The sequence below is a fragment of the Nocardia sp. NBC_01327 genome (assembly GCF_035958815.1).
GTDB lineage: Bacteria > Actinomycetota > Actinomycetes > Mycobacteriales > Mycobacteriaceae > Nocardia.
Genome location: NZ_CP108383.1, coordinates 7,406,118 through 7,521,460 on the forward strand (window position 1 = coordinate 7,406,118; position 115,343 = coordinate 7,521,460).

Sequence of the window (115,343 nt, forward strand, 5' to 3'; positions counted from 1 at the left end):
CGCGACTGCGGCTCGACGGCCACGGAGGAGTCCGTCGAGAAATCCGGCAGATCGAGAACGGTCTTCGGGAACGTCGGCGTCACGGTCGACAGCGCGCTGATGCGCACCGGGTCCGCGATGCCGTGGCGGCGGGCGTAGTCCATCGACGTCAGCACCAGCGCGGCGCCGCCGTCACTGGTGGCGCAGATATCGAGCAGCCGCAGCGGGTCCGAGACGATCGCCGAGGCGGCGATCTCCTCGACCGAAACCTCTTTGCGATAGCGGGCATTCGGGTTGTTCAGGCCGTGCCTGGCGTTCTTCACCTTGACCGCGGCGAAATCGTCGAGCGTGGCGCCGTGCAGCGCCATCCGGCGGCGCGCGTAGAGCGCGAAGTAGATGGGGTTGGTCGCACCGAGCAGGTGGAAGCGCAACCAGTCCGGATCATCGCGGCGTTCACCGCCGACCGGCTGGAAGAAGCCCTTCGGCGTGGTGTCCGCGCCGACCACCAGCGCGACCTCGCACAGCCCGGCCAGAATCTGCGCGCGGGCATTGGCGATGGCCTGCGCGCCGGAGGCACAGGCGGCGTAACTGCTGGAGATCCGCGCGCCCGACCAGCCCAGCGCCTGGGCGAACGTCGCGCCGGAGACGAAGCCGGGGTAGCCGTTCCGGATGGTGTCCGCACCGGCGATATAGCCGACATCGCGGTGGTCCACACCGGCGTCGGCGAGCGCCGCCCGTGCGGCGACCAGCCCGTATTCGACGAAATTGCGGCCCCACTTGCCCCACGGGTGCATGCCCGCGCCGAGGACGGCGATATCGCGATTCGAATCAGTCATTGACCGGCCTCCACATCCACACCGTGTGCTCTGCCTCGTCGTCCTCGTACAGCACGCCGGCGGTCAATTCGACCGCCATGCCGACGGCCAGATCATCGACGGTGAGACCGCGGACGACCTGCCCGAGAACGACCATCTGCTCGACCTCGAGCTCCACTGCCGCAACGACATACGGCACGAACGGATCGGGCGAGACATAGGGCGGCGGCGGCTTGTAGCGGGCATCGGCATACGACCAGATGCGGCCGCGCGTGGAAAACAGGTATTCGGCGAGCTCGGAGCCGTCCTTCTTGCCCGAGCACTGCGGGTTGCGGCAGGCCAGCGTGTTCTTCGGAAAATACGGTGTGCCGCAATCATTGCAGCGTGTTCCCTGCAGACGCACCACACCGTCGTCCGCAGTGAACCAGTCTGCCACGGCGGGCCGTTGTTCTTTCTGCACAAAGCCGACGGTATAGGAACACGTTCTACTTTGGGAAGGAAACCGGCCACAGAGCCGCGCGAGCGGAGGTACGGTGAAGTCGAATTGAGGAGTACCTCGACACGATGGGCACCAAAGCTATTGACCCGCAGGCGATCCGCAATGTCACGATCGTCGGCGACCCCGACGATACGACGCGGCTGATCCACCGCCTGCTCGGCAGGACCGGTTCCGGCCCGCAGACCGTGATCCACTGGTCGACGAACCGAATCGACCACACGATTCGCCTCACCGAGCTCTCGAGCCGCACACCCGCCGCGGATCTGGAGCGATCCATCCGCGTGGCCGACGGGGTGATCGCGCTCGTCGACGCGGCCTCGCACCGCTCACCCCGGCTCGAAACGACACTGCGGGTCGCCGACGACCACCAGGTCGCCCGGCTGTGCGTGCTGACCGGACTCGATCACCCCCGCGCCGACTTCGAGCGCTGCATCCGAACGATCGCCGACACCCGCGGGGCGGTGCCACTGACCCTGCAGATCCCCCTCGGCACCGGCGCCGCCTTCGACGGCACCCTCGACCTGGCTCCGATGTGGACACTCGCACCGATGGCCGCCGAATTCTACGGCGCCCATTGGCAATTCGCGGCGCAGTGGTATCGCACGCTCGCGAAAACCCTCATGGACAGCACAGCCCAGGACCCCTCCCCCGCCCTGCGCAATCTCTCGCTCGAACAGCTGCACCGCCGCATCCGCCGCCTCACCCGCATCGGCGACGTCGTGCCCGTTCTGTGCAGCGCGGCCCCCAGAAGCGACGACATCAGCGCCCTTATGGACGCCATCGTCCGCTATCTGCCGTCCCCCCTGGATGTCTGCCAACCGGAACACGCCCTCGACTACTGACCACGGCGCTCAGGACACATTTTCGAGAAGGCACTCGATGTGGCGGAGATAGTCGAGCAGATCTCCGATTTCGGCCAGCGGTATGCCCGCACCCGCCAATGCCCGGACCTGCGCCAGCCGTAGTAGCTCCGCGGATCGGTAGCGCCGGCAGCCGGAGCTGTCGGATTCCGGTTCGGCGATCAGACCATGCTGGTGGTACTGCCGCACCGTGGCGACCGTGACGCCGGCGAAGGCCGCCGCTCGGTCGATCGTGAACCAGCCCAAGGCTTCTCGATCCGTTCCGAGAGACCTCTGCGCGCTCTGCTCGAACATGGCTACCTGCCCCTTTTCCACGCTATTCGGTACTACTAGCTACCGCTACTGTGTGATACAGTCTAGCGGTATATAGCGCTACAGAGTAGTGCTACTCGAACAGAGGAGCCCGCCACGGACAACTTGACAGAGATGCTGAAGGGAACGCTCGAGGGCTGCGTCCTCGAGATCATCGGCATCGAGGAGACATACGGATACGCCATCACGCGCCGACTGAACGAACTCGGTTTCGCAGATGTCATCGAAGGAACGGTCTACGCCATTCTGCTGCGATTGGAGAAGAATGGTCTGGTCGATGTATCGAAACGACCATCCGAGGTCGGCCCGCCGCGCAAGTTCTACGCACTCAACGAGGCTGGGCGCACCGAACTCGCGACGTTCTGGACGAAATGGGAATACGTCTCATCGCATATCAATGAGCTCAGGGGAAGCAGGAAATGAACTTTTGGGAGACGATCACGGGCAGTGATCTCACCAGGGAATACAAGGCCTTCGACGCGCGAGCCAAGGCTCTCCCTGACGAGTATCGAGCCGCGTGGGAAGAGATCAAGATCCATCTCTCGCCCTACTCGGGGCTCACGGGTCGCAATCTGATGCCGATCATGGACGGCGCCCTGGGACTGCTCGAGGAAGCGGCGGCGGACGGCCAGAGTGTCGACGAGACACTGGGCACCGATATCAAAGGCTTCTGCGCCGCGATCGCCGGCGAGGAAAAAGCCAGGAGTTATCGCGACAAGTGGCGCGAACAGCTGAACAAGAACGTGGCAAAGAAACTGGGAGGATAAAGTGGGCATCCGCGATGTCATCGAAGGCAAGAGGGAGTGGCGGGCCCACATGGCGCGCGTCAAGGCGCTGCCGCCCGATTACCAGATCGTCTACAAGGAGATTCAGAAGTACTTCTTCAAGATAGGGCCGGTCGACCTGGTCGAGGGCAACCTGCTCCAGGGAATTGTCGAATTCTTCGAAGAAGGCGCCGCAGCCGGCACCGGAGTCCTGGAACTCATCGGCGACGATGTCGCGGCCTTCTGCGATGACCTGGTGAAGGACTCACCGACCTATGCCGACATCTACCAGGAGTCCGTCAGCAAGGAAATCGGTAAGGGATGACCGTGGTACCGGCAACCGGACCGGTGGGCGATTCCGGTCCGGTTGCCGCGGCTACGGCCGATTGCTAACCGGCAGTTGCCTTTTCGGCCTCCTCGACCTTCGGTGCATCGGTGAATCCGACCAGCTTCACGTCCTTGACGAAGAACGACACGATCAGGCCGACAACGCCGGCGGCGGCGCCCGCCCAGAACACTCCGACAATGCCGTGGGTGACCGCGGCGTGCAAGGCGTCCTGCAGCGGCTTGGGCAGCGTGTGCACCATGGCGGGCGGCAATTGCGCACCGCCGGATACCAGCTTCGCTCCGGCATCACCGGCCTTGGCGGACAATTCGTGGGTGAGCCGGGTGGTGTAGATGGTGCCGAGGACCGCTGTTCCGAGCGACATGCCCATGGTCCGCAGGAACGTGCTCGCGCCCATGCCCGCACCCATATCGCGCAGGCTGACGCTGTTCTGCGCGATCAGCATCGAGGGCTGCATCAGGCAGCCGACACCCAGACCGAGAACGGCCATGAACAGTCCGAGGGTGAGTTTCGTTGTGTCCGTGTGCACCTGGGCCAGCAGGACCATTCCCGCGATGAGCACGACCGACCCGATGATCGGGAAGATGCGGACCTTGCCGGTCCGGGAGGTGATCTGCCCGATCGCCACACTCGCGAACATCATCGGAAACATCATGGGCAGCAACAACAATCCGCTGTTGGTGGCGGACGCGCCCTGCACGAGCTGCTGGAACTGCGGCAGGTAGGCCGCCGAACCCATCATCGCGAGACCGATGATGAAGGCGAGCGCCCCCGCCAGCGAGAAGTTGCGATTGGTGAAGACGTGCAAGGGCATGATCGGCTCGTCGACCCGTCGTTCGATGGCGACGAAGGCCACGAACCCGCCGATCGCGACCACGATGGTCGCGATGATCTGCCATGAGCCCCAGGCGTATTGGGATCCCGCCCAGCTGCCGAGCAGTACCAGTGCGCTCGCCCACAGCGCGAGTGTTCCCGCACCCCACCAGTCGATGCGGACCTTGCCGGTGGTGCGCCGCGGTGCGTGCAGCGTGAACCAGACGGTGACCAGCGCGATGGCGCCCAAGGGCAGATTCACATAGAACGCCCAGCGCCACGACGCGTTATCGGTGATCCATCCGCCGATGAGCGGGCCGCCGAGCATGGCCAGCGGCATGATCGCCATGAACAGGCCCTGATACTTTCCGCGTTCCGCGGGCGGAATCAGCTCGCCGAGAATCGACATGACACCGACGATCAGACCGCCGGCGCCCAGACCCTGCACACCGCGAAAACCGATGAGCTCCATCATGTTCTGCGACATTCCGGTGAGCGCCGAGCCCGCCAGGAACAGCACGATCGAGGCGAGGAAGGTCGGCTTGCGACCGTACAGATCGCCGAGTTTGCCCCACAGCGGCGTGGAGACCGCCGTGGCCAGGGTGTACGCGGTCAGCACCCATGCCAGGTGCTTCAATCCGCCGAGATCGCCCACAATGGTCGGCAGTGCCGGACCGACGATGGTGTTGTCGAGCATCGCGAGAAGCATCGCGATCATCAGGCCGCTCATCACGGTGATGATTTCGCGGTGACTTCGCCGCTGGAATCCTTCGGTTTCGACCGTCGTCGATTGATCTGTCATGTCCCACTCATTACTTGCCGACCGGTCAGCTGCTTACCTGCCGTATAGTAATCTCCTGATTCGGCTTGTCAAACAATCGCCAGCGGGCAGGAGTGTGGGTGGATGTCATCCGGTGACGGCGGCATGCGGGAGAAGATCCGTCAGGTCGCCCTGGAATCGTTCACCGAGCGCGGCTACGACGGCACCTCGCTGCGCGAGATCGCCGAACAACTCGACGTCACGAAAGCCGCGCTCTACTACCACTTCAAGTCCAAGGACGCGATCCTGCTCAGCCTCATCGTCGAACTCCTCGACGCCATGGGCGAGCTGGTCACCTGGGGCCGCGCACAGCCCTTCTCCCCCGCCTTCCAGGACGACATGCTCGACCGCGTCGCCGACCTGTTCTTCGGCGACGCCAACCGCGTGGTCCGCCTCATCCAGCAGAACCAGCCCGTCCTGCGCGCATTGGCAGCCGACGCCGCCAGCAAGCAGGTCCGCGACGCCGGCGAACTCAAGGCCCTGATCGGCGAGGTCATCACCCTGATGACACCGGCCGACTGCGACCTGCACACCCGCATGCGAATCCGAACCGCCGTGGCGGCCATCATCTTCGGCCCCATCACCGGCGAACAACTCGGCGACACTCTCGACGCCAGCCCTGACGAACAGAAGAAAATCTCCCTCGCCATCGCGCGAGAACTCCTGGCGATCTAGCCCGCGGCTTTTCCCCTCGCCGCCGGCGCCCCAGCGGAAATCGGCGCGCCCGCCGCGCGTCGGCCGGATTCTCCCGGCCTGGCGCCATTACGATCGTCGCGAGATCTGCGATCGACTCCGCGAAAAACGGCGTAGGAGAATCCATGTCTTACTCGCGTTTACCCGCTGCGCTCGCCTTCGTCCTGGGAATCGGAATCGTCTCGGCAGGTTTCGCCGATGCGGATCCCATTGCTCCGCAGCCCGCTCCCGGGCGTGCCTTCGGTCTCGATATGCAGGCGGCGAAGGCCAGTCAGAACAAGGACACCAGCGTCGGAGACGCCCTCCCCATTCTTCATCTGAGCACTATCAGCGAATCGCCGGCGGAATTCTCGCTCAGGCAATACGCAGTGCCGGCAGGTGATCAGGGGCAGGTCGGCGCCTGTGTCGCCTGGGCGACCGGCTACACCGGCTACGGCATTCTGATGAACGAAATGAATATCGGTGGTGGGCCGATGGCTCCGATGTTCATCTACTCCCAGATCGCCAAGGGCCATGACTACGGCACCTCCGCCTCGGTCGCGCTGCCGATGGAATGGCAGGAGGGCAACGACACCAGGTCCGATTACTGGCAGGGCGATTTCGACTACACCACGCAGCCGGATGCCAAAGAATTCGCGAATGCCGCGCACTACAAACTCTCCGGGGCCAAGGACCTGTTCCCCGGAGACAAGGTTGCCAATATCAAGAAGGCCATCGCGGCCGGGCTTCCTGTCCCGATCGGGTTCGATGCCAGGGAAAGCTTCATGAACTTGAACTCGGGCAACTCCCGGTACTCCCCCGCGCCCGGCGAGGCAACGCTGGGTGGCCACGAGGTCACGATCGTCGGCTACGACACCAACGGTGTGACCCTCGAGAACTCCTGGGGGCCGGGTTGGGGTGACAACGGATTCTTCACCGCGCCATGGTCTTTCATCACCAGCAGCGATATCGCCGAAATACACTCGATGGGCAGACTGGTCACCGAATAGGGCGTTTCATCCTTGCGCAGCCGTTCATCCCGGTGCGGCCCTTCAGCTTTGGGCGGCCGTTCAGGCGCTCGGCACCGTGGTCGGCCTGGCCAGCACCTGGTCCAGGACCTCGGTGAGGTACCGCACCGGGTCCGGAACCGACGCCGTAGCGCGCATCGCGACAATCCCGTCCGGACGGACGAGCATGGCGCCGTCGGACGGGAGCCACGGGACCGCGACGCGGTGCGCGGGGAGTCCGACATCCACTGCCGCGGTGAGCCAGCGTTCGCCCTCGGCGCCCACCAGCAGGGTCCATCTGGACGCGACCAGATCAAGGGTCGATACCCCGTCGATCCACGCGTGCGGCACCCGCGAACCCGGTGAACCATCCAGTGCCACAGCAAGATCCACCGTGGACGGGAGTTCCGGCCGCGGGTCGACGACGGCGGCCGAGTCGTACCGCTGGCCGAGGTGCACGACCGGTGCCGCCCACACCCCCGCTGTCACCCGGGCGGCATCGGCCTCGGGTCCGCGTCCCCAGTGCAGCTGCGGATCGGCGAGCCGGCGCAGCGCCTGATCCAGCGTCGCCGCGGCGACCGGTTCACGTTCGTGCGCATAGGTTTCGAGCAGCCCCGCACCCGCCTCACCGTGGTGGAGAGCGGCCAGTTTCCACGCGAGGTTGTGCGCGTCGGCAACGCCGGTATTGAGGCCGAACGCTCCCAGGGGTGACACGGTGTGCGCGGCGTCGCCGACGAGGAACACCCGGCCGACCGCGAATCTCTCGGCCGCGGCACTTCGGGGGCGCCAAGGCAGCACGCTGCGCACCTCGACGTCGAGGTCGGGATCGCCGACCGCGGACCGGACGATGGCGGCGCAGCGCTCGGGCGTGAAGTCCTCGGGGCGTTCGCCTGCGTCACTATCGCAGGCCGCGTGGAAGACCCAGTTCGTCTCGCCGTCCACGGTGACCAGCAGGCCGGGCGACTCCGGCACGGTGATGGTGCAGGTCGCGAAGGACATCCCGCGCAGGTGAGGCCGGAGGTCGGCACGGAACAGGATATTGATCATCGACTTGCCGAGGTCGCCCGGACCGGAGGTGCTCACGCCGAGGGCGTTCCGCACAGTGCTGTGCGCGCCGTCCGCGGCGACCACGTGCGTGCACCGCAGCGAATAGCGGCCGTCGGGTCCTTCCAATTCGACATCGACCCCTTCGGCGTCCTGCGTGATGCCGATCAGGCGGGTCGACCAGCGCAGATCGGCTCCGCGGCGCGTCAGATCCGCGGCCACTACAGCATCGAGCCGGTCCTGAGCGCAGACGCCACGCAGCCTGAACGGGGTCACATCCAGTTCGTCGGCAGACGGGGTCGGCATGGGCACGGCGACGACATCGCCCGCGCCCATCTCGACGACGGTCCGCGCCACCGCCTTGCCCACAGCGCCCCGGAGGTCGACCGCGATGGCATCCACCGCCGTGTCGAGCCCGAGTTCACGCAGGATTTCGACGGTGCGCGCCCCAATTCCGGTGGCGCGCGGGTGAATCGACGGACCGGACCGCCGTTCGACCAGCACCGCCCCCACACCGTGATGGGTGAGCAGCGCGGCGGTGAGCAGCCCGACGCTGCCACCGCCGACTACGAGCACCGGCACTTCTGGATACGTTGTCTCCGTCATGGCTACACTGTAGCCAGAAGGTAGGATGCGGAGCAACGAGGAAAGGAACCGCTCCGATGACCGAACCCGCCGCCTCATCGGTGTGGACACGACCGCGCCCCGAACCGCGCCGACGCGCCCCCGGCGTGGACCAGTACGTAGCCGCAGCACTTGCCGTCGCGGACGCGGAGGGATTGGCGGCAGTGTCGATGCGAAGGGTCGCAGGCGATCTCGGCTCCGGAACCGCCTCGCTCTACCGCTACATCACCAACCGCGACGAACTCGTCGACCTGATGATCGACGCGGCACAGGGCGAAGATCCGCTCCCCGAATCCACCGAAGACTGGCGTACCGATCTAGGAGCCGTCGCACACGCACTGCGCACGACACTTCTGCGCCACCCCTGGCTGGCAGGCGAACTGACAGGACGACCCGCCCTCGGCCCAAACTCCTTGCGCCGCTCCGAGTCCGCCCTCCGCGCCGCAGTCGCACTCACCCCCGACATCACCCTCGCCTCCCGAGCCCTCACCGCCGTCCACGCCTACGTCCTAGGCTCAGTCGCCGCCCAACTCGCCTCCCGCCGCGCAGAACAACGCACCGGCCTGACCGAAGAACAATGGCAACACAGCGTCGGCCCCTACATCCGCGACGTAATCGCAGCAGGCAACCACCCCCTACTCGCCCGCCGCATCCACGAAGCCGAAGACCTCGACCCCAACATCGAATTCACCTTCGGCCTGGACTGCGTCTTCGACGGGCTAGCAGCCCGGCTAGGCCACTGAGAGATCAGCACACGTCAACGGTTCACGGTGGCGGTACCGGTCGCCCCCACATTCGCCCCACGAAATGGCGTGTGGGGCACGAAAAAATCGGCAGATACATTGCTGCACCTGCCGGTTCATGGTGGACCTAGCCGGACATTATTCGAACCGCGCTGACCTGCGGAAACTCGAAGCTGATGTACCCCGGCATTGGCGGAGTCGGGATGGTTGACTTCTGGTCACGGCATCGTCGAAGGAGATGTGCTCGTGCTCAAGCGATATCCCGAAGAATTCCGCCGCAAGGTCCTGGATCTGGTAGCTGCGGGTCGTCCCGTCGCGCAGGTCGCCGCGGACGTGGGCATCAGCGGCCAATGTATCTATACCTGGCGTAATCAGCAGGAAATCGACACCAGCCAAGCTCCCCGGCTGGTCCGCGCCGAGCAGGCCGAGCTATCGGCCGCCAAGCGGCGGATCCGGGAGCTCGAACAGGAGGTCGCGATCCTGAAGCGCGCCCGTGAGCTGCTGCGGGAGGTCCCCGACCCAAAAGGCGATACGCGGCCATAGCCACTATGGCCGCCGAAGGGCTGCGCGTTCAGCCGGCCTGCCGACTACTCGTAGTGGCCGAGTCCGGCTACTACGAATGCAAGGGGCGCCCGCCCTATCACCGAGAGCTGCGACATGTGTGGCTACACGCCGCCGCCCGTGGAACATACGGAGCGCTGCGGGTGCATGCGGAGCTGACTCTGGCGCACAGGATCGCGGTCGGCCACGGCCAGATCGAGCTGCTGATGGCGGGCGCGGAGATCAAAGGGCTGCCCGGAAGTCGTCGGCCCCGACCTCGGCACCAGACCCCGACCGCCGGTGATCTCGTCAGTCGCAGGTTCGCACAATCAGAGCTAAATCGCTTGTGGGTCACCGATATAACGCCGCATCACACCCGTGAGGGAAAGGTGTTCTGCGCCGTAGTTCTCGACGTGTATTCGCGCCGGGTGATGGGCTGGTTCATCGATTCGGCCCAGACCTCGACGCTGGTCACCAATGCGCTCGGCATGGCGATTTCGAACCGGTCACCGCGGCCGGGAACGATCATTCATTCCGACCACGGGGTGCAATTCACCTCTTGGGCCTTCACCGACCAGGCCCGAGAGTCCGGGCTGGTGCCGTCGATGGGGTCGATCGGCGACTGCTACGACAACGCTGTCATCGAATCATTTTGGGGCAGAATGCAAACCGAGCTATTGAACCGGCAACGATGGAGAACCCGGATCGAGCTGGCGAACGCGATCTTCGAGTACCTCGAGATCTTCCACAATCGGCAGCGCCGACATTCAGCCCTTGGTATGCGGACGCCGATCGAGTACGAGATGATGCAGTCACCCATCCACCCCGTGGCCTGAAGTCCAGCAACCCGACTCCACGAAACCCGGGGTACATCAAAGTCTCCGGACATGCCGGGGGGGATTCAATCTTGTTCGTGCTGATCACCGGGATCGGATGGGAAGACCTGCCGCAGGAGCTGGGGTTCGAGTCCGGAATGACCTGTTGGCGCAGGTTACGGGACTGGCAAGCCGCCGGAGGATTCGAGCAGATTCATCAGACCGTGCTCGCCCGTGCTCATGCCGCGAGGGTGATCGACTTCGACCGGGTCATGGTCGACGGCTCGCACGTGCGGGCGAAAAAAAAGGGGGCGCCGCAACAGGTCCCAGCCCGGTCGACCGCGCTAAAACCGGCTCCAAACACCACATCCTGACCTGCGGGAACGGATTCCCGCTCGCGGTGGCGCTGTCAGCGGCCAATGTCAACGACCACCTCATGTTGCCCACACTGCTCGACCGGGTCCGCCCCCTGCGCGGGCGTGCGGGCCGACCTCGTCGCCGGATCACGACCCTCATCGCGGACAAGGGATACGACTATCCCAGCGTGTATTCCGAACTGCGGCAGCGACATATCACTGGATACATCGCCCAACGCGGCACCCGCAACAAGGTCACCGCCAGTCTCTGGATCGTCGAGTAAACCTTCGCCCTACTGCACCAGTACCGGCGGCTGGCCATCCGATGGGAACGTCGCACCGACATTCACCACGGATTCCTCGACCTCGCCGCGGCACTCATCTGCTGGCGATGACTCAGCAATCGAACCCGATAGAAGTCTAAATGCAATCGTCCAGCTACCGCCAGAAGGAAGAAACGCCCGTACGGTCTTTTTCGATAACAAAATAACGATCTTGAAAATTTCCAGTGCATCAGGAGATTGTCGGTCACAGATGGTAAGAATTCTGCACGCGACCGAATTGCGGTGGCGCAAGGGCGAACCTTCCGGGACACCAAGACGATTCGCGCCGATGGCAGGCAGATCCCAGCGCCAACATGGCGTGAGCACAACAGTTCCGGGGGACGGAGAAGTATGGAAGTGGGGAGCGATCTGATGCGGGGGGACCTAACGGAGCCTGTCCAGCATCGTTCTCGGCGATGGGACGACTACCTCGGCTGGAATGCGGCGGTGGCCGAAGTCGTCTATCCGGTCACCAGCGACATGACGCCCGCGTATCTGGACCTCGAAGCCGACGTCCTGCGAAAGATCGCAGCAATCGCCTGGTACGAGGGTTCTGATCCCCGACTCCGCCTGTCCGAAGCCATTCGCGCAGTGGCTATCTCGGAACGGGGCACCTTCTCGTTGAAGGAGCTGGCGTCTGAAACGCACAGTTGGCCCCGCGCGGCAGTCGAACCGCCGCCGTGTCTCGCTTTCCTCGCGCTGACTGTGCTCGCGGCGGAGGACATGGGGAACGCTGCGGAAAGTCTCGCGCCGCGCGCCTACTATGCCCGCTTGGCGCGACTGCTGTCGCTCTCCGACGATGATGCGGCGCTGCGCAACCAGTATCGGATGCACGCTGAGTTCTTTTGGGACTGCGTCAATGTCTGGCTTGTGAACCTGGGCGGCGAACGCGGTCTGCCCACCGCGTATTCGTTGAGTTATCGCCATGTCGGACTCCCGATGTCCCAAGCTCTGGTCAGAGAGGGCGACAGACAGAAGTTCCCCGGCATGTTCGCTCAGTTTGGGCTTAACCCGGGTGCGCGACTCGCACCCGAAGACCTGATTCCTTATCTGAACACGTGGCTAGCATCCGAGTCAGGTGCGTCCAATCTGCGGAGGCTGTGGCAACGCCCCGGCTCGCACGACAAGATCGCCGCTATCGCGGCCATCGAGCTGTCCAACTGGAATGGGCTGTCTCAGGATTCGACTAGCACCTCGGTCCCACGACGCGCACTGCTAGTCGCCACCGTACGAACGGGTTTCCTGGGCTCGTCTCTGGACCTGTTCCTGGGGTTGCGGCCGCTGGGCAACGTGATGGACGGCCAGATGGAGGTCCGCGGGGCTTCCGGTGATTGGGTGCCTCTCAGGTTCTCTCGCGGAACAGCCGGCATCTGGCGCACTGCATACACGGAAACGATCGATTTCGGCTCCGTGCTCGATGGACTCGTACGCATCCGCCACCACGGCGATGGCGATAGCGATGGATCGGGGTACAAACGACTTCCAAAAGCGGTAGTCCCATTCATTTATGACGAGCTGGAGTTGGCTTACGTCCAGTCGGAACGCCTCCAGTTGGGGGCCGACGCGATAGTGCTCGTCCGGCAAGGGACAGGCCGCGCTTCGACCAGTGCGGTCGTGGAAGTCGAGAAGACTCTCAATGAATGCGCCCGCCCCGGGTTTTCCAAGCACCAGATCATGGCCGGACTTCCGCCGGGATGGACGCTGTTCGCCGGTGTTCAGCTCTTCCGCGCACCCGTGACTCAGACACGTATCGATGAGCTCGTTCCACTCGCTCGCAATCAGCTCACCATTGCGGGAGGTTTGCGGATACCGTCACGCGTCCGGAAATGGTCCACCTTCGAACCCCCGGAGGTAAGGGCGACCGTCCAGAGTGAGACTCAACTTCGCGTCACGCTGAGCAAGTCGCTCCAAACCGAGTGCATCCAGGATTGGAGCTCTGACACTGGCACTCTCGCTGCAGACTTGAACGATCTCGCCCTTCCGGACGGCGATTACGAAGTCGCCCTCTACACGGGGTCCAAGAAGACACCGACACAGCAGGCTTCGTTGCGGCTTCGTTCCAGCTACACGGTCGATCCAGCGAGGTCGAGCGCACCGAGACTGAGATTTTCTCTCGCCACACCGATGGGCGTGCTAACCGCATCCGAGAAAGCACCCGAGGACGCTTTCGTTGACGGGTTAGTCACTCATCAGGGCGAATCCGGCGTAACTGCGACCGTGCGCGCGACTGCCGAAATCTTCTGGTCCAACCCGCCAAAGGTCGCCGAGCGTCCGACAGTACGGATCGGCACACCGGACCCGAAATCTTGTGTAGTCACCGGAGCGCACTTCATTCAGCTTCCGCCCGCGCTGGGCGGTAGAGCTCCAAGGTGGATCCAGGGCGTGTGTACCTCGTGCGGGATGGTCACGCGCTATCCAGGCTGGCTTCCTCGCTGGGGAGGCACGAAATCACACGACGAGATGGCACCGCCACAAATGACGATTTCGAATCTGGTGCCAGTAGCAGACGAACCCGTGAATTGGGATGCCGCACAAGATGTGTTGATGCACATGGGTGGTGGCCCGTTCGCATCGCTGGAGTCTTTGGCCATCCAGTTAGAAGGCTCAGCGCTATTCGTCATCAACTTCGCACGTTCGCTCGAAGCCTTGGGACACATAGCGATTGAACGCGACGACCTCGGGCGCCCTTTACGATGGCAGATGTCGCCAGCGTGTCTTGCGCAAACCGCTAACGGCAGCTATAGACTGACAGGACTCTGGCCGGCTGATGCCCGCGAGTCGCTGGTCGGATCCTTCGCAAATCACATCGTGACGGTGCGCAGCGAGCACGGTCCGACCGAGACCTTCCTGGTAGGGATCGACGAAGCGAGTGCCGAGCGCGTAGCTCGACACAACGCCGCACAGGTCGCACACGATGCGGGAGCATCGCTTCTCGCGGCGCTACCTCGCCTGTCCGCTGTATCCGAGTGCTTGCCTCGGAGCGCGATGCCGGGTTTCGACGCTGCGGCGCGATTCGATCTGGACTCTGCCAACTGGATGCCAACCGATGATCCATCGCGGAGCGGCGCATACCGCCTGCGGCGCGGCTTCGAAACGCTCTACATCTATCGGTCGACGACGGACATCGAAAAGGGCAGTACAGCGATTACCCGCCCCAATCTGGCAAAACACCTTGCTGCCGCCGAAATCGGCCGGACATTCGTGCTCTACAACGAGCCCTCGCAGTCATTGCTGTCTCCAAACGGCTGTGAGCTCCCCGGCCTCTACGCACGTGCAACCGTCGCGCTGGCCGGCTGCCTACCGGAAACGAAACGAATCACGATCGGCAACAACAAGCGCAACTGCCTGTCGTACGCATCCGTCGACAGGCATTGCGCGGACTTGATCGTCACGCTGCTGACGACGTGAACTCAAAGAAGGGGGCCACAGTGAATCAGACGACGCCACAAACGCTGGCTAGCGGACTTCGTGACGCGTACCTGCGGTATTTCGATACCGCGTTCTGGCTCAACGATGAATCGGTTATGGCGGAGCGCAGGGAGTTGCTTGAGAAACCCGGCGTGTTGCTGGGCAAGGTGATGATCGAGCCGGTCATCCCCTACGCCAACACGGAGCTGCTTTCCGACGTGGCAGCGCGCGCCGACATACCGGTGAAGGCGGCAGAGCGTGTCGCCTCTGCACTTTTCCCCGGCATCGCCTCTGACTCGCTGCGGCTACGTCAGCATCAGGCGCAGTCGGTGCTGCACCATTTCAAGCCTGGTTCGGCCCCGGGCCGCAACGTCGTCGTGACATCGGGTACCGGTTCCGGCAAGACGGAGTCGTTTCTACTGCCCCTGCTGCTGCGGCTAACGCAGGAATCTTCGTCGTGGCCGGTCCAGAGTCTGCCCACACCCTGGTGGCGTTCAGCCATTCCGCAATGGAAACCATTACGCGGCAACGAAACTCGGCTGCCTGGAATCCGCGGTCTGATTCTGTACCCCACGAACGCGCTCGTCGAAGACCAGATGACGCGGCTACGCCGCGCCGTCCGCACGCTCCGTGACGACGACACCGACCATCCCATCTGGTTCGGCCGCTACACCGGCAACACCATCGGATCAGGGAAGGCGACGAAGCAGGCGGCAGGCGAAGTCGGGGAAGAGCTGCGCGCCCACGAACGCGAGTACGACGCCCTGGCCGCTGCACAGCGTGCGGGCCGCTCGGACGTCGACCTGAGCCAGTTCCCAGACCCACGATCCGGCGAGATGATGACCCGCTGGGACATGGTCAGGCACGCCCCCGACATCCTGGTCACGAATTACTCGATGCTGAACACGATGATGATGCGGCACTATGAGCGCGAGATGTTCGAGCAGACCGCGACCTGGCTGAACGATGACGACGAGAACGTCTTCACTCTTGTCGTCGACGAGTTGCACCTGTACCGGGGAACCCAGGGCAGCGAAGTCGCCATGATCCTGCGAGCATTGCTGCGTCGGTTGGGACTGCCGCCCGACAGCCCGCAGTTGCGGATCATCGCGACCTCCGCCTCGCTCACCGACTCCGACGACGGCCGCCTGTACCTGACGGAGTTCTTCGGACTTGACACCGACAGCTTCACAATCGAGCCCGGGCAGCAGATTCCGCTGATTTCATCTCAGCGGCTCACTCCAGACCAGGTGCGCGACCGAGTAGTAGACCCCACGCTCCTGACGCACGCAATCGCGACTGCTTGCATCGATGACACCGAGAACCGGGTCCGCGCAACCGCGCTGAACGAGATCGCCCAACGTCTGTTCCCTGATACCGACGATGCAGACTCATTGATGGCCGACATCTTCCAGCAGCTCGGCGATTCCGACTCCGGGGTCGGCACGCCCCCGTCGATCCCGCTACGTGCTCATGTATTCGTTCGCGTCCCCCGCGGCATGTGGGCGTGCAGCAATCCAGAATGCGCAGGCGTATGCGATCCGGCGCGGCGCACGAGGATCGGTCGCCTGTACACCACGCCGATCGGTGCGTGCGTCGATTGCGGTGCCCGCGTTCTCGAATTGCTCTACTGCTATGAATGCGGTGATGCCAGCCTCGGCGGCTACATCATCGAGGGAAGTCGCGACGAAAAGTGGCTCTCGCCCAGCCCCGTCACCGAGGAACAGAGCGCCAAACCCGTCTTCCTGCGTCCAGCCAAAGAATACTTCTGGTACCGCCCAGGGCTGCTCGACGTCGAGGTTCCCACATGGACGAAGGACGGCGTCAAGCTCGCCTTCTCGCCCGTCACATGGAACCCGGATCTCGGAATGATGACGACCGGGCCCCTTCCGACTGGGATGCGGTTGGTGGTCTCATCGCCTGACGATCATGTGCCCGCACTCCCGGACCGCTGTCCTGCCTGCAGCTACGTTCCTGCGGGACGTTCCAAGAAGGGCGCGTACCGAGCCGGTCAGGTAAGCTCGGCGATCAGAGCACACAATTCCGGTCCGGCCGCAGCGTCGCAGTTGTACCTCTCGCAGCTGATTCGCGAACTCGCGCAAGACGATCCGGTCCCTCCGGCCGTCGCGAACGCCAAGACGATCGTTTTCACCGACAGCCGCGACGACGCAGCACGCACTGCCGCAGGAGTGGCGCGCAACCACCATCGCGATCTCGTGCGCCAGGTCCTCCGCCGCGAACTCGCGTCAGGCCCAGACGCGGAGACCGCGCTCGACGCCCTCCTTGCGAACCCCGGCGAACTGAAAACCAGACCCAACCTCCTCGCCGGCGTGACAGCACGCTTGAAGCAGTACAGCGGAAACCCCCTCGCACCGGAGGATCAAGCCGCGCTCGATGACGCACTAGGAACACTGAGAGCGACCACCGCCGTCGGATTCGCCGAGATGTGCAAGCGCATAGCGGGGGTCCTCGTCCGTCTCGGTGCCAACCCAGGTGGCTCCGATCCGAGGAACCAGCAATTGGAAGACTCGTCGGACGGCAATACACCCTGGTACAGGGCCTTTCCTCCGCCGCTGCCGGGACTATGGGATGAGCCGCCACTGACCCAGGGGCAGGACAAGCTGCAGTCCGCGCTGAGATCCTCGATCGTCGACGCTACTTTCGACCGCGCGCGACGAGATCTGGAGTCGGTCGGCATCGCCCGCATCCATGTCCACGGCTGGAAGGCCACATCAGGTCCGCTCGACGAAGCCGAACAAGACCAGCTCCTCGGCTCGGTCCTGCGCGTTCTGGGCCTCACCGGCCGCACGGAAGGAAGCAGACGCGCAGGCGTGCAACCTTCTGCGGTCACCCCGTCACCGATACGGAAATACCTCGACGCGGTGGCGAAATCACGGGACATCAGCCCAGACGACTTGCACGACCAGCTTGTCGCCCTCATGGGCGATGACGCCATCGCCCGCGCGGTCAGCGGATGGCTCCTGAGAACCAGCGCAGCAGACACGACACTCGTATTCCATCCTGTAGGCCAGCACGTCTGGCGCTGCTCCCGGTGCAACTTCGCCCACCTCCACCCGAGCCTCGGCGTATGCGCGAACCGACAGTGCTTCGGCACCGAGCTGCGCGTATCGCCGCTGTCCGAGGAAACCGACTACTACGCCTGGTTGGCGCGTCAAGAACCGCGCCGTCTGGCGATCGCCGAGCTGACCGGACAGACGAAACCGCTGTCCGTTCAGCGCGACCGCCAACGATGGTTCAAGGGTGCCTTCACACAACGGGAGAACAGCCTCACCTGCGAGCTCGACGTCCTGTCGGTCACGACCACCATGGAGGTCGGCGTCGACATCGGGTCGCTACGGTCGACGTTGATGGCGAACATGCCTCCCCAGCGCTTCAACTACCAGCAGCGGGTCGGACGCGCAGGCCGCACGGGACAAGCGCTTAGTTTCGCCGTCACGATATGCCGTGATCGCACACATGACGAGTACTACTTCAACCACCCCGAACGCATCACGGGCGACGTCCCGCCCCAGCCCTTCCTTGACCTCGGTCGAACCCGGATAGTCCAGCGGGTCACGGCCAGTGAATGCCTGTTCGAGGCGTTCGCATCGCAATCGCCGGCACCGACATGGACTCCAGCCAGCAACCACGGCGCATTCGGCCAGATCCACGAATGGGCTGACTTCCGCGACGGCGTCGCGGACTGGCTGTCAAGCTCGAATCGCGTCGGCGGGATCGTGGACCGGCTCTCCTCGCACACTCCGCTCACCGACGACGAGCGCGCCGCCATCAAAGCAGCCATCCAAGCCGACCTCGTCAACGAGATCGACCGCGTCGTAGCCGCCGAGACCGCCTCATCAACCGACACAGAACTCAGCGCTGCCCTCGCCCGATACGGCCTTGTGCCCATGTTCGGATTCCCGACTCGCGTCCGGAACCTGTGGCGACAGCGAGTCCGCAACAGAGTCGATCTTGAGCGCCTCGCCGTTAGCGATCGCACCCTGGAGGTCGCGGTGCGTAACTTCGCTCCAGGCGCGGAGATCGTCAAGGACGGCTGGGTGCACACTGCGGCAGGCTTCGCCGCGTACGCAATCAACGGAAATGCCGCGACGCTCGTAGACCCACTCGGGTCGCCGAAGATTGTCGGCGTCTGCCACAACTGCGGCCAGACCGTTTTGACCGAAGCAGCGACCTGCTCGGCATGCAACCAGCCGCTCGAACAAATGGAACTTTTTGAGCCGCTTGGGTTCCGCACCGACTACAATGCCCGCGCATACGATGACGACCAGGAAGTTCTCAGCACGACCTCCAGCCCCGCTCTCATCCCCGTGAGTGCGCCGACCGCCAGCACTGTATTGGACCACATCAAGTTGGACCTCTACGCGCGAAGCCAGCTGGTGACGATAAACGACAACTTCGGTCGCGGCTACGTTTTCACGCCCCAGGACATGACCGTGCTCGCCGCTACGCCTGAGGGCCCCATCGGCGGTCGGAAGCAGACGATCGGCGAAGTGCGAGTGACCGACGCGCTCTTGATAACACCCACGCCGCTCAAAATCGGTTCAGGCAGTGTCGCAATCCATGCCCTTCCTTCAGGACGGTCGGTCTACACGTCTTTCGCCGAGGTCTTGCGACGGGCCGCGCAGATTCTCCTCGATCTCGACCCTGCAGAGTTGACCGCAGGCATCGTTCCCACCCGACTTCCAATCGCAGGACTCTCGGGCTACGAGGACGATCAAGTCGCCGCGGCGGTCTTCTTGGCGGACACTGCTGAGAACGGTGCCGGGTACGCGGTCGAACTCGGGCAGAAAGAACGTTTCCACGCCCTCCTGACCGATGCCCTCGACGAACTGAGAGAGACGTGGGAGGCCGAAAACCACAGCCAGACCTGTGACACAGCATGTCCCGACTGCCTGAGGTCGTACAACAACGCGCGGCGGCATGCACTGCTCGACTGGCGACTTGCGCTCGACATGCTCGAGCTGACAACCGGAAAACCGCTCACCCTATCCAGATCACTTCCGACCGGGGGCAAGTGGATGGAAACCGCCCCCCGGGCACTCCACAATTCGGAGTCCACGACCATCCATGGCGTCCCAGCAATCGTCAGGGAGGGTAACTGCGTCTTGCTTACGCATCCTCTCTGGCGAGTCGAACCCGCATACTTCGATCCGACACAACTCGCTGCGTATACAGCTGCTGTAGATCGCTATCAGCGGGTTTCGATGCATGACATCAGGGTGTTCCGAAAGAATCCGCATTCAATATGGGACTCCCTGAGTCCTCGTTAGATTGTCATTTCTTGGGTCACCGGGACACCGACCGTGTTTGTGCAGAAACGGAGGCATCCGCCGGGTGACAGCCTAGGTAGGCGTGAACACGAGCAATTTCGCGTTCACGCCACCAGTCTTAGTCGTGGCGACCGTGTTGACCGCTGAGCTGCGAGGCCACCAGCCGAAAGATCTTGCTGCCCTTGCCCCCCAAGTCTCCGAACAGCGCCGTGATAAGTGGCTGGCAGATCGCCTTCCGGATGTTCTCAGTCATGCTAGAAGGGCCGCTACTGTAAATTGTTCGCCCTGGATGTATGGTTATGAGCGTCAACTCCAGCGAATTCGACTGCCACACAAACGAGTCCCAGGCAACTACGGGCCGGTCTGTTCGGCATAACTTTTGCCATCAGCGACAATAAACCGTGCTCGCGCTAGGAGCTCGTCGAACGTGATGATCTCAACGTCGTCGATCGAACGACGGTAGAGCTCGAACGACGAGACCTTCTCCTCGTTAAGGTGATCATCGGTTTCGAACTGGCTGGTCATGCCCACCACCACGGCCTGACGAGGCCGAACGGCCGCCACCTCGAATCCGGCAGGCGTTCCATCCGCTGCATGGGCACGGTGTATGGGGGCGCCCATGGCGCGAATCGCTTTGTCGGCGGTCTTCTGAACCTGAGATACGGCACCGACAAGCTCATTGGCGGGTAGGTAGACGTCGGGTGCCTCCGCCAGCGGTTTGTTCTCAAGCAGCTTCGTGTCATGGCGCTTGATTTCACAGAACAGCAGGCTGCTCAGATGGCCGCGGGTACGAAGTAGCGCGTCAACGCGTTTGCCGGCACCAGTGAAAGCATTGGCCCCAGTAGTTGGGACCTCAAGCTTGGCAGAATCGTACGAGTCGCAGGATATGAGGGTGAGTCCATATCCGAATATCCACGGGTTGTCCTGAAAGAACGCCTGCCAAAGCGCTTCGGGCTTCAGCGGTCGGTCATTCTTCGACCTTCGAGCCCTCTCTGTGGCAAAGAATTCTTTCTCGGTCAGAAGTTCTTCAAAGTATTGCAACTGCCCTCTACGATCGGCGATGAGATCCAGATCGGCCTGCGTAACGCTTCCACGGATCAAGTGAGCCATGGCTTCAACGAGAACATCTTTTTTGCTGCCCTTGAGCTGCTCGATCAGCTGCGCAGTGTCACCGGTGACGATACGGAACTGATCGTGCGGAAGGGCGATCTCCGTACAAGCCTGCAGGTAATTGATCAGCTTCCACAAATTCCGGTGCCCGTCATCTGTATCTACGGCAGCCTTGACCATACGAAACTCCGGTGCCATTGGTAGCTGCTCCATCAATGGCTCGCGGCCCGGCTTAGTCTTATCCTTCTTCCAGAACCTCAATCGTGGGGTGTAATGGTCATCATCCGCACGAATCAGGGAAACCGTGCAGATCGTCGCCACTCGCTGCCCGTCATACAGCACGAAATCAGAGACCAGACGATGCGTGTATGTGTCGTAGAAGTAGTGGAATTTCCGGTTGGTGGGGTGCTGACGAATCTCCAACCGAGAAAAATCATCACTGGCGACGCTGAACTCCTTGTCGCCGCTTGTGAGGAGTTCACCATAAACGGGCTGAGTCATTTCCTCGTCTCTCCTTGAGAGAAGTCACCGCAGCTGCCGAGTGTCGCGATTCTGAGTAGCTTTGCCTCGCGAGTTGAACGGCGTCCGTGGGGCATTCGAAATTTGGGATTTAACGATCGGCCACGATGAACGCTGCTCGCGCAAGCAACTCATCAAAGGTAATGATCTCTACATCAGTTACTGATCGGCGATAGAGCTCGAATGACGAGACCTTCTCGGGGTTCAGTTCGCCGTCCGATTCAAACTGACTGGCCATGCCGGCAATGACAATCTGACGCGGACGTAGTGTAACAACTTCGAATCCCGCGCGTTCTCCATCACGCCGACGTACGCGATGTAGGTGGCTCCGAATTGCGCGTACTGCTTTGTCAGCGGTCTTCTGAACCTGACTTACTGCGGCAACTAGGTCCTTGCCCGGACGGTAGACATCTGGCGGCCGGTAAGCTTCAGGCTCAATTAGATTGGCGCTGTGCGGCTTGATTCCGCAAAATACAAGGCCACTCAGGCGGCTGCGTGTGCGGAGCAGCGCGTCGACCTGCATGTCTGCGCCAGCAAGAACGGTGGCGCTGGTGAAATCATGCTCCAACGTATCAGAGTCATACGATTCACATGAGATTAGCGTGAGTCCGTATCCGAAGATCCACTGGTTGCCGCCAAAGAACTTCCGCCAAACAGCTTCTGGATCGTTGGAGTTCTTTTCCAGCTGACTCTGAAAAAAGGATTCATCGAAAAGCAACCTTTGGAAGTGCTTTAACTGATCTTTTCGGTTGGCGATGAGATCGAGGTCCGATTCAGTGATGCTGTCGCCGATGAGACCGGCTATTGCTTTGAGAACGACGACTTTGCCCTTGCCGTCAATGAGTGTCTCGATCATGTGCGCGACATCCTCGTCGCCGGATTGCTCCCATTCATCGGCATCCGTAGGATCGACCGATTTCTGATCGAACGGAAAGTCATCACGCACGCGAGCGACGAACCAGTCCTGCAGTAGCCACGCCAGAGCGCTTCGCTGTGCGAGGGTGAACGTGTCGACTCCCGCAGCGACTCCTGCGCTATTGATCGTATCTGCCAGTTCTCGGGCATGTTCAATAGTGAGCCGAGAAGTTCGTCCGCCCTCACGTCTGAATTCTCTCGACTCCCCGTGGTCGGCGAGGAGCGCCTGGGCCTTCTTGCCACCAGAACCCTTCACTTGCGACTTCGTCTGGTAGACGTCGGGTGTTAGAGGAAACGCTTCGGCAAGGAAGTCTGTGATGTACAAACCGGCGCACATGACGTTGGATTTCACCTTGCCGGCGGCCCGCTTGCTCTCGTACCAGGACTGGATTTCCGCTAGCAGCACCTCAGCCGCTCCGGAGACTTGCGCGGATTGCTCGAGCCCGTTCGTTTTGACCATCCTCTGCTGCGACCTTCCGTCCGAGGTTGTTGATCACCGGAACCGATTCTGAGCGCTAGTACGATAGAAAACCAGCATGCCACTTGGCGATCACTTACCACCCGACTCACGAAGTTCACTGTGCCGCACAGTAACCCATACCAGTCCACGATCGCCGCGACGGTGAGCCGTCGATCTTGTGCCGAACGCGCCGGGCACACGAATCACAGATTCTCAGGGATCTCGATCTTGAGCGAGAGATCCGATTCCGCCTGCTCGATGCGGGAGTTGTAGAGCTCGAGGAGGCGCCTCAGCTCGATGCGAACATTCTCCTGCTCGAAGCCCGCCACTTCTTCGATGTTGGTGCCCACGAAGTCCTCGATGGACTGGATTGCCACCTTATTCAGGATCTTTGCATCTTCGGCGTGGACATGCGCTCTGTCGATCTGGTCCTTAGGTACAAGAACACGGGGGCGGAAGCCTTGGCGTAGGTTCTCGACGCAGCGCTCCTCGAAGACCTTGATACCTGGCGCCATCGTCACGTGGATCGCGGTGGTGCCGATCTGGTAGTCGCCCGCACGGTTGGTCTGGAGGTCCGCGGTGGTGTAGCTCTCGACGTTGATACCCTGTTCGGGAAATCGGATCTTCAGTTTGGCACCCACGAGGTGCTGAACAATCGCGCCCGCAGCGTTGCCACCGCGCTCGCGACCCGCTGCGATGAGCTCCTCGACCACGGCGCACACTGACCACTGTGGATCGATAATGGCGCTGATCTTCTTCTTCTTCGCGAAGAAGTCGTCGCGGACGCGCGCTACGAACCACTCCTGTAGCAACCACGCCAGATTGTGTAGGTCCTCAGAGTTCAGGGTGCCAACGCCAGCTGCGGCACCCACGCTGTTGACGGTGTCCGCCATCTTCTCCGCGTGGCGAATCGTGAATCGGGAAGTGCGTCCGCCCTCGCTAGTGAACTTCCGCGTCTCCCCATGATCGGCGAGTATCGCCTTCGCTTTTGCCCCGCTCGCGCCCCTCACTTGGGACTCTGCTGCGTAGATCTGGGGCTTCAGCGGAAAGGCTCCAGCCAAGAACTCGGTGATGTACAGGCCGGCGCACATCACATTGGAGTCCACCGTGCCTTTGGCGCTTCGGTTTGCCTCGTACCACGGCTGAATGGCGTCGATCAGGATCTTGGAAGCCTCCACAACCTGCACCGACTGCTCGCGCCCGTTCAGCTTCACCATGTCCTGTCACGTCCTTCCGTCTGATGACGTTGATCACCGGAACCGATTCTGCGTGTTTATGCCCGGACTCGCCACTACGACTCTTGGCGTTCAGTTGTCGACACTTGGCCAAGTGGACCCCGTTATCGACTGTGCCCCAATGTGATCGCACCCGAGATACTCGCAGGCGCCGAGCACCTCCGGCCGCCCATCGCTGTGTCCACGTGATGCATCTGTGCCTGATTGCGCCGACGCCGACAAGAGGCGTCCTGGATGCTGCGGCAGTCCTCTCATGACGATCAGAAACAGTCGCACAGCTCCTCGGAAGGCGGCACTCCGTCACGCAGATGCGGGATGGCGCGTTTGTAGGCTACGTTGAAGGATTCGACATCGTGACCCGCAGCAAGCGCCTCGCCGCTGTCGACCGCATCGTACAGGGTTCCATACCAGTGCTCGATGTAGTCGCAGTCTTCAGCGAGATCGTGGTCTGCGGTCGTGACCAGTAGTTGCAGAGGGTGATTTCTACCGGGCACCTGCCCGACAACAGCTCCTATTGCCATGCAACCGCCCCAGTGTTGACGATCTGCGCCGTTGGTCCGAACTGCTTGATCAAGGCGTCCAACTCGGCGTGGTAGGTGCCGCTGAGGCGAGCCTCGTACTCGTCCATCGTGGGCTCTCCTTCATAGTTTGCTGCAGAGCGGTTGCGTCCCGCCGGTAGCCCCCGGGATAGCCCGTAACCCGACGTTACGCCTCTCGGTCTACGCCCCAAAGTCGCCACGACGCGCCGCCCTCCACTGCCGGACGACTCCGTGGTAGCGGTTCTCGGCGGTCCCAGATATCGTCAATTCCCACGCAAGCTAGACATCAAAGTCGACTCATCACAGGCGCGCTCAACCCATGATCTTCGGCACAGCGAGACGGCTCCGACTCGTCTGACCTGCCAACTTTCGGTTACGAAAACCCCCGTGAGCAGAAGCAGATCTAAAGATGAAGAATGAGCCGACAGACCCATCCATGCAGGCCAGCACATGTGCAGTGGAAGCCTCCATTGCCAACCCGCAGATACCCAGCGGTTCGAATCAGAGACGCAGGTCGGCCAAGGTACCGTGTCCGCTGGAATCGAATGCGACAATGACATCGTTGTAATTCGCATGAGCAGACCGATGTCGAGCTCCTCTCGGACCGCGGCAACGAACTTGCGAGATAGTGGGCCGGCGCGGCGAGACACGAGGGGATAGATGCACAACTTCTACGAGTTCTTCGCTGGCGGCGGCATGGCGCGGGCAGGCCTCTACAAGAGCGGCAAGTGGAACTGCTTGTTCGCCAACGACATTGACGAGAAGAAGGCGGCCAGCTACAGAGCCAACTGGAGCCGTGTGCCTTGGCGTGATCATATGGTTGTCGATGATGTGGCCATGCTCAAACCAGAGCAACTGATCGAGCGTGGCCACGCCGATCTCGCCTGGGCATCGTTTCCGTGCCAGGACCTATCCTTGGCGGGCGCTGGGGCGGGATTGAGCGGTGAACGTTCGGGAGCATTCCTGCCGTTTTGGGACCTGATCAGCGCGCTACACGACCAGAGCTACGCACCGAAGCTGGTAGTACTCGAAAACGTCGTGGGCGCCCTCACCGCAGGCAAGGGCGAAGACTTCGTGACCCTCGGCACTATGCTGGCCACGGGCGGCTACCGCTTCGGGGCAGTCGTCATCAACGCTGAGCATTGGGTTCCCCAGTCTCGACCTCGGCTATTCATCATCGCGGTACACAAGTCGATGCGAATCAACGAGGAACTGGTCTCCGACGGCTCGCCCTCTCCATGGCACACATCGGCGCTGGTAGCAGCGCACGGCAGGCTACTGAAGAGGTTGGAGACCACAGGGGATCAGGATTCGTGGATCTGGTGGAACCTGTCGGAACCGCCAGCGACCAGGCTGACCTACCAGTCGCTCGCAGACGTGATCGAGCCCGGCGATCCGACCGGAGTGACTTGGCACACTAAGGCTGAGACTGAGCGACTGACCAAAGAATTGATGAACGAGCACAACAAGAAGAAAGTTAAGACCCACCAAGAGAAGGCCGATGAAACCGGAAAGCGGGTCGTCGGAACCGTTTACAAGCGCATGCGTCCAGAAGGTCCCGTCATCGGTATTGACGAAAACGGGAAAGACATTCACCAGAAGGTGCAGCGCGCTGAGGTCCGCTTCGACAACGTCGCCGGGTGCCTGCGCACGCCCTCCGGAGGCTCCAGCCGCCAGACCATCCTGATCTTGGAACCTAACGTTCCTCCCCGCTCCCGATTGCTGTCAACACGTGAGGCCGCGCGACTGATGGGCCTGGACGACCGCTACGAACTCCCCGAAAAGTACAACGACGCATACCATCTCGCTGGTGACGGTGTAGCGGTAGACGTGGTGCACTTCTTGTCCGAGCACATTCTCGAACCGCTGCTTGAGATTTAAGATCTGAGAAGCTGTCCGCGTGAGGGCCGCCGATTTGCAAGCTGCTCTGGCTGGCTTCGTAAGGCAACATCATCGTTTCCGCATGTCCCCGATCGCAGTCAGCGACGACCCGACGAGCTGAACCCATCCGATGAAAGAGACGCCGGAGCAACGCAGTCGAACGATGCGTGCGGTCCGCTCACGGGATACAGGCCCGGAGCTGGCGGTGCGCAGGTTCCTCCATGCTGCCGGATTGCGCTACCGACTCCACGATCGACGTCTGCCGGGGAAGCCGGATGTGGTCTTCCCTAGCCGCCGAATCGCAGTGTTTGTCCATGGCTGCTTCTGGCATCAGCATCCCGGTTGCCCCGCATCAGATAGGCCGGCGTCGAACACTGAGTACTGGACCCGAAAGCTGGACGGGAACGTCGCCCGAGATTTGCGGCGGCAACACGAACTCGAAACGGAGGGCTGGAGTGTCCTCACAATCTGGGAATGCCAGACACGGGATCCCACCGCTCTCGGACAACTGCTCGCGCAGATCAGGGACTGTCCGCAACGCGGATTAAGGTAGTGGCTCAGTCAGAAGCATTGCAGGCGTTACACATTCAGATAACTTCCGTGATCAGATTGCAGCATCCCGGCGATGGTCGGGGTGCCCGGAGCGTTGCGACGAATCACTACGTGTGTCGGGTGGTGCCTGTATACGTTGTAGAAGATCGGCGACGAAAGAAAGTTGGGGCGGGTGGCAACAGGTTGGAGGGCGAGCTCGTGAAGCGGATTTTCGGGCGTCCGGCGGCGAGTGGGAGGCGGCCGCGTGGGTGCTGAGGAGGCTGCGCCTTGCAGACATGCTGGTGCGCCACCGAGGGCGATTGTCGACAGCGTCTCTCAGCTCATCCAAGACTTGGGCGCTGATAGGGACTTGCTCGGGCGATACGGTCTGACCTCCGGTGAGTACCGCAGCGCGCTGCCTGCCGCGATCGAGGGCTTGCGCGGGAGCATTAGCGCTAGCGTTGCGGACAAGAAGGAGTTCCTGTCCGGCATCTTTCAAGCCATGCGCGAGAGCGGCTTCATTGACCATCTAGAGAGTCCGAAGTACGGCGACGACACCGTCTACCGACTCACCATCCGTGGATACGGCGATATTGCGGTGATTCAGAAAGGTTGTCCAGACGGCAAGCACAGCAGCGTGGCATGGTCTGCGCCGGACTGGGCGCAGGAGACGTATCTGTGGTGGCTGTGCGGCAGTATGACGTCCGAGCCTGGGGAGCACATCTCAAAGGGTGTCGGTCGCCTTCGCCAACGGTTCTTCGGGGATTTTCCAGACACCATCTCCGGGGTGATCTTCCACAATCCGCTGTGTGGAAGCGGCCAGCGCATCTGTCCGAAGAACGCAGCAACGCTGCGTGCGAGCGCAGTAGCGGCTCCTCCTCCGTGCCTCTATGTCATGCCGGAACGGCAAGATGGGGTCAGCGAATGGAACTGGGACGGCGGACAAGAGCGTTTCTTTCCGCGCATCTTGCTCGGCGCGTTCGGCGTAGCCACCGAGTATGTTCCCTACTTCACCGGCCACGTTGGATTCCAGCGCCGCGGCGGTGCACTGCATACGACCATCACATCGCGGTTCGGACCCGGCCGGGTGACCACATTCAGGAAGTGACTTTGACCATGCATGGCCCGGATCGCGTTGAATTCCTCACGGCCAGGATGAAGGGGGCCCGCGTAGTGACGGTGCCCGCGTGGCCGCGGGCCGATAAGGATCTTGCCCAAGTCCAGCTTGGCGTCGGCTGGCCCGCGTTCTCGACGCTGAACCACCGCACCAAGGCCGAACAGCTGCGCGAGATCCGCGCCACCGGTCGCGAGAATCTCTTCACTGCCGATCCCCTCGGTCGCGAGGCTCAGGACACTCAGTACCGAATTCTTCGGAGCCAACCCGGTTTCGACGGATTGAAAGAAGACCTGCGCGAAAGAGGGCAGCAGGAGCCCGCAATCATCACTGCCGACGGAATCTTGATCAACGGAAACCGCCGCACCGCAGCGCTCCGCTCCCTATATGAGGACGACAGTCATCTTTCCGCAGGGTACGTCACGTGCCTGGTGCTGCCTGACAATGCGACATTGGAAGAGATGGTCGACCTTGAAGCCGAGCTTCAGGTGGCTAACTCGTTCAAACAGGACTACTCGTGGATCAACGAGGCGATGCTGATTGAAGAGCTCTACGACCGGGCTGGCAAGAACTGGGACCATGTCTCCGTGCGCATGCATCGCACCGTCGGTGACGTCCGCGACCTGTACGAGAAGCTCCAGCAGGTCCATCAACTCGTCGAGTTGTCGAACGGCGCCCGCCTGCACATGGACTTTGTCGAGAACGAATCAGCGTTTGAAGAACTCGCGAAGCACATAAAGAACAAGTCTCCGCGCGAGGCCGACGCAGTCAGGGCCGTGTATTTCCTCGGGACGTTGACCGGAACCCCATATCGCAAGCTCCGCCATCTCCGACGCCCTGACGCGGCAAAGCTGGTTCGCAATGAGCTGCAGGGAGATCCCGCGCTCAAGCCGATCCTTGAGGCCGCCGAAGCCTCAGCCGCTACCGGACCGCAGGACGAGCTCACCGAACTTCTAGGAGGAGCGCAGCCGTCTTCGCCGATCCACGACCTACTCGGCTTTGTCGCCGTGCAGCGCCCCGAGGCGAGCATCGTGCTGGATAGCGGAGACAAGTTGCTCGTCCAAGACGTCCTGAAGAGCATCGGCAACTCGATAACTGCCGTCGCCGACGAGGCCAAGGAAGAGGGGCGGGATCAGAGCGCTCTGCGGGCGCCTCTCGATCGGGCGGACAAGGCGATTGCCGAACTACAGCGCGTTCTCGATACCCTGCCGAAGGCGCGAGCGTTCGACGAATGGGACGAAGTAGATCTCGCTGAGAAGGTCATGCGGATGGAACACCTGATCGCGAAAATCTCGGTAATTCGGTGATCTTCGCCGAGCTCCACAACGGCGGGCGGCCGACTGTCATTGTCGAACGCCGGCACGACACGAAGTCGGGATCGTGGGCGCGGTTGCAGGAGGCGCTGTCACGTGGAGTGATCGGCGGTTCGGCGACGCGCACCGAAGTCCGCGCGGACGTGTTCTTCGCGGAACTGAAAGCCGTCCAGGAGATTCGCGCATTGTTCGGCGAATCCTTCGAATTCGGCCCAGAACTCACCGATCAGCTCCGGATCCTTGCTCGCGACCGCCGGGAACGTGAGATCGCCGTTTTACAGCAGGCTCCGATTGCCGTCGAGGACCTCGAAGGTGAGCTCAAGGATGCTGGCTTCATCCGAACGCTGAAGCCCTTTCAGCTCGAGAACTTGGCCGCGATCCTGCGACTGCCGCACGGTGCAGACTTCTCGGTGCCCGGCGCCGGGAAGACGACCGTTGCCCTGGCCAACTTCACTCTGAACCGAGCGCGTGGCGCGGTGCAACGATTGTTGGTGGTGGGCCCCATCGCCGCCTTCCAAGCATGGAAGGAGGATTCTGCGGCCTGTTTGGATCCTGCGCCATCGGTCGTCGTCCACCTAGGGACCGGATCGCTGATCCCCGATGACACCGACATCCTTTTGACGAACTACAACCGGGTGGCCTCCGACTACGACCGAATCCGAGAGTTCGTGGCGCTCAAGCCGACTCAGGTCATCCTGGACGAGGCTCACCGGATCAAACGTGGTGAGCAGGGCGTGCATGGCAGAGCCGTGCTGGACCTTGCGTATGCCGCCCGCCGCCGCGACGTTCTGACAGGGACTCCGGCACCGCAAGGCGCATTCGACCTGATAGCGCCGATCAGATTCTTGTATCCAGGACAGGATCAGAACATCCTGCCTGAAGCCGCCTACTCTGAGCGCGACGGCAGAGAAGAAGAGGTGCTCCGAGCTACTGGTGCGGCTATCTCGCGGTACTTCGTTCGGACCCCAAAGTCTCGGCTCGATCTTCCTGGTACGGATTTCGACGTCGTCTGCGAGCCAATGCGGCCGATACAGCAGACGATCTACGACTCCCTACTTGGCCGGTACCGCGGCGAATTCGCGCTCAATCGCGAGGATCGACGCCGGTTCGACCGTCTCGGCCGAATCATGATGTATCTGCTGGAGGCAGCGGCTAACCCGATGCTGTTGATCGCTGGTTCCGACGAATGCGACGAACGCGGCTTCGAGCACCCTCCGCTGGAATTGCAGGGCGATGAACCGGTCGCACAGCTTCTCCAACGGTACCGAGAGCATGAGGTGCCATGGAAGTACGACAAGGTCTCCGAGATCGTGAACGCCGCAGCGGCTCAGGGCCAGAAGGTAATCGTGTGGTCCACCTTCGTGCGCAATCTGAAGCTCCTCGCCAACCACTTACGTGAGTATCAGCCTGCTTTGGTACACGGCGGAGTCCCTCCCGCAGATACCGCGCCTCCTGGAACTCTCACCCGTGACGCTGAGTTCGACAGGTTCCGCAATGATCCCAGCTGCCATGTTTTACTGGCGAACCCTGCCGCGTGCGGCGAGGGAGTGAGCCTGCACCACTGGTGTCATCACGCCGTCTATCTTGATCGGACCTTCAATGCTGGCCACTTCCTGCAAAGCCAGGACCGAATCCACCGCCTCGGCCTGGCGGACGGAGTCCTCACCCACTTCACGCTCCTTCTCAGCCGAGGCACGATCGACGAGCTTGTTGATGGACGCCTGCGGGAGAAGGTAGTCGCGCTGTCGAAACTGATGGACGATCCAGGCTTGGTGAAGGTCGCGCTTCCAGAGCCGGATATCCACGTCGAGGAGCGCGCGGTGGCCGAGGACGATGCTGCTGCTGTTCTGTCGCTCCTCAGGGCGGGCGGGTGACATGCTTCCCCGGCATGGGACTGTCTACAGCGTCTTCCTGCTGACCCGCACAGCAAATATCGCTCCGCGACGTGATGTCGAAAACTGGGTCGGTTCCGCGCGAATGCACGGATCACTATTAGCTTCGGCCGTCGACGTCTCGGCTTACGCGGAGCGCATGCTCACCGGCGGACTCGCTTGGCTGGACGACAGGATATTTGTCCTTCCAAAATTGACCGCTGCGGCGGAAACCGGCGGCGGGGCCGCTATGTCTGAAATCGCGCGCCTGCTTCTGACTGCTCATCCACCGATCTGGCTGTATCTGGCGGTGAGTGAGAAAGAGGTATCGAGGGAGTACATCCCGTCAGCAGACCTGAACGCTTTGCTTTGGTTGGAACCGAACCTGGACCGAATTCTGATCGCGGCCCACAGGGAAGTGGCCTTCGATCGCACAACGGCGATGGCGAAGGAGATTGGTGACGCAGCCGAGCTTCTCGTACTGGCCGCGATGCGGTACTGCGGCCAAGAGCCCATCCATGTTGCACAGCTATCGGATTCCTACGGATACGACATAGAGATCCCTGGGTCCGCAGTCGACTGCGTCGAGGTGAAGGCAGCTGGCCCGAGAACTGCTGGGCAGTTTCATCTTTCACGCAATGAATTCGACACATGCGAGCGCTATGGCAGTCGATGGCGTTTGATTCAGCTCGTATTCAACAGTTCCGCCTTCACGGCCAGGGTGATCGGTCCAGCGCATGTGGATTCGATCCGTGAGGTTCTGAGCAGCGCCTGGTGCGATCTCGTTCCGCCTGACACCTCGGCGTTCGTGTGGGAGGAGTCCGCCGTGATCACGCCGCCGGAGGGCGCGTGGCGCGATTCAGATCTGGTGCTTGATCCCGATTTCGGCGTGCCAGGTTTCGGTGCAGGGCACACGGCGGCAGGGTAAAAGGCGGACGGAGCCAGCGGTTTCGATGTGCTGATGATTTGCTGACTCGTATTCTGCGGGCGTGACTTCTCCTATGCCGCGGATGATGACAAGTGCAGGGTGTGACGGTGGGAGGCGTGGAGTGCGGTGATCAGGCTGGGTATCCAGTCCTGGCTTTCCACGGTGCGCCCGGTTCGCATGTGGAGGCCGTTGCTTTCGCTGATGCTCCCTCCGCGGTTGCGGGGCTGCGGCTGATTGCGATCGATCGCCCGGGAATGGGCATGTCCTCGATGTCGCCGCGCCGGCAGACCATCGACGAAGAACGAGCGCAGCTGGTCGTCCAGGCCTGGGAGCTCTACGCGACCGGCGATTACACCATCGAGGAAGTCGAGATGACGGTGGCCGACCTCGGGCTCATGTGCCGCCCGACAGGACGTCATCCCGTCGAGCAGCCGGTGTCCGCCACCAAGCTCCACACGATGCTGAACGACCCGTACTACGCAGGATATGTCGTCTGGAAGGGGCAGATCTACCCCGGTCGCCACGAACCGCTCGTCAGTCAGGGGCTGTTCGATCAAGTCAAGGACGTCCTCCGACTGCGCAGCGCGAACGGCAACCGGGACCGGGTCCACAGTCACTACTTGAAGGGTCACTTGTTCAGCCCGCGCTGCCGGAACGTCGACGAAACCCCCGGCTCGTGTTCAGCAAGTCGACGGGCCGCAACGGCACGCGCTACGCGTACTTCGTCTGCCGCAGACGCACAGAGGGCCTGTGCGATCTTCCCGCCATGCCCGTCGAGACGGTGGAAGAAGCGATCGTCGAGCACTATCGCACCCTCGAACTTCCCGCGAACTTCGTCGCCGAGACCCGAGCCATGCTGAAAGCAGTGATGGACGACGAGAGCGTCTCCACCCGCAGAATGCACGCGAGCCTCGAACGACAGCTCAAAGAGCTCGACAAGAAGGAGAGCCGCCTGATCGACCTGATCGCCGACAGCGCGATGCCGCAGGCGAAGGTCCGATGAAGCTGGTCGAGCTCAAGAACGAGCGCAAACGCATTGAAGCCCAATTGGCCGACGTGTCGGAGCGACTCGGCATCGGCGTGAGCGTCCTCCAGCACGCCTTGGATCTCATCGCCGCGCCCTACGCCCTGTATCGAGACGCGAACAGCACGGTGCGCCGCCACCACCTCAATGAGACGTTCTACCGCCGCTTCTACATCGATGATCTGGATAACGCCATGGCACCGCAGGTTACAGATGAGATGATTCCGGTCTTCTCGGACGTCCACCGCGTCGCTCGCAGTTGCCGAAGCGCACAAACGCCCCGGTCAAAGCGGGTTGACAAGCCTCGAAACGAACCGCCGTTCGGCGGTTCGAATAAGGCTCTCTGGGTGGGCACAGAGGGTTTCGAACCCCCGACCGCTGGTGTGTAAAACCGCGCCAACCCGTCCGGCGGGTACTGCGCCGTCCGCCCTGACCAGGTCAGAGGCTTTTTCGTGTCCGTCTGGCATCGCCCTGTCCGGCCCGTATCGGCACGTATAGGAACACTGGAGGAACACTGGAGGAACAGCATGTAGGGCCTCTGAGCTGGTCATAGGCCCCGCTGTCCTAGAACGTCCAACCCTGCACTTCGATGTAGCCCTGAGGACCGGAACGTTGAGCGCCTTGCACACGTCCGGAATCCTTGGCTTCAATATGTCTCCGGAAGTGTCTCCTCAGACACAACAGTGCCATTTCGCGCCAATGCGAGTGCGATCACGAATGGGTCTCCTCCGCTTCGTTTGCCGCCTCCCTTGACTAGATCGGGGTGCGCTCGAAGAACATTGACCGTTGCACGCTGAATATCCTCGATCAGGGGGCAATGTCGCCGGGCGCCGTCGCGCGCGCCTTGCCGGTCACGACGGCAAGGCCGGCGGCACCACCACCACTTACGCCAAATCCAACGTCCAAGAGATTGCCGGCGCGCTCTCCGTCCTCACCGGAGAGCCCCATCCACTCGTCTCCGCAACGGCGAAGGGCCGCGAAATACCCACTTCCACACGATGATCGGGCCCCAAGCCACGAGGCCATGTCCTGCCGTGTTGGGGAGGACGCAGTCGCGTGCCCTCGCCACCGCGTCGCAGCCAGCCTGGACTGGGACCACGACCGAGGCCGAGGCGTAAGCCGGCAGACCCGAAGGAGCCGTTGATGACATCCGAGACTGACCACACAATTCCCGCTCGACAGCCGCGCCGCAACGGTGTTCGATGGAGCACACCATCGCACCACCGGGAACCAGCACAGGCGCTGTTGCGCGGCAACCTTCACCATCACGGCGCAACCGCAGTGGGACAGGATGCCATCGTGGGATACGACTTCAACTGCCCCACATGCCAACACGACGACCAGGTACAGAAAGTGCCTGCCATCCGGGCATCGGGAACAACGACGTACTACGGATCCGACTACTACTCCGGGGTCGGCATCGGCACCGGTGGTCTCGTCCCCGTGTTCGGCTCCGCGACAGTTGAACGGACCCGCTCAACCAGGCTTGCGCAGTCGCTCGCACCGGAGCCAACACAGCGCCGTTCTGGCAAGTTGGTCCTGCTCGGCCTCGTACTGTCGATACCCGCGCTGTTCGCTGTCTTGTTCTCCATTCTCGCGATCCGTGAGCCAGATGGGGATGTCAGCTTACCGATGCTTATCCTCGTTGGCTTCGGATTCTCATTGACAGTCGCAGCACCTGCACTCTTGCTGTTCACAGCGGCTGCGCGTCGAACCCGTCGCAATAATCGAATTCTGCGTGGCCGCTATGCCGCTCGAAGTGTGTGGAGCGCTGGCTGCTACTGCCATCGGTGTGGCTACTGCTTCTGGCCGTACCCCGTCGCTCCCGGAGTTCCAGCGCGGCAACCGCTTTCTCCCGAGAACTTCCGTTGGATCGTCTGGAGCGTAGGCGGCTACGCCAACCTCTAACGGCATTGGGAGATCCAGGCCGCACGACCGTGCCGGGTACGTCTGACAACATCGTGCACTCTCATTGAATCCCACGACTTTGGAATAGGTGCGCCGAAATTTCGGCGGCCCTATCCCTCCGTCACGAACGCCTGGCCAACAATTCGCAGCACCGAGCAGTGGCACAAACTAGGCGACATTAGTTAGATCTGCGTGGCGTTGTAATCCCTCGGGTCGCCTGAGTAGCGATCTCCCCGAGGTCACATGCGTTGCACATGGTGAGAGTTTGACCGCAGGCTCGGCCTCTCTCCGATACCACTCCGCGGCAGACCGTACTTTCATTTCTTCTGCTCAGAATGCTCGATCCTTCTTCGCCGTGACGGAATTCCCTCCGTCGCGGCGTTTGTCGTTTCTCGACCCAGTGGAAGGCGATCCCGCTATGCCCGCACCTACTTCGCCGGCGCCGTCGTGCGCGGTGTGTCATTCCGTCGTTTCCGGTCGGCGACCGGAAACCTTAGATGCCGAGACAGTCTGCTCACCGTGCGTGTCCGTCTTGCCGCGCTGCGACCGGTGTCGCGAACCCAGTCGGCAGCTGGCAGTCACGGTCGAACTCGGGCGATTGTGCCGCACGTGTGCACAGGGGTGGTCGGAATGCGCACGCTGCCGGTACCACGCGCCGACCACATTTCGCACCGACACCAGTGCCCGGGTCTGCCCGCACTGCGTCAATCGGTTCTTCGATCGCTGCACTGTGTGCACTCTCTATACCGCCGATAGCCGCTACGTCTCCGGCGGCTTCCGCGTCTGTAGGCGGTGCGCACAGAACTACCGCTCCTGCGCGGACTGCGGGACACTCATGCCCGAGCACACCGACTGCGACAGCTGCGATTCCGGTGGCCGGGTCTGGAACTACAACTACAAGCCCGACCCGCGATTCTTCGGCCACGGCCCGGTGTTTCTCGGCCTGGAACTGGAAATCGTTGTCCCGTCCCATAATTACCAGATTTGCGCGTCGGCGGTCAGCGACCACGTGCGTGATTTGGCGTATCTCAAGTACGACTCATCGATCGAGCCGCTGGGCTTCGAACTGGTCACCCATCCGATGGACTACCGGTTCGCGATGGAACAGTTTCCCTGGCAACTGCTCGAGCGTCTGAGGAATCTCGGGTGCCGCTCGGATCAGAACGTCGGTATCCACGTGCATGTTTCGCGTGACGGGTTCGACTCAGCCGCACACATCTACCGGTGGGCCAAACTGATCTACCGCAACGAACCGCAAACAGTCGCCCTGGCCCGGCGACGATCGACATACGCCGAGTTCTCCACCACCGCACGCGAGCGAGTCAAGCACACCGCCAAAAACGATATGCACCGATACGGGTTGAACCGGTACCAGGCCATCAATCCGCACCCACGCCAGAGCCTGGAATTGCGGGTCTTCGCCGGCTCCCTTGATCTGCAACAGGTTCAAGCAGCATTAGCGTTCGCCGCGGCCACCGTCGAATACACCCGAACCCTCACCTCCACCGACGTCATCCAGCAGCACGGCTGGGACTGGAATCAGTTCACCGCGTGGGTGAACCAGCGCGAGGAATACGCACCCCTGGCCGCGGAGATGGAGGTGCTCGCGTGTGCCTGCTGACGTTTTTACCGAGCGGCGTCGACCCCGACATCGCGGCGCTGAGAAACGGCGCTCGCGTCAACAGGGACGGCCACGGGTTCGCCGTGGTCACCGACCCCGGCATCCTGGTCGGCCGCGGCATGGACGCCGAGCAGGTCATCGATGACTTCAGTGCGGTCCGAAGCCGGAATCCGCACCACCCGGCGCTGTTTCACAGCCGCTACGCCACCCACGGCGCGGTCAGCATCGACAACTGCCACCCGTTCCGGCTCGGCCGCGACAATCGAACAGTACTGGCACACAACGGTATTCTCCCCCGCCGGGTACAGCCAGCACCGTACGACCCTCGTTCAGATACCCGGATCGCCGCCGAAACCTACCTTCCACGAAAACCTTTCGGCCCCTACGACACCATCCGTGGTCGGCGATGCCTGGAGTCGTGGCTCGGCACTAGCAAACTCGTTCTCCTGACCGTCGATCCGAGTTTCAACGAGCACGCGTATGTCTTCAACGAATCGGCAGGTATCTGGGAAGCCGGCATCTGGTATTCGAACCCCGGCTATCGACCTGACACGGGGTCGGGGCTGCTGCGCTCACGCGCGTGGCTGTATGTGTGTGAAGGCTGTGGTGACGTCGACTTCAGCCGACGCGGCCGGTACTGCGGCCGCTGCGGCTGGTGTTTCCACTGCGCCAACATCTTTCCCCACTGCGATTGCGACCACCGCTCGAGCACGCCCGCTGTTGCGCCGCACCGCAACACCATCCGCTGATCCGCAGTCTTCAAGTTCTGCGGGGCGAGCACTTTATCCGCCCGGTCGCAGGTCCGTCCCGGTCCGGTCATATCCGCCTGATCGGCAGGCGTCGATTCACCCCTTCCTGCGTGCACGACGCGTGACGTGTTCGCGAGATTCGCACACCCCGAGTGCCATGCACGCCGAGCACTCGCCTCCCCTTGCCATCGATTCCGGCTGCCCTTCTTCATCGCCCAGGAAGGCCTCTCTATGCCCACTACGCTGACAGCACACACCCCCTGCGCCCGTTGCGCCGCAACGCTTCCCGACGATCCCCCTGGCCACGAGCGCGGTTCGCTGTGCGCGGCCTGCGAGAGTCTTCCGTTCTGCGACGATTGCGGTGACCGGGTCACTCAGATTCACACCACCGTCGATGACGGGACGTTGTGCACGGACTGTGCTGCGCGATGGCGCGAATGCGAATGCTGCGAGCTGTACACCGCTTCCGAGGACCGCACCGTCACCGACGGCGTCGTCTGCGACGGGTGCCGCGACTACCACTACTGGTGGTGCTCGGAATGCCGCTTGTACGCCCGTTCCGTACGGCTGCTCGACAACGATGAAAACGTCTGCCGAGACTGCGCAGACCGATACCGCGAATGCTTCGACTGCGATCGCCTCACCAGTAGCACCTACTGCGCCTATTGCGATGCCAACCAGCGCGATGACCGGATCTACGACTACACCTACAAACCCGACCCCGTCTTCCACGGCGAAGGCCCGGTCTACCTCGGGCTGGAACTGGAAGTCAAGACACCGAGCCGTGCCCTCGAGGACTGCGTCGATATCGCCACCAACCAGCTCGGGCGGATCGGCTATCTCAAAGAGGACGGATCCATTGGCTACGGCAACGGATTCGAACTGGTCACCCACCCGATGAGCTACACCTGGGCCATCGAAGAGTTCCCCTGGAAGGTGTTGCGGGAGCTACGCGTTCGTGGCGCCTACATCGACAACGAAGTCGGGATCCACGTCCACGTCTCCCGTGACGGGTTCGACTCTCCGGCGCACGTGTACAGGTGGATGAAATTCTTTTATCGCAACGAATCCCATGCCGTGCGGCTGGCTCGCCGTCGCAGCGACGACTGGGCCAGCTTCACTCCCGAGACCCGCGCCGGCATCGCCAAATTCGCCAAGGGCGAACGCTTCGGCTACGGCCGCTACCAGGCCATCAACGTCTATCCGCAAGAGACCTTCGAAGTGCGGATCTTCGCCAGTTCCCTACACCGCCAACAGGTCCAAGCCGCCCTGGCCTTCGTCGCCGCTTCGGTGGAATACACCCGCACTCTCACCTCCGGCGATGTCGCCCGCCGCCGCGGTTGGGAATGGACCGCGTTCGTCACCTGGGTGCGAGCGCACCCGATCTACCTGCCCTTGCTGGCGGAAATGGAGGCCCTGCAATGTGCATCCTGAGCTTCTACAAACCCGGCATCGCCCCCGATCTGGAAACGCTGCGCGACGGGGCCGCCGCAAACCCGCACGGACACGGCTACGCCATCGTGGCCGACGACCGTATCCTCGTCGGCCGCGGACTCAACGCCGACGCCGTAATCAACGAGTTCGCTTCCGTGCGAGCACTGTTCCCCGACACTCCGGCGTTATTTCATTCCCGCTTCGCCACTCACGGATATGTCAGCGAGCAGAACTGCCATCCGTTCGCGTTCGGCGGGGATGAGCGAACGGTGCTGGCGCACAACGGGGTTCTGCCCGAGATCGTGCACCCCGCATTCGATGATCCGCGCTCGGATACTCGGGTGGCGGCCGAGGATTTCCTTCCCCGTGAGCCGTTCGGGCCGATCGATTCCTGGACCGGCCGCACCGGGCTCGAGGACTGGTTGAACGGCGACAAGATGATCATCCTGACCGTCGACCCACGCTACAAGCACACCGCGTACCTGCTCAACGAACACCACGGGCACTGGAGCGCCGACGGGATCTGGTACTCCAACCACTCCTATCGGTGGCGTGCACCCGGCACCACGGCCAAACCCGGTAGCTATCTCTACGACTACTGCGACTACTGCGGCCAGTACGACATCGAACGCGCCGGCCCGCACTGCGCCGCGTGCGGGTTCTGTGAGGAGTGCTGGCGGGAGTTCCCGCACTGCGACTGCGAATTCCTCGCCGGCACCGATCGCTACGCCGACCTCAAATACTTCGACGCCGCCTGACCGTGCCAGTCCGGAACGCTCCCTCACCGACCACACCGTCCGAGAGTCGCGGCCACGCATCGACAGAACGGAGTTCCCCGCGTGATTGTCTCGTCCATTCCATCGAACTCGAACCGGCGCAGCGTTTCTCAGCTGCCCGACCATACTGGCGGTGATATCGGTGGTCACTGACCTGCACAGCCATACCGCTCGGCTGCGCATCATGCCCGGCTGCGAGGATGCGCTCCCCGAGGCGCCCTCGGGCGGGGTGCTCGTCGTCGGCTATCGCGCCAGCTTCGCGACCGCACCCGAGGGCGGAACACCGGTAGCGGCCTTCGCCGCGATCAGCCCAGCCGCGACCGCCACCTCGACCGCACCACGCATGGCGTTGATCTCGGTCGAACGCGCCACCCGAATCCTCGGCAGCAGAACTGACGGCAGCAGCGAAATCCGCTGGGAAGAGAACTATTTCGCAGGCTTCGGTGACTCCGGGATTCAGTGGCACCTGCTGCCCGTCGATGCCTGCCCCGAACGGGGTTTCGTCATCGCGTCCGGGGCATGGAGTGCCAGCGGCTACCAGGCGGTGCTGACACGGTCGGTGAGCGCCGAGGTCCCCTTCGCACCGACCGTGGTCGCGGTGCACAACGCCAACCCGCACACCGGGCACACACGGTGGTGATCCCCGACGCCAAGGCTCTGCTGGCGTGGATCGAGGCGTCCCTGCCCGAGGTCGCCCCTGCGGCGTTCGGCCCCTGGCTCGCTGAACCGGCGGGTCCGGGCGCCGTCTCGGCGGTGGTGCACATCCGAGTCGAGTCCGCGGGCCGGCCGGCGCGCTCGATCGTCGTGGTCTTGTCCGCGCACCCGATCACTGACACCGGCTCCGCGTCCTGATCCCGTTGCTTCCGTGAGCAATCACCCTGTTCCGAGGAGAGAGCTGTGAATTCCGATGCGTCGTCGGGGAATTCGTCCCGACCCCCTGTCCTGGCTGACCTGCACAACGCGCCGACCGCGCAAGGTTTGACTGTCCCGTATCTGACGTTGTGTCACCGTGGACGGCGCTCACCGGTCTGGGGCGCGATCGACCCCGAACGCTACGCAGTAGTGCTCGGACTGCGGTTGTGCCAGGTCTGCGGAGAAGCGCTCGGGAAGGGCGAAGGGCCCGGCAACCGGGTCGTGGTCTTCCTCCGGCCGCAGGACTGGCTCCGTGGCATCGGCCCAGAACCCGGGCTACACCTCTCGTGCGCCGCCTACTCGACACGCGGATGCCCGATGCTGGGCGGGCGCATGCCGACCTACCGATCCAATGCCGTGGCCGCGCGCATCACAGCGTGCGATGACCCCGGCTGCGAGTGCCATCAATGGACCATGCCCGATCCCGAGTCCGCAGAAGCCCAACGTGCGGGCAAACCCGCCGACCCGTGGTATTCGGCGTTGATCGATGCATCCGACTACGAGATCATCCATTTCGACGGCGACCCGTCCAGCCCCTCCGGGTACGGTGTCCGCCTGCGCGAGGTGCCGATTCTGCGACTACGGAAAGTACGCGGCACTCCCGACAACGAGCCGACGGTGCTCGACATGGTGGCAGCGGCGCTGGATCTCCACCGGCTCGCCGACGGTCTATGACTCGGGCACGATCGGCGGACGCCCGCAGTGGGCACCGGGCTTCCCAACAACCCGCGGCAATGCTGTCCGCTGCCTTGGCCAACGCCGAACGCGGCTTCCACATATTTCCTCTGCACACCTACTCCAAGGTCCCCGCGATCACCGACTGGGAGAACCGGGCATCGCGGGACCCCGACCGGATTCGTGCGTGGTGGACTCGCGGCCCGGCCCTGAATGTCGCGGTCGCCTGCGGTCCGAGCCGGTTGCTCGTGCTCGACCTGGATGCTGCGTCCCGGCATGCGGAGACAGAGCTGCGCACCGCTCGGGAGGGGCGAGACTCGCTCGCAGCGTTGGCAGTTCGACACAGGCAGTCAATACCGGTGCCGACTTTTTGTGTGGCGACGCCCTCGGGCGGCTACCACCTGTATTACCGAGCCGATCGATTTCCTCAGTTACGCAACACGATCGGTCTTCTCGGACCGCGGCTCGATACCCGGGCAAGCGGTGGCTACGTTGTCGCAGTCGGCTCGCGGCTGCAGCACGGTCACTACCAGGTGCTCGATCCACGAGAGCCCATCGGCTTGCCCGGATGGCTCGCAGCGCTGATGACACTGTCACCGCCGACCGAGCCGATTCGCGGCGAGAACCGGCCACACCATCGCGATGCCTATGTACGGGCCGCGTTGGCCAATCAAGCCGCCCGGGTGCGCGCAGCCTCGCCGGGGACACGGCATCGGACGCTGCTGCTGGCGGCCAACAGCCTGGGAAGGCTTGTCGGACAGGGCATCCTCGCCCGGCACGACGCCCAGGCGGCCCTCTACGACGCGGCCGCCACTCACATCGGCATCGAACGGTTCACCCACGCCGAGGCCGAGCGCACCATCACTGACGGCTTGGACTACGCCGCGCAGCGAATCGCCTTCCTTGCCTGAAGCACCGCGCGGCCAGTTTCGGGCTCCGCGATGACACGCACGATCACGGAGCCTCGGAAGGCTTTTCGGCTTTCCGGCGCTGCTCCCGGGTGTCGGTGTGAGCGATCCGCGGCGAGGTCACACCCGCAGAGTTCGTTGCTGCACTGGAATCAAGGCCGCGGGTGGGGGCTGGGTTCGCGTTGGCGGGCAGGGCTACGGCGCCCCGGGGCCCGCTGGGGGTTTCCTCTCTGTCTGGGGCCGGGTCGGAGGCATTGCCGACCAGGGCGTTGTTCGTGGACGGGTGTCGAGCTGGTGGGACCGTCGTGGCGGCCAGCGGATCCGCAGTGTTCACGTTTGTGGATGGTGTCCTGCGTCTGGACTGGCGTGAGGTGCTCGCGCGGGCACCGCCGAGAAGTTGGCGAGCGCGTTTGACTGTGATTTCGAGCAGGTCGGCGACTTCCTCGTCGGTGGGCACTTGCGCGCGCACCACCGCTGCGGCTGCGGCTTGTTCGTGTTCGTGGGTCGCGATCTCGGCCGCCGCATCAGCGATCACAGCGGCGATCTGCGTTTGCAACCGCTCGACTTCACTATCGCGGCGCTGCTGTGCGTGGGTGATCGCGTTCCAGGCCGCGAGGTACTCACCCACTGCGCGGGTGATGGTCTTCTCCCGCTCGGTGGCCGCAGCGCGGCGTTGCAGGCTGCGCTGACGTGAGCGTTGCAGGCGTGCAACAAGTTCCGGTGACTCCGGGACACGAGAGCGAGCCCGACGCGGGCGAGGGTCTTCGGTCATGACTGACAACTCCTGACGGGTACACGACAACCCAGCCAGTCCCTCGCGCACCCCACGCTACCAACCACCAGCCACACGCGGCGAGACCTTCGCCAATTCGTTGCACACGCCTGCACAACCGACCGCGCGCCCAAGAGCACTACGGCGGCGGGCTCCCTCACACACCTGGGCCAGATGCGCATCGCCGACCGATGCCACGTCGTCCGAATCCCGTCGCTGCCACACGATTAGGAGTTCCCTGCATGCATTCGCCGCCGCCTATCGCCGATCCAGCCGACCTGATCGTTTCTGTCCCCGCCATGCTCGGCTTCACCCCGAACCGGTCACTGGTCCTGGTCTTCGTGAAACGTGAAACCGGTTGTGATCGAGTGCTGTCGGTACCGCTCGCAGTGCGCACGGCGTCTCCGCTGGAGCAGGAACGACTCTCCGACACCGAGATCGCGGACCTCGCGGCACGGATGTGTCGCCAGTCGGATGCGTCCGCCGTGCTGGCGGTCCTGGTCGATGACCGCCAGTCGCGACCTGCCGTACCGGTCACCACCGATGACCGGTACGGCTCTGTTCTCGAGGCTCTGGATACGCATCTCGATTCGGTGGGCCTGAAATTCGGCGGGGCCTGGAGTGTGCGTGTCATCGCTACGGACGCCGCATGGTGGAACCCCTTCGACCCCCGACAGCACGGGCATCTTCCGGACCCTGCCAGGTCACCGATCGCGGTAGGACACAAGGCTATTGGTCGGCCTATCTACCGCACGCGCGACGAACTCGCCGCTTTCGTGGATATCGATCTGGCACTGCGTGATCAAGTGGCCGCACTGCTACCGAACGCCGCCGCGGACGCGCAACAGCGGCTGGCACGCACGGTGCGCATCGGCGACCCGGACGCCTACACCCGCCAAGCGGTGTGGCAGGTGATGCAGACCATCAAAGCCTTCTCAGCCAACTCCGTCCCCGCACCGCAGACATTGGCGAACATGGCTGTCGCCCTGCGTGATACGGACGTACGCGACGTCATGTTCGGCGTCGCCGCCGGTGTCCACGCCGACCGCGCCGAACAACTCTGGACGATTCTCACACGCGCGCTGCCGGACCCGGACCGCGCCGAAGCGGCCACCCTGCTGGCCTTCCACGCGCTGCTGCGCGGTGAGGGGGTGCGCGCAGACATCGCGGTGGACGCCGCGCTGGCCGCGGACCCCGAGCACCGCATGGCATACCTGCTGGGCGTCGCAGTCGCGACCGCTATACCGCCGCAGCGGATGCGCCGATTGTGCCGTGCCGGGATCGAGGCCGCTGCCGCGCTGCGCATCGATATCGGTGCCGCAGAATCTGATTCACACACCAAGGAGAACCTCGATGACCCCAATCGATGAGCGTCTGCTGGCGTGGGCGCTGCTCTCGCGCGCAGCGTTGGCTTCCCCGGACACGGTGCGCGCTCTGCTCGCGGCGCACGGTCCGGTCGATGCGGCCGAACGCATCGCTGCCGAGGGGGTGCGTTCACGATTCGGCCCGCAGACCCACGTCACGGCAGAGCTCGACCTCGAACGGGCTCAGCGCGTCGGCGGTCGGCTGCTCACCCGGGACGACCCGGGCTGGCCGGTCGCGCTCAGTGATCTCGACACCGTCGAGGCCCACACTCCGATCGCGCTGTGGACCCGCGGGCCCGGGCAGCTGAACCTGCTCACCGACCGCTCCATCGCCATCGTCGGCGCACGCGCCTGCACCACGTACGGCGAGAAGGTCGCCCGATATGTCGGCATGGACCTCGCCGCGCAGGGGTGGACCATCCTCAGTGGTGGCGCGTTCGGTATCGATGCGACTGCTCATGCGGCAGCTCTGAGGCCGGGCAGCCCACCGTGGCGGTTCTGCCGTGCGGGCTGCACCGGCTCTTCCCGCAGGGCAACGCCGGGTTGCTCGCCGAGGTCGAGAAGACCGGGCTGCTGGTGAGTGAATACCCTCCAGGTGTCGAGCCCAACCGCAACCTCTTCCTCGGGCGCAACCGCATAGTGGCCGCCCTGGCGGCGGGAATTGTGGTGTGCGAGTCCGGAATCCGCAGTGGCACCGCTAACACCGTGCGCTGGGGCAACAAACTCAGGCGCCCCGTCATGGCCGTACCCGGGCCGGTCGACTCCGCCGCTTCCCGCGGCTGCCACGAGTTCATCCGCACCGGTCACGCGCGGCTGGTCACCAACGCCCACGACGTCCTGGACCTACTCAAGCACTGATCCCGATATCTCGCGTCGGTGCTGCGACTCGTTCGCAGCCACCGCAGTCCTGCGTCACCACACATCTTTCCCCCGCTACCGATTGTCAACATCCTCGGAGGTCATGTATGTCCGTCAAGTCCTTTGCTGTCAAAAGCATTTCGCGTGGTGAGTACGAGCAGATGGTGCATCGTGGCCATGCCGGAGCCGTGCCGGTGATCGAGTCCGCCCCGGTACTGGATCGGTGGCGCGCCGAGCATCCTGACTGGCGTGGCCGGCACTGGACATTCATCGCCGACGACCGCGACGTGCTGCGGCTGCGCCCGCTGAATGTCACCCGCGCCGAGCGCCGCCCGATCGCTGCCTGACACACACCACCCATCCGCCATCTCTGCCTGTGGGGCCCGATACGCCGCGACATATCGGGCCCCACTCCTATGCCTGGAGGTCTGTCCCGTGGAATCTGATTCCGCCCCCACTGCCGCAGCGGTTCTCGACGCCGAGGTCGTCGAGCCTGCCGAAATCGTTGCCTCTCCCACGGCCTTCGAAATCGGGCCGGACTCCGCCGCGGAGCCACTGCCGAATGTCGAGGCGCTCTGGCGCAGCCCGACCGAGTTGGTGATCGCAGAGAACGTCCGTAAAACCTTCGATCTCGACGCCCATCCCGACGTGCGGGATTCCATCAAGGAGTTCGGCGTCAGCATTCCGATCCTCGCTGAGCGTCAGCCCGACGGCAGTCTGCATGTCACCGAAGGCCAACTGCGCGCACTCATCGCCGCCGACGTCGGCACCACGAAGGTTCCGGTGTGGGTGACCGACGCCGACCCGAGTATTCCGGAGAACGAGCGCCGCATCTCCAGGACGTTGATGCAGATGAATGTCAACGACCGGCGCGTGCCCATGGTCGAGGCCGACCGCGCCGACGGGATCGCTTTGATGCTGGACCTCGGTGCGTCGGTGACCCGGGTCGCGAAGGGCCTGCAGCGCAAGCGCTCCGAGGTCAAGCACAATGCCGCGATCGCCGCGTCGCCCACCGCGCGCGGGCTCGTCGATTCCAGTTCCTACAGTCTCGATCAGCTCGCGGTCATCGCCGAATACGAAACTCTCGGCGACACCGACGCGGTCGAGTATCTGGTGCAGGTGCCGCGGTCGAGCTTCAGTTACCGGGCCAAGCAGATCGCCGCCGACCGCCGCGAAACCCGCGCCCGCCTCGAGGCATCCATGTTGTACGCGGCCCTGGGATTCGGGGTCCTCACCGCTGAACCCGACACCAGCTCGACCGAGTCGCAGATTCTTCCGGCCGAGCTGCTCGAGACCGTCGATTCCAGGCCGGTCACCGAAGTTCTGATCGCCGCGCATGCGCACCGCTGGCTGGTGTATGTCGACGTGCAGGAGAACGGGCAACTCCTCGACACCCTCACCGGTGAACTCGTCGACCCCGATCACGTCGACTGGGGCACCCAGGGCAACAACGAATCCCAGCCCGCCGAGGGGCTGCGTCACGCCGATTCGGTCGAATACCGCGATCGCTGGATTCCTCTGTACTTCCTTGCTGCCGAGCAGCTGTCCGAGTCAGGGTTGCGCATGCGCACCTCCGCCCAGAGCGAGGGGGCGACGGGCAGCGGGCGCGACGAGGCCGAACAGGCCGCGACGCAACGGGACGAGGCGCGCCGGGAGCGGCGGCGGGTACGGGAGTTGAACAAGCGTGGTCTCGCCGCGAAGGAGCGGCGCGTGGAATTCCTGGGCCGGTTGCTGTCGCGGCGTACCCCGCCGCCGCAGGCCGGTCAGTTCGTCGCCGAGTCCCTGGCCTGGGAGTCGGACCTGCTGGGGTCCTTCCACGCGCCCCGGACCGCGCTGAACCTGCTCGGGGTGTCCGGATTCACCACCGAGTTGGTCGCCTCGATCCAATCCGCGACAGCGAGCCGGTCGTGGGTGATCGTGCTCGGCATGGTGCTCGGCGCGTTCGAATCGCGCGCCGGGAAGGACTCCTGGCGCTACAACGACCGCGGCCTGCACCGGTATCTGCGATTCCTCGCCACCGTCGGCGAGCAGCTCGAGTTCGAGCTCGTGGACGTCGAGCAAGCCGCCGCCGGCCTCATCGATTTTCACGACATCGACATCGACGCCGACGTCAATCTCGACACTGCCGCCCCCGCCGCTGCCTGATCCACCGCGATGCTGCGCATCCGACCCGTTTTCGTGCGCGGTCCATCGTCGGTCGCGACCCGACAGCGGTGACGTATCAACTATTTTCGAGGAAGGGAGCCGAATTATGGCTCAGGACACCGTATTGACGGTCATCGGGAATTTGACCGGTGACCCCGAATTGCGATTCACCCCGGCGGGAGAAGCGGTCACCAATTTCACCGTCGCCTCCACACCCCGCTACTTCGACCGGAAGTCCGGCGAGTGGCGCGATAGCGAAGCGTTATTCCTGCGCTGCGGTATTTGGCGGCAGGCCGCGGAAAACTTTGCCGAGAGCCTGACCCGCGGCGCACGGGTCATCGTCTCCGGACGATTGAAGCAACGTTCCTACGAAACCCGCGAAGGCGAGAAGCGTACCGTCGTCGAGCTCGACGTCGACGAGGTCGGTCCCTCGCTGCGATACGCCACCGCGAAAGTGACGAAGAACCCGACCGGCAACGGCGCGGGACCGACACGGCGCACAGCCGCCGGGAACGGGTTCGGTCAGCCCACCGACGGGGTCGATCAGCCCAGCGAGGGCCAGGACCCCTGGCACGCACCGGCACTCGCGGTCGTCGGGTCGAACCGTTTCACCGACGACCCCGCCTTCTGAGTTCCGGCCCCACCGTCGTTCCCTGCACCGGCCGTGGCCGGTGCAGGGAACGGTGGGGGTGGGATGTCCTGCTGGTCCGGACGACCAGCCATCCCGAGGGCTACCGGCCCCGATCGCGCCGCGCCACTGAGCCCGCGCCCGGCGCAACCGAATCCCCGTGCGCCCCTTCTGCTCCGTCAGCGCCCTCTCGTGGGTGAGCGCACGGAAATTCGCTTCCGCACGCTCTGGCGCGTTCTCCGCCGCGCGTCGCGCCCAGGGCCGGTCTCGCGCCCTCGGCTGGTCGTCCGGACCAGCCGGCCATCCCGGCTGTCGAGGTTGCTCACGCGCCGGGGTGCTCGCCGACATCACCGTCCAGACAGGAAACCTTCCGTGCCCGAAACCAGTGCCTTCATCGACGCCATCGCCGCACTCGACATCACCTTCACCACCGACCGCCGCGCCGCGCGCCGTGCGTTCCCCGCCGCGCTCGCCCTCGCCACCGCCGAGGATCATGCTTTTCTGGATCGGCTCGTGGATACCTTTACTCTCTACCCGTTCGAGTCGGCCATGAAAAGGCTTGCCGCCCAGTACGCCGCCGAGCCGGACAACCAGCGCCGTTTGGTCGCGCTGGTGCCCGATACCGATCCGAGGTTGTTCATCCGCGATCGCGCCGATCGGGTCGCGGAGATGCAAGCACGCGCGAGGCGCAACAACACCAGTGTCGAGGAGGAATACTCCGCCCAGCATGTGGCGCTGCCGTCCGCGGAGTTGCCGCGCACACCGATGCGGCAATGGCGCAACCCGCCCGCGCGCACTTACCTCGCTCCCAACCGGGGCACCGAGAAGTCGCGCCAAACACCCGAGCAGATCAAGTACCGCGCCGTGCGGCGCGGCAAGCGCCGCCCTGTCGTCACCGAGCCCGAGCTCGTCACCAAATATGTGGCGGAGAACCTTTACACCGACACCGTCGACAGTGAACTCACCGACGCCCGCGCCGCCGAGAACCGTGCCCGCGAACGCGGACTGCTCGCCCGACCCGAAACCGGTTCGTGGACACCGCGCTTCCCCGGCGACAAGCCGCCCCTCGATGCCGAGGAAGCACACGCGCTCTGGAATCACGCCTACGTCCACTACGTCGCCGAACAACATCAGCACGCACTCGCCCTCGCCGGGAAGTCCACGATCAGCGACGACAACGCCCTCGCCCACGCCGCCACCCGCACCACCTTGCGCGGTTACACCGACCGGCGCACCGCAATTCCGTTCCAGGGCAACGGCCTGGACTACGACCACGAAGCCATGACCCCGGTGCGCGGATGGCGGTGCGTGTCCTGCTTCATCGAACGCAGCGACACCGACCAGCATCTGATCCACGACCGCGCTGGTGCGCTCCGCAGCGACGACGGATTGTGCGATATGTGCCGCGCCGATGACCGCCCCGGGCTCCCGCCGCTGCCTGCCGGTTTCACCGCGCGGGATCTCGCCCGCGCGTACTTCCGGTTCTTCGCCGATACCTACCCCGATGCCACGCGGGGTCTGCTGGCGGAGGTGCGTGGTCGTGCGCCGCAGTGGCTGATCACGCTCATCGACGAATTCCTCGACACCGCAGCTCTTCCCGGTGGCGCGCCGAGCAACCCCGACCCGCAGCCGCCGCTGGCCCGGGCGCAGCGGCAGCCGCGTCGGCGCGGACCGGTCCTGGGTGCGGGTCAGCGCACCGGCCGCTGCGATGCGTGCACCCGCATCACAGCCGTCAACACCGACAGCCTCTGCACCCAGTGCTTGGTCTGGATCGGCCTTGACGTGCCCGTCCGGCGCGAGCACGCCGCCTGACCTTCCGCCCGCTTGTTCTCCGGTCCGCCGCGGTGCCCATGCCTGCGGCGGACCGGCCACCACTCCCGCACCGTCCCACATCAGTAAGGAGCTGCCCCATGCCCTCTGTACCCACGATCGCGAAGTACACCGTCACCTACATCCTCGTATTCGCCGCGTTCTACTGCGTCGCGTATCTCCTCATCCACGTGCTGCCCGTCGACCTGAACCCTTCGATCCGGCTCACCTGTCCCACAAGCAGTCCCGTCGCTCGCAGGACGTAACACGCTGACCGCCTCCAGGTTCGATATCGGCAGGTAAGCAGTCCACTCTGCTTACCTGCCGAACCCCACCAACTCTCACCGGCATTAACTCACCCACCTCCCTCACCGCAGCCACTCCCACACCTTCTCAACTCCACCTCCCACCTATTCTTTCTACTTCTCCCACACCCCAATCCCTCTTCTTTCTCCTATTAGCGCCATTCAAACCTCTTGCATAGAGGGAACAATTCAGTAACAACCAGCGGGAACGCGGAATCTGATAACTTCCTTATCACTCGAGGCTCTAGAAGAGTTCACCGCAACAGGGGTTCGATGGATATGTGACAGCGACGCTCCATAAAGTGTTGGCCGGCAACGGCTACCTGTACTACCTACGCCACGTCGCGGCCGACGACGCCACCGACCGCGGCCCTGGGTCGCTCGCGGACTACTACTCAGCGCGCGGTGAATCACCGGGCCGCTGGCACGGCAAAGGTTTGGCGGCACTGGGACTTACCCCGGGACAACAGGTCACCGAAGCCCAGATGAAAGCCCTGTTCGGCGAAGGGAGACACCCGGATGCCGATCTCATTCAAGATCGAATCATCGATGCCGAGATCAGCAAAGGCGCCAAACCCAAAGATGCCCAGCGTGCCGCGGACCGTGCCACCCGGCTCGGCAACCTCTACCGCGTCTACGACCACCACAACGCCTTCCGATCGCACTGCGCCGAGGCGTTCGTCGAACACAATGTTGCACACGGTGTTCACCGCTCCACAGCGATCCCCGACGGCATCCGCGCCCGGATCCGCACCCGCGTGGCCACCCGTATGTTCACCGACGCCATCGGACGCGCACCACTCGATACACGGGAACTGTCCGGGTGGGTGGCCCGCAACTCACGCCCCAACTCGGCGGCGGTCGCCGGGTTCGACATCACGTTGAGCCCGGTCAAGAGCGTGTCCGCACTACGCGCGATCGCACCCTTGCAGGTCGCCGAGAAAATCGCCAAGGCCGATGATTTGGCGGCCGATGACGCGATCGGATGGCTCGAAACCCACGGAGTATTCACTCGGTTGGGGCGCAACGGGGTCCGGCAGGTGGACGTGGAAGGGATTGTCGCAGCACGCTTCTCGCACCGTGAATCACGGTGTGGTGACCCCGATTTCCACACACACGTGTTGATCGCCAACCGGGTGCGCACCCTGGATGGGCAGTGGCGCACCCTGGACGCGGCAGTCATCTACCGGTTGATGGTCACCGTCAGCGAGATCTACAACTCGCGTCTGGAACACCATCTGGAAGCCGAGCTGGGGTTGTCGTTCACCGAACGGCCCGGCACCGACCCGGCCAAGCGTCCGATCCGCGAAATAGTTGGCATGCCACTGGAGTTGATCGAATTCTGGTCACAGCGCGATGCCGCGATCACCGCCCGCATCGGGCAACTCACGGCCCAGTTTCAGCGCGAGGTCGGGCGCGAACCGATCGCCAAGGAGGTGTTCGCCCTCATGCAGCGCGCAACCCTCGAGACCCGCCCTGCCAAGCACCGATCCCGCTCCTGGGCGCAACAACGAGCGGACTGGCGCGCACAAGCGGAATCGGTTCTGGGAGGGCGAGAAGCATTGGTGCGCACGGTCTCCACGATCCTGTCGCATCGGCCGGCGTCGCGCACTCGATTCACTGTCGACGATGTCGCGCGAACCGCGCGAAGTGTGCTGGCCACGGTGTCGGCCCAGCGACCGACCTGGCAGTGGCACCACGTGCGCGCGGAAGCCGAACGGGCACTGCGCGGGCGGGTCGGCCGCGACGACTGGGCCGACACCGTCGACAAGGTCATGGCCGAGGCGCTCTCACCGACTGAAGCGGTCGCTCGCGGTGACCCCGATCTGGCGGCCGAACCCGTGCTGCGGGAAACCCCGCAGATGTATCAACGCCTCGGCGGTGCCAGCGTCTACACCAGTGCCGCAGCCACGCCCTTCACCTCCGTCCATCGTTTGGATGTGACCGAGCGCCTGATCGAACTGTCCCTGCAACTCGGTGCCCGCACACTGCCCGAACATGTTGTCACCGAAGCGATCCGCGCCTACAACAGCGACCTCACCAACCGCGGGCGCCAACTCAACGCCGGACAGATGTCGGTGATCACAGAGTTCGCACGCTCGCCCTGGCACATCGCCACCACGAACGCGCCCGCCGGCGCGGGCAAAACCACCGCGATGCGAGTGCTCGCCGACGCCTGGCGCAGTGGCGGTGGCACCGTCCTGGGATTGGCACCGACCGCCGCCGCCGCTGCCGTACTCGGTGAAGCGACCGGCGCCCGCGTCGAAACCGTCGACAAACTGCTCACCACGGTCCGCAACCACTCCCCCGCCACCGTCGCTGCCGCTGACCAGGACCGGCCTTTTCCGGCGCCGCTGCCGCAGTGGGTGCTCGACATCGATACGCGCACTGTGGTGATCGTCGATGAGCATGTACGCCTCGGTGATGACAAACGCCTGCAGCTGTTCGAATTCCTCCTCGCGCGCGGGGCGGCGGTGCGGTGTGTCGGCGATGATCACCAGCTCGCTCCGATCGAGGCGGGCGGGGCGGCGGCCGATGCCGCCGATGCCGCACGCGCCTCGACCCTGACTCATGTGGTCCGGTTCGCCTCGACCGCGGAAGCCTCGGCGAGTCTTCTTGTCCGCGAGGGTGATCCGTGCGCGCTCGGCTACTATCTCGATCACCAGCGCGTGCACTCCGGGGCTCCTGCCGCGGTGCGTGAGCAGGGCTACGCCGGGTGGATCGCCGACCACCTGCGCGGCCGCGACACCGTGATGCTCGCCGCCACCCACGAGCTCGTCACCCAGCTGAACGATCAAGCTCGCGCCGACCGACTCGCGCGCGCAGACACTCCCGCCTCCCTCGAAACAGCCGTGGCTGACGGGCTTTTCGCGTCCGTCGGCGACCTCGTCTGTACCCGCCACAACAACCCCCGCCTTCGTCTGGGCGAGCGGGACTGGGTCCGCAACGGCTACCGCTGGACCGTCACCGACATCCACGCTGATGGCAGCATGACCGTCACCCATCTGCGCCCGGGCGGTCAACCGGGTCACAGCACGGTGTTGCCCACTACCTATGTGCGCGAGCATGTACGGCTCGGCTACGCGGTAACCATCGACTCCGCGCAAGGCATCACCGCCGATACCTGCCACGTCGTGCTCGCCGGATTCGAATCCCGCAACCAGCTCTACGTCGCCATGACCCGCGGCGTCCTGGAAAACCATGTGTATGTTCCTACCGCGATCGACGGTAGCGAAGCCTCGTTCTGGACCGAACCGGGCATGTTTCCCCGCACCGCCACCGAAGTGCTGCAACGCATCCTGGCCCGCGACGGCACCGGCAAATCCGCGCACACCGAACTCCGCGACGCCCTGAACCCGCACAACCGCCTCGGCCACGCCATCGACACCTACCTCGACGCACTCGGCGTCGCCGCAGAACACACCCTCGGCGCCGAAGGTCTCGCGAGCCTCGACACGCTCGCCGAACAGCTACACCCCGGGCTCCTCGACGCACCCGCCTACCCGGTTCTGCGCCAGCACCTGGCGATCCTCGCACTGTCCGGCGACGACCCAGGCCAGGCATTGACCGCGGCGATCGCAGCCCGCGAACTCGACACCGCCGATGATCCCGCCGCAGTGCTGGACTGGCGCTTGAACGCCGGGCAATCGCGCTTCTCTGATCCCGGGCCGCTGCCGTGGTTGCGGGGACTGCCGCGCCAGCTTCCCGACACACTCGCCAGCGAACACTTGCGCGCTCGTGCGCGCCTGATCATGGCTCTCGCCGATCAGATCCGTGCCGACGGCGGGTCGTGGACGGCCTCGACGGCGCCGATCTGGGCGCGACCGGTCCTGGGTAGTTCCGGATTGGCCTCCGATTTGGCCGTGTGGCGTGCCGGGCACCACACACCCGATACCGATATACGCCCTACCGGCCCAACAGGTCTCACCGCCGGTGAACGTGACCATCAACTGCTGTTGAACGCCCGCGTCACCGATACCCTCGGCGACCTGCACACCGCCTTGAATGCGTGGTCGCCGCTGATCAAACGGCTCGATGTTCGACTCCTCGACGATCCGTGGTGGCCTGTGCTGGCCGACAAACTCGACACCGCCGCCGGCGCCGGACTCGACGTCGACACCCTCCTCACCGCCGCCGCGACCCAACGTCCTCTGCCCGACGACATGCCCGCCGCGGCCCTCTGGTTCCGGCTCGGACTCGACCCCTCGGCACTCTCGCCCCAAGCCGGCGGCCCGAACCTTCAGCCCGAGTGGACTTCTCACCTACACCACCTACTCGGCGACCAGACCGCCGACCAGGTCCTCACCGACCCGGCATGGCCTCGCATCGTGGCCGCCGTCGACCACGGAACCGCGAACGGCTGGACACCCACGAACCTGCTCGACACCGCACACGAGCTCCTCATCGCAGCCCACACCGACAACACCAGCCAGCCTCGACCCGACCAATTCGCCACCGCGCTCGCCTGGCGTATCGAAGCGCTCTTACATCCCACCATCCCCGAACACCGACCCGACCCCACCCGCACCGAAACCGAAAGCCCGTATTCCGCAGCAACTCTGGACACAACCATGACCGAACCAGCCCACGATCCGACCGCCGCAACAACACCGCACAACACCAACCGGCCATCGCGAACCGACCCCGAATCCTCGGCCGATACCAGCACCGATACCGATGAACCCCTGCCGGAATCGCTGCGCACCATCGCAGAGTTAGTGCGTACCGGACGCCTCCAGGACGCGGGAACCGCCATCAGAGCCGTGACACGCGAGGTATCCGACGAACAGATCCAAACCCTCGATCTCATCGCGACCACCCTCTACCGCAACAGCTTCCCTGTCGCCGCCGCCCGGCTTCGGTGGGCGGCCCAGCAATTCCCGCAGCATCGCGCGCTCATCGACGCCGCCACACCCCTCAGCGACCCGCACGTCTATCAGCCTGAGACGTCCCCTCCAACGCCGAGCCGGGACGAACTCCGAAACCGTGCCGCACGCGACAACGACACTCGCCTCGACTCTCATCCCCAACGTCCCGCTGCGAGCCCTGCGGCGGCACACGCTGCGCGCGCAGCACAGGAGTACCTCGATTACCGCGCTGATGTCGACGACGCACCCCGTCACATGCCGGTGCCCGAGGGAGCACCGCATCCCTATTACCAAGGCCGTCCTCAGAGGACGAGTGCTGACGGCTACCGACTCGACTACGACCTCGCCGCTATCCCTGACAGCCGCGGCTTCTGCTGCGTGCACTGCAGCATCGAACGCGCCGTCACCGACGCCCTCCCGACAAGCGCCCGCCGCAGCGACGACGGACTCTGTGCAGACTGCCGCGACAACAACACCGCCGGTATCCCCGACCACGACCCTGTCGACCACATTCGCGCACGCTGCGCACACATCAGCGACACCTACCCCGCCCCCGCAGCTTTGGCGATGCTGCGCCGGGACTGGTCCAACGCCCGTACCCCACACGCCCGCGACGCGATCGCAGCTTGGGTCACTGAGCACCGTGTCCTCGAAACCGGCGAGCAATCAATCGGTATCGGCGCTGCGGCGGCCCTGTCGGAGGCGAGCGCCTCGGGCGCGCTGATAACTCTCACCGACGGTCAGATCGCTCACCGAGCAGCGGACATCGAGCGGCGTCTCGCGCTCGCTGACAGCGAAGCCATCCTCTACGGGCCAGCCCCGAAACCATTCGAGGCCACCGGCATCTCCGACGCCACCAACGCTTCCGACACCACCTGGCTCCAAGACGAACTAGCCCAATTACACACCGAACAGCTCCGGCGCACGCAACTCACACCCACTCAGGTTGCCACCGAGGACACCTTTCGCAGCGACTACATCGAACAGCGCGCACCAGAATCAGTCGATTTCGACGTGTCCGCCGCCACGGAAGATCCTCTCCCCCACCAGATAGACACATCTCCCGAGTTGTGAATTCGCCGCAACCCCCATCGGGGGGACAGCACCGAAGGCACGAATACTGATCGCTGAACCGCCGAAGTTGAGAGACGAAGAAGGTGACAGACCGCTTCGGTAAGGTTCGCCGCTATGCGGCCTGCCACTGCGGTCGTCGCGGACCTCATCACGGGTATCTCTCCCTTCGATGATCTCGAACGACACCACATCACAACAACCTTGGATTGGCTTGGATCGACCGACGATATCTTCCGGCGGGCCAAGCCAGGCATCCCGTCACCACACCTTGCCGTCTACATGGTCATGGTCGATCCCGAGGCTCGAGGGGTGTACCTCGGCCAGCATCGCCTGGCCGGACTGCACCTACCGATGGGCGGGCACGTCGAGGCTGACGAACACCCGTTAGATGCGGCCCGGCGGGAAGTCGGTGAAGAACTCGGTATCGAAGCCGAATTCGATGTGGTGGGCCAGCAACCGCTACTGCTCACCAGCGGCACCGTCGGCAGCACGCCGCGCCATACCGACATTTCGTTGTGGTACGTGATCCACGGTATTCGCGCGCGCCAGTACACACTCGACCCCGGCGAGTTCGACGGTGGGCGATGGTGGGATCTGGACCCATACGGCCTGCCGGCCACGGATCCACACCTGCCCCGATTTCTCCGCAAGCTCGACAGCATCCTGCTGCCCGAGACACGCCGATGAGCAAATCGGGTGATGCTACTTCGATGGGCCAGCTCTGCAGATGCTCAGCCATCGACATGTGCAGAAGCCGTGCTGTCAGGAGGTCGCTCGATTCGCCAGACTGCAGAGGCTGCTGCGTGTGCATGTGGCGGAAAATCGGACGATGATTGATTCGCATGGGAAACGAACACCACACGCTGGAGTTGGCCACCGCGATGATGCCGACAATGTTGAAGCAGTTGGGCGAGCTGGTGGAGTGCGAATCCCCCTCGAATTCCCCTGAGGCTCTGCGTAACTGCGCCCAGCTGCTGGCACCCTGGCTAGAGAAAGCCCTTGGTCGACCCGTAGATCTCGTGTGGTCCGGAGAAAACGTGCACCTGGTAGCCCAGGCGCAGCATCCCCGCGTGTTGGTCGTTGGGCATTTCGATACGGTCTGGCCCTTGGGAACGATCACTGAATGGCGATTCGAAATCTCGGACGACGGCATCGCTACAGGCCCCGGAGTCTTCGATATGAAGGCGGGCATTGTGCAACTGCTCGCCGCACTGGAGCTGATGGTCGATGCCTCTGCTGTGAGCGTGGTGCTGACCAGCGATGAAGAAACCGGGTCAGCGACCTCATGGCCGCTGATCGAGCAGCAGGCCAAGCTCGCTGGCGTCGCACTTGTCTGTGAACCAAGCGCGGACGGTGGTGCAGTGAAGGTCGCCCGCAAGGGCATCGCGAACTATCAGGTAAAAGTGCACGGCAAAGCAGCTCACTCCGGCCTAGAGCCTGCGCTCGGTGTCAATGCCGGCGTCGAGCTGGCGCACCAGATCCTCGCGATCAATAACCTGGGCAGCGGTGATACGACGGTGACCCCCACCATGTTCTCGGCCGGTACAGCCACCAACGTCGTCCCTGAGTTCGCTATGTGCCACGTCGATGTGCGCGCCTGGACTCGCTCCGACCTCGAAGACGTTGATGACGCGATGGCAGCCTTGAAACCTCATGTCGAGGGCGCGCGGGTGGTTGTCGAGGGCGGTATCGAACGGCCGCCATTCGAACCGGCGTTGGGGGTGAACGTCTTCGCGGATGCGGCGGCGGCCGCGTGGGAGCTTGGCTTGGCGCCGTTGGCCGCCACCCGATCCGCAGGCGGATCGGACGCGAATCTCATTGCCGCGATCGGAGTTCCGACCCTGGATGGGCTCGGCGCTCTCGGCGCGCATCCTCATGGGCGTGGGGAACGTGTCGATGTGACCGTGATGGGAGAACGCGCAGCTCTCCTGTCCACGCTGTTGCATCGCCTGTCGAATCGCTCGCCAGGGCGGTAGCGCTCGACCACAATGGTTGTGGTGACGCGGATTTTGGTGTTGGGCGGAAGTTGGTTTCTCGGTCGAACGGTCGCTGAGCAAGCGGTCTCCGACGGAATGGAGGTCACCACATTCCGGCGTGGTCAATCCGGCAGCGACGCCGACGGCGTCACCCTGATCCGAGGCGATCGCACCGACCCTGCCGATCTCGCGCGATTGGCCAAAGGGGGACCGTACGACGCGGTCATCGACACATCCAGTTATGTTCCGCGCGAAACCCTGGCGGTGGCAAGAGCTTTGGAGCCGGCCGCCGCACGGTACGTGCTGATCTCCTCCGTGTCGGTGTACCAGGGTTGGCCGCTGGAGCCATTGACGGAGAAATCGCCGATCTTGCAGTGCCCGCCCGACGCTGGACCCGATTACGGCTACGACGGCGATCCCGGACCGTCCACTTATGGGTTCGGCAAGGCCGGATGTGAAGGGGCGGTGTTGCAGGTCTTCTGCGCGGATCGGTCGGTGATCCTGCGCCCTGGGGTGATCCTCGGCCCCCACGAATACGTGGGCCGCCTGCAGTGGTGGCTGCAGCGCATGCAACGCGGCGGCCGCGTCCTTGCCCCCGGCAATCCGCAGCGCCCGATCCAGCCGGTCGACGTGCGTGACGTCGCAATATTCGCGCTGCATACCGCCGCCGAGCAGCCGGGGATCTTCAATGTCACCGCAGGTGGCCACGAAACGATGGGCGACATGCTCGATGCCTGCAATCGAGCTGTCAGTGGCACGGGACAGCTGGAATGGGTGACGGACGAGCAATGGCTCGCCGGTCAAGGCGTCGCGCAATGGACCGGACTTCCGCTGTGGCGCACATACCGAGGCGCATGGGCGGTCGATTCTGAGCGCGCACGGGCAGCAGGGTTCAGCAACCGGCGTATCGGCGACACCGTCGCCGATACCTGGCGGTGGCTGAAGGACGGCGGCGCCTCAATCGTCCACGAACGAGCGGGTGAACTAGGGATCTCACCGGACCATGAAGAGGCGATCCTGCGCCTGTGGGACGCCTACCAGCTCGATCACTGCGGTATCTGACGGCGATTACGGATTCAAGGCGCGTGGCGCTGCCATTCGTGCCAGGCTGGTAGAGGTGAAATTCTCGATCGCGTCGCCGAGATCGCGGGCTTCGAGGGCACCTCGGTAGTGGGTGGTGCCCAGCATGCGCGCCAGCGCGTGCAGGCGCTGGGCTATCGCTTCGGTGCGGCGCGCAGGTGCAAGCTCGAACACCGAGATGAGCGCCGCTTGAGCGCCCGCCAAGTCGCCCCGCAGTGCACGGGCGGCACCTAGATCGACCTGTGCGCCGACAGCTCCGGCTGCCCACCGCTCTTCCTCTGGGATGGCCGCGAACAGTGCGACGGCGTCCTGGGCTTCGTGTTCAGCTTGGTCACCGTCGGCGAGAGCGACGTAGGAAGCGCCCGCGCACAGGCCGCGCCGGGCCCTGTCGAAGGCGAGCTCGCCTCCGATGTCGTCGAGGAAGGCGTCGCCGCCGGCGCGGTCGAGTTCGTTGCTGGCGGCCGCGAGCTCGGCGCGCACTTCACCGCGCGCGCCGATCATTGCCAGGGAGCGGGCGTGCACGCTGTGCAGTCGTGCTTTCGCTGTTCCGATCGGTGCCACTTCAATCGCTCGCGCGGCGATTGCGACGGCCCCGCGCGGGTGCCCCGACCAGAACATGGCGGTGACCTGCAGGGCACGTGCCCATGCCTGTAATGAGGGGTGGTCGATGACAGAGCCGTAGGTGTGCGCGGCACGTGCCTGCTCGGCGGCGGCCCCGAGCAATCCCAGATCCCAGCTCACCGACGACAGCAGGCCGCACACCTGGCCTGCGATCAAATACAGCTGGGCCTGCTGCAACGGCTTGTGAGTGCGATCAATTTGGTTGTATACGGTGTCGCGCAGCGCCACCAGATCCGACAGCATCTCCAATGGGGGAGTCACGTAATAGGCACGTGCCGCATACTCCGCAGCCGCATGTAGATGCTCGAGGACCGAAGGGTCCAGCGCCGCAGCCGCAGCGATGGCATGACTCACCGATTCGCGTCCGGCATTCACAGCGAGCTCCGTTTCATTGATGGATCGATGCTGAAAGCGAGGCGGGCCCAGCAGCTGCGCGACAGGCTCCTGAAACCACGCCTCGAGAACAAGCTGCGACTCTCCACGGGGAACCCCGGGAACACCCCCGAGCCACCTCTTGGCTTGACTGAGCGACACCTCGAGCCTCTTGCCCAGCTTCTTCTCGGCGCGGACAGAGAACTCGCGCTGAAAAGCAGGGACCGACAGCCGTCTCTGCGACGTGAGTTGTTCCAACCGGGTACGCGGCTGCTTGTTCATCCTGACCTCCGCTCAATCCAAGGTAGGGATATTTCATCCCGAAAGGCGAGAGCTGGGGAGCAAATGAGCCGGTCATGAACCGAGATGGACCGAAAATGGACCGCTAACGAACCCTGGTGCTGAGCGAGAGTGACACACAGCACTCGGTACCGGGAACCGCGATCACCTCATCGGCGCGATAGTGCATCGCCGCCAGGCTGAACCACCGCGCCGGCGATGCCCCCCGCACCGGGTGCTACCGATTAGCGCCCCTGGGGAGGTTGTCGTGCCGCCGAAGAATCTGTCGTCCCGCCCGAGCTCGAATGACCGCGGCATTCGCTGTTGCGATGGCGACGTAGATCAACTCACCGATATCACCGCGATCCGCATTCTGAATCGCGATTCCCATAGTGCTGCCTGCACCTTCTGGGTGGCAGCACACGCGTTTCTGTCCGCCGGGCTCGACGACTGAGGTTGCCGCCATGTCCGCGAAGCGCCTCCGCTCCCGACGAGAGCTCGTGCCTTGCGAGGGAAACATGCACACAGCTCTGACCGAATCCGTTGCAGCCCAACATGATCGATACCGCGAGGAGAACGGCTTCACCGATACCCATGTCGATGCGAACAACCGAATCATCCTGCGCGCGGGCCACATAGACGCTATTCAGATGCCCGCCGCTCTGGGCGACCGGGTACGGATCGAGCTGAGCCGTCAACTACTGACAGCGCCGATCATCGAAAACTGCTGCACCGGCTGTCTGACGATTCTCACCAACGGAGCACCCGCCGAGGACACCCGCAGCATCTACCTGTTCTCGAAGTTGTACCGCGTGCAGGCGATTCGCACCCCGAAGGGCGCACTGATCATGCTGCCGGGTCCCGCCGACAAGGTGCGTGTCTGGCTCGATGCGCCCATAGGCACCTTCCGCCCGCCCTTCAACACGGCTGTAGCAATCACTTTGGATGCCGCGAAAACCCTTCCCCGAGTGGTGGACTAACCATGAGCAACGGCTGCTTCCCTACCGCAGAGCCGGATCTGATCGCGAGATTCGCTAAAGCAGTGGGTGATTTGATGCCGAAGGAACAGACCGCGTCCGAGTGCACCGCTAAGTCCACACGTCTGGGCGGGTGCCGCTAATGACCGTTATGCCCTGGTTGCCGTTGGCGGCCTTCGTCGGGGTCGCAGTGGCGCTCGCGTACGTCCTGCGGGCTCGAACACCGAACGGGCCGAGCGTGTGGGATATCCAGGCCGAACTACCCCACCGCGCCTGCGAGATGCCCCCCACCGTCGAGGAAGCCGAGCGCGATGCCCACAAGCACAAGCGTTGCCGCCCCGAGGGCTGCCCACGCCGCTGCGCTGCGCTGCGCGTGCTCTACGAAGCCCACCGAGTGGATCTGCCCGACCCGCTCTACCAGCTGCTCTACGAGCAGCTCGAAAGCGACTGACATCCGATCGCACCCAACCAACCCGAGAAGACTGCTAGCAGTACAGGAGATCGATCATGCTCACTGGCGCGCATCGGCCCGTCGCCACCGTGATAGGCGCCGTGCAGGACAGGATTCTCGTCGTCGATGATCTGGCCGGCCAATGCAGCGTCGACATGCACATGCGCGCACCGCCCTGCGGCCCGTTCGCCGTTCTCGTCCTACGCCCAACAAACACTGATATGGAGGAATATCTTGTCCGAATTCGTGTGGTTGAACGGTAGTTTCGGTTCAGGGAAGTCATCGATCGCCAAGGAGCTGGTTGCGGCGCACCCGCAGTGGCGATTGTTCGATCCTGAGTATGTCGGGTTCATGCTCGGCCCGCAGTTTCCCGACTCCGCGGTCGTCGACTTTCAGGACTTTCCGTCGTGGCGACGGCTCGTCCCGATCGTCGCCGACGACATCGCCTGCGAGACCGGCCAGAACCTGGTCATCGTGCAAACCCTGCTGAAGCAGCAGTACTGGACCGAAATCGCCGAAGGCATCCGCGCGCAAGGGCATTCGCTTCGCCACATAGTGATCGACGCGAGCCCTGAGACACTGCGGCGGCGCATCACCGAAGACCAGGTTCTGCACCGCGCTGCCGGCTGGCGCCTGCAGCACATTCCCACCTTCATCGACGCCCGTCGCGACTGGCTGGCCGCTGCGGCCGACCTGGTGATCGACACCGACTCGCTGAGCCCGATCCAGGCCGCCAACGAGATCGCGCAATGGACCACCAAACCCGCACCCGGAGAAGCGCCATGACTACCCGCACCGACAATTCGGCCGCCACTGCTGCACCGCCCGCGTTCGATGCCGACCCGATCGCGGCGGTCGCAAGGATTCGACAAGACTGCCAGCGTGACGGGTTCGCCCTGTTCACGGTCCTCGACGCCACCCGCGCGGGCCGGGCGATCCTCACCGAGATGGCCTCGCGGCTCGATATCGGCTCCACCTACGTCCCGGCAATATATGCCTCGGACCCGAACCGATTCGGATATGGCGGCGACGGCTTCAATACGGTCTCACCGAAAGTCTCGACCGGCGAGCACCGGTATTTCGGGACCGGTGCGGCGCAAGGGTTTCACACCGACGGAACCCTCGAGCCGATCGGATCGGTGGGTACATCGCTACTGTGGTTCGAACGCGCCGCCGCAGAGGGCGGGCACAGCACGATCTTTCGCGCGGTCCCCGCGTTCGAGCACCTGCGCCGTATCTACCCGGCCGGGGCTGCGGCATTGATGACCGACGACGCGCTGACACGGGTGGCGACCTCGTTCCAGCCACCGCCGCGTGCGACCGGACCAGCATTCGCCGATCTCGATATCGGTCTGCGCACACGGTGGGCCGACGACGGATCCGAGATATGGCAACTGGCAGGTGATCTCGGGCGGCAGCGGGCGGGGGCAGTCGAATGGCTGCGACGGATGTCGCAGGTCGGCAGTCCGTATCGGCGAGATGTCGCGATCCCGTCACGCACGGGGCTGGTGTTGTGCAACGGGCGGATAGCGCACGGCCGCACCGGATTCGCCGCTGGTGCGGGCCAGCGGATGCTGATCCGCGGCCTGTACACCCGGGAGGTCGTGTAGATGAAAGCCGCCCACCTGGTGACCGCCGATTCTGCCGCTCGCCTCGCCGACTTCGCCGCCCGCACCCGGGCCGCCGAAATGCTGAATCGGACCGCGATCAATCTGGTACCCAGCGAGAACCGGATGAGCCCGGCCGCGCACGCGATGCTCGCAACCGACTATGCCAACCGCTATTTCTTCAACCAAACCCTCGCGCCGCAGGGCTGGGAATTCCGTGGCGGCGAAGGATTAGCCGACCTGGAAACGGCAGGCTGTCAGGCACTTTCGCGGCTCACCGGTGCCGAGTTCGTGAATCTGCGCCCGCTCTCGGGGCTGAACGGCATGATGATCGCGTTGTCCGGGCTGGGTGGTGAGCCGGGGGCGAGGGTGGTGACGATCGCACCGGCCTGTGGTGGGCACTACGCCACCGGTGCGCTGATCCGACGGTTCGGCTACCAGTGGGTGCCCGTCAATTGCGTCGACGGGCGCGTGGACCTGACCCAACTCGAGCAGGCCCTCGCCACCGGGGTATCGCTGATATACGCGGACCTGCAGAACTCCCGCCACATGCTGGATGTGACGGCAATCGGCGAGGTGGCGCGCCGGTATCCGGGAACCCGGTTGCATGTCGACTGCAGCCACACCCTGGGTCTAATCCTTGGGGGCGCGCACCCCAACCCGCTCGATCACGGCGCGCAGTCGATCAGTAGCTCGCTGCACAAATCATTCCCCGGCCCGCATCACGGCCTGCTGGCCACCCGTGACGCCGACATCGATGCACTGCTTCGGGATGCGCAGTTCACGTTGGTGAGCAGCCATCACTTCAGTGCGGCGCTCGCGGCCGCAGTGACTGCCCTGGAATTCGAGATCTACGGATCCGGGTACGCCGATGCGGTGATCGCCAACGCGCGTGCGCTGGCTACAGCCTTGGCCGACTACGGATTCGACGTCGTCGGCGACGCGGGCAGCGGGTATACCGACACCCATCAGGTATGGGTGCGTCTGCCCGATCCGGTCGGGGTGTCGGATCGGTTGGCGCGCTGGGGAATTCGGGTGAACATCCAATCCGATCTGCCGGGCTGCCCGGGGCGGATGTGGCGGCTAGGGGCCGCCGAACCCACCGTGCTCGGTGCCACCACTACCGACATGCACGAGCTGGCCGCCGTGATAGCCCAGGCACGCGACGGACACACCAGCAGCCACGTCAGGGGCTTGAGCGAGCTGCGGCAGCGACTCGGCCGGCACCCGTGGTGGAGCCGCACCAATGAATCGGAAAGGGCATACCTGTGACAACTATCGTCGTACTCGCGGCCGGAACCGGAGGACGGTTCGGGTCAACGTATCCGAAGGAACTACACACCATCGCACCGCACACCGCGGTGATCGACCCGCTTATGGAAGCGATCGACGCGCTACCGCTCCCGGACATCAAACTCATCGTCGTCATTTCCCCCGCGAAACTCGCGCTGGTAGCTCACCTCGAGCGCTACCACCGCAACACCTCGTTCGTGCTGCAAAGACCTGTCGTGCCGGACGGGATGGCGGCGGCACTGCTGTCGGCGGTGCCGTGGTGCGACGACACAACGCTGGTCTGCTTGGGCGACATGGTGTATCTGACTGATCCGGTGCTGGCGCTCACCGAGGCCTTGGACCTCACCCAGGCAGGTGCGCCGGTCACCGTTGTGGCCGCAGCCACCGAAGATCCGAACCGGTTGCGGGTGGAAGGCGCACTCGCCGTCACCGACGGCATTGTGACGGCCGCGCGTGAAAAGCCCACCAATCCCACCGGATTCAATGCCACCTGGTCCGCGTTGGCCATCAACAAGTCGATGCTCAAACCGGTCGGATACGGGCTGGCAGAGCATGTCACTGACTGCTTTGTCGACGCACCGGTGGTGTGGGGGCCGGACTTCGTCAACTTCAACGTGCCACCCACCCTCCTGCCGGTTACGTCGGTGGCGGAGGGTGCGCTGCGATGACTCTCTTGCTCGACGCCGGCGATTATCCGCTGGGCCAGACCACTATCAGTGGTATCGGGTTGCGGGTAGCGGAACTGGCTGCGGCCCTGGCCCACCATTTTCCCGTCCGCATCTACAGTCCCGCCACCGGCGCGCAGGAACCGGTCAGCGTCGGCGGCGCCGAGGTGACGACCATTGCCGCCGATTGGTCGAACCTGCTCGCGGACGCCGAGGTGGTGTTCTTCTTCGATATGCCCGACCCGTCCCGCATCCAGCAGGCCAACGGGGCAGGCAAGCTCATCGTGAGCGAGAACGCCCCACCCATCGAACACCTCGAATACCCGCGGTTGCGCCCCGGCGGTGTCTTCGACACGGTGACCTATCAGCGGCTGATCGACACCTACCGCATGCAACTGACGCATTCGCACCTGTTCACCGCCCGCTCCCACATCGGGCGGGTGACATTGATCGCCAACTTGTGCGCCTACGGCCTGCTACGCATCGAGGATCTGGACCGATCACGGCGTCTGGACCACCGGATCACCACCATCCCGATCGGCTACAGCACCACCACCGTCGGCGCACACCACCACTGCGGCGACGAGGTCGGTGGGCAACGCAACGAGGTTCTGTGGACCGGTGGGTTATGGCAGTTCTATGACCCGGCGGCCGCGGTCCGCGGAGTCGCGGCGGCTCGCGCGAACGGCATCGAGATCTGTTTGCGGTTCCTGCACGCCGCACCGCACCCGGACACCCATGCCGTCCGCGCCGAAATCACAAGGACCGGTCTCGAGCTCGGAATCGCGGAACAGGTTGTCCTGCACACTGATCCGATTCGCCACGATGACCGCGACCGCTATCTCAGGAACGCCGCCGGGCTGATCTGCCTCGCGCGGCGCGGAATCGAGAACGAAACCAGCGTGCGGCTGCGCGTACGCGACTCGCGCCTCTACGGCATGCCGCTGCTGGTAGATCCATTCGGCGCCACCGCCACCGAACTCGCCCACGACGGCCTGGCCATCGCGGTCGACCCGGACGACCCCTACACCGTCGGCTCCTACCTGGCCACGCTCGCCACCCACCGCACGACAAGACAAGTCAATCCCGAGGTTTGGGCCTACGAGCACACCACAGCGCCGCTCGTCGCACAGCTGCGCGAGCACCTGAAGTGAAAGCATCAGCATGACAACAGATTTCGATCCAGCACCCACATGGCCGAACACGGCGGTGGCGCGGAGCGACGACGATTTCGACTACATCCCGTGGTGGACACGCGCCGCGATCACCAGCGTGGTCGATGAGATCGACACCGGCACCTGGTGCCTGATGTGCGACCTGGTTACCGACCCGGCCGCCGTCTCCGGACCACGGCTGCGCGCCGGGACTGCAGCGATAACCGCAGTCATGGAGTCGCTGTGGATGCGGCGTGCCCTCCACCACACTCCAACGTCCGGCCGACAGCAGCTTCCCGACCGATTCATGCCCTTGACCACCGCAGACCCTGCCACTTGGCATCGGCTCGGCCGCATCGGCGCGGCGTGGTGTCTGGCACGGCTGGCCCTGTTCGCCCGACATCTTCCTCACCGACCTGGCTGCCGATTCCCTCATCACCAGATCGGCGACATCGGGGCCCGCTCGTGGCAGATACTCACCCACGACGACGGAAGCTACCTCTACACAGCGGCATTGGCCGCTCGCTACGACCGCGACCGGCCCTTCGTCGATCCAGAATTCACCGAGGCGATCACCGCTATCGCCCACACCCATCTGGCCGGCCGCGACGCAATCGAGTTCGGCGCGGGCACCGGAACCATCACCCGAACGATCGCACCGCACGCCCGCAGCGTGGTCGCGATCGAGCCCGCGATCGGCATGCGCACCCAGTTGCACAAACACACCATCGCGTTCGGCCACGTCCAGGTACGGGCGGCGGACTGCATGACGGTAGACCAGCCCGACGGCAGCGCCGATGCCGTATACGAGCACGCCGCACTGTGTTTCATCGACGAACCACTGTTCGCGGTCGCCGAAGCCGCCCGGCTGCTACGCCCCGGCGGCACACTCGTGCGCATCATCCCCGCCACCGAGCTACCCGAACAGATCGTCGCGTTCACCACTGAGTTCCACACTCAGTTGCGCCGCCTGGGCCACGGCCGGGGCCGGATCGTCACCGACGGTAACAACCGGCGGATCACCGACTGGCTCGCAGGCGACGAGATCACCACCCAGGTTGACACCGTCGCCACCTGGACCAGCCAGCAGCCCTTACGTCGACACGCCGCACCACTGCTCAACGGCAGCTACCCCTACCTGGCGGCCATTCCCGCTCAGCACCGCCGCCGCGCGATCGACGCTGCCCTGACCGCCACACGGCTGGACTGGGACGCCCCGGTCCTCAGCACACGCTCGATCAGCACTGCGACCTCGATCCTGGGTGGCGCCTGCCTGCTGCGGCCCGCCGGAGCACTTCGATGACGATCACAGTCCTCGCCGCCTACGCGCCCGGTCCAGGGCACTACAACACCCTGCGGCCGCTGGTAGAAGACCTTGCCGCGCAACCGAACTGCCGGGTGTATTGGTGCGGAAGCCAGGCAGTCGCCAACTTCGTCGACACCGCACCGGTCGCCGTGCCACACCGCCCCGCAGGGTTCGAGACCTTCCTGCCCAGCAGTGCGGGCGTGTCCGGCGACGACATTATTCGTCGCATGGGGCAGCGCAGCCGCGACGATATCGGGCGACTGATGGAGGAGCTACATCCTGATCTGGTCATCTGCGACACCTCGGAGCGGGGCGCCGTCCTCGCCGCACGCGACCGCGATGTGCCGTTTCTTCGGGTGGTCTCCTGCGCCGACGCTGCCACCGCCCGCAGCAGCACGCTGGAAGCTCGCCGCCGCACACTGATTCGCGGCCAAGACGGCGACGACCTGCGATCGCCCTGGAATCTGGGAACAGTCGGATTCGGGCCACGATGGTTCTTCACCGACGATCATGAGCCCGGAGAACGACTGCGGTGCTACCGATACCGGCCATCCGGATCAACACCGGTACACCCGCCGTCGCGGCCTGCGCGGCCCCGGGCGCTGATCAGTTTCGGCACCTTCATCACCGAGCCCTCCGCCGAGATGCTTGAGCAGGCCATGCTGGGGCTTGTCGACGCCGGAATCAAGTCGATCACGATCAAAATCCGGCTTCCTACATCACGAGCAAGACTACAAGAGTGGACCGAACTCAACAGTGCCAGAACGGATTCCGTCATCGAGGTGTGCAGCGAGCTGGACCTGGCCCACCACCTGACCGAAGCCGACATACTTCTCTGCCACGGCAGCGCCACCTCCACACTCGAAGCCCTCTACCGTCAGGTCACACCGGTCATAGCGCCCTCACACAACGACGCCTACTTCGTTGCACGCCGATGCGCCGACTCGAACACGGCCATAACTATCGACTGGGCAACAGGTTTCACCCGTCAAAACATCCGAACTGCAGCGACCACCGCCCTGCACTCACTGCGCATTGCTGACGGTATCGAACGATTCACCCTCGACAACAATGAACTACAACCGATCAACAGCCTCGCCGAACATCTGACGCGAACAGTCGGCAAGAACGCCACACGGTAACTCTCATCCAGCCCGACATCGCCAGCTCCGTCGCCGGGCCGTCACGACTGGCGCGGCGTCGTCCGAGAGCTGGCTGCACAATCCCCGGGGGGCGGGGACAAACACCCGGAAACAAGGGATCGCCGCCTCGACAACCTGACCTCGACTCCCCACTGCTTTGCCGGTGAAATCCGACGTCGATCATCGGCGGACGATTCGCCGTGAAGCGCGGTCACGATCCGATGGCATCGGCGAAATCCGAAGCCATCGACTGGCGCGTTCAGTTGCCTCGGCGCGTCCGCCGAACGCACTATTCTAGCCGAATGCAGGATCACGCCTCCCGGGACGGGATCGTTCACCATGGCAAGCTCACGGCATGGACAGCGCGCTTACCTTCGACACCGGGCGGTTGGTGTTGCTGGATCGGGGCACCTACCGTTGGGTGAGCCTGAAGAGGTTCCGGATTGACTCAGCGCGGCCGGTCTCCGAGTTGCTGTCCGCGCTTGTCGCACATCCGAGTTACCGCGACCACTTCGCGTCTGCCTTCGAAACCCAAGGCATCCACACGCTGCACGGACCGTACCGGGTGGAGTGCATCACGGCGGATACCTTCCGGTCTATCAACTCCTCGTCGGCACGGACCTTGTTGCAGGACTGGGCGGGCAATGCTGGGGTGCCGGTGTCCCGGGAGGTTCAAGCCGAGTTGGACACGCAAGTGTTTCCGTTGTTGGAGGCACCGGAGTTGTTTCAACTGCCCGACCTTCGCCCTGATGCCCAGCATGACTGGGGTTGGGTTGTGGGCGTCGACGGCTTTCATGAACTAGTAGCGATCGATCAAGCGGATCGAGTGCTCACTCTTATCGTGGCAGCAGACGACTAGCGAAGACTTCCGCTCATGCCGCGATCCGCGCCGCTCCTACCGAGCACCTGGACCGAACGCTGGCGTACAAGCTGTTGCCGCGCAGGAACATCCGGCGATCGATATCCTGACTGCGTCGGTAGTAGTCGATGAAGGAGGAAGCAATGACGGAGATATCGGCGCAGGACAGTTCGGGGTACTCCGGCGACGGGCCCGTGCCCATCCCCCCCGACATCGACCTCGACGACTTGATATCCCCCGACATAACAGGCGGCCCGGGGTCCCGCGACGTTGAAGACAACTCGGCGTCCCTCAGCCTCGACGACTTGGCGTCCACCGACGATGAATGAGGCTTGCAGTAAGGCGGCCAGTTGCCATGATGTGCGGTAGCTGACGGACAGCCCGATTCCGGAGAACTGGAATCGGGCTGTGTCGTTGACGCACTGTATTGCCGCGACTCGCGAGTTGGTCGGCCACCCAAACCGCTTGGCTGTCAGCGCTTCCCGGTGCACGCTTATGGCGCACACCGCACCCACCGAACCGGCCAGCGTGGCGCGGTCCGAGGCGATCGGCCAAGCTCTCGGATCTCCATGTACGGTAACCATCGCAAATGATTGCTTCGCATACGATTACCGCCATGGCATTCCGTCGCAACGTTGACCTCCGACACTACCCGGACTATGCGCACAACGGTCCGGCACACTCGGCCGCGACACCGGTTTGCTCAGTGATCTCCTTGGTGCTGTCGGCGCTGTCGGTCGTTATCGGCCCGGCTTTGGTCATTCCTGCGTTCGTGCTGAGCGGCATCGGCCACTGGAGACGCGAGCGAGTCGCTGGTTTCGCGCTCTTCTCCTCGATTCTGTCGATGCTGCTCATCCCGTTCTCCCACACGATTACCGGCACATTCGCCGGCTCCTGACACCCCCGATACGACCACGCCAGGACCAACCTCGACCAGCACCCGAACTACATCCTGTCCGCATACATGGCCGGTTGGACCACAGACCGGCCCTGCCCCGGTTGGCCTCATCGTTCCGGAGCTCGGAAACGACGGCATCGCCCCTGGCGACCCTCTCGTCCGTGGTGCTGAGAATCGTTAGCTGCGCGGCCCACGAACATCCTCAACTAGCCGCTTACAAGGGCATTCACGCCGGACAGGCTGCGGCCGGGTACTGAGGATCAATGCCCGCGATCTACCAGGCGGGCCGATATCTTGATGCCGTGAGCGATGATGCTGTTCGGCCCGAGTGGTGCGTGGTCGCGTCGTTGTTGCCTTACCCGTACAAGGAGTCTGGTCCCAACGCTGAACTGCGTAGCCACAAGATCTTCCCGGCTGGTGCGAAGCTTCATGTGATCGGCGGTTTCGCAGGGACGGGTCATGAGGTGGTGACCGTGGTCGGCACGGCTCACCGCCGCCGGTACGTCACCGCCCATATCCAGGCTCGATACCTCGGCGATTGGCGAGTGGCTTTGATCTATCGGCCCGCGGTGCTGCGAGCGATCCATCAGGCCGAGATCGACAACCGATGGAGCGCTCATCGCTGGAATCAGCAAGGCTTCGAACTGGATTCACCCGAGTATGGCGAGTACCTCCGGCGAATCGCCGAGAGCTTCCAGCGCACTCAGCGTGACAGAACCGACGACGAGTAGCGCGTCTACCTCGTGGCGTGGCCGTCGGCGAGAACGTCCGGAAATGCCGCGACCCGGGCGTTGGTCGGGCGTCCAAACTGGTTGGCCGACAGCAGCTTCCCAACACACGCTGCTGCCGAGTTCCGTGCATGGCACTCGGCGGACAGGTCCGTTCACTTACCTTCGTCCGTGTCACAGAACATTGGATATCTCGACTCGCTGGACGGTCGGGATGTCGCAAACCCCGCCGGGCGGCCAGTCGAACATGCGAAACTATCGTCGACAAGATCGCTGGCGTTGCCATCTCGTCGGTGGGTATGCAGCCAGAGGTTCCGGTCGACGATCTCGTTTTCGAATCGGCTTCGCTCGGTTGATTTTTCGTGCGCTGGGCTGTCGGCGCAATCGGTGACCGCAGCGAAACTGGCCGAACGAAATGTGCCGGTGTAGTCACCCTGAGTCAATGAACGGATTCCAGGTTCGAGTACCGCTAGGTTTCCACCACCCCGGCACGATCGTCCAGCGTGGTCAGTCTCGATGAGATCGACGCGCTGCTGCACCTCGCTGACTTCGTTGCCCGCCGCTCAATCACACGGAAGGAAAAAGAGATGCACCGTTCCTCAGTTCTCGCGTTCCTTGCTCCGATGATCGCTACCGGCGCGCTCGTGCTGCCCACACCCGCCGCCCACGCCGAGGTGGTCGACGTGTGGAGCACGAACGCAAACATGAGCGCCTGTAAGCACAATGTCCTCAACAACTACTGCTTCGGCCTCGAAGACGGCCAAGCAATCGGCCTCATCGACGCCAATCTCACCGTCGACGAACTCGACCAAAGCCTCGGCATCCCCTACCTCGACGAGAACCTTCTGCCCACCCCAGAAGGCCCTGACAACCCGGTCGTAGAGATCTGGAACAACACCACCATCTGGGCCTACGCCGTCCCCGGGGCATCACTCGCAGACGCTATCGCCAACGGAGACACCATCTACGCCATCCCGGCCGGTGCCGACTTAACCGGCCCCGCCGTGGACCTCAGCATCGACGATGACCTCGACGACGTGACTTGCGTCGTTGGGATCGGCAGGAACTGCAATAACAGGGGTCCGCGTATCTACTGATCTCCCGCATCGGTCAGAATCCCCCGAACGCAAAACCGTCCATGATCTCTTGCCCCTCAACTTGATTCGCTCGCGCCCAGGCGAACACGTGCTCCCTGAAGAAGCGTATCGACGCGCGACGGCGTTGGCGGCGATCCGCTCGTCGAGCCATGAACTTCGGCATGAGGCGCGTCGGCCAAACGAACGCACTCATTTGCCGAATGGAGCGCATTTGCTTCGCTGCCGCTATGGCAGCCCTGACTCCTCGGAAATGATGCTGCGGGCTTCGCTTTCCATCGCAGCCACCCAGTCTTGGAAGCTGGCGTACTCGATGTCTTCTCCGTATGCGCAGTCGTAGCAGGGACTTGCCGCGGCTCCGGCCGCAGTGTCGAGCATCCCGACCAAGAACCGAGCGCTGTCGGCACCCGCAGCCAGCAGTACTCGCTTCCGGCCCCTAGGGACCGTGACCGCATGGTCACCCTCGCCATCGAAGTACGCGGTGGCATCTCGATTCGCTTCGGCCCACAGACCGTGAGATTGCCCCAGATCTTCAGCCGCGAAGAGGTTCCAACTCAGGGCGAAGGACGGCCATCCGTTGACGGCGCGAAGCACATCGCTGTAGCTCGAATCGAGAACTACTCCGAGCCTCTGCTCAGCGGCGGCGATCGCTTGCTCGGAGGCGCCGGTCGTCACGAGAGGAGAAGGTCCAGGCAGCCCTTGCGCTTCGTTGACCTTTTTCTGCAGCTCGTACAGTACCTGCAGCCTCGTACGCCAATCGCTCACATTGCGGCCCTTCGTATCGGGTTGCCTGAGGATCGCTGCCATTATGTCCGATGACCACTGGCAATCCGCACATGCCGCGACCCGTGCGCAAGGCGGCAGCCGGATAGTTCAGTCGTCTGCTCGATCCGAAGGCGAGTTGTCAGGCCGACTGCCCTGATCGGTCTGCTTGAAGTGACTATCGGGAGGAGCACCTTCGGTCGAGTCGTAGCCCGAGACCCACACGCCGCCCTCTTTTCTCAGGGCCAGGTTGGTCAACTCGCCACGCTGTTGCTTGCCCCTGATCGCGTGGAAAGCCCACCAACAGGCGGCCAGCACGGCGGCTGGCAATCCGATGACCAACAGCAATTCCACAAGCGATGAGCCTAGCTCTGCATCGCGGTGACCTCGATCAACGCGGCGGCAGGTTGCCCAGCAGGTTTCGCGGAGGCCGAGCAGATCGGCTCGCTACGAACGCACTGTCTTGCCGCATGCCGCGCTGTTCGGAACGGCCAGCGCGGCACCTCGGAAGATCAACCGGCAGCATCCATCCGGCGCCGGCCGAACGCACGCTACTGCCGAATGCAGAGTGTTTTGGGCAGCGTGCCCGCGAGTTTGAGGGCGGACAACCGACTGTGAGGTTGGCCGCCTAGTGTTCGAGGGAAGGCTGTCGAAGAACTCGAGATCAGGTCCTAATCTGATTCCGGCGGATAGCCCTGACGCGGGGCAATCAGGCCAGAACGGGGTAGTTGGCGCGGATGACCGCGTGGGGGTCGTGACTGTGTTTGATTGCGCGTAAGCGGGTTAGCGTTGCGGGCGGGAAAGCGCGTGCCGCGGTGTCGCCCGGCGTGAGAAATGTGAACGGTGCCCGGTCTGCCAAGACCGGGCGCAGGGCGTCGCGGTACTGCTGTCGCCGGGCCTGGATCGCCGCTTTGGATTCTGGCGTGGTGACCATCCCGATCGCGATGAGGCAGTAGGGTGCCGTCAGCTGCCCGGCCGCGCTGTCGGATCCTTGGGCGAACGCGCCGCCGAGGTGCCGGATCTCAATCGCGAGCAGCGGCGCTATCGGCTGCAGCAGCGCTTCGGCGGTGTGATCGTCGATTCCGGTCAGTAGCTCCGAAGCGAACATTTCCGGACTGGGATCGGTTGGCTCGGACGCGATCTCGCCGAGGTCGGCGATCGCCACCATGCGGCGGGTGTCCTGGAACCTGCCCGGAATCGAGTCGAACCGCGACAACAATGCCCGCCCGCTGGCCTCGTCGCCCAGATAAGCGACCATAACGCTGGTGAGCACGGTGGGCGATCCCGGGGGCTGAAACTGCTGAAACCACACCGTCAATTCGTCGGGCGCGTTCGCGGTCACCTCCCGGAAGGCCGTCATGACCGCGGGCGCGAGGGGCCCCGGCCACACCATTGTCCCGCCGAAAACCGCTGGGGCCGGGTGCAGATCGAACTCGACCGCGGTGACGAGAGCGAAATCGCCACCGCCGCCGCGCATTGCCCAGAACAGGTCCGGGTCGGAGGTGGCGGTGACCCGGCCGGGGTGACCGTCGGCGTCGACGATGTCGAAAGCGGTGACGCTATCGGCGGCCCACCCATATTTGCGCCCGAACCAGCTCAGCCCACCGCCGAGCGAGAACCCGGTCACGTTGACTACCGCCGAACTGCCAGCCAGCCCGGTCAATCCGTGCGGTCCCGCCTCGGCGAGCACTCGACCCCACGCGACGCCCGCGCCGACCCGCGCGGTGCGGGCGGCGGGATCCACCCGAACTTCGTCGAGTTTGCTTGTGCGCACCAGGATCACGCCCTCGAGGCCGTCGCTGGCGCCGTGACCGTTGGGCTGGACCGACAGCGACACTCCGGCGCGGCGGGCGTACCGCACCAGCGCGGCGGCATCGTCGGCGTCGGCGAGCTCCACCACCGCCCGAACTCGCTGTGTGACAGCGGTACTCCATGCTCGGGACGCCGCCGCGAACCCGGGGTCTCCCGGCAACGACACCGGGCCTCGCACGATCGCGCGCAGATTGTCGCCGCCAGCTGTCGCCGGGCGTGTCGTGACAAGGTCGCCAATCCCCCAGGCTGCCGCGCCGACGACGCCCACACTTGCCGCGCCGATGAACGCTCGGCGACTGATTACCCTGCTCAATTCCCCACCACCCCAACTTGTCCCCTGGCCGAGGCCGCCGTCAAGGCCCTGGCCCGAGCCCGACAGCGGGCAGCCGGGGAAACTACAGCTGACATGATTACCTCCATAAACTACACGCTATGTGTAGTAACTAAACTACACATAGTGTGCACACCCTGCACGCGCTCACTCCATATCGCACGAACATTGGGAGACGGACGTGACCGACCCACAGAACGCCAGAGGCCGCCGCACGGTCGGCGCCCTGTTAGCGGCGACCCGCGACATCATCGAGAACGACGGCCTGCCCGCGTTGACCATGGCAGCCGTCGCCGAGCGCGCAGGCGTCACCCGCCGAGCCGTCTACCTGCATTTCGCAACGCGGACCGACCTCGTCATGGCGCTCTATCGCAGCCTTGCCGAGACCGAGAACCTCCCGGAATCGCTCCAGGCCGTGTGGGACGCCCCTGACGCCGTGTCGGGTCTCCGCGAATGGGCCGCCCACCTGGTGCGATCACACCTGCGAATCCTGGCGGTGCTGCGCGCTGTGGAGCAAGCCCAACACATCGACCCGGATGCGGCAGCGCTGTGGCGGTTCTCCCAGGGGAATTGGCTCAAGGGCAGCCGCCGCGTAATCGAACGGCTGGCCAGGGAAGGGACGCTCGCCCCGCACCTGTCCATTGACACCGCGACCGACCTACTGTGGGCGCTCATGTCGCTCGACCTGCTCGACCGCCTCGCTCACCAACGACGTTGGTCGAACAAACGGCTGACCGAACAGCTCACCACCACGTTCATTGCCACCTTTGTCGCACCGTCGTGACAAAACTTGGCACTCAACCAACGCTGACATCCCCAACAGCAGTGCCACAATCTTCGCCACTCCGATCCTGACACCAGTCTCTTACTAGCCGCGACCCGCACGGCTCATCTAGCCATCTAGGAACCGGCCAGGGCCGTTATCTGGTGAGCAAGGTTGGCGAGATCGACCGTGCGTGTGGTGTCGACCATGACCGTGGGAGCCAGCCCGAGTGGCCCAGCGTGCGCGGCCCAGCTGTCCCAGTCCTCGGCCAAGCGTTGCTGGTCTCGGTAAATGGCTGCGCGCTGTCGTGACGCGTATCGGGTTCTGGCGACCTCTGTGGGAACGTCGCACCAGACTTCCACGACGCTGCGAGCACCGGTCTTCTCGATACCCGCGCGGGCCAAAGCCAGATCTCGCGGCCTGAGCCACCACGAGTCGATGACAACGTCGGCTGGTGACTCCTTCGCCAGCGCCCAGACCGTGTCCATGGCGATCCCTCCCAGTTCCGGTACCTCGAAAGCGTTTTCGAGGCAACCGGCCAACGCTTCCTTGACGACGTCCTTGGACAAGAACCAAGCGTTTAGAGACCGAGATAACGCACCACCCAAGGTCGTCTTACCCGCGCCGGGAAGTCCGTTCACCAAGACCAGCAATCCGTCCACCGATAGATCATGTCCCGCTACCGGGCCCGGACCGCCGCAACGCACTGGCTTGTCGAACCCGCGCGTTGGTCGGCCGTCCAAACTGGTTGGCCGACAGCGCTTCCAGGTGCGCGCTCATGCGGATTTTCGTATGCGTCGGCGGCGGTACTTCGCTCCCCGTCCCGACGCGACATGTAGCTGCTCAATATCTGTGGCGCGTATTTGGGACCGGCGAGCATGATCGGCAGATGCAAGCGGAGAGTCTTGTCGTGGTTGAGCTGTCAGATGACGAGCGGCACGTACTGCGGTGCGGGCTGAACGAATGGGTCGGTCCCGCTCGCAGCTCTGAGGCACTCGCGGTTGCGATGGGCTTCGCGAGCGTGGAGGACCTGTACGAACAAGGACAGCGGTTGCGAGCCGCGTTGAGCTCGAATCAGCCTCTGAGTGCGTCGGATTGGCGACGAGCACTGGTGGCGACTGAATTCGTTTTCGCCAGTGATGTTTTCGGGTCCGGTGTGGAGTGGCCGACAACCACGGGGCTCCGTGACGAGGAGACCATCCGTATCCTTCGGGGGTTGCAGCGGAAGCTCAACCGCACCGTGGGCCGGGCACTGTACGGCCATCGCTGACCTGGGCGTCCGCACATGCCACGTAGGTCCTTTGCCTGGCCCGGCACCAGATCGCGGCGTCGCGCGTTACCGCGAGGGCGCGGCTGTGGCGAGCCACTCGGTCAGTGTGGCGAAGTCACTGTGCTGCAGTCCGATTCGTGGGTCCACGCGGAACAGGAGCGCAGGTTCGGGGTGGTGGCGAGATACCCACTGCTGATCGTTGTCGCTGATCTCGTCGTCGACCCAGATGAATGGCCGGCCAGCCGACCACTCGACCAACGTCCGTGTCTTCCAATGTAACCCGAACCATTCGTCGACATGATGATCGGTCCGGTCCGGCCATTCCACGACCGCCAGCGCTGGTAGACCCAGCAATGGGCACACGACGTGGTTCGCTTCGTGCAGCCAGGTGGTCGCCCACACCATCTCGCAGGGCAGGTCCGAAAGCAGTGGCCCCAGTGTCGGGTCGACCCGGGTCAGAAGTGGGTTCGTGCTGTGCGGGGATTTGTCGGCGGTCGATGGCTTTTGGTGGTCTGCGGGCGCGGCGCCGAAAGGGATGAGCGGGCCGTCGACGTCGAGGAAGAGCAGCGTGCGGTGCGGTGTGTCCATCGCCGTGAAGGCTAGCCCGGACCGACGTCAGCGCGGTGTCCAGGAAACGCACTACATTGCCGAATGGTGTGCGTTGCCCTGTGCGGGTGAACGGCAGATGACCCGCCGCGCCGGGCGGTCGCAGGCGACTCCGAGCAAGTGTGCGGATAGGTTGCCGGTATGAAGCCCGGGGAACTGTTGTTGCTCTACATCGTCGCGCTAAACGGCTACGCGTTATTGCTGATCTATTTGCGGGCGTGGCTGAATCGGGTGCCGTTGTATCGGCCGATGGTGTGGAACTTCTTTCTGTCGGTGCTGCCGCTGGGGATCCTGCTGGTGGTGCTGATCGCGGCCGGTCTGACCGATGCGTTCGTCGGACGGGGCATCGCGATCGGGGTCGGTGCCATTGGGTTGCTGGTATGGCTGCTGGCGCTGCCGAATTCGAGCTACCTGATCACGGAGTTGAACCTCAACCATCGGCGCGAGGACGATCCGGTGCCGCTGTGGTACGACATCGTGGCGGTGTTGTCGTTCGCCATGTCCGGTGTGGTGAACATGATCTTCGGGGTACTGATCGTGCAGATCGGATTCGTCGCCGCCGTCTATGGCGACGCTGACAACGCGGCCATCCACAGCGGCCTGTCGCGGGCCTTGCCGCCGCTGATCATCCTGGCCGTGTCGGTCGGCATCTACCTGGGCCGCTACCTGCGATTGAACAGCTGGGACGTGCGGTCGCCGCAGCGGCTGTGGGCCAAGGTGCGCGACCACTTCGATTCGCCTGCCGCACTGGGCGGTTGCGCGCTGTTCTGCGTGACGCACACCACGTTCCTGTGGCTGATGTACGGGTTGATCGTCGGCCCGCTGCTCGACTCGCTCGCGGATCAGGGGTGACCGGATGAATCAGGTGAGCGACGCGGGCCTGTCGCGCCGGTGGCCGGTGCTGGCCGGGCTCGGAGTGTCGATCGCGGTGGTGGTGTATCTGCTGGCCGTGCGCACCGCCGACGGTCAGGCGCTGGAGAACGCCGCGCTACGCGGTGCCGATCAGGCATCGGACCGGGATACGGCGCAGGCGTCGGCGAATCTGGACCGGATCACGGTGTATTCGCTGGCTGTCGCGGTGCTGTTGATTGCGCTGGTCGCGGTGCTGCGCAGGCGAATCGATCTGCTGCTGGCCGGTGTCGGGGTGATCGTGGCCGGGCAGGTGGTGGTGCAGACGCTGAAACGGTATGTGCTGCCTCGCCCCGAATTAGTGGAAACCACAGGGTATTTCACGCAGAACAGTCTGCCGAGTGGGTACACCACCATAGCGATGACGGTGTTGTTCGTGACGGTATTGGTGGTGCCCTACCGCTGGCGTGGGCTGGCGCTGCTGGTGGTGGTGTCGTGGGCGGTGAGCGTCGGCCAGTACACGCTCACGGCGAAATGGCATCGGCTCAGCGATACCCTTGCCGCGGAAGCGATCTCGCTGACACTGGCCTGCCTGGCCTCGTGGTGGCTGGTGCGGCGCGGCGCGGTACGTCGGGTCACCGGTCGCGCCCGCGTGATCCCAGTGCTCGTGACCGTTCTCCTGTCGGCCTCCGCGCTGCTCGGCCTCGCGATCGGGGTGGTGTTGTGGGCGGTTCCGTTGCGTGCGGAGGGGGTTCGCGGCGCCACCCACGATGACGAATGGAACATCTACCTCGGCGCGACATCCTTCGCCTCGGCGGGATCGATCCTGGCCGCCTTGGCATTTCTGGCCGCGTGGCACCGCCTTGACACCAGCCGCCCGACCGCACGGACAGAAGCCCGAACAGACGTGCTGTCGCTGCAATCGCGACAGAGGTAACCCGGCTGCCGATTCATTCGCAGCCGGGTTGCGAGGTTGCCCTGGGTCAGTGTCGGCAGAGCCATTCGGTGCCGTAATGCCCGGCATTGCCACCGTCGAGGTGGACCCATTGGCCGTCGCCTTCGCACGGTGCGCCCGCGACCTTCTCGGAGTCCTGCGGGGTGGTCGTCGGGACGACAACGGGCGCAGTGGTTTCGACCGGGGCCGAGTTGTCCGGGCCCGCACCATGATTGGGGTTGGTGCAGATACTGCCCTCGCACGGCACCCAAGTGCCGTCCCCGTTGGGATTCTGAATCGCGTCGGGACCGATGTAACTGCCCAGCGGGCAACCCGGATCTTGATTCTTCGCGCAGTACTCCGCGCTCAGACCATTGCCGGTGGAGCCATCGGCCCCGCGTTGTGCCGGGCTGGTGGTCGGCCCCGCCGGTGCCGGGGTGACGACTGCCGGTGCCGACGACGGGGCCGCGGAAGTCGTGGTCGTTACCGCGGTCGTCGTGCTGGTGGACGCCGGGGAGGGTGTCGAGTCCTTCGAGCACGCCGCAGCGCCGAAGATCAGGACCAGTCCCGAGAGAACCGCGAATGAACGTTTCACCGATATTTCCTTTCGGGCGGATCGGTCAGCCACAGAACACCGGCTGGATCGAGTTGGCGAGGGGCAGCAGAGGGCTGCTCTGACCGCCGGTTGCCTCGATCAGCAACATCACCGGGTAGGAGAAGACCGCGCACGCGGGCGACGGCGGGGGCGGCGTCGCTGCAGCGGTCGCCGCAGTGACCACCGGGACCGCCACGGCGATCGACACTCCGGCAATCACGGCCATAACCGAACGCTTCATCTGCAAGACCTCCTGGTCGATAAGAGAAGAGCCGTGCCTGGCGATCGTCGCCAATTCCGGCCTGGTCCAACATCTGGACACCTGACTAATAGATAACTATGCAGTTGCTGTTACGAGGCTGAGAATGAACCGGTCCAAATGCAAGCGGACACACATTCGGTACCAGAAGTGGCTCGCATTACAGCCTCCGCAACCGAGCCGCCCAATCGCCAGGCTCAGTTCGGCCCAGGAGCTTCCGCATGATTGTCGACCCTGTGCTTCTACCGAGGCGGGTTGGCGGCAATCTTGTCGAGCTGGTCACGGGCTTCGGGTGGCAGCTCCAACGATGCCGCCGCGAGGGTTTGTCAAGCAGATGACCGATCGAGGACTTGCCGGGGATCAGCGCGATCGTGGATGAGCGTTGCACACCTCAGGGCTGAGTTGCGCCTGTGAGTCCGTGGATGATGATGTCTCGGATCGTTCGGGTGAGGCTTTCGAAGGCTTGCGGGCTCGGATTGCGGAGCTGGTACATCACGGCGGCGAAGAGCATGCCGTTGACCGCGCGTGCGGCGCTCTCGACGTCGAGGTCGGCACGGAAGTAGCCGGCGTCGACGCCGTGCTGGAGGTAGGTGGCTTGGATCCCCGCGGCGAGGTCGTAGATGGTCAGCACCCGCTCGGCCATCTCGTCATCCACGGCGGCGGCCTGCAATAGCAGCAGGCGCGCAGCGCGCGGGTCATCGGCGAACACTCCGGTCAGGGATTCCGCGATGTGGTCCGCCTGTTGTCGGTAGTCGCCGAGCGTTCCGGGCGCATCGGGCGGTAGTGCTGCCAAGGTGGACGTGAGGCGCTCGACGAGGTCGTCGATGACCTGCTCGATGATGTCGCGTTTGCTCTGGAAGTACAGGTAGAAGGTGCCCTGCGCGATGCCGACGCGTTTGGCGATATGTGTGATGGAGGTGGGGTGATAGCCACGTTCGGCGAAGCACTCGAATGCCGCGTCGAGGATGTCGCGACGGGTGTCCTGCTTTCGGCGCTCCACGCGAGACAGGGGCTGGACCATGCGTCGATGGTAGTCGAGTCATCAAATGAACCATCAGTCAGTTATTGACTGATCGTTCATTTCGGCGTTTCATACTCGACATGACACGCACCACGACATCTGCGGTCGCCACCCGGGTCGCCGGGCTGCGCGCCCTCGCGCACATTGATCTACAGGCCGCCCGAGACAGCGATCCTCGGAACGGTCGGCGATGATCCCGGTGCGATTGCGTGACACGTCAGTCGCGATCACCGGCGGAGCCCGCGGTATCGGCCTGGCCACCGCGAAAGCCTTTGCCGCCCAAGGGGCCCGAGTGTTCCTCGGCGACCTCGACGAAACCGCGGTGCAGGAGGCCGCGGCCGAGATCGGTGGCAAGGGTTACCGATTGGACGTGCGCTCGCGCGAATCGTTCGCCGCGTTCCTCGCCGCCGTCGACGGCCCGCTCGATGTGCTGGTCAACAATGCCGGGATCATGCCCATGGGCCGTTTCGCCGACGAGGACGATTCGGTCACCGACGCCATTCTCGACATCAACGTCAAGGGCGTGCTCACCGGCACCAAACTCGCCCTGCCCGGAATGCTCGAGCGCCGTTACGGCCATATCGTCAATATCGGTTCCTACCTCGGTGAAGTTCCCGGAGCCGGTCTGGCGTCCTACTGCGCGTCCAAACACGCGGTGATCGGCTTCAGCGAATCGCTGCGCGACGAACTACACGGCACCGGAGTCACCGTGACCGCCGTGCTGCCTTCGGCGGTGCGCACCGACCTGGTCGCCGGTGTGCACCTCGGCGGGATTCTGCCCACCGTCGACCCCGAGCGGATCGCCGCCGCGGTCATCGCCTCGTGTGCGCATCGACGCACGATCGTCGCGGTCCCGGGCTGGATGCGAACCTACGAGCTCGCCGCCGCACTGCTGCCCGATCGGCTACTGGCCGCGGTGCGCGGACACCTCACCCGCGACCGAGTACTGCACCACCTCGACACCGCCGCCCGCAGCGCCTACGACGCCCGCGTACGCCGCGACGCCGACACCCACTCCTGAACCAACTACACCCCGAGGTCTCCGGCAATGACGCTGCGACGCAACCTTCTCCGGCTACTCTGCACAGCGCTGACCGCTCTGCCCGCCACCAGCATGCTGGCCGCGACCACGAGCGCTGATCCGGGCGCGGGCATCCCCGGCTTCTACCAGCAACCCGAACCTCTACCCGTCGGGAATCCCGGCGAGGTAATCCGCAGCGAGCCAGTATCGCTGACGTTGTCCGTGCCGACCTTCAGTGGTCCGATGCCCGGCACCGCCACACGAATCATGTTCCACACCACCGACACCCACACCCAACCGGCGATCGCGACCGGGCTGATCCTGCATCCGCGCAACCCCTGGAAAGGGCCCGGCCCGCAACCGCTGGTGGCCTACCTCAGCGGTACCCACGGGCAAGGTGCGCAATGTGCCCCCTCGCTGCAGATTCCCGGATTTATCCAGTACACCCCGCCGCTGGATGTGATGGCCGAGTACGAATTACCGTTCCTGTACGCGCTGCTGCTCGGGGGATATCAGGTCGTCGTTCCCGACTACCAAGGACTCGGCACCGCCGGAACCACCGCCTACCTCAACCCGATCGCCGAGGCGCACGTGGCCATCGACGCGGTCCGCGCCGCACAACAACTCGGCGATCCGGCAACAGCCACTGGCCCTGTGCTGTTCAATGGTTACTCCCAAGGCGGCCAGGCCGCGGGCGCGGTTGCCGAGCAGCTGGCTGCCTACGCACCGGAGCTCAATGTCAAAGGTGTCGTCCTCGGCGCACCCCCGGTCGATCTTCGTCCCCTGCTGGATCACCTCGAGGGCGGACTACTCATCGGTGTCTCCGGATACATCCTCAACGGACTCGAAGCCAACTATCCCGAAGCCGCACAACAACTATCGACACTGATCAACCCGGCCGGACGCACCATGATGAACGCCGTCGCCAATCAATGCTCCGCCGAAACCGCCCTGCGCTACGGCCTGCACCGCAGCAGCGAATGGACCACCAGCGGCCTTCCGCTGTCCCGAGTCCTCGACGACAACCCCGTCACCGCCGGCATTCTCGACGATCTCAGACTCGGACAACACGCCCCGTCCGTCCCCATCCTGCTGATCATCGGTGACAACGACGACATCGTCCCCGCCGCCCCCGCCCGTCAGCTGGCCCAGGACTGGCGACAGCGCGGCGCCACCGTACAACTCGTCCAAACCAACCTCCCGACAATCCTTCCCGGCAGCATCATCGGCCACGGCCTCAACCTGCTCACCACCTTCTTCACCACCACCCTCGACTGGATGCACGACCGTCTCATCGAGTCCTGACCAGATAGCCCGCGGACCACACTCGAACGACGCATGCTGCGTTGATCGCACACGTCTGCGCCCGCCCTGCGCACTTGATCAAGCCAGCCGGATGCCTCCCTCCCTCCATCGTTTCCGCCCCCCGAATTCCCTAATGTCTCAAGACCCTGGAACGCACTAATCTGCCGCATAGTGCGCGGGTGACACGTCACGATGTGGGTTGACGATCGCCGTAGTACGTGGTGACGACACCGATCGTGTCGTTCTCCAGAGAAACGTAGATCAGCTGCGGAATATGTTGAGTCAGTTGCTGATACAGCCATCGGCTGACGTACTCGAACGTCGGTCGATGATCGAAGAGCTCCGTCCATGGACTGCCAGAGAGGCGGGCCGCGTAGTCAGCGAGTAACTGGTCGAGTGTGTCCGTGTCGACGAACCGCGCCTTCTCGTCGAGCTGGTCGTCGGAGAACTCGAATCCGACCCGCAGGGTGACGGCGAAATCGGTGATCGGCGCGCGGCCTGACGCTTGCCACTGAGGCGAGGCAAGCCCCTGACGAGCGTTGAACTGCCTCGTGATTTCGACCCTGAACACCGGCCAACCCTATCCAGCACGGGGCTGACGGGCAGCGTGAGCGGATGCACAGAACGCACTCCTTTGCCGCTTTCCGGGCGGTCTGGGAGCGGACACGGCAAGCTGCCGCGCAGGCGAGACGCCTGGTAGAAAGAGCACGGAGCCCGTGCCTGTCAACAGCAGGCACGGACTCCGTTTTTTGCTATTCAGTTGTGTCCGGATCGGTCAGCCGAACAAGGTCAGCTGGTTCTGGTGGGCTCTCCGGTCGCAGTCTTCGCGGTAGACCTTCGCTAGCCGCTGCGCCTTGGTCTTCGAAATATCGAAGTCCACAGCGATCGCGGCCCACGTGCGGCCCCGCTCGTACTGCTCCTGGATCTCCCGCCCGAGCCGAAGCTCCACCCGGCGGCTGATCGGTTTCTTAGCCCGAGCCATGGTCGCCACCACGACTTTCGTCGTAGGGGCCTGGCATGCCGCAATCGATGCATTCGGCGTTGAATCCATCCAGTGCACGGCGGTCGTGGTGCTCACACTCCGTTGAGTAAGCATCCTCCCGCTGGCATTCCCCATCGCCCGGACATCCGGCCTCTGCGCAGGCACTGCACAACACCGGAGTGAACAGATCTCCGACCACGATGTCGAAGCAGTCCCGGCACGCACAGAACCAATACCCCGAGGTGCCGGTCATGATGACCATTGCTCCCGCGGCCGGTTACCCGGGCAGCCCGCCCACGCATCCGGGATGAACCCGCCGAAGGTGAGCCACTGATCCAGCGCCGCGACGGCCTGGGCGAGGTCGATGAGGATGCGGGCTGCGTCGTTGCAGTCGTAGTCCCTCTTCCACATGCCGAGTTCGTCGTATTGCTTGATCAGCTCGCGGATCTCGTTGAGTGCCTTGTCCGGGTCCATCACCGCCGCCTTGCGGTCGACGGTGCCGGGCACCGGTCGTGCTGGGCTTGGAGCGCACCCAGGTCCCATTGCAGGCACTGCACTTGATCGAGCAGCTCGTTGCACTGGTCCTGGGAATCGTCACGCTCCCTGATCAACTCGGCGATATACACCGCGACCGCGGTCGCATCCCGCACAGCGAGGGTGCTGTCTTCGCGATGCTTCCCGACTTCCAGGGCCTCGGTGATGGCCATCAGCAGATCGGCGGCGTCCTTGCGGTCCGGTTGCACCGTGACCACCCGGAACTTGCCATCGAGGTTGTAGAGGAACGTGAACCGAAACACTTCACGTGCCTCCATCACCGTCATCAACTGATCGGCCTGCGGTACCAGAGGATTGGTGCTCATCACGCCACTCCTTCCGGCCCCGCGACCTCGACACCGTTGAACGATGCCGTGATCTGCCGAGGCGCTGACTGGTACCCGTACCCGTGATCGATCCAATCCGGCAGCGGCGCAGCACCGTCAACATCGACAGACTGCTCCACCCTCGGCATGGCCGGCCAACCGTCGTGACCGTCAGCAGGATGCACATCGTGTACCCACCAGCGATCGATGCCGTTGTCCAGCAACTCGATCCGGCTACCGCATTCACGGCACACCGGATCAGTGCCCGGTTCGCCGTTGAACACCGCCACCGCGGTCGCCAACTGTGTGATCAACGTCCACACTTCGGCGATCTCCAGGCACGCACGCAGTCCCAGGCCGATGCCGTGTTCCCACCGGATTTCGATATCCCCGCGGGAATCGTCCTCGGTCAAGATCACGACCTCGGAAGCGAGTTCGTGCCCGTGCAGGCTGAGAGTGCCCCGACCATCGGCGGCATCCGCCGCACTGACTACATATGCCATGATCAGGCCATCCCTTCGGGCATGGTGACCGCGTCCGCGATGGCGGCATCGAACATGTCCCGCAACGACATTGCTTGCACCGGGGACATCGCCATCATCACCGGGCGCTCGCTACCGACACGGATTCCGAACATGACACTGTCGATTTCTTCGTCGTAGCAGACGTAGAACTCCATCAGTGTCAAGCTGATCCGCAACCCGCTGTCATCGTTGCCGTCGTGGTCATCATTGTTAGGAGCGAAGAGGTTTCGCATGATCACGCCACCTCTCCCGAGTCCTGCGGCAGGTCTGTGTACGGGTCGTCACCGGCCCCGCCGCTCGGTCCCGCCTTACTCGGCTGGCCGCCGCCACCGTTGCGGTTGCCCGCGAGGGCGGACCGCTTGATGGGCTTGGCGACCGCGTATTTCAGCGACACCCCGATCTCGTCGGCGACCAGCTCGACGACTGTGCGCTTGACACCGTTACGGTCCTCGTAGGTGCGCTGGCTCAGCTTCCCGGAAACGATCACCCGGGATCCCTTGGTGAGGGATTCGGCGACGTTTTCCGCGGCATCGCGCCACATCGTGCACCGCAGGAACAGTGCGGGCCCGTCTTTCCACTGGTTCGACTGGCGGTCGAATACCCGTGGGGTGGAGGCGACCGTGAAGTTCACGACCAGTTGCCCGCCAGTGATCTGGCGCAGGTCGGGATTGTCGGTCAGGTTACCGACGACGGTCAGGGTGGTTTCACCGGACATTGTTCTCACTTCTCCAAACTGGTTTTGGTTGTGTCCGTTGCTGATTGGTTGTCCGAAACAAATTCGGATCGGTAGTAGGGATGCGAATACTGTTGGGATTCAGCTGATTCGGCCGAGTTGGTGCGGTCGTGGCGGTTGGGTTCCTTTCTGGTGTTGTTGATAAAAACTCGGGGCAGATAGTCGGCAGCGGTCCTTACTGCTCGGCATCCATCTGCGCGATATAGGGTTCGGCTGATGCCTCGGCCTCGGCCTGCCCGGTTTCGGCGCGCATCGCGGTATTCAGACCGGCTTGCGAGGACGCCTCCGCATGTTGCTGCTCCTCGGCACGCTGCACGGACGTCGAATGCGCAGCGGTAGCGTGGTTCTGGGCATGTTGGGCCTTCTGGGGCACGGCGTGCCCGTTAGAAGACGCTGCGGCTGTGTTGGTTTCACGGGGAATCAGTTCCTCGATCCGCTCTTCCAGCCGTGCAAGGCGGCCAGCCAGCTCGTCGAAACGCTGGGCGCTCTCGCGGCGCAGTGCCGCCACCTCCGGCCCTTGTTCCTGAGTGTCGGCCTTCGCGGTCTCGGTCGTGGTGAGCTTCTCCCGGTGCTCCATGACTTGGTGCTCGCTGACTGCGGCCGCGTGGCGGGCACGCACCGCCTCACTGCCGCTCAGAACTTCGAATACGTTGCGGGCCAAAGGTTTCGTCGGATCGGTGTCCACCTTGTCGAGGGTCTGCACCACCTGCCCGCGTTCCTCGGCGGTAAGGACGGTCTCGTGGATGGTGTGCTCCACGCCCGCTCGTAACCCCGACAGATACGCGGTATCGCGGGCCTGTTCCTCGGCACTGGCTCCTGCGGCAGCACGGGCGGCGGAGGCTTGGGATTCGCGCTGATACTCCTGGGCGCGGGCCTGGTACCACTGCCGGGTCGTATCGACCTGGTACACGTAAAGCTTCTCGACCTCGCGGGCCTCGGCATGCACCCGCTTCCACTGCGCACGACTCAGACGGACCGACCCGTCATGAGTAGCCTTGTTGAGCTGCTGCAACAGCTGGAACATCAGCGCCGCCAACTGCGGCCAACTGCGGGCGATCTCGTCGGTTTCCTTACCGGACATCGCCATTCGGTCAGCGCCGAAAATGGGAGTGCGTTCACTACTTGGCATGGGATTTGGTTCCTTTCTGGATGGGTTAGACCGTCGCCACAGCAGCGGCAGCACGGTCGCGGGCGGCGCGCCAGACGCGTATGCGGGCACGCAGCGGGCGAGAGTGTTCGAAGACGAACCGCGATCCGGCCCCGAAGCTGTTGGCGCCGAAATCACGGAGGGTGTTGAAGGTGGTGGCCCAGTCAGGGCGGCCGATGCTGACCCAGATGCCGTAGCCGATCCAGCCCGTCAACCACCACAGCAGCGGCACAGTGGCGGCGGCCGGAGCACCGGACTGCGCAGTGAGCCACATCAGCGGCACCACAACAGCTATCGCGGCCAAGGCGGTGCGACCATGACGGACAGTGCGCCATGTTCTCGTCGTCCACCTCGGGCGGATCAGGTCGGCAGCGGTGAGACCGGAGGACTCCATGAGCTCTTGCAGCTCCCCGTCCCAGTCGATGCTCTTGCCGTTGTTGGTCATGCGAGGACTCCTTCGTGGTTGTCGTGGTGGTTGGTGTCGAGCGCGGCCAGCCAGCCGGGAACCGGGACGCTGGGATCGGTGGCCGCTGTGTCCACTTCGTTGTCCTCGGGGGTGTCCGGGGTGTTGTCCGCGTGGTCACCATCGGAGGGTTCGGTGTCCGCCCCGGTGGCCACGTAGCGGCGGACTGTCCGCTTGCTGACCGCGAGCTCGGCCGCGATACGGCCATGGGTCCACCCCTGCGCGTGGAGCTCCTGCGCTCGTGTCCGCCGGTTGTCCACCTCCGTGTCCTCATCCACGGCAGTCGTGTCCACGTGTCCGGCAGCGGATTCGGGGTGTCCGGACGCGGTGGCCACTGCCTCAGCGGCAGGGCGGACCGGCGGTGTGAGCGCTTCGATCTGAGTGGTTAGTGAAACCTCCCGGGGAACAGCAGGTTTCGGATCGACGGTTCGGATCGCTTGCACGGCTGTGGTGTTCAACCTGGTTCGACCGACTGGTGTGGTGGCGGTGTCGGTCGGGGTCATCGACAGCAGCGCGAACCCGCACACCACCATCAGCCCATCTAGGGTGAGTGGCCCGAATTCGGCGGCGGGGTGCCCGTATCCCCAGGCCAGCAACACATCTCGGACGTGCCCGTAAGAGATGACCGCTGAACCGAGTGCGACCGTGCCCGCTCCGCCGAACCGGGCTATCGCCCATGCGGGGCCGCGCCGCCATTGCGCGCGGGCGAGTACTTCGATGCTCAGCAGCAATCCGATCGGCCAGGCTGCCGCCCCGATTCGGGCCGCGATCACCAGCGCCAAGCTCGCGGGCATATGAACACCGGGCAGGAAGGTATGCAGAACATTGGTCGCCACCGACGTCAGGGACCCGAATACGAACCCGGTCCGTGCGACCCCGCGGCCCCGGGGCGGGGCGATGGGAGTGCTCATCGTGTCCACCCCCTGTCCGCCTCGTTGTCCGCGTCATCAATCGAGCTGTCCGCCTTCGTGTCCGGGGTGGCCACGGTGACCGGAGCGGGTTGTCCGGGGTGGTCAAGGCGGTGGTCATGGTTCTGGTGGTGTCCGCTTTGGGTGGCCACGTAGGCGGCCATCGAACGTAGGTAGTCGGTCATGCCGCACCGTCCTGGTTTTCGTCGAACCCGATATCGGCCCGGCGGGCACGCCCGGAATCGAGGTCCCGGACCGCCTTCAGTGGCACCCGTGCCTTCGTGTTCCGGGCCCACCGCTGCGGGCGCGGGTCTGCCGGCATTGGCGTGAGTTCGTCGGGGTCGACCGGGATGATGTGGGCCCATTGGGCTTTGAGGGCGTGCACCCACACCACGTCACCGACACCGAATTCCGCGAGCCGGTTCGGATCGATGAAGAAGGTTTCGCGGTTACCGAGGGTGCCTTCGTCACCGACCTTGCCGCCCTTGGCATGCCGGGTGTTCTCGGTGACCGGCCGTGACCCGAACACCTCCGAGACCTTCCCCGCACCTTCCAGGGCCATCAACAGGGCGCCGGAGGGGCAGGATTCGAGGAGGCGGCGGCGTTCGTCGGGGGTTTGTCCGAGCCCGAATTGGTTTTGGGCGGCGAAGAACGCCACCACGCCCATGCCCAACAGTCGTTCGGCGATATCGAATTGGTTGATGCCGCCGGTCTTGTCGGCCACCGCCGACATCTCATCGATGATCAAAACGATCTGCCGGTCATGCTCACCACACGCGAACTGGGCAATGAGTGTGGTCAGTGCGGCGACCTGGGCGCGGGCGTTGTCTCCGCGGACCGTGCCGGGCACGGTCGCATAGATGACATCGAAGGAATCCAGGGGGCGCCCGCCGTCGAAGCCCTCGCCGATCGCGGCGAAGATGTTGCGGAACTTGCCCGACACGTCCCCCACCGCGGGCGGCTTGGACTGCTCCAGGGCATCGATCTCGTTGAGGATCGAGTCGTGGTCCTTCCACGCCTCCTTCAGGTAAGCGACCGAAAGCCGGTCCAGGAACTCCTGTTTCGAGCGCGGCTTGCCCTCCGGCGCAGTGACCGCCAGTTTGGTGACCCGGACCCGGTTCTGTTTGAAGTGCTCCTCACCCAGGTTGCTGGACTGGACAGGGTTGATCATCGATTCGAGGGTGGCGCACATGTCCTCGACATTCATCGACCACAGATCGAGGCGATTGGTGATGGGCCACAACGCAATCCGGCTAGGAGTGACCCCGAGCCGGGCGGCGATCCGCACCACCTGTCGGCCGGTTTGTAATCCGGGTTTGCCGCCTTTGCAGTCCACGAAGATCAGCAGCGGACGCTTCTCCCCGGTCCGCACGTAGCGGTGCCAGTACGCGCAATACAAGCCGGTCCCGAGTCGCACCAGGGCGGTGGTCTTGCCTGCCTTCTGTGATTTGCCCAGCACCACCATGTGCCCAAGCCCGTCGATGGGCAGCTCCAACTTCGACCCATGGCGATCGGCCATCTGCGTGATCGTGGTCGACTGCGTCGCGTCTGTGCGCTCCGACAGCGGCCCGAGTACCACCTTCGCCTTCAGCCAGCCGGTTACCAGCGGCGCACCATATTTCGCGGCACGGCGCGCGGCAGCGGCTTTGCCGAGTTGCTGGCGTCGTTGCAGGCGGCGGGTCTTCCACGGCGACCCGATGCCCTCGGTTCCGAGCCGGGACAGGAACCGTGCCCGATACAGCGCCGCACCGGCCCAGGCGAGCGGCAGGCACCCGGTAATCATCGCGATCATCGCTCCCGAGCCGGGGCCGGAGCGGGCGAACACCGTGCTGCCCTGCCACCACAACACAAGTGGTGCGAACCAGGAGTTCGCCACCCACATCGCCGCGACCGGCAGCACCAGCGCACCGAGCCCGTAGTTGCGGACCTGCCGCGCCTCCCACCGCCGCCAACCAGCGAACAGATTCATGCCCACGGCCAGCACCACCACGAACGCAAGCCCGAGTAGGGCGATACCCAGGACCGCGAACACTTCGCCGACGCTGGAGATATGGAGGTGCCAGTTCGGGGCGTGCCAGCCGTTCGGCAGAGTCGCATTCTGGAACTGGCCCGGCGAATGCTGTTCTCCAGGAACCGTACTCACCGCAATAGGGGCTGGTGGTTGCGCGATCGCCGTGACCGGCATCGTCGGCACCGGGACGGTCGTCGGCACCGGCGCGGCGGTGGTGCCGCAGTCGTCGGGAGTGATCATCGGAACACATCCGCTCATCGCTGGCTCACCCCCTCGGGTGGAACCGCCCTGAGCAGGTCCTCCAACATGGCCCGGATGTCTTCCGCGGGCATTGAGCACCAGTCCCGAGAATCTCCGTTGGGCCACAACCCGATTCGCTCCGGGCTCACCCCCGAACGGGTCAGGGACTCCGCCACCCGGCGCACGATCCGTGCCGGGGGTTCACCGCCCGCAGGGTCCACGAAGATGATCAGTGGCTGTCTTTCGCTCGTCATGTCACCGCACTCCCTTCTTCGCCAAAGTGGCGTCCAGGTCATGGATTTCGAGATTCGGCAGGCTCTCCATGCCTCGCTTGTGCGCGATACGGGTCGCAGTGCCTTCCACCGCGCGGCGCAGGGTTTCCCCGCGGACGAAGTACAGGACGCCGGCCAACTCGTGCCGGTCCGCCGCATCAAGGGCCGCGGTCATGGCTGCCGCCAATCGGCCTGCCCCGCGCTTGCGGGAGAGTTCCACCTCGATCGCCCAGACCTTGTCCGGGTCGGTGAAGTCCTGGAACCAGGCATCATGAATATGGCCGTTGGGCTGCCCGGGATCGGAATTGAGATGCCGGTACAGCAGGCGCTCGCTAGTCCAGACCTCCGGATCGGTCTGCATCCCGGTCAACGCCAACCGCAACTCCGTCACCGCGGTCATGTGCGCCGCCGTCGACGGGCGCGGCCGCCACTCACCAGGATCGAAATCCAGGTAACCCCAAGCGGTTTCGCGAGTCGGGTAAATGACCAGCGGGCCCTGCGGCACCACCTCGACATCGTCGAAGTGTGTCGAGTGCCGCCACGGCCCCGGCGATCCGTAATCCAGGCGCGTCAGGTGAACCTGCCCGGACTCCTTCAACCGGCGCGCCATAGTGTGCGCACCCCGCATACTGCGCCCGGTGGCGGTCGCCATCGTCGTGACGAACATCCCCCGCTCCTGGCAGAGAAACTCCAGGAACCGGGTTTCCCACGGCTGCTGACGAAATTCCGGCGCGCTCACGGCGTCACCGCCACACGCGGGCACCCTGCGGGCCACAGGGCAACCTGTGTCGACTCCGGTGCGGGGCACGCGACCACGGTTACCGGCTGCGAGGCATGCCGACCGAACAGTAAGACGCCGCAGTACATGCCTGCGGCGAATGCGAACACCAGAAAGAACAGCCCGAAGACGATCTGCGGTGATACCGGCACGGCCGTCCGGGTCTGCGGCTCGAACATGAAGTAGTCGCCGTTCATCGCCGACCACCTCGCCGACGCCGACCGACTGGGCTAGCGAAACTCCAGACCAGACCCGCAATACCAAGTAGAAGCAGGACCATCAGGAGCAGAACCGCGAGCTGTGGGACGAACACCCCGCAGATCAGCACAACGGTGAGAGCCAAGACGAGCGTCCGAATCATGCTGCACCACCTCGCAGGTCCACCGAAATCGGCTTCGCCACCGCGAGTAGTTCGCTCCGCTCCACGCGAAGTAGCCGCGGTCCCATCCGGTATCCCCTGAGGTGGCCACCATCGATCCAGCGTCGAATCGTCTTGGTGTCCACTTGCGCCAACGCCGCAGCGTCCCGCAAGCTCATGAGCTGGCCTGTTGGAACGCGCGTGTCCACGCTGCGCCTCTGTGTCATGAATCTGCCTCCTTCGTCTGGCATGGCGTGAAATGCCTTGCCACATCAGGAAACTCGGAATTCAGGAGGTGGCACAGGGCACACGAATGGGGGACATTTCCCACCGGGGGGACATAGTCTGTTGGAGTGCAGACCAGTCATGACTCCGAGCCGCCGAACGACCGGGCAAGATCAGGGGCGTTCCCTGCATCTCAGCCGGAATCGTTTTCAAGCCCCGAATCCATCTCCCGAAACGACTGGGACGCCTTCCGGGCCGTTGACTACATGGAGAACCATTGGTCGCGCGGCGCGTGGTCCGCTGACCAAGAAACCTATTTCTGGTATCTGACGTTTTCGGATGAAGAACTGGCAGAGAAGACAGAACAAATCCAGACCGGCCTGGACATCGGCGGCCTGGATTTCGTACCCCTTGATGGACTGCACATCACCGTGCTGAAGATTGGAAACCGCGATGGGGTCACCGCGGAGGAGATTCAGGCCATAGCGGACAGCGCCAAGAAGAAGTTCGACGAACTCGAACCGTTCCAGCTCGAAGTCGGACCTCTTGCTGGCTCACGTGGCGCAGTTCGCTTCTCAGTCTCCCCATGGTCCGAACTGGTCGAACTTCACCGTATTGCGCGAGCCGCCACGCTGGAAGTCCTCCCCGACCTTGAGATTGCAGATACCGCCGCCTTCCGCCCGCACCTCGGAATCGGGTACAGCAATCGGCACCAACCTGCCGAACCGCTGATATCAAAAATCTCGAAGCTCCGAGACAGCTCACCGGTCAGGGTTTACGTCGACAGTGTCAGGATCGTCCGGCTCCGCCGCGAGGAACACGCATACCGCTGGGACGACGTCGCGACGATCGAACTCGGGGTCTAGCGCGGCACGGAAGCGGATGCCGAGAAATCCCGAACCCGGTCTGCCCAATCATGAAGGGTGACTCGATATTCGCGCACCTCGGATGCATCGAATGACTGTGTGGCTGTACCGAACTCGTGGGCTCGCTGCCACACAGATCGGATAGGACGCTCCTCCGAGTACACGAGCGCCTGAGAACCTAGATGCACGGCCTGCTCGACGTCCGGACTGTTCGACTTGATCAGCGCTGTGGCGATATCCAGCCGGACCAATGACCTGCTCCAGACCGAATCCGACTCATCCACAAGGGCTTCCACCTGGTGGCCATATTCGAGAGTCCGCTCGTAGTCGCCGGCCGACAGATAAGCCGTCGCTGCGTTCGCTGCCAACCGGGCATTGCCGTAGGGCTCAAAGGTCAGCGCAGGTGACAGTCCGGTTGGGGTCGAAAGATGTTACGCCAGCGTGTTCGCGCGTCCGATCGTTGAATGAACGCCGTTGACGTCACCCATCTTTCCCTGCGCTCGCGCTAGCCCGTTAGATAGCAAGCGGATCGCTTGTGGACCGTCCGCTGCGTAGCGAAGCCCTTCCTCAGCGAGCCTCGCCGCGGCGTCATACCTTCCCATGTAGTACGCGCAGAAGCTTTCCGTGCCCCGTACCCATGCCTGCAATTGAGGGTCTTCCAGAAGGCTCGCAATCTTAAACGACTCCTTCGCATACATACTGGCATAAGCGAATTGGCCTCGATTCACGGCCATGTAGCTCAACATTCCAGATAGCTTGGAAGCCAACTCGTAGAGGCGTTGCGCTTGCCTAGGGTGCTGGCGCTGGCGTAGGAGCTCATCTATCCGGTTCCGGAGAGCGATTACCTCCGGCGCCAGCTTTTTCGGTCCTTCGACTTCGTACCGCTCGATGATGTTTCCGACCGCAAGGTCGACGATATCGAGAACAGGATCATCGACATCGATTTGCCCGAGCCACTGCAAGCGCTGCGAAATGACTAGCGGATTCTCGAATGCATCCGGAATGGCCTGAGCCACTTCCTGTTTCAACACAATGTTGGGATACCCAATATCGGCCGGTCGCAGGTCTCTGTTGAGCCTCTCCCCCAGGACCGCCAACATGACGCGACAAGAACGTTCGTTCGGCTGCGCTACTACGCCATCCGTCCACTTCTTAACGTGCGTGTGGGTCGTGGACAGCGGCGGGCCACCATCGACCGGGCCGTAGTCCCGCATCCGCTTGGCGAGACCCTTGGCTTGGACGCCAGCCTCCGCCATGACCGCAGTCAATTTCCTGTTGGGCTGCGGAACTCCAACCATCCGTGACCACCTCGATCCCCACCATGGATAGTCCTTCATGTCAGTATACGGGCTCAAATGTCCACTCACGCACTGTTTTTCACGTGATTCTTCACTGGTGGGGACATAATTGAAATCAGGGTCAGTGCTTGATCAGTAGCAATTCGAATGCTCAGAAGGGGTCTGACATGGGATGGGCTCAGAAGCTCCCGAGCGGGAGGTACAGCGGTCTCTACCGTGACGCAGCAGGGAAGGTTTGCCGAGCACCCGGAACCTTTGCCACCAAAGCCATCGCAGAACGCAAGGCCACCGCGAAGGAGGACACGGTCCGCGAAAGCAAGTACCACGCACCAGGACTCATGACCTGGACCGAGTGGCTGCCGCGGTGGACACTCCGACGGGTCGTGGACGAAGGTACCCAGAAGATCGATGACCACCGAATCAACAAACATCTGGTGCCGAAGTGGGGCACAGTGCTGCTGACCGATATCGCCCAGCCGGACATCCAAGACTGGGTAGCAGAGCTGCGAAAGACGCTGGCGCCGACCACGGTTGAGAAGTGTTATCGCCTCCTCAGCGCGTCGATGAAATCAGCCCTCCAGGCAGAGGTCGTGACAGTCAACCCGTGCCATGACATCGAGTTACCCAAGCCTGGGCCGACTCCCGAGAGGTACCTCGAAGACGACGAGTTCAACGCTCTCCGTGCCCCTCTCGATGATTTCGATCAGCTCGTCGTGGATGTTCTCATCGGCACCGGCATGCGGATGGGGGAAGTACAGGGCTTACACCGGGAGCACATCGACCTCAAGCGCAAGACGATCAGCATCGAGTGGGCGTGGGACAAGGCCGCCAAGCGAATGAAGTCCCCGAAGGACTATGAGCGGCGTGTAATCCCCATCGGGGAGGGCCTGACCAAGATCCTCGCTGCCACAATCAAGAGAAACGGGCTCGGCGTACCGGCACCAGTGCGATACGTCGAGGACGGTCGAGCGATCCGCAGCGGCCTGCTTTTGGCACACACCGACGATCGCCCGTTCGACCAAGACAACTTTAGGGATCGGTTCCTGGCTGCCACGCGGGTTACGTGGGTCGGCGACGGCGAGGACAAACGTCGACTCGGCAAGGTCCGCCCCCACGATCTCCGGCACACCTATGCCGGCCGCCTCGTGCGAGCTGGTGTGCCACTGCAACAGGTGCAGAAGCTTCTGGGGCATTCGTCGATTCGAACCACCCAGCGCTATGCAACCTTGAGTGACAGCCAGTGGAATCAAGTTCGCCAAGTACTCGGCTAGCGCTTCTCCGCTCAGTGAGCATTTGCGGACGGGGAGGTTGGACTCACGTCCAACCTCCCCCAAGACCTGGGTGCGAAGTCCAAGAACTTCGCAGGGACACCTCGTACCGGCACGAACCGGCCCCAGGAGTTGCTCAACAAGCATGCGATAAGCATTTTCAGCTGTCAAAGTGAAGATGTGACATCCGTTGTCGTGTGGGCTGGCGTGGACAGCCACGGCCCCTGTTCGCTCTATTGAGGCTCCCCCCGATCGGTGGACACCTGATTAGCAGGACGACAAGTCCTGTTGAAAGGATGTCCCTATGCCTCCTCGCAAGCGTCGGTCGTTCACGACCGAGTACAAAGTCGAGGCCGCGCACCGGGTAATCGACACCGGGCGCACGATCGCCGAAGTCGCCCGCGAGCTCGGAGTGGGTGAGCCAGTGCTGGGCGGCTGGGTCAAAGACGAACGCCGCCGCCTGGCGGCCGCCGAGGTCCATGGCGAGGCGCCGTTGAGCCCTGCTGAGCGAGCCGAGTTGCTCGCTTTGCGCAGGCGAGTCTCGGAGCAGGACAAGGACATTGCGTTCCTGAAAAAAGCTTCGGCGTACTTCGCGGCGATGCAGCAGAACCGGCCCGGTTCGAGCTGATGGCCGCGGAGTGCGCCGCCCCGCAGATCACCGGCGCTCGGACCGATATCACCCGCATGGCACGCCTGTTGAGCGTATCGACCTCGGGTTTCTATGCCTGGTGCCAACGCGCGGCGGCCACCGTCCTGACTGATCGGCAGCAACGCCGCGCTGATCTGACGGTGAAAATCCAAGTCGTTCACACCGATTCCGACGGCACCTATGGTGCGCCGCGCATCACCGCTGAGCTGCGTGAGCAGGGTGATCGGGTGTCGGAGAAGACGGTCGCGGCGATCATGGCCGAGATCGGATTGGCCGGGATCAGCCCGCGCACCTTCAAAATCCGCACCACCATCACCGATCCCGCCGCGTCGTTCCCGCCGGATCTGGTGGATCGCGACTTCGACCGGGGCCGCCTCGATGCGGTGTGGACCTCGGATATCACGTATCTGACCTGCGGTGAAGGCGACATGTACTTGTGCGCGATCCGCGATGAGCACTCCAGAAAGGTGCTCGGCTGGACAGTGGCCGAGCACATGCGCACCGAAATGGTCACCGACGCTGTCGAATTGGCTGTCGCCACTCGCGGCGGTTCGTGTGCGGGCACGATTCTTCACTCGGACAGGGGCGCCCAATACACGGCGGGCGCCATGGCCGCCGTTTGCTCGCGTCACGGGCTGCGCAGGTCGATGGGTGCGACCGGAATATGCTGGGACAACGCCGGCGCGGAGAGCCTGTGGTCGACGTTCAAGCACGAGTACTACTACCGGCACACTTTCACCACGAAGTCGGAACTCGTTGCTGCAGTTGACAAATGGATGAATCGGTACAACACTCGGCGACGCCATTCCGCGATCGGAATGCTCAGCCCCGACCGCTATGAGCGGTCACTCCACGCGGCCGATTCCTCGGCCGCATAGAACCCCCGTCCACCATTTGGGGGGAACCTCATATATCGCCACCGACAGCAGGATTTCTTGGGGTCCTGGGGGGTCAAGATGGGACCAGGGGCGCAAGGCGTTTGCATGTGTCACGGAGCCGGTCGTCTTTGGCTACTGGGGAGACGTCCTGTTCCCGGCGCTTGCACTGCCTCTTGTACAGGAACAGGTGGACCGAGGCATGTTGTCAACTTCTCCTGGGAGTCGTGGACACCAAGCGATTGAGCGCGCCATCCGCGGATTGTGGTCTGACTATCCGCACAGTCGACGTCAAGATCTCGGCATCGCGATTGGCAGTCGCGCTGGCGACCGCATGTCAGCCCGCTTTCTGCTGTCAATCCTCACGTACTCGAAACGCGCTGACACTTGGCAGCTCTCCGAAATACCGATGCCAGACGAATCTGCAGTACTTCACATAGCAGGCAGTGGAGATGCCGAAATCCGCAAGGCGCAACAGCTCTGGGACGTCAGCGAGGCCAGGAGAACAAGCCGGGCAGTCTTCAGCGCCTTCTGTGAGTCCGTCGCTGCTGGTAACGACAACAGCTCGGGTGGGGCCCCTCAGCTTGTCGGTCTACATCGGATCGCACCCGCGAAAACGTTCGGAGTGCTGTACGGCAAGAAGCGGTACGTTTCTGGCCGATCGGTTAGCCAGTCCGACGTCTCGTCCATGACAACCGTGAGCTGGTTCAACGAACTGTTCGAGATAGTCGATCCCATCAAGAAGAAGCGTGAGCCTGGGGCTCAGGTCCACCTACCTCGCTCCTGACCTAGCTACAGGTGAAAGGGCCCAACGGTCGGACCCAGTCTCTGCCGATCGGCAGGATCGACTGCTGACATGAATCAACGGAAGCGACCCAGGAACGCCCCTCTAAGAGCGAATACTTGGCGAACAATGACTGCTACATGAATGCCAACACGAATCGCTTCCAAGATCGAAGCTGATACACGGAAACCCAGGCGTGACCTGGGTTTTCAACTGTGGGCACAGAGGGTTTCGAACCCCCGACCGCTGGTGTGTAAAACCAGAGCTCTACCACTGAGCTATGTGCCCGAGACTCCGGCGGGAGGCCGGGATCCGGTTGTTGCGTGTGGACCGGAGTCCGGGGCAACGGGTTATGAATCTAGCGCGGCCAAGGCTTTCTCCCAAGCCTGCTGGTCACGGGCTTCTCCGGGGCCGTTCATTTCGGAGAAACGGATGATTCCGTCCTTGTCGATGACGAAGGTGCCGCGGTTGGGGTAGCCGGATTTTTCGTTGAAGACGCCGTACGAGGTGGCTACCTCGCCGTGCGGCCAGAAATCGGAGAGCAGGGGGAAGGTGTAGCCCTGTTCGGCCGCCCAGATCTTGTGGGTGGGCGGGGGACCTACCGAGATGGCGAGGATCTCTGCGTTGTCGTTCTGGAACTTGGGAAGTTCATCGCGGACCTTGCAGAGCTCACCCTGGCAGATGCCGGTGAAGGCCAAGGGGTAGAAGACAACCAGGACGTTCTTCTCACCGCGGTAGCTGGAGAGGGAGACGTCCTGATTGTTCTGGTCCTTCAGTGTGAAGTCCGGTGCGACCGTGCCGACCTCTAGTGGCATGCAAACCTCAATCCTGTCAGGGCATTCGTGGACGGCGCATCACAGCGTGATGCGCCGTCCATATCGAAAACCTTAGCGAAGACGCGGGTTAGCGCTGCTTCGAGGGCGTCTTGGGTTGCACCAGGCGGGAGCCGGACCAGTCACCGAGGCTGATCGACGAGGTCTGGGTCAAGCCGGCCGGGGTTGCGGATTCGGCGATTTCCGCCGGATCAACATGCCCGCTTTGGCCGGTCTTGGGTGTCAAAACCCAGACAATGCCTTCATCCGACAACGGAGTAATGACGTTGAGGAGCTCGTCGACAAGGTCGCCGTCTCCGTCACGCCACCAGAGCAGCACGACATCGACCACCTCATCAGTGTCCTCATCGAGCATCTCCGAGCCGATGGCTTCTTCCACGGCGGCTCGCAAGCCGTCGTCGGTATCCTCGTCCCAGCCCAGCTCCTGAATCACCAGTCCGTGAGTAATGCCAAGCTTCTGAGCGTAGTTCTGCGCGTCCGCCGCGGCGACCACGGTGGCGTCCTCCTCAACTCCAGACAATAGGTAGATGCAAGCGAACATGGTTCTTGCTCTCAGCGCAAGCTGATCGAACGAATTCGCAAGCTAAATGTCGTATGTGCGACGCGCCGCCGGCTCGGCCCGAGGCCGCCTGCGACCCCGGCTCACTTCGCCGGGCACGCGCCGCGAACCGCGTTCAAAGCGTCGTTGACCTTGTGACTCGCATCATTCAGAGGTCCGACGGGCGAAGTGCTCGCCATCTTCTGAACCTCCGCCGAGAGCCCCCGGGCGGCCGTCACATAATCCGTGAATTTTTGTGCGAGGTCTGTCGGCAAGTCGGGGCCGGAAGCGCCCACTCGGGTCTCGACGGTCTTCGCCGCGTCCTCCAGAGCGCCCGCGGCGGCGTCCCGCTTCGCGGTCTGATCGCCGGTATTGCCGTCGTGCGCATCGACGAAATCGTTGTAGCGATCCACCGCCGTGCCCGTGGTCGCGCGGAACGGGTCGCAATTGTCGGCAATCGCCTTCGTCTGCGCGGCCGCCGCTTTCGCGGAGGCGGCGGCGGCCGACGAAGTGGCCGCTTCCGCGCGATACGAAGTCGCGTCGGCCTGATTCACCGTCGGCGTACCCTCGACAGTGCTGGCGCAACCTGCGATAACCAGGCCCAGCCCCACCGCCGCGGCCGCGCCCGCCAATCCGAACCCACGTGGGTTCAGTTTCATCGTCCTCCCCGTTCCTGCCTCGGCCGGTTCCCTGAAGAACCGTACTGGATCAGCGGCTGACATGATGACCCGTGACGCACCATGCACAAGGATGTGAGGTGCGCCGCAAACCAATCGTTACGGGTATGCCGCCTACCAGCGACAACCCGGGGTAATGGCACTTATCAGATGTCTCATCCCTGTGTACGAGGAGCAAACGTCTTGACCGACCTGATGCACCCGATTTCTTCGCCGAGTCCCACAAACGGCCCGGCACGCAACCTCCCGGCAGGGGGCCGGGTTCGAGTGATTCGCGAGGGGGTGGCGTCATACCTGCCGGACATCGATCCGGAAGAAACCAGCGAGTGGCTCGACTCCTTCGACGAAATGCTCGAACGAGAAGGCCCCGGCCGCGCGCGGTACCTGATGCTGCGGATGCTGGAGCGCGCCGGCGAACGCCATGTCGCCATCCCGGCGCTCACCTCCACCGACTACGTCAACACCATCCCCACCGAGAACGAACCCTGGTTCCCGGGCGATGAGGAGACCGAGCGCCGCTACCGCGCCTACATCCGCTGGAACGCCGCGGTCATGGTGCACCGCGCGCAGCGGCCCGGAGTCGGTGTGGGTGGCCATATTTCGACCTACGCGTCGTCATCCGCCCTGTACGAGGTGGGTTTCAACCACTTCTTCCGCGGCAAGGATCATGTGGGCGGTGGCGACCAGGTCTACATCCAGGGTCACGCCTCCCCCGGCATCTACGCACGCGCGTATCTCGAAGGCCGCCTGACCGAAGACCAGATGGACGGGTTCCGCCAGGAGTACTCCCACGGCGGCCCGGGCAAGGGCCTCTCGTCCTACCCGCACCCGCGGCTCATGCCGGACTTCTGGGAATTCCCCACGGTCTCCATGGGTTTGGGCCCGATGAACGCGATCTACCAGGCGCGCTTCAACCACTACCTGAACGATCGCGGCATCAAGGACACCTCCGATCAGCACGTGTGGGCGTTCCTCGGCGACGGCGAGATGGACGAGCCGGAATCGCGCGGCCTGATCCAGGTCGCCGCGAACGAGGGCCTGGACAATCTGACCTTCGTCATCAATGCCAATCTGCAGCGCCTGGACGGCCCGGTGCGCGGCAACGGCAAGATCATCCAGGAACTGGAGTCGTTCTTCCGCGGCGCCGGCTGGAACGTCATCAAGGTGGTCTGGGGCCGCGAGTGGGACTCGCTGCTGCAGGCCGATCGCGACGGCGCTCTGGTCAACCTGATGAACTCCACGCCCGACGGCGACTACCAGACGTACAAGGCCAATGACGGCGCGTACGTGCGCGAGCACTTCTTCGGCCGCGATCCGCGGACCAAGGAGCTGGTGAAGGGCCTGTCGGACAACGACATCTGGAACCTCAAGCGCGGCGGCCACGACTACCGCAAGATCTACGCGGCCTACGCGGCGGCCATGGCGCACAAGGGACAGCCGACGGTCATCATCGCCAAGACCATCAAGGGCTACGGCCTGGGCAAGCACTTCGAAGCCCGCAATGCCACGCACCAGATGAAGAAGATGACCCTGGACGACCTCAAGGCCTTCCGCGATGTGCAGCGCATTCCGATCAGCGATGCCGATCTCGAGAAGAACCCCTACCTGCCCCCGTACTACCACCCCGGCATGGATGCGCCGGAGATCCAGTACATGATGGGCCGGCGCGCGAACCTGGGCGGTTTCGTCCCCGAACGACGTACTGCAGCAAAGCCTCTGCAACTTCCGGGCGATGAGGCCTACCGCAGCGTCCGCAAGGGCTCGGGCAAGCAGAGCATCGCGACCACGATGGCCTTCGTGCGCCTCATGAAGGACCTGTTGCGGGACAAGGAAATCGGCAAGCGCATCGTGCCGATCATTCCGGACGAGGCCCGTACCTTCGGTATGGACTCGTGGTTCCCTTCGTTGAAGATCTACAACCGCAACGGTCAGTTGTACACATCGGTCGACGCCGAGTTGATGCTTGCCTACAAAGAGTCGGCCACCGGGCAGATCCTGCACGAGGGCATCAACGAGGCCGGTTCCACCGCATCCTTCACCGCGGTGGGCACCTCGTACTCGACGCACGGCGAGCCGATGATCCCGCTCTACATCTTCTATTCGATGTTCGGATTCCAGCGCACCGGTGACGGTCTCTGGGCCGCGGCGGATCAGATGGCACGTGGATTCGTGCTCGGAGCTACCGCCGGGCGAACCACACTGACCGGTGAGGGCCTGCAGCACAACGACGGTCACTCACTGCTGCTGGCGTCCACCAATCCGGCGTGTGTCCCCTACGATCCGGCGTTCGCGTTCGAAATCGCCCACATCGTGCGGGACGGCCTGCGCCGCATGTACGGCGGCGGCGTCGGCACCACCGGTTATCAGGAGGCCCTGCCGGGCACCGATCCCGAGGCGCATTCGGTGCACCACGAGTTCGGCGGCGAGGACATCTTCTACTACATCACCCTCTACAACGAGCCCCAGCAACAGCCGACCGAGCCGGAGAACCTCGATGTGGAGGGCCTGCTCAAGGGCATCTACCTCTACAAGCGCGGCGGCGAGGGCCAGGTGCGCGCGCAGATCCTGGTGGCGGGCGTGACCATGCCCGACGGTCTGCTCGCACAGCAGATGCTGGCCGACGAGTGGGGTGTGCAGGCGGACGTGTGGTCGGTGACCTCCTGGGGTGAGCTCCGAAAGGACGCTCTCGCCAAGGAGATCGCCAAGCTGCACCACCCGGATGTCGACCCGGGCCTGCCGTACGTGACCAAGGCGCTCGGCACGGCGGGACCGGCTTCCGGCCCGTTCGTGGCCGCCTCGGACTGGATGCGTGCGGTGCCGGATCAGATCCGCCAGTGGGTTCCGGGCACGTTCATCTCGCTCGGCACCGACGGTTTCGGATTCTCCGACACGCGTCCGGCGGCGCGCCGCGTTTTCAATGTCGATGCGGCGTCCATCGTGGTCGCGGCACTCGCCGGTCTGGCCGAAGCCGGAACGATCGACCAGGCCAAGCTGGTCGAGGCCGCCGCCCGCTACCGCATCGACGACGTGAACGCCGCGCCGAAGGCGGCACCCGGTACCGAAGGTGGCGACGCATAACGCACCATAAGCACTGTGGAACGTAAACCGCCGAGGCCGCGCCGGATCAACGAAGGCTCCTCAGAACACGAGGTCTACCTTCCCACCGGCGCGCTCTCGCCGAATCGGCAGACGCGCGACCCACTACCGGACACCCTGCTCAAGCGGGTGAAGCAGTTCTCGGGTCGCCTGTCCACCGAGGCGGTCTCCTCGATGCAGGAGCGGTTGCCGTTCTTCGCCAATCTGGATGCCGCCCAACGGGCCGGTGTCCAGATGCTGGTGCAGACGGCGGTGGTCAACTTCCTGGAGTGGCTGCAGGATCCGGAGAGCGACATCAGGTTCAGTCTCGATGCGTTCCAAGTGATTCCGGACGATCTGGCGCGGCGGCTGACGCTGCGCCAGACCGTCGACATGGTCCGCGTGGCCATGGAGTTCTTCGAACAGTGGCTGCCGGCGCTGGCGCGCAACGACCGGCAGCTGGTGGCGCTCACCGAGGCGGTGCTGCGATACGGGCGTGAGCTCGGTTTCGCGGCCGCCTCGGTGTACGCCAGCGCCGCCGAATCCCGTGGCGCCTGGGATACCCGGCTGGAGGCCCTGGTCGTCGACGCCGTGGTGCGCGGCGATACGGGTCCCGAAATGCTTTCGCGCGCGGCGACTCTCAATTGGGATGCCAGCGCGCCCGCCACCGTGCTGATCGGCACTCCCCCGAAAGATCAAGTGGCGGTGGTGGGTTCGGTGCACTCGGTGGCAGCCCGGCACGGCCGCAACGCACTTGCGGTGGTGCAGGGTTCCCGCCTGGTGATGGTCGTCAGCGGCCATCTCGGCGACACCCTGTATCCCTCGCCGTTCCTGGCCGATCTCCTCAGCGAGGCCTTCTCCGACGGTCCCGTGGTGATCGGCCCGACCACCCGCACCCTCGGTGTCGCACACATCAGTTCGGTGGAGGCGATGGCCGGAATGGAGGCGGTGGTGGGCTGGCGCAGCGCGCCACGCCCGGTGCACGCGACCGAATTGCTGCCCGAACGAGCACTGCTCGGAGATCGTGCGGCGGTAACCGCCCTCAACGAATTGCTTGTGCTACCGTTGGCCGCTGCTGCGGGCGAGCTGTCCAATACGTTGGAGGCTTACCTGGACTGCGGCGGAGCCGTCGAGACCTGTGCGCGGCAACTGTACGTTCATCCAAACACCGTCCGGTATCGGTTGAAGCGCATCGCCGACATCACGGGCCGGGATCCGATGAATCCGCGCGATGCCTACGTGTTACGAATCGCCTCCACTATAGGAAGGCTGACTCGAACACGTAACGAATCGCCCACTTCAGCCCCAGATGTTGCGTCCGTCACAGATCCTAAGGACGGGCTGTAACGCAATTCGCGAACCGGACGATCGGCTCGACTCACTTGCCCTTTTGTGGACACCTCACAAAAGACCCCCCAAAGCTTCATTCGCGCCGACATCTCGTGAGAGCGCCCTCACAGTGTTGTCTTAGAGGCGTGATCGCGTTGCTTGCCCCAGGACAGGGGTCTCAGACACCCGGCATGCTCACCCCTTGGCTCGAACTGCCCGGCGCGGCTGATCGAATCGCGTTGTGGTCGAAGGCCTCGGGACTGGACCTGCTGAGGTTGGGTACCACCGCTACGGCCGAGGAGATCACCGATACGTCGGTGACCCAGCCTCTGGTCGTGGCGGCCGCACTGCTGGCGTTCGCGGAAATCCCCCGGGATGCACTCCCCGCGGATACCATCGTCGCCGGACACTCGGTCGGTGAACTTGCCGCCGCCGCCATCGCCGGAGTCATCTCCGCTGATGACGCGGTTGCTCTGGCTGCTCTCCGTGGCGCGGAGATGGCCAAGGCATGTGCACTCGAGCCGACCGGTATGTCGGCGGTGCTCGGCGGTGACGAAGCCGCCGTGCTCGCCCGGCTCGACGAACTCGGCCTGATCCCGGCCAACCGCAACGCGGTCGGCCAGATCGTGGCGGCGGGTAGGCTGGACGCGCTCGCGGAACTCGCGAGCAACCCGCCCGAAAAGGCTCGGGTCCGAGCCCTTCCGGTCGCCGGCGCCTTCCACACCGCGTTCATGGCACCTGCCCAGGACGCGGTGGCGGAGGCCATCGCCAGGATCGCTCCCAGTGAGCCGATCCGGGTGTTGCTGTCGAACTTCGACGGTAAGCCGGTCACCTCCGGCCAGGATGCGGTAGACAAGCTTGCTGCCCAGGTCACCCGGCCCGTGCGCTGGGACCTGTGCACCGAATCCATCCGTACGGCGGGAGTTTCCGCAGTGGCAGAGTTGCCACCGGCGGGAACCTTGGTCGGCATTGCCAAGCGGGAGCTCAAGGGCACCCCGAATCTGGCGCTGAAGACCCCCGCTGACATCCCCGCGCTGGCCGAACTCACCACCACGGGCTAGCTTGACTCGCGGTCCTGCTTCGTCAACGGCGACGGGCACGGTGACTTTTCAGTGACCGGACCGCAAGCACCAAAAATCCCAACCATCGACATGAATTAAGAAGGGAGCCACCACAGTGGCCGCTCTGACCCAGGAACAGATCGTCGAAGAGCTCGGCAAGATCATCGAAGAGGTGACCGGTATCGAGCCCTCCGAGGTGACCATCGAGAAGTCCTTCGTCGACGACCTGGACATCGACTCGCTGTCGATGGTCGAGATCGCCGTTCAGACCGAGGACAAGTACGGCGTCAAGATCCCGGACGAGGATCTGGCGAGCCTGAAGACCGTCGGCGACGCGGTGTCGTACATCCAGAAGCTCGAGGCCGAGAACGCTGAGGCCGCCGAAGCCATGAAGTCCAAGTTCGGAAACGAGTAGGACCGACCTGTGACCACTCCTTCCACCTTGAATGGGAACTTCCCCAACGTCGTCGTCACCAGCATGGCGGCGACCACGTCGATCGCTGGTGACGTCGATGCGACGTGGAAGGGCCTCCTCAACGGCGAGAGCGGCATCGACGTTCTCGAAGACGATTTCATCGCGGAGTACGACCTTCCGGTTCGCATCGGCGGACATCTGAAGGTCGCGCCGGACACGCTGCTCACTCGGGTCGAGTGCCGGCGGATGGCTTACGTCGAGCAGCTCGCGACCGTTCTCGGTCGCGAGGTGTGGAAGAACGCCGGTTCTCCGGAGGTCGACCCGCTGCGTCTGGGTGTCGCTATCGGCACCGGTCTCGGCGGCGGCGACGCGCTCATCGATTCGGTCGACAAGCTGAAGAACGGTGGCTATCGCAAGATTTCGCCGCTGGCTGTTCAGATGGTCATGCCGAACGGTCCGTCGGCGGTTGTCGGTCTCGAGCTCAAGGCCCGGGCAGGAGTGATCACTCCGGTCTCGGCGTGTTCGTCGGGTTCCGAGGCAATCGCCAATGCGTGGCGCATGATCGTCATGGGTGACGCGGATATCGTTGTCACCGGTGGCGTCGAGGGCTTCATCGATGCGGTGCCGATCGCGGCATTCTCGATGATGCGCGCGATGAGCACCCGCAACGACGATCCGAAGGGCGCCTCGCGTCCCTTCGACAAGGATCGTGACGGCTTCGTCTTCGGCGAAGCGGGCGCGCTCATGGTCATCGAGACCGAGGAGCACGCCAAGGCTCGTGGCGCCACGATCCACGCCCGATTGCTGGGCGCGGGTATCACTTCCGATGGTTTCCACCTGGTCGCTCCCGATCCCACGGGTGACGGTGCGGCGCGTGCGATGACACGGGCGATGCAGACTGCCGGTCTGACCAAGCAGGACATCACCCACATCAACGCCCATGCGACTGCCACCCCTATCGGTGACGCCGCGGAAGCGAACGCGATCCTCAAGGCCGTGGGCAACCACGCCTCGATCTACGCACCGAAGTCCGCCCTGGGCCACTCGATCGGCGCCGTCGGCGCGCTCGAGTCGGTACTCACGGTTCTGGCGATTCGGGACGGCATCGTCCCCCCGACGCTGAACCTGGAGAACCAGGATCCGGAGATCGACCTTGATGTCGTGCACGGCGAGGCTCGCCGTCAGGACATCCAGTACGCGATCAACAACTCGTTCGGTTTCGGTGGGCACAATGTCGCGCTCGCCTTCGGCCGGTACTGACGCACTGCTGAACTAGTAACAGGTTCACCATCAGCGCCGGTTTGTAAGACAGGTGGTCCCGGCGGGGACTCGGATCGAGAACCCGCACCCCTCTGGGTTCTCTCGATGAATCCCCGCCGGGACTTCGACATTGGCAGCCGCTCTCTAGCGACCGCACTTCCTTAATCCAAGGAGAGTTTGCGATGACCATCATGGCTCCCGCGCACGCGGATACCGTGACCGATCCCCGTGACCCGCTGGGTCGGTTGCAGCGTTTCTTCGATCCCGGAACCGTCCTACCGCTGCACCCCCGCGACAAGTCCGGCGTGCTCGCCGCGATCGGTGAGGTCGACGGCGTTCGCACCGTCGCCTACTGCTCCGACGCGACCGTCATGGGCGGCGCCATGGGTGTCGACGGCTGCAAGCACATCGTCGATGCGATCGATACCGCGATCGACTCCAAGACTCCTGTTGTCGGCATCTGGCATTCGGGCGGCGCCCGGCTCGCCGAAGGTGTCGAAGCGCTGCACGCGGTCGGCCTGGTCTTCGAGGCCATGGTCCGCGCGTCCGGCCTGGTCCCGCAGATCTCCGTGGTGCTCGGCTTCGCCGCCGGTGGCGCCGCCTACGGTCCTGCCCTGACCGATATCGTGATCATGGCCCCCGAGGGCCGTATCTTCGTCACCGGCCCCGATGTGGTCCGCAGCGTCACCGGTGAGAACGTGGATATGGCGACCCTGGGCGGGCCGGTCACCCACGGCAAGAAGTCCGGTGTCTGCCACATCGTCGCCAATGACGAGGCCGATGCGCTGCACCGCGGCCGTCGCCTGGTCTCCATGTTCGCCGAGCAGGGCGAGTTCGATCTCGTCGCTGCCGCGCATGGCGATGTGGACCTGAAGGCCATGCTGCCGGCTTCGGCCAAGCGCGCCTACGACGTGAAGCCGATCGTCAACGAGCTGCTCGACAATGTCGACGGCGAAAGCACTTTCGAGGAGATGCAGGGCGGTTACGCCCGCAGCATCGTCACCGGTCTGGGTCGCCTCGGCGGCCGCACGGTCGGCGTGCTGGCCAACAACCCGATTCGCATGGGTGGCTGCCTGAACTCCGAAAGTGCCGAGAAGGCAGCGCGTTTCGTGCGCCTGTGCAATTCCTTCGGCATCCCGCTGGTGGTCATCACCGATGTGCCCGGCTACCTGCCCGGCGTCAGCATGGAGTGGGAGGGTGTGGTGCGCCGCGGCGCGAAGCTGCTGCACGCCTTCGCCGAAGCCCGCGTCCCGCGTGTCACCCTGGTGACCCGGAAGATCTACGGCGGCGCCTACATCGCCATGAACGCCCGCTCGCTGGGCGCCACGGCCGTGTACGCCTGGCCCGAGTCCGAGGTCGCCGTCATGGGCGCCAAGGCCGCGGTCGGCATCCTCCACAAGAAGGCCATCGCGGCCGCCCCGGAGGAAGAGCGCGAAGCCCTGATCGAGCGCCTCACCGTCGAGCACGAGCAGATCGCGGGCGGCGTCGAGCGCGCGGTCGCCATCGGCGTGGTGGACGAGATCATCGATCCGGCCAAGACCCGCTCCATCGTCGCCGCCGCACTGGCCGCGGCCCCGTCACGGCCGAGTCACCTGAAGAACATTCCGCTGTAAATCGTTATGCGGCAACAACTGTGGGCGGTCTCCCCGGAGGCCGCCCACAGTTGTCGGTTCCTCCGGCTATCGTGCTTCGTATGCAGGACACCGAAGGCACTGCCGTGCGGCGCAAGCCGGTGGTGGTGACGGGATTCCATGAGCCGCAGCCCCTCTCGCTCGCTTGGGAGGAAGGCGAGCGAGCCGTGTGGGCTTCGATCGATCTCGACAATCGGAACTGGCGGATGCCGGGCGATTGGCAGAAATCCATCGACAGCGAGCTGAAGTACCCCACACCGAGTGGCATGCGGTTGTCCTACATCCTGGCACTGGCGCCCGACGATATCGCTCTGCCCTACCTTCGCCGGCCCCCGTCGGTCAGCACTGTGGTCCCCATCCAGCCACTATGCCGCCTGCTGGCCCGTTTCGGCACGGAGGCAATCGATTTCGTGCTCACCATCGCGCAGACCAGACGGTCCCTCGTTCCCGCCGTGATGATGCCGATCACCGGATCGGCCATGACCCGGTGGATGGCCAACTGGCTGAACGGCAAGACCTATCACGAGTCGGCTCAGGCCTGGTTCGATCGCCATATCGACTGGGCTGCAGCGGATCTCATCTCCACTGCACTCGGCAAACCCGGCCGGGACCGAAGGTCTGCCGAAACCGCCTTGCGCACACTCGCACTCGTCGACGCCTATCGCGAGCTGATTCTGGCGGCAGCAGTGGATTTCGGACCCGCGGTGGCCGCCCCGATCACAGCATTGCTCGCAACGGCCGAGTGAGATCGCCTGCCACAATGCCCAATGTCTTTGTACCGCATGACCATAGGCGTAGAGACGCACGTCGCATAACTTAGGAAGTATGCGCTCTCCATATATGGCTCGCGCCTCTGCTCACCATTCTCGCAGTGCTCGGCTACGGACCGAGCCGCGCCACCGCCGAACCGCCGCCGTTACCAGCGGGATCGCTCCATCCGGCCCGAACATCACCAATATCGTGCTGCAGGACGCCTGCCCGAACGACTTCAGCGAACATCTCTTCCTGGCCGCCGATCCGATTGCGAGACAGTACATTCTGAATGCGCTCGATCCGGAGAACGCGCAGCCGATCGACTGCACCGGAATACCGCGCAACAGCGGCTAGCACCGATTCACGAGTAGAGGCGGACCTTTTCGGCGGATTCGTTCTGGCTGGCGCACTCCTGGTAGGAGTTCGGAGTGCCTTGCCGCTCACCGCATACCCAGCGAATATTGTTGACCGTCACGGGGATGTCGCCCTTGGGCTGGGCTTTGCGCGCGTCGCCGTAGGCATTGGTAACCGCGAGGGCCGTCGGGCAGAAGTCGGTGCCCTTGGTGGTGAGTGCGACAACCGCGAGGCCGTTCACGCCGGGGCCGCAGTCGACCGCACCATCGGAGGTGACTGTCGGATAGGCATTGTCGCTCGGCGCGGCACTGGACGGGGGCGGTCCCTGGATGGCCTGTTTGGTCGCGGGTGCGCTGTTGCAGGCCGCGAGACTGAGGGCCACGGCGCCGGCGAGGGCGAGAGTGGCGACGGTGCGCCGCATGGAAGCTCCTTGATCGAAGGGGGGTGGGCCTGCCGTGCGGGTGAATCAGCCGACGTCGCGGCGCAGCCAGGTGACCTCCGCACCGCCTTCGTCGCCGAGCCGGAGGGGTTCGAGAGCATCGTCCCAGGCGGTGCCGAGGGCGCGGTCGATTTCGGCGGCGATGTCATTGGCGCCGCCCTGGCCGCGGCCCCGGGCTTCGGCGACGATGGCGCGCAGCCGCATCTCCCCGACCATGACGTCACCGCTGGCGCTGGTCGCGCCGTGCCACAGGCCCAGGCCGGGCACGAAGCTGTAGCGCTCGCCGTCGACGCCTTCACTGGGTTCCTCGGTGACTTCGAAGGCGAGCACGGGCCAGTCGCGCAATGCCCCAGCTAACCGACCGCCGGTACCGACCGGGCCGTACCAATCGGTGGTGGCCCGCAAATTCCCGGGGGCCGCCGGCTGCGCGGTCCAGCGCAGTTTGGCCGGGGCCTTGAGTGTCGAGGTGAGCGTCCATTCGATATGTGGGCACAGCGCGGCAGGCGACGAATGAATGTAGACAACACCAGACGTCGCGTCGGCGAACTGACTAGATCCGCGCACTACTAACACCTCCGGCTTCGACGGGTGCGTCTTCCCCAACGACCCTCCGAGCCAGCGTTGCCCGAGTGTACTGGAGTGCCCGGTGTTGCGTGTGTTACTTATTGCCCGTGTCGGATTTCAAGCAAACTCCGCGATCACAGCATCACTGAACTTCGGCCACGCCACGCGCGCCCAGTCCCCGAAATTTTCGTCCGTCAGCGCGAGACACGCCATGCCGACTTCCGGATCGACCCACAGAAAAGTGCCGGATTGCCCGAAGTGCCCGTAGGTCCGGGCGGAATTCGCGCCACCGGTCCAGTGCGGGACTTTATGATCGCGAATTTCGAAACCCAGACCCCAATCGTTGGGTCGCTGCGACCCGTAACCGGGAAGTACACCATTGCGTCCTGGGAACTGCACTGTGCTTGCCTCGGCGAGCAATTCCGCACTCAGGATAGCGGGGTTCAGCAATTCTTCGGCGAACCGTAGGAGATCTGTGATCGACGAGCTCGCCGCATGCCCCGCCGGGCCTGCCAGCACCGAGGACGCCATGCCGAGCGGTTCGAACACGCCCTCGTGCAGGTACCGGTCGAACGGGATTCCGGTCTGCCGCGCAACGAAATCCGCGAGCACCTCGAACCCCGCGCTGGAGTAGATGCGCCGCGCGCCCGGTTCGGCGAGCACCTCGCTGGTATCGAAGGCCAGTCCGGAGGTATGCGCGAGCAGGTGCCGCACGGTGGCGCCCGGCGGACCCGCGGGCTGGTCCAGCTCGATCGCGCCCTCCTCCACGGCCACCAGGACGGCGTAGGCGACAAGCGGTTTGGTCACCGACGCGAGCCGGAACACCCGATCGAGGTCGCCCGCGCTATCCAGCACGCCCTTGCCGCGGACCACAACACCCGCCGCGGCATTCCGGACCGGCCACTCTCGAATCTGCTCCAGCGCTCGCACAGTGACGAGCCTACGAGTCGGCATGCGCCGCGGCCGGACGGGGCCGATTCAGCACGGATCGGCGGCGGCCGTAGGTGAAGTAGACGATCAGGCCGACCGCCGACCACAGCGTGAACGCCAGCCAGGTCACGCCCGGCAGGTGTCCGAGCAGCCATACGCACATGCCCACGCCGAGCAGCGGCACCACCGGCACCAGCGTCCGGAAGGTGCGCGGCAGATCGGGTTTGGTGCGGCGCAGGACCAGCACGCCGATATTGACCAGGCCGAAGGAGACCAGTGTGCCGATATTGGTGGCGTTCACCAGTTCGCCGAGCGGAACCAGCGCCGACAGCACCGCGACCAGCCCGCCGACCATGAGGGTATTGGTCGTCGGCACCCGCTTGGCGCCGACTTTGGACAGCACCTTGGGCATGAGCCCGTCGCGGGACATGGCGACCAGAATGCGGGTCTGCCCGTACAGCACGGTCAGCACCACGGAGGCAATGGCGATCACCGCGCCGGCGGCCAGAATCGTTGCGGGCCAGCCTCTTCCGGTCACCTGCTCGAGGACGGTGGCCAGGGACGCGCCCGAACTGCTCACATCGTCGACACCGACGGCCGCGACCGCGGTGAGTGCGACCAGCACGTACATGAGGGTGACGATGCCGAGCGAAATGATGATGGCGCGCGGCAGATCCCGCTGCGGGTTCTTGGCTTCCTCACCGGCGGTGGAGGCGGCATCGAAGCCGATGAAGGAGAAGAACACCATCGACGACGCCGCACTGATACCCGCCACTCCGGCCGGGGCGAAGGGATGCAGATTCCCGGAATCGAACGCGGTCACCGCGACGACCACGAAGAAGATCAGGACCGCGATCTTGATCATGGTGGTGACGGTGGTGACGCGGGCACTCTCCCGGACTCCACCCAGCAGCACCACGGTCGCGAAGAGCACCACCACCGCCGCGGGCAGATTGACGACCCCGCCCGCACTCGGCGCGGAGGACAGCGCATCCGGAATCCGCCACCCGACGGTCGATCCCAGGAATTCGTTCAAATACGCGCCCCACCCGACCGCGACCGCCGCGACCGATACCCCGTACTCCAGCAGCAGGCACCATCCGCACACCCAGGCGACAATCTCCCCGAGCGTGGCATAGGTGTAGGAGTAGGCCGATCCCGAGACCGGTACGGCCCCCGCCAATTCCGCGTACGACAGCGCCGAGAACAATGCCGCCAGCGCCGCGACCGCAAACGAAATGACCACCGCGGGCCCAGCCAACGGTGCGGCCTCACCGAGCACCACAAAAATACCGGTGCCCAGCGTCGCCCCGACCGACAGCGAAATCAGCGGAACAAGCCCCATACTGCGGCGCAGCGCGGTGTGCTCACCATCGGACGTGAGCTGTTCCACCGGTTTGGTCCGCAGCAACGATGTGGCGATTCGAGGTAGTCCTGGCACGTTCCCGCACGCTACCCGGTCATTGCACTCAAATTCGAAACCAGCACCACGATCACACTAGTGGCGCGCAACCATCCGGCACTCCCCACCACCCTCACCCCCAGCAAACCAGCCACCCCACCCCGAATCCCCCTCACCCACCTCGATTTCCACCGAACCAAGCCCCGAGACAACCACAGCCCCAAACCCGCCCCGAAGAATCCGCCGAATGCCCGTCGTCCTTCGTCTCTAGAACCGGACCACAGCCAGTCGACCCCGCCTGTACCGCAGGCATCCCTCCCAGCTGCGGAAGGTAGATCGGGTACCCCACCCGACGTGCCCAGCACGGCCATCTCGGGCTTTGCCCGCACCCCGTGCTGACCAACCCTGCCCGGGAGGCAAGAAACCCAGGTGCACCGACCGTTTCGGCATAGAAACCGTCGGCCACTGGGGACGGAACAGCGGGTCTCTAAGCGGCACAGCGGTTATCGGGTTTGTGCCGTGCGGATACCTGCT

At 64.0% G+C, this 115,343-nt stretch carries 110 protein-coding genes, 1 tRNA gene and 4 pseudogenes (1 of these 115 only partly in view); 72 read left to right on the top strand and 43 right to left on the bottom strand.

Annotated features, from left to right (window positions below; genetic code table 11):
* On the bottom strand, positions 1 to 815 hold the 5' portion of the coding sequence (locus tag OG326_RS34235) for a lipid-transfer protein (RefSeq protein WP_327141262.1). Its footprint begins 385 nt before the window's first position; the window shows 815 of its 1,200 coding nt (coding positions 1–815); its start codon is at positions 813 to 815; the stop codon falls past the left edge of the window.
* A complete protein-coding gene (locus tag OG326_RS34240) occupies positions 808 to 1,254 on the bottom strand; it encodes a Zn-ribbon domain-containing OB-fold protein (RefSeq protein WP_327141263.1) in 447 nt (148 codons plus the stop codon). The genes OG326_RS34235 and OG326_RS34240 overlap by 8 nt, the downstream gene beginning before the upstream one ends.
* Before the next feature lie 104 nt (positions 1,255 to 1,358).
* On the opposite strand from OG326_RS34240, the gene OG326_RS34245 reads away from it, so the two are divergent.
* Positions 1,359 to 2,135, top strand: coding sequence for a GTP-binding protein (locus OG326_RS34245; protein ID WP_327141264.1), 777 nt, complete (start codon positions 1,359 to 1,361; stop codon positions 2,133 to 2,135).
* 9 nt (positions 2,136 to 2,144) lie between these two features.
* Here the strand turns inward: OG326_RS34245 and OG326_RS34250 are convergent, their stop codons facing one another.
* Positions 2,145 to 2,447, bottom strand: a complete 303-nt coding sequence (locus tag OG326_RS34250) for a MerR family transcriptional regulator (protein ID WP_327141265.1) — start codon at positions 2,445 to 2,447, stop codon at positions 2,145 to 2,147.
* Positions 2,448 to 2,579: 132 nt separating this feature from the next.
* Here OG326_RS34250 and OG326_RS34255 point away from each other — a divergent pair, with 132 nt between their 5' ends.
* From OG326_RS34255 to OG326_RS34265, 3 genes are read left to right on the top strand one after another with little or no spacing between them, the layout of a single operon-like run.
* Positions 2,580 to 2,888: a PadR family transcriptional regulator gene (locus OG326_RS34255; RefSeq protein WP_327141266.1), complete on the top strand. Its 309-nt coding sequence runs from the start codon at positions 2,580 to 2,582 to the stop codon at positions 2,886 to 2,888.
* Complete coding sequence (locus tag OG326_RS34260; RefSeq protein ID WP_327141267.1) at positions 2,885 to 3,232, top strand: DUF1048 domain-containing protein; 348 nt, start codon at positions 2,885 to 2,887, stop codon at positions 3,230 to 3,232. Before OG326_RS34255 ends, OG326_RS34260 begins: the two co-directional genes overlap by 4 nt.
* A 1-nt stretch (position 3,233) precedes the next feature.
* Positions 3,234 to 3,554: a DUF1048 domain-containing protein gene (locus tag OG326_RS34265; protein ID WP_327141268.1), complete on the top strand. Its 321-nt coding sequence runs from the start codon at positions 3,234 to 3,236 to the stop codon at positions 3,552 to 3,554.
* A 64-nt stretch (positions 3,555 to 3,618) separates the two neighbouring features.
* On the opposite strand, the gene OG326_RS34270 is transcribed toward OG326_RS34265, so the two are convergent.
* Positions 3,619 to 5,190: an MDR family MFS transporter gene (locus OG326_RS34270; protein WP_327141269.1), complete on the bottom strand. Its 1,572-nt coding sequence runs from the start codon at positions 5,188 to 5,190 to the stop codon at positions 3,619 to 3,621.
* Positions 5,191 to 5,292: 102 nt separating this feature from the next.
* Here OG326_RS34270 and OG326_RS34275 point away from each other — a divergent pair, with 102 nt between their 5' ends.
* A complete protein-coding gene (locus tag OG326_RS34275; protein ID WP_327141270.1) occupies positions 5,293 to 5,883 on the top strand; it encodes a TetR/AcrR family transcriptional regulator in 591 nt (196 codons plus the stop codon).
* Between the two features lie 143 nt (positions 5,884 to 6,026).
* Positions 6,027 to 6,890, top strand: coding sequence for a C1 family peptidase (locus OG326_RS34280; RefSeq protein WP_327141271.1), 864 nt, complete (start codon positions 6,027 to 6,029; stop codon positions 6,888 to 6,890).
* Between the two features lie 60 nt (positions 6,891 to 6,950).
* Here the strand turns inward: OG326_RS34280 and OG326_RS34285 are convergent, their stop codons facing one another.
* Positions 6,951 to 8,537 (bottom strand): FAD-dependent monooxygenase, encoded by a 1,587-nt coding sequence (locus tag OG326_RS34285; protein ID WP_327141272.1) that lies wholly within the window; start codon positions 8,535 to 8,537, stop codon positions 6,951 to 6,953.
* Positions 8,538 to 8,593: 56 nt separating this feature from the next.
* Between OG326_RS34285 and OG326_RS34290 the strand changes: the two genes are divergently transcribed.
* From OG326_RS34290 to OG326_RS43090, 3 genes and pseudogenes are all read left to right on the top strand, one after another.
* Positions 8,594 to 9,298, top strand: a complete 705-nt coding sequence (locus OG326_RS34290; RefSeq protein ID WP_327141273.1) for a TetR/AcrR family transcriptional regulator C-terminal domain-containing protein — start codon at positions 8,594 to 8,596, stop codon at positions 9,296 to 9,298.
* 246 nt (positions 9,299 to 9,544) lie between these two features.
* Positions 9,545 to 10,674: pseudogene (locus OG326_RS34295) on the top strand (IS3 family transposase).
* Positions 10,671 to 11,404 (top strand): annotated as a pseudogene (locus OG326_RS43090) (IS5 family transposase). Before OG326_RS34295 ends, OG326_RS43090 begins: the two co-directional pseudogenes overlap by 4 nt.
* Here the strand turns inward: OG326_RS43090 and OG326_RS34310 are convergent.
* On the bottom strand, positions 11,303 to 11,584 hold the full coding sequence (locus OG326_RS34310; protein ID WP_327141275.1) for a hypothetical protein: 282 nt from the start codon (positions 11,582 to 11,584) through the stop codon (positions 11,303 to 11,305). The pseudogene OG326_RS43090 and the gene OG326_RS34310 sit on opposite strands and share 102 nt — an antisense overlap.
* Positions 11,585 to 11,779: 195 nt before the next feature.
* Between OG326_RS34310 and OG326_RS34315 the strand changes: the two genes are divergently transcribed.
* Positions 11,780 to 14,740 carry a hypothetical protein gene (locus OG326_RS34315; protein WP_327141276.1) on the top strand — a complete coding sequence of 987 codons (2,961 nt, stop codon included), beginning with the start codon at positions 11,780 to 11,782 and terminating at the stop codon, positions 14,738 to 14,740.
* Positions 14,741 to 14,760: 20 nt separating this feature from the next.
* Entirely contained in the window at positions 14,761 to 20,031 is a 5,271-nt protein-coding gene (locus OG326_RS34320) for a DEAD/DEAH box helicase (protein ID WP_327141277.1), read from the top strand.
* Between the two features lie 351 nt (positions 20,032 to 20,382).
* On the opposite strand, the gene OG326_RS34325 is transcribed toward OG326_RS34320, so the two are convergent.
* The 3 genes from OG326_RS34325 to OG326_RS34335 all read right to left on the bottom strand — a co-directional run bounded on the left by OG326_RS34325 (position 20,383) and on the right by OG326_RS34335 (position 24,252).
* Entirely contained in the window at positions 20,383 to 21,642 is a 1,260-nt protein-coding gene (locus OG326_RS34325; protein ID WP_327141278.1) for a Shedu immune nuclease family protein, read from the bottom strand.
* A 109-nt stretch (positions 21,643 to 21,751) separates the two neighbouring features.
* A complete protein-coding gene (locus tag OG326_RS34330) occupies positions 21,752 to 23,035 on the bottom strand; it encodes a DUF4928 family protein (RefSeq protein ID WP_327141279.1) in 1,284 nt (427 codons plus the stop codon).
* Positions 23,036 to 23,238: 203 nt separating this feature from the next.
* Entirely contained in the window at positions 23,239 to 24,252 is a 1,014-nt protein-coding gene (locus OG326_RS34335; RefSeq protein WP_327141280.1) for a DUF4928 family protein, read from the bottom strand.
* A gap of 1,217 nt (positions 24,253 to 25,469) precedes the next feature.
* On the opposite strand from OG326_RS34335, the gene OG326_RS34340 reads away from it, so the two are divergent.
* From OG326_RS34340 to OG326_RS34425, 18 genes and pseudogenes are all read left to right on the top strand, one after another.
* Entirely contained in the window at positions 25,470 to 26,690 is a 1,221-nt protein-coding gene (locus tag OG326_RS34340; RefSeq protein WP_327141282.1) for a DNA cytosine methyltransferase, read from the top strand.
* Positions 26,691 to 26,820: 130 nt separating this feature from the next.
* Positions 26,821 to 27,243, top strand: coding sequence for a very short patch repair endonuclease (locus OG326_RS34345; RefSeq protein ID WP_327141283.1), 423 nt, complete (start codon positions 26,821 to 26,823; stop codon positions 27,241 to 27,243).
* A 348-nt stretch (positions 27,244 to 27,591) separates the two neighbouring features.
* The gene (locus OG326_RS34350; protein ID WP_327141284.1) at positions 27,592 to 28,329 is read left to right on the top strand and encodes a hypothetical protein; all 738 of its coding nucleotides are present in this window, start codon (positions 27,592 to 27,594) and stop codon (positions 28,327 to 28,329) included.
* Complete coding sequence (locus OG326_RS34355; protein WP_327141285.1) at positions 28,326 to 29,642, top strand: hypothetical protein; 1,317 nt, start codon at positions 28,326 to 28,328, stop codon at positions 29,640 to 29,642. The genes OG326_RS34350 and OG326_RS34355 overlap by 4 nt, the downstream gene beginning before the upstream one ends.
* The gene (locus tag OG326_RS34360) at positions 29,639 to 31,522 is read left to right on the top strand and encodes a DEAD/DEAH box helicase (protein ID WP_327141286.1); all 1,884 of its coding nucleotides are present in this window, start codon (positions 29,639 to 29,641) and stop codon (positions 31,520 to 31,522) included. The genes OG326_RS34355 and OG326_RS34360 overlap by 4 nt, the downstream gene beginning before the upstream one ends.
* Positions 31,482 to 32,447 carry a protein NO VEIN domain-containing protein gene (locus OG326_RS34365; protein ID WP_327141287.1) on the top strand — a complete coding sequence of 322 codons (966 nt, stop codon included), beginning with the start codon at positions 31,482 to 31,484 and terminating at the stop codon, positions 32,445 to 32,447. The genes OG326_RS34360 and OG326_RS34365 overlap by 41 nt, the downstream gene beginning before the upstream one ends.
* Positions 32,448 to 32,716: 269 nt before the next feature.
* A pseudogene (locus OG326_RS43095) lies at positions 32,717 to 32,962 on the top strand (hypothetical protein); the annotation flags it as partial.
* A 161-nt stretch (positions 32,963 to 33,123) separates the two neighbouring features.
* On the top strand, positions 33,124 to 33,450 hold the full coding sequence (locus OG326_RS34375; protein WP_327141289.1) for a hypothetical protein: 327 nt from the start codon (positions 33,124 to 33,126) through the stop codon (positions 33,448 to 33,450).
* Positions 33,447 to 33,860 carry a hypothetical protein gene (locus OG326_RS34380; protein ID WP_327141290.1) on the top strand — a complete coding sequence of 138 codons (414 nt, stop codon included), beginning with the start codon at positions 33,447 to 33,449 and terminating at the stop codon, positions 33,858 to 33,860. Before OG326_RS34375 ends, OG326_RS34380 begins: the two co-directional genes overlap by 4 nt.
* Positions 33,861 to 34,614: 754 nt before the next feature.
* Complete coding sequence (locus OG326_RS34385) at positions 34,615 to 35,379, top strand: hypothetical protein (protein WP_327141291.1); 765 nt, start codon at positions 34,615 to 34,617, stop codon at positions 35,377 to 35,379.
* Between the two features lie 835 nt (positions 35,380 to 36,214).
* Entirely contained in the window at positions 36,215 to 37,000 is a 786-nt protein-coding gene (locus OG326_RS34390; RefSeq protein WP_327141292.1) for a hypothetical protein, read from the top strand.
* The gene (locus OG326_RS34395; RefSeq protein ID WP_327141293.1) at positions 36,988 to 37,749 is read left to right on the top strand and encodes a class II glutamine amidotransferase; all 762 of its coding nucleotides are present in this window, start codon (positions 36,988 to 36,990) and stop codon (positions 37,747 to 37,749) included. Before OG326_RS34390 ends, OG326_RS34395 begins: the two co-directional genes overlap by 13 nt.
* 231 nt (positions 37,750 to 37,980) lie before the next feature.
* Positions 37,981 to 39,183 carry a hypothetical protein gene (locus OG326_RS34400; RefSeq protein WP_327141294.1) on the top strand — a complete coding sequence of 401 codons (1,203 nt, stop codon included), beginning with the start codon at positions 37,981 to 37,983 and terminating at the stop codon, positions 39,181 to 39,183.
* Entirely contained in the window at positions 39,171 to 39,941 is a 771-nt protein-coding gene (locus tag OG326_RS34405; protein WP_327141295.1) for a hypothetical protein, read from the top strand. The genes OG326_RS34400 and OG326_RS34405 overlap by 13 nt, the downstream gene beginning before the upstream one ends.
* A gap of 160 nt (positions 39,942 to 40,101) precedes the next feature.
* Entirely contained in the window at positions 40,102 to 40,599 is a 498-nt protein-coding gene (locus OG326_RS34410) for a hypothetical protein (RefSeq protein ID WP_327141296.1), read from the top strand.
* Entirely contained in the window at positions 40,593 to 40,811 is a 219-nt protein-coding gene (locus OG326_RS34415) for a hypothetical protein (RefSeq protein ID WP_327141297.1), read from the top strand. The genes OG326_RS34410 and OG326_RS34415 overlap by 7 nt, the downstream gene beginning before the upstream one ends.
* Before the next feature lie 393 nt (positions 40,812 to 41,204).
* On the top strand, positions 41,205 to 41,546 hold the full coding sequence (locus OG326_RS34420) for a hypothetical protein (RefSeq protein WP_327141298.1): 342 nt from the start codon (positions 41,205 to 41,207) through the stop codon (positions 41,544 to 41,546).
* 59 nt (positions 41,547 to 41,605) lie between these two features.
* Positions 41,606 to 42,457, top strand: coding sequence for a bifunctional DNA primase/polymerase (locus OG326_RS34425; RefSeq protein ID WP_327141299.1), 852 nt, complete (start codon positions 41,606 to 41,608; stop codon positions 42,455 to 42,457).
* 43 nt (positions 42,458 to 42,500) lie between these two features.
* Here the strand turns inward: OG326_RS34425 and OG326_RS34430 are convergent, their stop codons facing one another.
* Positions 42,501 to 43,082 (bottom strand): hypothetical protein, encoded by a 582-nt coding sequence (locus OG326_RS34430; protein ID WP_327141300.1) that lies wholly within the window; start codon positions 43,080 to 43,082, stop codon positions 42,501 to 42,503.
* Between the two features lie 386 nt (positions 43,083 to 43,468).
* Between OG326_RS34430 and OG326_RS34435 the strand changes: the two genes are divergently transcribed.
* From OG326_RS34435 to OG326_RS34485, 11 genes and pseudogenes are all read left to right on the top strand, one after another.
* Entirely contained in the window at positions 43,469 to 44,596 is a 1,128-nt protein-coding gene (locus tag OG326_RS34435) for a DUF4192 domain-containing protein (protein WP_327141301.1), read from the top strand.
* Positions 44,580 to 45,448 (top strand): annotated as a pseudogene (gene dprA, locus OG326_RS34440) (DNA-processing protein DprA). The gene OG326_RS34435 and the pseudogene dprA overlap by 17 nt, the downstream one beginning before the upstream one ends.
* Positions 45,449 to 45,555: 107 nt before the next feature.
* Entirely contained in the window at positions 45,556 to 45,795 is a 240-nt protein-coding gene (locus OG326_RS34445; RefSeq protein ID WP_327141302.1) for a hypothetical protein, read from the top strand.
* 88 nt (positions 45,796 to 45,883) lie between these two features.
* Entirely contained in the window at positions 45,884 to 47,593 is a 1,710-nt protein-coding gene (locus tag OG326_RS34450) for a ParB/RepB/Spo0J family partition protein (RefSeq protein WP_327141303.1), read from the top strand.
* Between the two features lie 106 nt (positions 47,594 to 47,699).
* Complete coding sequence (locus tag OG326_RS34455) at positions 47,700 to 48,224, top strand: single-stranded DNA-binding protein (RefSeq protein ID WP_327141304.1); 525 nt, start codon at positions 47,700 to 47,702, stop codon at positions 48,222 to 48,224.
* Positions 48,225 to 48,593: 369 nt separating this feature from the next.
* Positions 48,594 to 50,033: a hypothetical protein gene (locus OG326_RS34460; RefSeq protein ID WP_327141305.1), complete on the top strand. Its 1,440-nt coding sequence runs from the start codon at positions 48,594 to 48,596 to the stop codon at positions 50,031 to 50,033.
* Positions 50,034 to 50,131: 98 nt separating this feature from the next.
* Entirely contained in the window at positions 50,132 to 50,296 is a 165-nt protein-coding gene (locus OG326_RS34465; RefSeq protein WP_327141306.1) for a hypothetical protein, read from the top strand.
* A gap of 341 nt (positions 50,297 to 50,637) precedes the next feature.
* Positions 50,638 to 56,277, top strand: a complete 5,640-nt coding sequence (gene mobF, locus OG326_RS34470) for a MobF family relaxase (RefSeq protein ID WP_327141307.1) — start codon at positions 50,638 to 50,640, stop codon at positions 56,275 to 56,277.
* A gap of 114 nt (positions 56,278 to 56,391) precedes the next feature.
* On the top strand, positions 56,392 to 56,964 hold the full coding sequence (locus OG326_RS34475) for an NUDIX hydrolase (RefSeq protein ID WP_327141308.1): 573 nt from the start codon (positions 56,392 to 56,394) through the stop codon (positions 56,962 to 56,964).
* A gap of 155 nt (positions 56,965 to 57,119) precedes the next feature.
* Positions 57,120 to 58,253 carry a M20/M25/M40 family metallo-hydrolase gene (locus OG326_RS34480; protein ID WP_327141309.1) on the top strand — a complete coding sequence of 378 codons (1,134 nt, stop codon included), beginning with the start codon at positions 57,120 to 57,122 and terminating at the stop codon, positions 58,251 to 58,253.
* Positions 58,254 to 58,265: 12 nt separating this feature from the next.
* Positions 58,266 to 59,315, top strand: coding sequence for an NAD-dependent epimerase/dehydratase family protein (locus OG326_RS34485; RefSeq protein ID WP_327141310.1), 1,050 nt, complete (start codon positions 58,266 to 58,268; stop codon positions 59,313 to 59,315).
* A 6-nt stretch (positions 59,316 to 59,321) separates the two neighbouring features.
* Here OG326_RS34485 and OG326_RS34490 read toward each other — a convergent pair whose 3' ends face one another.
* Entirely contained in the window at positions 59,322 to 60,608 is a 1,287-nt protein-coding gene (locus OG326_RS34490; RefSeq protein WP_327141311.1) for a hypothetical protein, read from the bottom strand.
* A 515-nt stretch (positions 60,609 to 61,123) separates the two neighbouring features.
* Between OG326_RS34490 and OG326_RS34495 the strand changes: the two genes are divergently transcribed.
* The 14 genes from OG326_RS34495 to OG326_RS34560 all read left to right on the top strand — a co-directional run bounded on the left by OG326_RS34495 (position 61,124) and on the right by OG326_RS34560 (position 72,782).
* Positions 61,124 to 61,585 carry a hypothetical protein gene (locus OG326_RS34495; RefSeq protein ID WP_327141312.1) on the top strand — a complete coding sequence of 154 codons (462 nt, stop codon included), beginning with the start codon at positions 61,124 to 61,126 and terminating at the stop codon, positions 61,583 to 61,585.
* Between the two features lie 139 nt (positions 61,586 to 61,724).
* Positions 61,725 to 62,033: a hypothetical protein gene (locus OG326_RS34500; protein ID WP_327141313.1), complete on the top strand. Its 309-nt coding sequence runs from the start codon at positions 61,725 to 61,727 to the stop codon at positions 62,031 to 62,033.
* Between the two features lie 126 nt (positions 62,034 to 62,159).
* Positions 62,160 to 62,819: an AAA family ATPase gene (locus OG326_RS34505; protein ID WP_327141314.1), complete on the top strand. Its 660-nt coding sequence runs from the start codon at positions 62,160 to 62,162 to the stop codon at positions 62,817 to 62,819.
* Positions 62,816 to 63,643 carry a TauD/TfdA family dioxygenase gene (locus tag OG326_RS34510; protein WP_327141315.1) on the top strand — a complete coding sequence of 276 codons (828 nt, stop codon included), beginning with the start codon at positions 62,816 to 62,818 and terminating at the stop codon, positions 63,641 to 63,643. Before OG326_RS34505 ends, OG326_RS34510 begins: the two co-directional genes overlap by 4 nt.
* Complete coding sequence (locus tag OG326_RS34515; RefSeq protein WP_327141316.1) at positions 63,644 to 64,912, top strand: hypothetical protein; 1,269 nt, start codon at positions 63,644 to 63,646, stop codon at positions 64,910 to 64,912. It begins immediately after the preceding gene.
* On the top strand, positions 64,909 to 65,601 hold the full coding sequence (locus OG326_RS34520) for an NTP transferase domain-containing protein (RefSeq protein ID WP_327141317.1): 693 nt from the start codon (positions 64,909 to 64,911) through the stop codon (positions 65,599 to 65,601). Before OG326_RS34515 ends, OG326_RS34520 begins: the two co-directional genes overlap by 4 nt.
* Positions 65,598 to 66,752: a hypothetical protein gene (locus OG326_RS34525; protein WP_327141318.1), complete on the top strand. Its 1,155-nt coding sequence runs from the start codon at positions 65,598 to 65,600 to the stop codon at positions 66,750 to 66,752. The genes OG326_RS34520 and OG326_RS34525 overlap by 4 nt, the downstream gene beginning before the upstream one ends.
* 10 nt (positions 66,753 to 66,762) lie before the next feature.
* Positions 66,763 to 68,055: a class I SAM-dependent methyltransferase gene (locus tag OG326_RS34530; protein WP_327141319.1), complete on the top strand. Its 1,293-nt coding sequence runs from the start codon at positions 66,763 to 66,765 to the stop codon at positions 68,053 to 68,055.
* Positions 68,052 to 69,200 (top strand): glycosyltransferase, encoded by a 1,149-nt coding sequence (locus OG326_RS34535; protein WP_327141320.1) that lies wholly within the window; start codon positions 68,052 to 68,054, stop codon positions 69,198 to 69,200. Before OG326_RS34530 ends, OG326_RS34535 begins: the two co-directional genes overlap by 4 nt.
* A 355-nt stretch (positions 69,201 to 69,555) precedes the next feature.
* On the top strand, positions 69,556 to 70,059 hold the full coding sequence (locus OG326_RS34540; RefSeq protein WP_327141321.1) for a hypothetical protein: 504 nt from the start codon (positions 69,556 to 69,558) through the stop codon (positions 70,057 to 70,059).
* A 143-nt stretch (positions 70,060 to 70,202) separates the two neighbouring features.
* Positions 70,203 to 70,388, top strand: a complete 186-nt coding sequence (locus tag OG326_RS34545) for a hypothetical protein (protein WP_327141322.1) — start codon at positions 70,203 to 70,205, stop codon at positions 70,386 to 70,388.
* 287 nt (positions 70,389 to 70,675) lie between these two features.
* A complete protein-coding gene (locus OG326_RS34550) occupies positions 70,676 to 70,957 on the top strand; it encodes a hypothetical protein (protein ID WP_327141323.1) in 282 nt (93 codons plus the stop codon).
* 263 nt (positions 70,958 to 71,220) lie between these two features.
* A complete protein-coding gene (locus tag OG326_RS34555; RefSeq protein ID WP_327141324.1) occupies positions 71,221 to 71,688 on the top strand; it encodes a hypothetical protein in 468 nt (155 codons plus the stop codon).
* A 500-nt stretch (positions 71,689 to 72,188) separates the two neighbouring features.
* On the top strand, positions 72,189 to 72,782 hold the full coding sequence (locus tag OG326_RS34560) for a hypothetical protein (protein WP_327141325.1): 594 nt from the start codon (positions 72,189 to 72,191) through the stop codon (positions 72,780 to 72,782).
* A gap of 225 nt (positions 72,783 to 73,007) precedes the next feature.
* On the opposite strand, the gene OG326_RS34565 is transcribed toward OG326_RS34560, so the two are convergent.
* The 3 genes from OG326_RS34565 to OG326_RS34575 all read right to left on the bottom strand — a co-directional run bounded on the left by OG326_RS34565 (position 73,008) and on the right by OG326_RS34575 (position 75,441).
* Complete coding sequence (locus tag OG326_RS34565; protein WP_327141326.1) at positions 73,008 to 73,586, bottom strand: SMI1/KNR4 family protein; 579 nt, start codon at positions 73,584 to 73,586, stop codon at positions 73,008 to 73,010.
* Between the two features lie 66 nt (positions 73,587 to 73,652).
* The gene (locus tag OG326_RS34570; protein WP_327141327.1) at positions 73,653 to 73,895 is read right to left on the bottom strand and encodes a hypothetical protein; all 243 of its coding nucleotides are present in this window, start codon (positions 73,893 to 73,895) and stop codon (positions 73,653 to 73,655) included.
* Positions 73,896 to 74,250: 355 nt separating this feature from the next.
* Positions 74,251 to 75,441 (bottom strand): FAD-binding oxidoreductase, encoded by a 1,191-nt coding sequence (locus OG326_RS34575; RefSeq protein WP_327141328.1) that lies wholly within the window; start codon positions 75,439 to 75,441, stop codon positions 74,251 to 74,253.
* Positions 75,442 to 75,865: 424 nt separating this feature from the next.
* On the opposite strand from OG326_RS34575, the gene OG326_RS34580 reads away from it, so the two are divergent.
* A complete protein-coding gene (locus OG326_RS34580; RefSeq protein WP_327141329.1) occupies positions 75,866 to 76,468 on the top strand; it encodes a TetR/AcrR family transcriptional regulator in 603 nt (200 codons plus the stop codon).
* Between the two features lie 116 nt (positions 76,469 to 76,584).
* Here OG326_RS34580 and OG326_RS34585 read toward each other — a convergent pair whose 3' ends face one another.
* Entirely contained in the window at positions 76,585 to 77,154 is a 570-nt protein-coding gene (locus OG326_RS34585) for an AAA family ATPase (RefSeq protein WP_327146667.1), read from the bottom strand.
* A 71-nt stretch (positions 77,155 to 77,225) separates the two neighbouring features.
* On the opposite strand from OG326_RS34585, the gene OG326_RS34590 reads away from it, so the two are divergent.
* Complete coding sequence (locus tag OG326_RS34590) at positions 77,226 to 77,717, top strand: hypothetical protein (protein ID WP_327141330.1); 492 nt, start codon at positions 77,226 to 77,228, stop codon at positions 77,715 to 77,717.
* A gap of 66 nt (positions 77,718 to 77,783) precedes the next feature.
* Here OG326_RS34590 and OG326_RS34595 read toward each other — a convergent pair whose 3' ends face one another.
* Complete coding sequence (locus OG326_RS34595) at positions 77,784 to 78,305, bottom strand: HAD domain-containing protein (protein WP_327141331.1); 522 nt, start codon at positions 78,303 to 78,305, stop codon at positions 77,784 to 77,786.
* A 159-nt stretch (positions 78,306 to 78,464) separates the two neighbouring features.
* Between OG326_RS34595 and OG326_RS34600 the strand changes: the two genes are divergently transcribed.
* Both OG326_RS34600 and OG326_RS34605 read left to right on the top strand, forming a co-directional pair.
* A complete protein-coding gene (locus tag OG326_RS34600; protein WP_327141332.1) occupies positions 78,465 to 79,175 on the top strand; it encodes a DUF1361 domain-containing protein in 711 nt (236 codons plus the stop codon).
* Between the two features lie 4 nt (positions 79,176 to 79,179).
* Positions 79,180 to 80,109 (top strand): phosphatase PAP2 family protein, encoded by a 930-nt coding sequence (locus OG326_RS34605; protein WP_327141333.1) that lies wholly within the window; start codon positions 79,180 to 79,182, stop codon positions 80,107 to 80,109.
* A 46-nt stretch (positions 80,110 to 80,155) separates the two neighbouring features.
* Here the strand turns inward: OG326_RS34605 and OG326_RS43100 are convergent, their stop codons facing one another.
* From OG326_RS43100 to OG326_RS34620, 3 genes are all read right to left on the bottom strand, one after another.
* Complete coding sequence (locus tag OG326_RS43100) at positions 80,156 to 80,701, bottom strand: hypothetical protein (RefSeq protein WP_442790861.1); 546 nt, start codon at positions 80,699 to 80,701, stop codon at positions 80,156 to 80,158.
* A gap of 25 nt (positions 80,702 to 80,726) precedes the next feature.
* On the bottom strand, positions 80,727 to 80,996 hold the full coding sequence (locus tag OG326_RS34615) for a hypothetical protein (protein WP_327141334.1): 270 nt from the start codon (positions 80,994 to 80,996) through the stop codon (positions 80,727 to 80,729).
* 355 nt (positions 80,997 to 81,351) lie between these two features.
* The gene (locus OG326_RS34620; protein ID WP_327141335.1) at positions 81,352 to 81,981 is read right to left on the bottom strand and encodes a TetR/AcrR family transcriptional regulator; all 630 of its coding nucleotides are present in this window, start codon (positions 81,979 to 81,981) and stop codon (positions 81,352 to 81,354) included.
* 205 nt (positions 81,982 to 82,186) lie between these two features.
* On the opposite strand from OG326_RS34620, the gene OG326_RS34625 reads away from it, so the two are divergent.
* Both OG326_RS34625 and OG326_RS34630 read left to right on the top strand, forming a co-directional pair.
* The gene (locus OG326_RS34625; protein ID WP_327141336.1) at positions 82,187 to 83,002 is read left to right on the top strand and encodes an SDR family oxidoreductase; all 816 of its coding nucleotides are present in this window, start codon (positions 82,187 to 82,189) and stop codon (positions 83,000 to 83,002) included.
* Positions 83,003 to 83,029: 27 nt separating this feature from the next.
* Positions 83,030 to 84,307, top strand: a complete 1,278-nt coding sequence (locus tag OG326_RS34630) for an alpha/beta fold hydrolase (RefSeq protein ID WP_327141337.1) — start codon at positions 83,030 to 83,032, stop codon at positions 84,305 to 84,307.
* Between the two features lie 187 nt (positions 84,308 to 84,494).
* On the opposite strand, the gene OG326_RS34635 is transcribed toward OG326_RS34630, so the two are convergent.
* The 14 genes from OG326_RS34635 to OG326_RS34700 form a co-directional block, all read right to left on the bottom strand.
* Positions 84,495 to 84,878: a hypothetical protein gene (locus tag OG326_RS34635; protein WP_327141338.1), complete on the bottom strand. Its 384-nt coding sequence runs from the start codon at positions 84,876 to 84,878 to the stop codon at positions 84,495 to 84,497.
* Positions 84,879 to 85,082: 204 nt separating this feature from the next.
* Entirely contained in the window at positions 85,083 to 85,385 is a 303-nt protein-coding gene (locus OG326_RS34640; RefSeq protein ID WP_327141339.1) for a hypothetical protein, read from the bottom strand.
* A 153-nt stretch (positions 85,386 to 85,538) separates the two neighbouring features.
* Positions 85,539 to 85,796, bottom strand: a complete 258-nt coding sequence (locus OG326_RS34645) for a hypothetical protein (protein WP_327141340.1) — start codon at positions 85,794 to 85,796, stop codon at positions 85,539 to 85,541.
* Positions 85,763 to 86,149 (bottom strand): hypothetical protein, encoded by a 387-nt coding sequence (locus OG326_RS34650; RefSeq protein ID WP_327141341.1) that lies wholly within the window; start codon positions 86,147 to 86,149, stop codon positions 85,763 to 85,765. Before OG326_RS34650 ends, OG326_RS34645 begins: the two co-directional genes overlap by 34 nt.
* Entirely contained in the window at positions 86,149 to 86,652 is a 504-nt protein-coding gene (locus tag OG326_RS34655) for a hypothetical protein (protein WP_327141342.1), read from the bottom strand. The genes OG326_RS34650 and OG326_RS34655 overlap by 1 nt, the downstream gene beginning before the upstream one ends.
* A gap of 2 nt (positions 86,653 to 86,654) precedes the next feature.
* Positions 86,655 to 86,906: a hypothetical protein gene (locus OG326_RS34660; protein WP_327141343.1), complete on the bottom strand. Its 252-nt coding sequence runs from the start codon at positions 86,904 to 86,906 to the stop codon at positions 86,655 to 86,657.
* Positions 86,907 to 86,908: 2 nt separating this feature from the next.
* Positions 86,909 to 87,388, bottom strand: a complete 480-nt coding sequence (locus tag OG326_RS34665) for a single-stranded DNA-binding protein (RefSeq protein ID WP_327141344.1) — start codon at positions 87,386 to 87,388, stop codon at positions 86,909 to 86,911.
* A 193-nt stretch (positions 87,389 to 87,581) separates the two neighbouring features.
* Complete coding sequence (locus OG326_RS34670) at positions 87,582 to 88,535, bottom strand: hypothetical protein (RefSeq protein WP_327141345.1); 954 nt, start codon at positions 88,533 to 88,535, stop codon at positions 87,582 to 87,584.
* A gap of 25 nt (positions 88,536 to 88,560) precedes the next feature.
* Positions 88,561 to 88,998 (bottom strand): hypothetical protein, encoded by a 438-nt coding sequence (locus OG326_RS34675; protein WP_327141346.1) that lies wholly within the window; start codon positions 88,996 to 88,998, stop codon positions 88,561 to 88,563.
* On the bottom strand, positions 88,995 to 89,927 hold the full coding sequence (locus tag OG326_RS34680; protein WP_327141347.1) for a helix-turn-helix domain-containing protein: 933 nt from the start codon (positions 89,925 to 89,927) through the stop codon (positions 88,995 to 88,997). Before OG326_RS34680 ends, OG326_RS34675 begins: the two co-directional genes overlap by 4 nt.
* Positions 89,928 to 90,105: 178 nt before the next feature.
* Entirely contained in the window at positions 90,106 to 92,175 is a 2,070-nt protein-coding gene (locus tag OG326_RS34685; protein ID WP_327141348.1) for a hypothetical protein, read from the bottom strand.
* A gap of 255 nt (positions 92,176 to 92,430) precedes the next feature.
* Positions 92,431 to 93,114, bottom strand: coding sequence for a hypothetical protein (locus OG326_RS34690; protein WP_327141349.1), 684 nt, complete (start codon positions 93,112 to 93,114; stop codon positions 92,431 to 92,433).
* 68 nt (positions 93,115 to 93,182) lie between these two features.
* Positions 93,183 to 93,422 (bottom strand): hypothetical protein, encoded by a 240-nt coding sequence (locus OG326_RS34695; RefSeq protein WP_327141350.1) that lies wholly within the window; start codon positions 93,420 to 93,422, stop codon positions 93,183 to 93,185.
* Between the two features lie 160 nt (positions 93,423 to 93,582).
* The gene (locus tag OG326_RS34700; protein ID WP_327141351.1) at positions 93,583 to 93,834 is read right to left on the bottom strand and encodes a helix-turn-helix domain-containing protein; all 252 of its coding nucleotides are present in this window, start codon (positions 93,832 to 93,834) and stop codon (positions 93,583 to 93,585) included.
* Positions 93,835 to 93,936: 102 nt separating this feature from the next.
* Between OG326_RS34700 and OG326_RS34705 the strand changes: the two genes are divergently transcribed.
* A complete protein-coding gene (locus OG326_RS34705) occupies positions 93,937 to 94,674 on the top strand; it encodes a 2'-5' RNA ligase family protein (protein WP_327141352.1) in 738 nt (245 codons plus the stop codon).
* Here OG326_RS34705 and OG326_RS34710 read toward each other — a convergent pair.
* On the bottom strand, positions 94,671 to 95,042 hold the full coding sequence (locus tag OG326_RS34710; RefSeq protein ID WP_327141353.1) for a hypothetical protein: 372 nt from the start codon (positions 95,040 to 95,042) through the stop codon (positions 94,671 to 94,673). The genes OG326_RS34705 and OG326_RS34710 overlap by 4 nt on opposite strands.
* A gap of 63 nt (positions 95,043 to 95,105) precedes the next feature.
* The gene (locus tag OG326_RS34715; protein WP_327141354.1) at positions 95,106 to 95,972 is read right to left on the bottom strand and encodes a hypothetical protein; all 867 of its coding nucleotides are present in this window, start codon (positions 95,970 to 95,972) and stop codon (positions 95,106 to 95,108) included.
* 383 nt (positions 95,973 to 96,355) lie between these two features.
* Here OG326_RS34715 and OG326_RS34720 point away from each other — a divergent pair, with 383 nt between their 5' ends.
* The 3 genes from OG326_RS34720 to OG326_RS34730 all read left to right on the top strand — a co-directional run bounded on the left by OG326_RS34720 (position 96,356) and on the right by OG326_RS34730 (position 98,767).
* Complete coding sequence (locus OG326_RS34720) at positions 96,356 to 97,243, top strand: tyrosine-type recombinase/integrase (protein ID WP_327141355.1); 888 nt, start codon at positions 96,356 to 96,358, stop codon at positions 97,241 to 97,243.
* A 301-nt stretch (positions 97,244 to 97,544) separates the two neighbouring features.
* Positions 97,545 to 97,868 carry a transposase gene (locus OG326_RS34725; RefSeq protein WP_327141148.1) on the top strand — a complete coding sequence of 108 codons (324 nt, stop codon included), beginning with the start codon at positions 97,545 to 97,547 and terminating at the stop codon, positions 97,866 to 97,868.
* The gene (locus OG326_RS34730; RefSeq protein WP_327141149.1) at positions 97,868 to 98,767 is read left to right on the top strand and encodes an IS3 family transposase; all 900 of its coding nucleotides are present in this window, start codon (positions 97,868 to 97,870) and stop codon (positions 98,765 to 98,767) included. The genes OG326_RS34725 and OG326_RS34730 overlap by 1 nt, the downstream gene beginning before the upstream one ends.
* 997 nt (positions 98,768 to 99,764) lie before the next feature.
* Here OG326_RS34730 and OG326_RS34735 read toward each other — a convergent pair.
* From OG326_RS34735 to OG326_RS34750, 4 genes are all read right to left on the bottom strand, one after another.
* Positions 99,765 to 99,836: transfer RNA gene (locus OG326_RS34735), tRNA-Val, on the bottom strand.
* A gap of 62 nt (positions 99,837 to 99,898) precedes the next feature.
* A complete protein-coding gene (locus OG326_RS34740; protein ID WP_327141356.1) occupies positions 99,899 to 100,363 on the bottom strand; it encodes a peroxiredoxin in 465 nt (154 codons plus the stop codon).
* An 88-nt stretch (positions 100,364 to 100,451) separates the two neighbouring features.
* Complete coding sequence (locus tag OG326_RS34745; protein ID WP_327141357.1) at positions 100,452 to 100,874, bottom strand: DUF3052 domain-containing protein; 423 nt, start codon at positions 100,872 to 100,874, stop codon at positions 100,452 to 100,454.
* Between the two features lie 149 nt (positions 100,875 to 101,023).
* Positions 101,024 to 101,641, bottom strand: coding sequence for a hypothetical protein (locus tag OG326_RS34750; RefSeq protein ID WP_327141358.1), 618 nt, complete (start codon positions 101,639 to 101,641; stop codon positions 101,024 to 101,026).
* A 150-nt stretch (positions 101,642 to 101,791) separates the two neighbouring features.
* On the opposite strand from OG326_RS34750, the gene aceE reads away from it, so the two are divergent.
* The 8 genes from aceE to OG326_RS34790 all read left to right on the top strand — a co-directional run bounded on the left by aceE (position 101,792) and on the right by OG326_RS34790 (position 111,474).
* Positions 101,792 to 104,674, top strand: coding sequence for a pyruvate dehydrogenase (acetyl-transferring), homodimeric type (aceE, locus tag OG326_RS34755; protein ID WP_327146668.1), 2,883 nt, complete (start codon positions 101,792 to 101,794; stop codon positions 104,672 to 104,674).
* A gap of 45 nt (positions 104,675 to 104,719) precedes the next feature.
* The gene (locus tag OG326_RS34760) at positions 104,720 to 106,018 is read left to right on the top strand and encodes a PucR family transcriptional regulator (protein ID WP_327146669.1); all 1,299 of its coding nucleotides are present in this window, start codon (positions 104,720 to 104,722) and stop codon (positions 106,016 to 106,018) included.
* A gap of 128 nt (positions 106,019 to 106,146) precedes the next feature.
* Positions 106,147 to 107,061, top strand: coding sequence for an ACP S-malonyltransferase (locus OG326_RS34765; RefSeq protein ID WP_327141359.1), 915 nt, complete (start codon positions 106,147 to 106,149; stop codon positions 107,059 to 107,061).
* A 115-nt stretch (positions 107,062 to 107,176) separates the two neighbouring features.
* Positions 107,177 to 107,476, top strand: a complete 300-nt coding sequence (acpM, locus tag OG326_RS34770) for a meromycolate extension acyl carrier protein AcpM (RefSeq protein ID WP_297616963.1) — start codon at positions 107,177 to 107,179, stop codon at positions 107,474 to 107,476.
* Between the two features lie 9 nt (positions 107,477 to 107,485).
* Entirely contained in the window at positions 107,486 to 108,736 is a 1,251-nt protein-coding gene (locus tag OG326_RS34775) for a KasA/KasB family beta-ketoacyl-ACP synthase (RefSeq protein WP_327141360.1), read from the top strand.
* Between the two features lie 182 nt (positions 108,737 to 108,918).
* Positions 108,919 to 110,349: an acyl-CoA carboxylase subunit beta gene (locus OG326_RS34780; RefSeq protein ID WP_327141361.1), complete on the top strand. Its 1,431-nt coding sequence runs from the start codon at positions 108,919 to 108,921 to the stop codon at positions 110,347 to 110,349.
* 80 nt (positions 110,350 to 110,429) lie between these two features.
* Complete coding sequence (locus tag OG326_RS34785) at positions 110,430 to 111,113, top strand: hypothetical protein (RefSeq protein ID WP_327141362.1); 684 nt, start codon at positions 110,430 to 110,432, stop codon at positions 111,111 to 111,113.
* Positions 111,114 to 111,327: 214 nt separating this feature from the next.
* Positions 111,328 to 111,474, top strand: a complete 147-nt coding sequence (locus OG326_RS34790) for a hypothetical protein (RefSeq protein WP_327141363.1) — start codon at positions 111,328 to 111,330, stop codon at positions 111,472 to 111,474.
* A 7-nt stretch (positions 111,475 to 111,481) separates the two neighbouring features.
* On the opposite strand, the gene OG326_RS34795 is transcribed toward OG326_RS34790, so the two are convergent.
* From OG326_RS34795 to OG326_RS34810, 4 genes are all read right to left on the bottom strand, one after another.
* The gene (locus OG326_RS34795; RefSeq protein WP_327141364.1) at positions 111,482 to 111,895 is read right to left on the bottom strand and encodes a hypothetical protein; all 414 of its coding nucleotides are present in this window, start codon (positions 111,893 to 111,895) and stop codon (positions 111,482 to 111,484) included.
* A 45-nt stretch (positions 111,896 to 111,940) separates the two neighbouring features.
* Entirely contained in the window at positions 111,941 to 112,477 is a 537-nt protein-coding gene (locus OG326_RS34800) for a DUF3145 domain-containing protein (protein WP_327141365.1), read from the bottom strand.
* 117 nt (positions 112,478 to 112,594) lie between these two features.
* Positions 112,595 to 113,407 (bottom strand): serine hydrolase domain-containing protein, encoded by an 813-nt coding sequence (locus tag OG326_RS34805; RefSeq protein WP_327141366.1) that lies wholly within the window; start codon positions 113,405 to 113,407, stop codon positions 112,595 to 112,597.
* Positions 113,408 to 113,417: 10 nt separating this feature from the next.
* Positions 113,418 to 114,848 carry an amino acid permease gene (locus OG326_RS34810; RefSeq protein WP_442790862.1) on the bottom strand — a complete coding sequence of 477 codons (1,431 nt, stop codon included), beginning with the start codon at positions 114,846 to 114,848 and terminating at the stop codon, positions 113,418 to 113,420.
* Positions 114,849 to 115,343 lie beyond the last annotated feature (495 nt).

Coding starts and splice junctions, on each gene's coding strand:
- OG326_RS34495 (WP_327141312.1), top strand. CDS start 61,124: ATGCACACAGCTCTGACCGAATCCGTTGCAGCCCAACATGATCGATAC.
- OG326_RS34780 (WP_327141361.1), top strand. CDS start 108,919: ATGACCATCATGGCTCCCGCGCACGCGGATACCGTGACCGATCCCCGT.
- OG326_RS34630 (WP_327141337.1), top strand. CDS start 83,030: ATGACGCTGCGACGCAACCTTCTCCGGCTACTCTGCACAGCGCTGACC.
- OG326_RS34535 (WP_327141320.1), top strand. CDS start 68,052: ATGACGATCACAGTCCTCGCCGCCTACGCGCCCGGTCCAGGGCACTAC.
- OG326_RS34255 (WP_327141266.1), top strand. CDS start 2,580: ATGCTGAAGGGAACGCTCGAGGGCTGCGTCCTCGAGATCATCGGCATC.
- aceE (WP_327146668.1), top strand. CDS start 101,792: ATGCACCCGATTTCTTCGCCGAGTCCCACAAACGGCCCGGCACGCAAC.
- OG326_RS34690 (WP_327141349.1), bottom strand. CDS start 93,114: ATGTTCGTCACGACGATGGCGACCGCCACCGGGCGCAGTATGCGGGGT.
- OG326_RS34260 (WP_327141267.1), top strand. CDS start 2,885: ATGAACTTTTGGGAGACGATCACGGGCAGTGATCTCACCAGGGAATAC.
- OG326_RS34500 (WP_327141313.1), top strand. CDS start 61,725: ATGACCGTTATGCCCTGGTTGCCGTTGGCGGCCTTCGTCGGGGTCGCA.
- OG326_RS34655 (WP_327141342.1), bottom strand. CDS start 86,652: ATGGCATATGTAGTCAGTGCGGCGGATGCCGCCGATGGTCGGGGCACT.
- OG326_RS34750 (WP_327141358.1), bottom strand. CDS start 101,641: ATGTCAGCCGCTGATCCAGTACGGTTCTTCAGGGAACCGGCCGAGGCA.
- OG326_RS34590 (WP_327141330.1), top strand. CDS start 77,226: ATGCGGATTTTCGTATGCGTCGGCGGCGGTACTTCGCTCCCCGTCCCG.
- OG326_RS34605 (WP_327141333.1), top strand. CDS start 79,180: ATGAATCAGGTGAGCGACGCGGGCCTGTCGCGCCGGTGGCCGGTGCTG.
- OG326_RS34510 (WP_327141315.1), top strand. CDS start 62,816: ATGACTACCCGCACCGACAATTCGGCCGCCACTGCTGCACCGCCCGCG.
- OG326_RS34740 (WP_327141356.1), bottom strand. CDS start 100,363: ATGCCACTAGAGGTCGGCACGGTCGCACCGGACTTCACACTGAAGGAC.
- OG326_RS34550 (WP_327141323.1), top strand. CDS start 70,676: ATGGCATTCCGTCGCAACGTTGACCTCCGACACTACCCGGACTATGCG.
- OG326_RS34650 (WP_327141341.1), bottom strand. CDS start 86,149: ATGAGCACCAATCCTCTGGTACCGCAGGCCGATCAGTTGATGACGGTG.
- OG326_RS34700 (WP_327141351.1), bottom strand. CDS start 93,834: ATGCCAGACGAAGGAGGCAGATTCATGACACAGAGGCGCAGCGTGGAC.
- OG326_RS34380 (WP_327141290.1), top strand. CDS start 33,447: ATGAAGCTGGTCGAGCTCAAGAACGAGCGCAAACGCATTGAAGCCCAA.
- OG326_RS34675 (WP_327141346.1), bottom strand. CDS start 88,998: ATGACCAACAACGGCAAGAGCATCGACTGGGACGGGGAGCTGCAAGAG.
- OG326_RS34480 (WP_327141309.1), top strand. CDS start 57,120: ATGGGAAACGAACACCACACGCTGGAGTTGGCCACCGCGATGATGCCG.
- OG326_RS34405 (WP_327141295.1), top strand. CDS start 39,171: ATGTGCATCCTGAGCTTCTACAAACCCGGCATCGCCCCCGATCTGGAA.
- OG326_RS34600 (WP_327141332.1), top strand. CDS start 78,465: ATGAAGCCCGGGGAACTGTTGTTGCTCTACATCGTCGCGCTAAACGGC.
- OG326_RS34435 (WP_327141301.1), top strand. CDS start 43,469: ATGCATTCGCCGCCGCCTATCGCCGATCCAGCCGACCTGATCGTTTCT.
- OG326_RS34795 (WP_327141364.1), bottom strand. CDS start 111,895: ATGCGGCGCACCGTCGCCACTCTCGCCCTCGCCGGCGCCGTGGCCCTC.
- OG326_RS34335 (WP_327141280.1), bottom strand. CDS start 24,252: ATGGTGAAGCTGAACGGGCGCGAGCAGTCGGTGCAGGTTGTGGAGGCT.
- OG326_RS34385 (WP_327141291.1), top strand. CDS start 34,615: ATGACATCCGAGACTGACCACACAATTCCCGCTCGACAGCCGCGCCGC.
- OG326_RS34330 (WP_327141279.1), bottom strand. CDS start 23,035: ATGGTCAAAACGAACGGGCTCGAGCAATCCGCGCAAGTCTCCGGAGCG.
- OG326_RS34565 (WP_327141326.1), bottom strand. CDS start 73,586: ATGGCAGCGATCCTCAGGCAACCCGATACGAAGGGCCGCAATGTGAGC.
- OG326_RS34695 (WP_327141350.1), bottom strand. CDS start 93,422: ATGAACGGCGACTACTTCATGTTCGAGCCGCAGACCCGGACGGCCGTG.
- OG326_RS34425 (WP_327141299.1), top strand. CDS start 41,606: ATGCTGTCCGCTGCCTTGGCCAACGCCGAACGCGGCTTCCACATATTT.
- OG326_RS34285 (WP_327141272.1), bottom strand. CDS start 8,537: ATGACGGAGACAACGTATCCAGAAGTGCCGGTGCTCGTAGTCGGCGGT.
- OG326_RS34280 (WP_327141271.1), top strand. CDS start 6,027: ATGTCTTACTCGCGTTTACCCGCTGCGCTCGCCTTCGTCCTGGGAATC.
- OG326_RS34670 (WP_327141345.1), bottom strand. CDS start 88,535: ATGCCAAGTAGTGAACGCACTCCCATTTTCGGCGCTGACCGAATGGCG.
- OG326_RS34475 (WP_327141308.1), top strand. CDS start 56,392: ATGCGGCCTGCCACTGCGGTCGTCGCGGACCTCATCACGGGTATCTCT.
- OG326_RS34725 (WP_327141148.1), top strand. CDS start 97,545: ATGCCTCCTCGCAAGCGTCGGTCGTTCACGACCGAGTACAAAGTCGAG.
- OG326_RS34715 (WP_327141354.1), bottom strand. CDS start 95,972: ATGGTTGGAGTTCCGCAGCCCAACAGGAAATTGACTGCGGTCATGGCG.
- OG326_RS34685 (WP_327141348.1), bottom strand. CDS start 92,175: ATGATCACTCCCGACGACTGCGGCACCACCGCCGCGCCGGTGCCGACG.
- OG326_RS34660 (WP_327141343.1), bottom strand. CDS start 86,906: ATGCGAAACCTCTTCGCTCCTAACAATGATGACCACGACGGCAACGAT.
- OG326_RS34555 (WP_327141324.1), top strand. CDS start 71,221: ATGCCCGCGATCTACCAGGCGGGCCGATATCTTGATGCCGTGAGCGAT.
- OG326_RS34530 (WP_327141319.1), top strand. CDS start 66,763: ATGACAACAGATTTCGATCCAGCACCCACATGGCCGAACACGGCGGTG.
- OG326_RS34665 (WP_327141344.1), bottom strand. CDS start 87,388: ATGTCCGGTGAAACCACCCTGACCGTCGTCGGTAACCTGACCGACAAT.
- OG326_RS34275 (WP_327141270.1), top strand. CDS start 5,293: ATGTCATCCGGTGACGGCGGCATGCGGGAGAAGATCCGTCAGGTCGCC.
- OG326_RS34340 (WP_327141282.1), top strand. CDS start 25,470: ATGCACAACTTCTACGAGTTCTTCGCTGGCGGCGGCATGGCGCGGGCA.
- OG326_RS34290 (WP_327141273.1), top strand. CDS start 8,594: ATGACCGAACCCGCCGCCTCATCGGTGTGGACACGACCGCGCCCCGAA.
- OG326_RS34620 (WP_327141335.1), bottom strand. CDS start 81,981: ATGGTCCAGCCCCTGTCTCGCGTGGAGCGCCGAAAGCAGGACACCCGT.
- OG326_RS34445 (WP_327141302.1), top strand. CDS start 45,556: ATGTCCGTCAAGTCCTTTGCTGTCAAAAGCATTTCGCGTGGTGAGTAC.
- OG326_RS34485 (WP_327141310.1), top strand. CDS start 58,266: ATGGTTGTGGTGACGCGGATTTTGGTGTTGGGCGGAAGTTGGTTTCTC.
- OG326_RS34595 (WP_327141331.1), bottom strand. CDS start 78,305: ATGGACACACCGCACCGCACGCTGCTCTTCCTCGACGTCGACGGCCCG.
- OG326_RS34490 (WP_327141311.1), bottom strand. CDS start 60,608: ATGAACAAGCAGCCGCGTACCCGGTTGGAACAACTCACGTCGCAGAGA.
- OG326_RS34515 (WP_327141316.1), top strand. CDS start 63,644: ATGAAAGCCGCCCACCTGGTGACCGCCGATTCTGCCGCTCGCCTCGCC.
- OG326_RS34390 (WP_327141292.1), top strand. CDS start 36,215: ATGCCCGAGCACACCGACTGCGACAGCTGCGATTCCGGTGGCCGGGTC.
- OG326_RS34730 (WP_327141149.1), top strand. CDS start 97,868: ATGGCCGCGGAGTGCGCCGCCCCGCAGATCACCGGCGCTCGGACCGAT.
- OG326_RS34680 (WP_327141347.1), bottom strand. CDS start 89,927: ATGAGCACTCCCATCGCCCCGCCCCGGGGCCGCGGGGTCGCACGGACC.
- OG326_RS34525 (WP_327141318.1), top strand. CDS start 65,598: ATGACTCTCTTGCTCGACGCCGGCGATTATCCGCTGGGCCAGACCACT.
- OG326_RS34465 (WP_327141306.1), top strand. CDS start 50,132: ATGCCCTCTGTACCCACGATCGCGAAGTACACCGTCACCTACATCCTC.
- OG326_RS34245 (WP_327141264.1), top strand. CDS start 1,359: ATGGGCACCAAAGCTATTGACCCGCAGGCGATCCGCAATGTCACGATC.
- OG326_RS34420 (WP_327141298.1), top strand. CDS start 41,205: ATGCCGACCTACCGATCCAATGCCGTGGCCGCGCGCATCACAGCGTGC.
- OG326_RS34365 (WP_327141287.1), top strand. CDS start 31,482: ATGCTGCTGCTGTTCTGTCGCTCCTCAGGGCGGGCGGGTGACATGCTT.
- OG326_RS34400 (WP_327141294.1), top strand. CDS start 37,981: ATGCCCACTACGCTGACAGCACACACCCCCTGCGCCCGTTGCGCCGCA.
- OG326_RS34325 (WP_327141278.1), bottom strand. CDS start 21,642: ATGACTCAGCCCGTTTATGGTGAACTCCTCACAAGCGGCGACAAGGAG.
- OG326_RS34785 (WP_327141362.1), top strand. CDS start 110,430: ATGCAGGACACCGAAGGCACTGCCGTGCGGCGCAAGCCGGTGGTGGTG.
- OG326_RS34345 (WP_327141283.1), top strand. CDS start 26,821: ATGAAAGAGACGCCGGAGCAACGCAGTCGAACGATGCGTGCGGTCCGC.
- OG326_RS34505 (WP_327141314.1), top strand. CDS start 62,160: ATGATCTGGCCGGCCAATGCAGCGTCGACATGCACATGCGCGCACCGC.
- OG326_RS34250 (WP_327141265.1), bottom strand. CDS start 2,447: ATGTTCGAGCAGAGCGCGCAGAGGTCTCTCGGAACGGATCGAGAAGCC.
- OG326_RS34545 (WP_327141322.1), top strand. CDS start 70,203: ATGACGGAGATATCGGCGCAGGACAGTTCGGGGTACTCCGGCGACGGG.
- OG326_RS34270 (WP_327141269.1), bottom strand. CDS start 5,190: ATGACAGATCAATCGACGACGGTCGAAACCGAAGGATTCCAGCGGCGA.
- OG326_RS34455 (WP_327141304.1), top strand. CDS start 47,700: ATGGCTCAGGACACCGTATTGACGGTCATCGGGAATTTGACCGGTGAC.
- OG326_RS34540 (WP_327141321.1), top strand. CDS start 69,556: ATGGACAGCGCGCTTACCTTCGACACCGGGCGGTTGGTGTTGCTGGAT.